125 protein-coding genes, 1 tRNA gene and 1 pseudogene (1 of these 127 only partly in view) are annotated in these 110,127 nt (G+C 66.0%); 98 read left to right on the top strand and 29 right to left on the bottom strand.

Annotation, left to right across the window (positions count from 1 at the left end; all coding sequences use genetic code 11):
• Positions 1–508 carry the 5' portion of a Crp/Fnr family transcriptional regulator gene (locus FB600_RS24810; RefSeq protein ID WP_244102680.1) on the bottom strand. Its footprint begins 377 nt before the window's first position, so the window shows 508 of its 885 coding nt (coding positions 1–508); it begins with the start codon at positions 506–508; its stop codon lies off the left edge, out of view.
• A 197-nt stretch (positions 509–705) separates the two neighbouring features.
• Here FB600_RS24810 and FB600_RS24805 point away from each other — a divergent pair, with 197 nt between their 5' ends.
• The 6 genes from FB600_RS24805 (at position 706) to FB600_RS24780 (ending at position 4,824) form a co-directional block, all read left to right on the top strand.
• A complete protein-coding gene (locus tag FB600_RS24805; protein ID WP_046579840.1) occupies positions 706–1,263 on the top strand; it encodes an RNA polymerase sigma factor in 558 nt (185 codons plus the stop codon).
• Between the two features lie 113 nt (positions 1,264–1,376).
• The gene (locus tag FB600_RS24800) at positions 1,377–1,718 is read left to right on the top strand and encodes a RebB family R body protein (protein ID WP_046579838.1); all 342 of its coding nucleotides are present in this window, start codon (positions 1,377–1,379) and stop codon (positions 1,716–1,718) included.
• Between the two features lie 35 nt (positions 1,719–1,753).
• Positions 1,754–2,362, top strand: a complete 609-nt coding sequence (locus tag FB600_RS24795) for a hypothetical protein (RefSeq protein WP_227742961.1) — start codon at positions 1,754–1,756, stop codon at positions 2,360–2,362.
• A gap of 206 nt (positions 2,363–2,568) precedes the next feature.
• Positions 2,569–3,315, top strand: coding sequence for an SDR family oxidoreductase (locus tag FB600_RS24790; RefSeq protein WP_046579835.1), 747 nt, complete (start codon positions 2,569–2,571; stop codon positions 3,313–3,315).
• Positions 3,316–3,437: 122 nt separating this feature from the next.
• A complete protein-coding gene (locus tag FB600_RS24785; protein ID WP_145757512.1) occupies positions 3,438–4,292 on the top strand; it encodes a DJ-1/PfpI family protein in 855 nt (284 codons plus the stop codon).
• 67 nt (positions 4,293–4,359) lie between these two features.
• On the top strand, positions 4,360–4,824 hold the full coding sequence (locus tag FB600_RS24780; RefSeq protein WP_020381303.1) for a YybH family protein: 465 nt from the start codon (positions 4,360–4,362) through the stop codon (positions 4,822–4,824).
• 11 nt (positions 4,825–4,835) lie between these two features.
• On the opposite strand, the gene FB600_RS24775 is transcribed toward FB600_RS24780, so the two are convergent.
• Positions 4,836–5,783 carry a GlxA family transcriptional regulator gene (locus FB600_RS24775; RefSeq protein WP_098153901.1) on the bottom strand — a complete coding sequence of 316 codons (948 nt, stop codon included), beginning with the start codon at positions 5,781–5,783 and terminating at the stop codon, positions 4,836–4,838.
• A gap of 118 nt (positions 5,784–5,901) precedes the next feature.
• On the opposite strand from FB600_RS24775, the gene FB600_RS24770 reads away from it, so the two are divergent.
• From FB600_RS24770 to FB600_RS24760, 3 genes are all read left to right on the top strand, one after another.
• A complete protein-coding gene (locus FB600_RS24770) occupies positions 5,902–6,432 on the top strand; it encodes a 2'-5' RNA ligase family protein (RefSeq protein ID WP_261383457.1) in 531 nt (176 codons plus the stop codon).
• On the top strand, positions 6,429–6,983 hold the full coding sequence (locus FB600_RS37800; protein ID WP_230686121.1) for a DUF6862 domain-containing protein: 555 nt from the start codon (positions 6,429–6,431) through the stop codon (positions 6,981–6,983). Before FB600_RS24770 ends, FB600_RS37800 begins: the two co-directional genes overlap by 4 nt.
• Before the next feature lie 101 nt (positions 6,984–7,084).
• Entirely contained in the window at positions 7,085–7,588 is a 504-nt protein-coding gene (locus FB600_RS24760; RefSeq protein ID WP_046579829.1) for a prolyl-tRNA synthetase associated domain-containing protein, read from the top strand.
• A 97-nt stretch (positions 7,589–7,685) separates the two neighbouring features.
• On the opposite strand, the gene FB600_RS24755 is transcribed toward FB600_RS24760, so the two are convergent.
• Positions 7,686–8,243, bottom strand: a complete 558-nt coding sequence (locus FB600_RS24755) for a TetR/AcrR family transcriptional regulator (protein WP_186467878.1) — start codon at positions 8,241–8,243, stop codon at positions 7,686–7,688.
• A gap of 160 nt (positions 8,244–8,403) precedes the next feature.
• Here FB600_RS24755 and FB600_RS24750 point away from each other — a divergent pair, with 160 nt between their 5' ends.
• On the top strand, positions 8,404–9,099 hold the full coding sequence (locus FB600_RS24750) for a glutathione S-transferase (protein ID WP_096748656.1): 696 nt from the start codon (positions 8,404–8,406) through the stop codon (positions 9,097–9,099).
• Positions 9,100–9,126: 27 nt separating this feature from the next.
• Here FB600_RS24750 and FB600_RS24745 read toward each other — a convergent pair whose 3' ends face one another.
• Positions 9,127–9,939, bottom strand: coding sequence for a YkgJ family cysteine cluster protein (locus FB600_RS24745; protein WP_145757510.1), 813 nt, complete (start codon positions 9,937–9,939; stop codon positions 9,127–9,129).
• A gap of 178 nt (positions 9,940–10,117) precedes the next feature.
• Between FB600_RS24745 and FB600_RS24740 the strand changes: the two genes are divergently transcribed.
• The 4 genes from FB600_RS24740 (at position 10,118) to FB600_RS24725 (ending at position 13,839) form a co-directional block, all read left to right on the top strand.
• The gene (locus FB600_RS24740; RefSeq protein ID WP_046579821.1) at positions 10,118–10,642 is read left to right on the top strand and encodes a GNAT family N-acetyltransferase; all 525 of its coding nucleotides are present in this window, start codon (positions 10,118–10,120) and stop codon (positions 10,640–10,642) included.
• A gap of 258 nt (positions 10,643–10,900) precedes the next feature.
• Positions 10,901–12,334, top strand: a complete 1,434-nt coding sequence (locus tag FB600_RS24735) for a purine-cytosine permease family protein (protein WP_145757509.1) — start codon at positions 10,901–10,903, stop codon at positions 12,332–12,334.
• A 93-nt stretch (positions 12,335–12,427) separates the two neighbouring features.
• The gene (locus FB600_RS24730) at positions 12,428–13,009 is read left to right on the top strand and encodes a TetR/AcrR family transcriptional regulator (RefSeq protein WP_046579816.1); all 582 of its coding nucleotides are present in this window, start codon (positions 12,428–12,430) and stop codon (positions 13,007–13,009) included.
• Positions 13,010–13,101: 92 nt separating this feature from the next.
• Entirely contained in the window at positions 13,102–13,839 is a 738-nt protein-coding gene (locus tag FB600_RS24725; RefSeq protein ID WP_080959669.1) for an SDR family NAD(P)-dependent oxidoreductase, read from the top strand.
• Between the two features lie 145 nt (positions 13,840–13,984).
• On the opposite strand, the gene zwf is transcribed toward FB600_RS24725, so the two are convergent.
• On the bottom strand, positions 13,985–15,460 hold the full coding sequence (gene zwf / locus FB600_RS24720) for a glucose-6-phosphate dehydrogenase (protein ID WP_013698410.1): 1,476 nt from the start codon (positions 15,458–15,460) through the stop codon (positions 13,985–13,987).
• 178 nt (positions 15,461–15,638) lie between these two features.
• Positions 15,639–16,826 (bottom strand): N-acetylglucosamine-6-phosphate deacetylase, encoded by a 1,188-nt coding sequence (locus FB600_RS24715; RefSeq protein ID WP_046579812.1) that lies wholly within the window; start codon positions 16,824–16,826, stop codon positions 15,639–15,641.
• 105 nt (positions 16,827–16,931) lie between these two features.
• Here FB600_RS24715 and FB600_RS24710 point away from each other — a divergent pair, with 105 nt between their 5' ends.
• Positions 16,932–17,795, top strand: coding sequence for a LysR family transcriptional regulator (locus FB600_RS24710; RefSeq protein ID WP_036051113.1), 864 nt, complete (start codon positions 16,932–16,934; stop codon positions 17,793–17,795).
• 109 nt (positions 17,796–17,904) lie between these two features.
• On the opposite strand, the gene FB600_RS24705 is transcribed toward FB600_RS24710, so the two are convergent.
• Entirely contained in the window at positions 17,905–18,483 is a 579-nt protein-coding gene (locus FB600_RS24705) for a helix-turn-helix domain-containing protein (protein ID WP_013698407.1), read from the bottom strand.
• A 136-nt stretch (positions 18,484–18,619) separates the two neighbouring features.
• Here FB600_RS24705 and FB600_RS24700 point away from each other — a divergent pair, with 136 nt between their 5' ends.
• The 8 genes from FB600_RS24700 (at position 18,620) to FB600_RS24670 (ending at position 24,355) form a co-directional block, all read left to right on the top strand.
• Positions 18,620–19,402: an aldolase gene (locus FB600_RS24700; RefSeq protein ID WP_103691875.1), complete on the top strand. Its 783-nt coding sequence runs from the start codon at positions 18,620–18,622 to the stop codon at positions 19,400–19,402.
• Between the two features lie 65 nt (positions 19,403–19,467).
• Entirely contained in the window at positions 19,468–20,358 is an 891-nt protein-coding gene (locus FB600_RS24695; protein ID WP_145757508.1) for a dihydrodipicolinate synthase family protein, read from the top strand.
• Positions 20,359–20,509: 151 nt separating this feature from the next.
• Positions 20,510–21,088 carry a TetR/AcrR family transcriptional regulator gene (locus FB600_RS24690; protein ID WP_046579803.1) on the top strand — a complete coding sequence of 193 codons (579 nt, stop codon included), beginning with the start codon at positions 20,510–20,512 and terminating at the stop codon, positions 21,086–21,088.
• A gap of 132 nt (positions 21,089–21,220) precedes the next feature.
• On the top strand, positions 21,221–22,096 hold the full coding sequence (locus FB600_RS24685) for an SDR family NAD(P)-dependent oxidoreductase (protein ID WP_046579801.1): 876 nt from the start codon (positions 21,221–21,223) through the stop codon (positions 22,094–22,096).
• A complete protein-coding gene (locus FB600_RS24680) occupies positions 22,093–22,791 on the top strand; it encodes an SDR family oxidoreductase (protein WP_261383456.1) in 699 nt (232 codons plus the stop codon). Before FB600_RS24685 ends, FB600_RS24680 begins: the two co-directional genes overlap by 4 nt.
• On the top strand, positions 22,788–23,045 hold the full coding sequence (locus FB600_RS37795; protein WP_261383455.1) for a hypothetical protein: 258 nt from the start codon (positions 22,788–22,790) through the stop codon (positions 23,043–23,045). The genes FB600_RS24680 and FB600_RS37795 overlap by 4 nt, the downstream gene beginning before the upstream one ends.
• Positions 23,046–23,130: 85 nt before the next feature.
• Entirely contained in the window at positions 23,131–23,901 is a 771-nt protein-coding gene (locus FB600_RS24675) for an SDR family NAD(P)-dependent oxidoreductase (protein WP_096748665.1), read from the top strand.
• Positions 23,894–24,355, top strand: a complete 462-nt coding sequence (locus FB600_RS24670) for a MarR family winged helix-turn-helix transcriptional regulator (RefSeq protein WP_145757507.1) — start codon at positions 23,894–23,896, stop codon at positions 24,353–24,355. Before FB600_RS24675 ends, FB600_RS24670 begins: the two co-directional genes overlap by 8 nt.
• A gap of 49 nt (positions 24,356–24,404) precedes the next feature.
• Here FB600_RS24670 and FB600_RS24665 read toward each other — a convergent pair whose 3' ends face one another.
• Positions 24,405–24,848 (bottom strand): winged helix-turn-helix transcriptional regulator, encoded by a 444-nt coding sequence (locus tag FB600_RS24665; RefSeq protein WP_098153909.1) that lies wholly within the window; start codon positions 24,846–24,848, stop codon positions 24,405–24,407.
• A gap of 54 nt (positions 24,849–24,902) precedes the next feature.
• Here FB600_RS24665 and FB600_RS24660 point away from each other — a divergent pair, with 54 nt between their 5' ends.
• Positions 24,903–25,997 carry an SDR family oxidoreductase gene (locus tag FB600_RS24660; RefSeq protein WP_315898334.1) on the top strand — a complete coding sequence of 365 codons (1,095 nt, stop codon included), beginning with the start codon at positions 24,903–24,905 and terminating at the stop codon, positions 25,995–25,997.
• Between the two features lie 49 nt (positions 25,998–26,046).
• Here the strand turns inward: FB600_RS24660 and FB600_RS24655 are convergent, their stop codons facing one another.
• Positions 26,047–26,631, bottom strand: coding sequence for a TetR/AcrR family transcriptional regulator (locus FB600_RS24655; protein ID WP_098153911.1), 585 nt, complete (start codon positions 26,629–26,631; stop codon positions 26,047–26,049).
• Between the two features lie 129 nt (positions 26,632–26,760).
• Here FB600_RS24655 and FB600_RS24650 point away from each other — a divergent pair, with 129 nt between their 5' ends.
• A complete protein-coding gene (locus FB600_RS24650) occupies positions 26,761–27,732 on the top strand; it encodes an SDR family NAD(P)-dependent oxidoreductase (protein WP_145757505.1) in 972 nt (323 codons plus the stop codon).
• Between the two features lie 110 nt (positions 27,733–27,842).
• Here FB600_RS24650 and FB600_RS24645 read toward each other — a convergent pair whose 3' ends face one another.
• Positions 27,843–28,109: a hypothetical protein gene (locus FB600_RS24645; RefSeq protein ID WP_145757504.1), complete on the bottom strand. Its 267-nt coding sequence runs from the start codon at positions 28,107–28,109 to the stop codon at positions 27,843–27,845.
• Positions 28,110–28,198: 89 nt separating this feature from the next.
• Here FB600_RS24645 and FB600_RS24640 point away from each other — a divergent pair, with 89 nt between their 5' ends.
• From FB600_RS24640 to FB600_RS24630, 3 genes are all read left to right on the top strand, one after another.
• A complete protein-coding gene (locus FB600_RS24640; protein WP_145757503.1) occupies positions 28,199–28,678 on the top strand; it encodes a hypothetical protein in 480 nt (159 codons plus the stop codon).
• A gap of 215 nt (positions 28,679–28,893) precedes the next feature.
• Entirely contained in the window at positions 28,894–29,400 is a 507-nt protein-coding gene (locus FB600_RS24635; protein ID WP_013698396.1) for a DUF1993 family protein, read from the top strand.
• Positions 29,401–29,506: 106 nt separating this feature from the next.
• Entirely contained in the window at positions 29,507–30,499 is a 993-nt protein-coding gene (locus FB600_RS24630; RefSeq protein ID WP_098181837.1) for an aldo/keto reductase, read from the top strand.
• A gap of 142 nt (positions 30,500–30,641) precedes the next feature.
• Here FB600_RS24630 and FB600_RS37320 read toward each other — a convergent pair whose 3' ends face one another.
• On the bottom strand, positions 30,642–30,782 hold the full coding sequence (locus FB600_RS37320) for a hypothetical protein (protein WP_164465581.1): 141 nt from the start codon (positions 30,780–30,782) through the stop codon (positions 30,642–30,644).
• 187 nt (positions 30,783–30,969) lie between these two features.
• On the opposite strand from FB600_RS37320, the gene FB600_RS24625 reads away from it, so the two are divergent.
• The 11 genes from FB600_RS24625 to FB600_RS24575 all read left to right on the top strand — a co-directional run bounded on the left by FB600_RS24625 (position 30,970) and on the right by FB600_RS24575 (position 40,494).
• Entirely contained in the window at positions 30,970–31,371 is a 402-nt protein-coding gene (locus tag FB600_RS24625; protein WP_017918589.1) for a DnaJ family domain-containing protein, read from the top strand.
• 107 nt (positions 31,372–31,478) lie between these two features.
• Positions 31,479–32,024 carry a tRNA adenosine(34) deaminase TadA gene (gene tadA, locus FB600_RS24620; protein WP_233635190.1) on the top strand — a complete coding sequence of 182 codons (546 nt, stop codon included), beginning with the start codon at positions 31,479–31,481 and terminating at the stop codon, positions 32,022–32,024.
• Between the two features lie 57 nt (positions 32,025–32,081).
• The gene (ldcA, locus tag FB600_RS24615; protein ID WP_145757502.1) at positions 32,082–33,020 is read left to right on the top strand and encodes a muramoyltetrapeptide carboxypeptidase; all 939 of its coding nucleotides are present in this window, start codon (positions 32,082–32,084) and stop codon (positions 33,018–33,020) included.
• A 321-nt stretch (positions 33,021–33,341) separates the two neighbouring features.
• Positions 33,342–34,037 carry a GntR family transcriptional regulator gene (locus tag FB600_RS24610; protein WP_145757501.1) on the top strand — a complete coding sequence of 232 codons (696 nt, stop codon included), beginning with the start codon at positions 33,342–33,344 and terminating at the stop codon, positions 34,035–34,037.
• A gap of 148 nt (positions 34,038–34,185) precedes the next feature.
• The gene (locus tag FB600_RS24605; RefSeq protein ID WP_222432927.1) at positions 34,186–35,661 is read left to right on the top strand and encodes an NCS1 family nucleobase:cation symporter-1; all 1,476 of its coding nucleotides are present in this window, start codon (positions 34,186–34,188) and stop codon (positions 35,659–35,661) included.
• A gap of 103 nt (positions 35,662–35,764) precedes the next feature.
• Positions 35,765–36,592: an aspartate/glutamate racemase family protein gene (locus FB600_RS24600; protein ID WP_145757499.1), complete on the top strand. Its 828-nt coding sequence runs from the start codon at positions 35,765–35,767 to the stop codon at positions 36,590–36,592.
• A gap of 215 nt (positions 36,593–36,807) precedes the next feature.
• Positions 36,808–37,761 carry an allantoinase PuuE gene (puuE, locus tag FB600_RS24595; protein WP_036040081.1) on the top strand — a complete coding sequence of 318 codons (954 nt, stop codon included), beginning with the start codon at positions 36,808–36,810 and terminating at the stop codon, positions 37,759–37,761.
• A complete protein-coding gene (gene uraD, locus FB600_RS24590) occupies positions 37,758–38,279 on the top strand; it encodes a 2-oxo-4-hydroxy-4-carboxy-5-ureidoimidazoline decarboxylase (protein ID WP_145757498.1) in 522 nt (173 codons plus the stop codon). The genes puuE and uraD overlap by 4 nt, the downstream gene beginning before the upstream one ends.
• Positions 38,280–38,384: 105 nt before the next feature.
• Positions 38,385–39,398, top strand: coding sequence for an allantoicase (gene alc, locus FB600_RS24585; protein ID WP_096748678.1), 1,014 nt, complete (start codon positions 38,385–38,387; stop codon positions 39,396–39,398).
• Positions 39,395–39,907, top strand: coding sequence for an ureidoglycolate lyase (locus FB600_RS24580; protein WP_096748679.1), 513 nt, complete (start codon positions 39,395–39,397; stop codon positions 39,905–39,907). The genes alc and FB600_RS24580 overlap by 4 nt, the downstream gene beginning before the upstream one ends.
• 131 nt (positions 39,908–40,038) lie before the next feature.
• Entirely contained in the window at positions 40,039–40,494 is a 456-nt protein-coding gene (locus FB600_RS24575) for a sugar O-acetyltransferase (RefSeq protein WP_145757547.1), read from the top strand.
• 119 nt (positions 40,495–40,613) lie between these two features.
• On the opposite strand, the gene FB600_RS24570 is transcribed toward FB600_RS24575, so the two are convergent.
• A complete protein-coding gene (locus FB600_RS24570) occupies positions 40,614–41,807 on the bottom strand; it encodes a urate hydroxylase PuuD (protein WP_013698384.1) in 1,194 nt (397 codons plus the stop codon).
• A gap of 65 nt (positions 41,808–41,872) precedes the next feature.
• The gene (gene uraH, locus FB600_RS24565; RefSeq protein ID WP_013698383.1) at positions 41,873–42,226 is read right to left on the bottom strand and encodes a hydroxyisourate hydrolase; all 354 of its coding nucleotides are present in this window, start codon (positions 42,224–42,226) and stop codon (positions 41,873–41,875) included.
• A gap of 486 nt (positions 42,227–42,712) precedes the next feature.
• Here uraH and FB600_RS24560 point away from each other — a divergent pair, with 486 nt between their 5' ends.
• Entirely contained in the window at positions 42,713–44,143 is a 1,431-nt protein-coding gene (locus tag FB600_RS24560) for an 8-oxoguanine deaminase (RefSeq protein ID WP_261383454.1), read from the top strand.
• A gap of 84 nt (positions 44,144–44,227) precedes the next feature.
• Here FB600_RS24560 and FB600_RS24555 read toward each other — a convergent pair whose 3' ends face one another.
• Complete coding sequence (locus tag FB600_RS24555; RefSeq protein ID WP_013698381.1) at positions 44,228–45,157, bottom strand: LysR substrate-binding domain-containing protein; 930 nt, start codon at positions 45,155–45,157, stop codon at positions 44,228–44,230.
• A 233-nt stretch (positions 45,158–45,390) separates the two neighbouring features.
• A complete protein-coding gene (locus FB600_RS24550) occupies positions 45,391–45,600 on the bottom strand; it encodes a dodecin (protein ID WP_145757497.1) in 210 nt (69 codons plus the stop codon).
• A gap of 78 nt (positions 45,601–45,678) precedes the next feature.
• Between FB600_RS24550 and FB600_RS24545 the strand changes: the two genes are divergently transcribed.
• Complete coding sequence (locus FB600_RS24545; protein ID WP_186196026.1) at positions 45,679–46,599, top strand: NAD(P)-dependent oxidoreductase; 921 nt, start codon at positions 45,679–45,681, stop codon at positions 46,597–46,599.
• Positions 46,600–46,743: 144 nt separating this feature from the next.
• Here FB600_RS24545 and FB600_RS24540 read toward each other — a convergent pair whose 3' ends face one another.
• The 4 genes from FB600_RS24540 to FB600_RS24525 all read right to left on the bottom strand — a co-directional run bounded on the left by FB600_RS24540 (position 46,744) and on the right by FB600_RS24525 (position 50,281).
• Complete coding sequence (locus FB600_RS24540; RefSeq protein ID WP_013698378.1) at positions 46,744–47,181, bottom strand: hypothetical protein; 438 nt, start codon at positions 47,179–47,181, stop codon at positions 46,744–46,746.
• Between the two features lie 406 nt (positions 47,182–47,587).
• Entirely contained in the window at positions 47,588–48,028 is a 441-nt protein-coding gene (gene mscL / locus FB600_RS24535) for a large conductance mechanosensitive channel protein MscL (RefSeq protein ID WP_013698377.1), read from the bottom strand.
• Positions 48,029–48,264: 236 nt separating this feature from the next.
• Entirely contained in the window at positions 48,265–49,512 is a 1,248-nt protein-coding gene (locus FB600_RS24530) for a tetratricopeptide repeat protein (RefSeq protein ID WP_036051174.1), read from the bottom strand.
• An 88-nt stretch (positions 49,513–49,600) separates the two neighbouring features.
• Positions 49,601–50,281 (bottom strand): PspA/IM30 family protein, encoded by a 681-nt coding sequence (locus FB600_RS24525; RefSeq protein WP_013698375.1) that lies wholly within the window; start codon positions 50,279–50,281, stop codon positions 49,601–49,603.
• A gap of 534 nt (positions 50,282–50,815) precedes the next feature.
• Here FB600_RS24525 and FB600_RS24520 point away from each other — a divergent pair.
• Positions 50,816–53,335 carry a penicillin-binding protein 1A gene (locus FB600_RS24520; protein ID WP_013698374.1) on the top strand — a complete coding sequence of 840 codons (2,520 nt, stop codon included), beginning with the start codon at positions 50,816–50,818 and terminating at the stop codon, positions 53,333–53,335.
• A 134-nt stretch (positions 53,336–53,469) separates the two neighbouring features.
• Here FB600_RS24520 and FB600_RS24515 read toward each other — a convergent pair whose 3' ends face one another.
• From FB600_RS24515 to mfd, 4 genes are all read right to left on the bottom strand, one after another.
• Positions 53,470–54,006: a DUF3574 domain-containing protein gene (locus tag FB600_RS24515; RefSeq protein WP_145757496.1), complete on the bottom strand. Its 537-nt coding sequence runs from the start codon at positions 54,004–54,006 to the stop codon at positions 53,470–53,472.
• A gap of 402 nt (positions 54,007–54,408) precedes the next feature.
• Entirely contained in the window at positions 54,409–55,431 is a 1,023-nt protein-coding gene (locus FB600_RS24510; RefSeq protein ID WP_096748683.1) for a threonine/serine dehydratase, read from the bottom strand.
• A gap of 50 nt (positions 55,432–55,481) precedes the next feature.
• Positions 55,482–56,702 (bottom strand): acetylornithine deacetylase, encoded by a 1,221-nt coding sequence (gene argE / locus FB600_RS24505; protein WP_036051179.1) that lies wholly within the window; start codon positions 56,700–56,702, stop codon positions 55,482–55,484.
• A 194-nt stretch (positions 56,703–56,896) separates the two neighbouring features.
• Positions 56,897–60,367 (bottom strand): transcription-repair coupling factor, encoded by a 3,471-nt coding sequence (mfd, locus tag FB600_RS24500; RefSeq protein WP_096748684.1) that lies wholly within the window; start codon positions 60,365–60,367, stop codon positions 56,897–56,899.
• A 112-nt stretch (positions 60,368–60,479) separates the two neighbouring features.
• Here mfd and ispD point away from each other — a divergent pair, with 112 nt between their 5' ends.
• Both ispD and ispF read left to right on the top strand, forming a co-directional pair.
• Positions 60,480–61,190, top strand: a complete 711-nt coding sequence (gene ispD, locus FB600_RS24495; protein ID WP_025096723.1) for a 2-C-methyl-D-erythritol 4-phosphate cytidylyltransferase — start codon at positions 60,480–60,482, stop codon at positions 61,188–61,190.
• 28 nt (positions 61,191–61,218) lie between these two features.
• Entirely contained in the window at positions 61,219–61,704 is a 486-nt protein-coding gene (gene ispF, locus FB600_RS24490) for a 2-C-methyl-D-erythritol 2,4-cyclodiphosphate synthase (protein WP_098153923.1), read from the top strand.
• A 180-nt stretch (positions 61,705–61,884) separates the two neighbouring features.
• Here the strand turns inward: ispF and FB600_RS24485 are convergent.
• From FB600_RS24485 to ompR, 3 genes and pseudogenes are all read right to left on the bottom strand, one after another.
• Positions 61,885–62,109: pseudogene (locus FB600_RS24485) on the bottom strand (redoxin domain-containing protein); the annotation flags it as partial.
• A 271-nt stretch (positions 62,110–62,380) separates the two neighbouring features.
• Positions 62,381–63,745, bottom strand: coding sequence for an ATP-binding protein (locus FB600_RS24480; RefSeq protein ID WP_013698366.1), 1,365 nt, complete (start codon positions 63,743–63,745; stop codon positions 62,381–62,383).
• A gap of 65 nt (positions 63,746–63,810) precedes the next feature.
• The gene (gene ompR, locus FB600_RS24475) at positions 63,811–64,545 is read right to left on the bottom strand and encodes a two-component system response regulator OmpR (RefSeq protein ID WP_013698365.1); all 735 of its coding nucleotides are present in this window, start codon (positions 64,543–64,545) and stop codon (positions 63,811–63,813) included.
• A 260-nt stretch (positions 64,546–64,805) separates the two neighbouring features.
• Between ompR and FB600_RS24465 the strand changes: the two genes are divergently transcribed.
• The 3 genes from FB600_RS24465 to FB600_RS24455 all read left to right on the top strand — a co-directional run bounded on the left by FB600_RS24465 (position 64,806) and on the right by FB600_RS24455 (position 68,049).
• Positions 64,806–65,102: a hypothetical protein gene (locus tag FB600_RS24465; RefSeq protein WP_036040055.1), complete on the top strand. Its 297-nt coding sequence runs from the start codon at positions 64,806–64,808 to the stop codon at positions 65,100–65,102.
• 258 nt (positions 65,103–65,360) lie between these two features.
• A complete protein-coding gene (locus tag FB600_RS24460) occupies positions 65,361–66,782 on the top strand; it encodes a DUF1800 family protein (protein WP_186467877.1) in 1,422 nt (473 codons plus the stop codon).
• A gap of 34 nt (positions 66,783–66,816) precedes the next feature.
• Entirely contained in the window at positions 66,817–68,049 is a 1,233-nt protein-coding gene (locus tag FB600_RS24455) for a DUF1501 domain-containing protein (RefSeq protein ID WP_098153925.1), read from the top strand.
• 49 nt (positions 68,050–68,098) lie between these two features.
• Here FB600_RS24455 and hpnD read toward each other — a convergent pair whose 3' ends face one another.
• Entirely contained in the window at positions 68,099–68,938 is an 840-nt protein-coding gene (gene hpnD, locus FB600_RS24450; protein WP_105819451.1) for a presqualene diphosphate synthase HpnD, read from the bottom strand.
• 266 nt (positions 68,939–69,204) lie between these two features.
• Here hpnD and FB600_RS24445 point away from each other — a divergent pair.
• The 3 genes from FB600_RS24445 to FB600_RS24435 all read left to right on the top strand — a co-directional run bounded on the left by FB600_RS24445 (position 69,205) and on the right by FB600_RS24435 (position 71,963).
• A tRNA-Leu gene (locus FB600_RS24445) sits at positions 69,205–69,291 on the top strand.
• A gap of 172 nt (positions 69,292–69,463) precedes the next feature.
• Positions 69,464–70,645, top strand: coding sequence for a tyrosine-type recombinase/integrase (locus FB600_RS24440; protein WP_145757495.1), 1,182 nt, complete (start codon positions 69,464–69,466; stop codon positions 70,643–70,645).
• A gap of 766 nt (positions 70,646–71,411) precedes the next feature.
• Positions 71,412–71,963, top strand: coding sequence for a hypothetical protein (locus FB600_RS24435; RefSeq protein ID WP_145757494.1), 552 nt, complete (start codon positions 71,412–71,414; stop codon positions 71,961–71,963).
• 360 nt (positions 71,964–72,323) lie between these two features.
• On the opposite strand, the gene FB600_RS24430 is transcribed toward FB600_RS24435, so the two are convergent.
• The gene (locus tag FB600_RS24430) at positions 72,324–72,581 is read right to left on the bottom strand and encodes a hypothetical protein (protein WP_145757493.1); all 258 of its coding nucleotides are present in this window, start codon (positions 72,579–72,581) and stop codon (positions 72,324–72,326) included.
• A 667-nt stretch (positions 72,582–73,248) separates the two neighbouring features.
• Here FB600_RS24430 and FB600_RS24425 point away from each other — a divergent pair.
• The 23 genes from FB600_RS24425 (at position 73,249) to FB600_RS24320 (ending at position 86,946) form a co-directional block, all read left to right on the top strand.
• Positions 73,249–73,620, top strand: a complete 372-nt coding sequence (locus tag FB600_RS24425; protein ID WP_145757492.1) for a helix-turn-helix transcriptional regulator — start codon at positions 73,249–73,251, stop codon at positions 73,618–73,620.
• Positions 73,620–74,147 (top strand): ImmA/IrrE family metallo-endopeptidase, encoded by a 528-nt coding sequence (locus tag FB600_RS24420; protein ID WP_145757491.1) that lies wholly within the window; start codon positions 73,620–73,622, stop codon positions 74,145–74,147. Before FB600_RS24425 ends, FB600_RS24420 begins: the two co-directional genes overlap by 1 nt.
• Before the next feature lie 348 nt (positions 74,148–74,495).
• Complete coding sequence (locus FB600_RS24415; protein WP_145757490.1) at positions 74,496–74,825, top strand: hypothetical protein; 330 nt, start codon at positions 74,496–74,498, stop codon at positions 74,823–74,825.
• 154 nt (positions 74,826–74,979) lie between these two features.
• On the top strand, positions 74,980–75,144 hold the full coding sequence (locus FB600_RS37315; RefSeq protein ID WP_186233585.1) for a hypothetical protein: 165 nt from the start codon (positions 74,980–74,982) through the stop codon (positions 75,142–75,144).
• Positions 75,141–75,377, top strand: coding sequence for an excisionase (locus tag FB600_RS24410; protein WP_145757489.1), 237 nt, complete (start codon positions 75,141–75,143; stop codon positions 75,375–75,377). Before FB600_RS37315 ends, FB600_RS24410 begins: the two co-directional genes overlap by 4 nt.
• Positions 75,378–75,461: 84 nt before the next feature.
• Positions 75,462–75,989 carry a helix-turn-helix domain-containing protein gene (locus FB600_RS24405; protein ID WP_257803271.1) on the top strand — a complete coding sequence of 176 codons (528 nt, stop codon included), beginning with the start codon at positions 75,462–75,464 and terminating at the stop codon, positions 75,987–75,989.
• A 382-nt stretch (positions 75,990–76,371) separates the two neighbouring features.
• Positions 76,372–76,980: a hypothetical protein gene (locus FB600_RS24400; RefSeq protein WP_145757488.1), complete on the top strand. Its 609-nt coding sequence runs from the start codon at positions 76,372–76,374 to the stop codon at positions 76,978–76,980.
• Positions 76,981–77,359: 379 nt separating this feature from the next.
• Complete coding sequence (locus FB600_RS38090; protein ID WP_315898330.1) at positions 77,360–77,491, top strand: hypothetical protein; 132 nt, start codon at positions 77,360–77,362, stop codon at positions 77,489–77,491.
• Positions 77,484–77,705 (top strand): hypothetical protein, encoded by a 222-nt coding sequence (locus tag FB600_RS24395; protein WP_145757487.1) that lies wholly within the window; start codon positions 77,484–77,486, stop codon positions 77,703–77,705. The genes FB600_RS38090 and FB600_RS24395 overlap by 8 nt, the downstream gene beginning before the upstream one ends.
• Positions 77,698–78,090, top strand: coding sequence for a hypothetical protein (locus FB600_RS24390; protein ID WP_145757486.1), 393 nt, complete (start codon positions 77,698–77,700; stop codon positions 78,088–78,090). The genes FB600_RS24395 and FB600_RS24390 overlap by 8 nt, the downstream gene beginning before the upstream one ends.
• Positions 78,083–78,355: a hypothetical protein gene (locus tag FB600_RS24385; RefSeq protein ID WP_145757485.1), complete on the top strand. Its 273-nt coding sequence runs from the start codon at positions 78,083–78,085 to the stop codon at positions 78,353–78,355. Before FB600_RS24390 ends, FB600_RS24385 begins: the two co-directional genes overlap by 8 nt.
• Positions 78,348–78,620 carry a hypothetical protein gene (locus tag FB600_RS24380; protein WP_145757484.1) on the top strand — a complete coding sequence of 91 codons (273 nt, stop codon included), beginning with the start codon at positions 78,348–78,350 and terminating at the stop codon, positions 78,618–78,620. The genes FB600_RS24385 and FB600_RS24380 overlap by 8 nt, the downstream gene beginning before the upstream one ends.
• A complete protein-coding gene (locus tag FB600_RS24375; RefSeq protein ID WP_145757483.1) occupies positions 78,613–78,894 on the top strand; it encodes a hypothetical protein in 282 nt (93 codons plus the stop codon). The genes FB600_RS24380 and FB600_RS24375 overlap by 8 nt, the downstream gene beginning before the upstream one ends.
• Before the next feature lie 358 nt (positions 78,895–79,252).
• Positions 79,253–79,912: a hypothetical protein gene (locus FB600_RS24370; protein WP_145757482.1), complete on the top strand. Its 660-nt coding sequence runs from the start codon at positions 79,253–79,255 to the stop codon at positions 79,910–79,912.
• A gap of 90 nt (positions 79,913–80,002) precedes the next feature.
• Complete coding sequence (locus FB600_RS24365) at positions 80,003–80,218, top strand: hypothetical protein (protein ID WP_145757481.1); 216 nt, start codon at positions 80,003–80,005, stop codon at positions 80,216–80,218.
• 11 nt (positions 80,219–80,229) lie between these two features.
• Complete coding sequence (locus tag FB600_RS24360) at positions 80,230–80,586, top strand: hypothetical protein (protein ID WP_145757480.1); 357 nt, start codon at positions 80,230–80,232, stop codon at positions 80,584–80,586.
• A gap of 120 nt (positions 80,587–80,706) precedes the next feature.
• Positions 80,707–80,964, top strand: coding sequence for a helix-turn-helix transcriptional regulator (locus FB600_RS24355; RefSeq protein ID WP_145757479.1), 258 nt, complete (start codon positions 80,707–80,709; stop codon positions 80,962–80,964).
• A gap of 266 nt (positions 80,965–81,230) precedes the next feature.
• Positions 81,231–81,551 (top strand): hypothetical protein, encoded by a 321-nt coding sequence (locus FB600_RS24350; protein WP_145757478.1) that lies wholly within the window; start codon positions 81,231–81,233, stop codon positions 81,549–81,551.
• Between the two features lie 69 nt (positions 81,552–81,620).
• Positions 81,621–81,896: an HNH endonuclease gene (locus FB600_RS38195; protein WP_145757477.1), complete on the top strand. Its 276-nt coding sequence runs from the start codon at positions 81,621–81,623 to the stop codon at positions 81,894–81,896.
• Positions 81,889–82,872, top strand: a complete 984-nt coding sequence (locus FB600_RS24340; protein WP_145757476.1) for a hypothetical protein — start codon at positions 81,889–81,891, stop codon at positions 82,870–82,872. The genes FB600_RS38195 and FB600_RS24340 overlap by 8 nt, the downstream gene beginning before the upstream one ends.
• The gene (locus tag FB600_RS24335; RefSeq protein WP_145757475.1) at positions 82,869–84,665 is read left to right on the top strand and encodes a toprim domain-containing protein; all 1,797 of its coding nucleotides are present in this window, start codon (positions 82,869–82,871) and stop codon (positions 84,663–84,665) included. The genes FB600_RS24340 and FB600_RS24335 overlap by 4 nt, the downstream gene beginning before the upstream one ends.
• A gap of 24 nt (positions 84,666–84,689) precedes the next feature.
• Entirely contained in the window at positions 84,690–85,013 is a 324-nt protein-coding gene (locus FB600_RS24330) for a hypothetical protein (RefSeq protein WP_105851360.1), read from the top strand.
• 1,237 nt (positions 85,014–86,250) lie between these two features.
• Positions 86,251–86,946 carry a hypothetical protein gene (locus tag FB600_RS24320; RefSeq protein WP_145757474.1) on the top strand — a complete coding sequence of 232 codons (696 nt, stop codon included), beginning with the start codon at positions 86,251–86,253 and terminating at the stop codon, positions 86,944–86,946.
• A gap of 9 nt (positions 86,947–86,955) precedes the next feature.
• Here the strand turns inward: FB600_RS24320 and FB600_RS24315 are convergent, their stop codons facing one another.
• Complete coding sequence (locus FB600_RS24315) at positions 86,956–87,306, bottom strand: DUF6173 family protein (protein ID WP_145757473.1); 351 nt, start codon at positions 87,304–87,306, stop codon at positions 86,956–86,958.
• A gap of 206 nt (positions 87,307–87,512) precedes the next feature.
• On the opposite strand from FB600_RS24315, the gene FB600_RS24310 reads away from it, so the two are divergent.
• From FB600_RS24310 to FB600_RS24190, 25 genes are all read left to right on the top strand, one after another.
• Positions 87,513–88,217, top strand: a complete 705-nt coding sequence (locus tag FB600_RS24310; protein ID WP_145757472.1) for a hypothetical protein — start codon at positions 87,513–87,515, stop codon at positions 88,215–88,217.
• Positions 88,150–90,342 carry a phage terminase large subunit family protein gene (locus FB600_RS24305; protein WP_145757471.1) on the top strand — a complete coding sequence of 731 codons (2,193 nt, stop codon included), beginning with the start codon at positions 88,150–88,152 and terminating at the stop codon, positions 90,340–90,342. Before FB600_RS24310 ends, FB600_RS24305 begins: the two co-directional genes overlap by 68 nt.
• 16 nt (positions 90,343–90,358) lie before the next feature.
• Positions 90,359–90,607 (top strand): gpW family head-tail joining protein, encoded by a 249-nt coding sequence (gene gpW, locus FB600_RS24300; RefSeq protein ID WP_145757470.1) that lies wholly within the window; start codon positions 90,359–90,361, stop codon positions 90,605–90,607.
• Positions 90,607–92,238 carry a phage portal protein gene (locus tag FB600_RS24295; protein WP_105851356.1) on the top strand — a complete coding sequence of 544 codons (1,632 nt, stop codon included), beginning with the start codon at positions 90,607–90,609 and terminating at the stop codon, positions 92,236–92,238. Before gpW ends, FB600_RS24295 begins: the two co-directional genes overlap by 1 nt.
• Positions 92,238–93,128: a S49 family peptidase gene (locus FB600_RS24290; protein ID WP_145757469.1), complete on the top strand. Its 891-nt coding sequence runs from the start codon at positions 92,238–92,240 to the stop codon at positions 93,126–93,128. Before FB600_RS24295 ends, FB600_RS24290 begins: the two co-directional genes overlap by 1 nt.
• A gap of 24 nt (positions 93,129–93,152) precedes the next feature.
• A complete protein-coding gene (locus FB600_RS24285) occupies positions 93,153–93,776 on the top strand; it encodes a hypothetical protein (protein ID WP_145757468.1) in 624 nt (207 codons plus the stop codon).
• A 39-nt stretch (positions 93,777–93,815) separates the two neighbouring features.
• Complete coding sequence (locus tag FB600_RS24280) at positions 93,816–94,493, top strand: head decoration protein (protein ID WP_145757467.1); 678 nt, start codon at positions 93,816–93,818, stop codon at positions 94,491–94,493.
• 81 nt (positions 94,494–94,574) lie between these two features.
• Positions 94,575–95,642, top strand: coding sequence for a major capsid protein (locus FB600_RS24275; protein ID WP_145757466.1), 1,068 nt, complete (start codon positions 94,575–94,577; stop codon positions 95,640–95,642).
• Positions 95,642–95,905 carry a hypothetical protein gene (locus FB600_RS24270; protein ID WP_145757465.1) on the top strand — a complete coding sequence of 88 codons (264 nt, stop codon included), beginning with the start codon at positions 95,642–95,644 and terminating at the stop codon, positions 95,903–95,905. Before FB600_RS24275 ends, FB600_RS24270 begins: the two co-directional genes overlap by 1 nt.
• Position 95,906: 1 nt before the next feature.
• Positions 95,907–96,230: a hypothetical protein gene (locus FB600_RS24265; protein WP_145757464.1), complete on the top strand. Its 324-nt coding sequence runs from the start codon at positions 95,907–95,909 to the stop codon at positions 96,228–96,230.
• Entirely contained in the window at positions 96,227–96,790 is a 564-nt protein-coding gene (locus tag FB600_RS24260; protein WP_145757463.1) for an ATP-binding protein, read from the top strand. The genes FB600_RS24265 and FB600_RS24260 overlap by 4 nt, the downstream gene beginning before the upstream one ends.
• A 9-nt stretch (positions 96,791–96,799) precedes the next feature.
• Complete coding sequence (locus tag FB600_RS24255) at positions 96,800–97,000, top strand: DUF2635 domain-containing protein (protein ID WP_017918046.1); 201 nt, start codon at positions 96,800–96,802, stop codon at positions 96,998–97,000.
• A complete protein-coding gene (locus tag FB600_RS24250; protein WP_145757462.1) occupies positions 96,997–98,481 on the top strand; it encodes a phage tail sheath subtilisin-like domain-containing protein in 1,485 nt (494 codons plus the stop codon). The genes FB600_RS24255 and FB600_RS24250 overlap by 4 nt, the downstream gene beginning before the upstream one ends.
• 63 nt (positions 98,482–98,544) lie before the next feature.
• Complete coding sequence (locus FB600_RS24245; protein ID WP_017918044.1) at positions 98,545–98,919, top strand: phage tail tube protein; 375 nt, start codon at positions 98,545–98,547, stop codon at positions 98,917–98,919.
• Between the two features lie 8 nt (positions 98,920–98,927).
• Positions 98,928–99,272, top strand: a complete 345-nt coding sequence (locus FB600_RS24240) for a phage tail assembly protein (RefSeq protein WP_145757461.1) — start codon at positions 98,928–98,930, stop codon at positions 99,270–99,272.
• A 132-nt stretch (positions 99,273–99,404) separates the two neighbouring features.
• Positions 99,405–101,297: a hypothetical protein gene (locus tag FB600_RS24235; RefSeq protein WP_145757460.1), complete on the top strand. Its 1,893-nt coding sequence runs from the start codon at positions 99,405–99,407 to the stop codon at positions 101,295–101,297.
• 14 nt (positions 101,298–101,311) lie between these two features.
• On the top strand, positions 101,312–102,742 hold the full coding sequence (locus FB600_RS24230) for a DNA circularization protein (RefSeq protein WP_145757459.1): 1,431 nt from the start codon (positions 101,312–101,314) through the stop codon (positions 102,740–102,742).
• A gap of 18 nt (positions 102,743–102,760) precedes the next feature.
• Entirely contained in the window at positions 102,761–103,894 is a 1,134-nt protein-coding gene (locus tag FB600_RS24225) for a phage baseplate assembly protein (RefSeq protein ID WP_145757458.1), read from the top strand.
• A complete protein-coding gene (locus FB600_RS24220) occupies positions 103,891–104,514 on the top strand; it encodes a phage baseplate assembly protein V (protein ID WP_145757457.1) in 624 nt (207 codons plus the stop codon). The genes FB600_RS24225 and FB600_RS24220 overlap by 4 nt, the downstream gene beginning before the upstream one ends.
• 60 nt (positions 104,515–104,574) lie before the next feature.
• Positions 104,575–105,015 (top strand): phage GP46 family protein, encoded by a 441-nt coding sequence (locus FB600_RS24215; RefSeq protein ID WP_145757456.1) that lies wholly within the window; start codon positions 104,575–104,577, stop codon positions 105,013–105,015.
• Positions 105,015–106,172: a baseplate J/gp47 family protein gene (locus FB600_RS24210; protein WP_145757455.1), complete on the top strand. Its 1,158-nt coding sequence runs from the start codon at positions 105,015–105,017 to the stop codon at positions 106,170–106,172. The genes FB600_RS24215 and FB600_RS24210 overlap by 1 nt, the downstream gene beginning before the upstream one ends.
• Positions 106,173–106,814: a YmfQ family protein gene (locus tag FB600_RS24205; RefSeq protein WP_145757454.1), complete on the top strand. Its 642-nt coding sequence runs from the start codon at positions 106,173–106,175 to the stop codon at positions 106,812–106,814.
• A gap of 11 nt (positions 106,815–106,825) precedes the next feature.
• Positions 106,826–107,815: a phage tail protein gene (locus FB600_RS24200; RefSeq protein ID WP_261383451.1), complete on the top strand. Its 990-nt coding sequence runs from the start codon at positions 106,826–106,828 to the stop codon at positions 107,813–107,815.
• A 10-nt stretch (positions 107,816–107,825) separates the two neighbouring features.
• Entirely contained in the window at positions 107,826–108,053 is a 228-nt protein-coding gene (locus tag FB600_RS24195) for a hypothetical protein (protein ID WP_145757453.1), read from the top strand.
• A gap of 12 nt (positions 108,054–108,065) precedes the next feature.
• Positions 108,066–110,021 (top strand): glycoside hydrolase family 55 protein, encoded by a 1,956-nt coding sequence (locus FB600_RS24190; RefSeq protein WP_261383450.1) that lies wholly within the window; start codon positions 108,066–108,068, stop codon positions 110,019–110,021.
• Positions 110,022–110,127 lie beyond the last annotated feature (106 nt).

Raw genomic sequence — 110,127 nt, 5'->3', positions numbered from 1 at the left:
GCTGGGCGGTGAAGCTGCGCCGATGGGCGCGCAGCAGCGTGCTCTCGCCGAGCAATTCGCCCGGCAGGGTGTGGCCGAGGATGACCTCGCGTCCGCCGGGTTCGTGCAAGGTCTTGTAGACGCGGCCGCGGTGCACGAAGGCAATGAAATTTTCCGGATCTCCCTTGAAGAACAACAGGCGATGGCCGCGCTCGGGCCAGGGCGCGAGATGCCGCTCGATATGCGCGAGCAGGTTTTCCGGAAGATCCGCGAGTATCGGAATATTACGCAGTATTTCAGCGTCGGCAAGGACAGGCATGTTTTCCGTGCGAGGTAGTTTGACGATGCGCCCACCTAGCGGAAAACGCTGCCTTTGGCATTGCGTGAATAACGAAATAATGAAAGGCGCGGAATGATCGGCAAGCAATCCGGATAGGGCGGCCTTCGGCGGCAAGGATGCTTGCTGGATCGACCCGGGAGCAGCGTGCCGGCGCGCGAACAGATCGCGGCGGTAGTCGTTCTTGTTCATCACAAAATGCCGTTGTTCACGCCCGGCGGCGCGCATGAAACAAGGGTTCGGGCCATGCCGGGGAATTAGAAATTTTCGTTCATAATAATCAGGAAAATTTACTAAGCTGATTATCCAAATTCGGTGTTACGCAGGTAACAGCGCCATTCGCGGCATCGAATCGATTCTGTGTTTTCCATAAAAAAGGAACGCACGGGATGACAAACTCAAATCAACACGCGGCCCCCACGCCAGCGTCACCGGGGCAACAACTCGATCAGACCTGGCGCGAAATGCAGGGGAAATTGCGGCGCCGCGCGCGAATGCTGTGCAAGGGCGATATTCATCGCGCCGACGAACTGCTGTCCGATACGGCGCTCAAGGTCCACATCTACCTGCAGCGCTCTCCCGATCGCGTCCGCAACCTGGCCGGTTTCCTGTTCCTGGCGATGAACCACGCCTTCCTCTCCGGCGCCCGTCATCGCCAGCGCGAAAACGGCCTGCTCGAATTCGACCCGGGTTGGGACGACGACCACATCGTCGAGCTGGCCGGCCATGCGCCGTCGGTGGAGCAGCAGTTGTTGTTGCGGCAGCAACTGTCGCGCCTCGAACAGGTGCTGGCCGCGCTTCCCCGACAACAGCAGGTGCTGTTCACGCTGAAGTTCGAGGAGGAGCAGCCCTATCCGCATATCGCGGCGATGCTCGGGATCAACGAGCCGCTGGCCAGGAAACGCGTCGAGCTGCTGCGCAAGAAATTGCGGGCGGACCTCGCCTGAATGCGTTCACGAACGCGCTCACGCAGCGTTCCTAAGCGCATACGCGGCGTCGATGGCCTGCCGGCCCGCCGTTCCTTCAATCGCATGCCGGAGCCGAGATCCGAGGAGGCCTCGTGGCAGACAAAGTCAATGAGCAGGTCACCGACGCGCTGACGCAGAACAATGTGAGCGTCGTGGCGGTTTCTCCAGCCCAGGCGCTGGGCACGCTTTACCAGATGTTCAGCCAGGCCGTCGGGATCTCGGCGCAGAACATGACGCAGCAGCAGGCGGCGCTCAACCAGATCTCGAATGCCGTCGTGTCGAAGGCGGTGGCGATGATCCTGTCGGTCGAAGCCTCGCCGAAGGGCGGATCGGGCGGGCTGACGGGCGGCGCATCGAGTGGCGGGGCGGGCGGCGGATCGGCCGGCGCGTCCCATGTCACGACGAGCGGGCCGCAGATGGAGTCCACGCATTGAAACGTGCCGATTCTCGGGATACCTGAACCATGAACATGAAAGGCTTTTTGGGCGGACGCGGCGACGGCGCATTGCAGACGCCGCGCGATGTTGCGGATGCGGCGGCGGCGGGCGGGACGCCGCCGCCCGCCACCGAGCCGCAGGTCGCGCCTTCGACGAGCGTCGCGCGCACCTGGCCGGTGAACCGGCTGCGCCGGCTCACCGATGCGCTGAAGGCACCGAACCGGATCGCGGATGCGCCCGGGGCGGGCGGCTCGGCGCTGCAGACCGTGCAGGCGATCAACGCGGAGGCGGCATCCTACGCGAGCACGCAGATCGCCGTCGGCCCGAACATGATGATCACGCAGGCGGGCGGCATGGTCGCGCAGGCTGCGGCCAATTACTTCGAGGCGTCGACCTCGCTGGCGATCGCGGGCAAGAGCGTGCTGATGAAGGATCTGGCCCAGAAGACCGTCGACGAGAACGTGCCCGGGATGGCGATGGATGCGATGGGCCTGCTGTTGACGGACCTGTTCGTCGCCACCGCGGCGCTCGTCGCGGGTGCCGCCGAGGCGATCGAAGGGGAGGCTGCCAGTATCGCGCTCGACAAGATCGACGAGAGCCTGCAGAAGTACCAGGCGCTGCTGGACAAGAAGGGCGCGTAGTGCGCGTCGGCGGCGCGCCGTCCTCGACATCCCCGGTTCGCCGAATCCCGACCATGAAGCGGGAATGGCTTTTTTTGAGGGTTATAAGTCCTTTGAGCCATCTTCCACGGATTCCATAATCTGCTCACGAAATCAGGCCGGAGCCGGCGCAACGATGCGCCGGACTTCAGCCCGATCCATGGCGAAGCAGATAGAGGAACACGAAGATGAGACTCAGCAACAAGACGGCGCTGATCACCGGCGGCACCAGCGGCATTGGCCTCGCGACGGCCAGGCTCTTCATTGCGCAAGGCGCGCGCGTGGCGGTCACGGGCCGCGACGAAGCCGTATTCGAGCGCGTGAGGGACGAACTCGGCGAGCACGCGCTGGTCCTGAAGGGCGACGTGCGCTCGATCGGGGATATGCGCGCGATCGCGGCCGAGGTGCAGGAGCGGTTCGGCGGCCTCGATATCGTGTTCGCCAACGCGGGCTGGGCCTTCCCGTCCGCTATCGGCGACATCGACGAAGCGCTTTATGACGAGATCATGGACATCAACGTCAAGGGCGTGGTGTTCACGCTGCAGGCCGTGCTGCCTTTCTTGCGCGAAGGCTCGTCAGTCATCCTCAATACATCCTTCGTTGCCCAGACGGGCAAGCACGGCATCTCGCTGACCGCTGCGGCGAAGGCTGCCGTGCGATCGCTGGCCCGCAGCTGGTCCCACGAATTCCTCGATCGCAGGATCCGCTTCAACGCGATCGCACCGGGTGTGATCGACACGCCGCTGATCGGCAGGTGGGGCATGTCGGACGAGTGGGTTCGCGAGCGCAAGGCCGAGTTCGCCCAAGCCATTCCGGTCGGCCATGTGGGCCAGGCCGAGGACATCGCCCACGCGGCGCTCTACCTCGCCAGCGACGAATCCTCGTACGTCGTTGGTACCGAGCTGGTGGTCGACGGCGGCGCCTCGCAGCTTTAAATCCTGGCTGCGCGACTTCCCTCTTCATCAAACGCCCGCCCGGCTGTCCGCCGCGGCGGTGCTTCAATCCGGCCCGAGGCGGCTGCGCTCGCGTAGGGGCCGCAGTACAAGGAGAAACGATCTTGACCGACCAAAGCAACAAGCCTATCGCCGACGAGGCACTCGACCGGGCAGGCCATGCCCGGCGCAGCCTCCTCAGGTTCGGCGGCGCCGCCACGCTCGGCGCCGTGCTGGGTGGGGGCGTCCTGCTCGGCCACGCCAGCCCGGCTCTCGCCGAAACGGCGAGCCAGGGCGAACTCGCGCCGAACGAGCCGCTCGATATCCTGATCGTGAACTACGACGGCGGGACCCTGCTCGATTTCGCCGGCCCCAGCGAGATCTTCCACCGGCTGCCGAACACGAAGGTCCGTTATGCCAGCCTGAACGGTGGCAACGTGACGCTCGAATTCGGCGTCGTGTATGGCAACACCGAGCGATTGGCCGATATCGAAAGCACGGACCTGATCCTGGTGCCCGGCGGATCCGATCTGTCGGTGCCGATGGGCCCGGAATATCAAGCCCAGATCCGTCGCCTGGCCGAGGGCGCCAAGTACGTGACCTCGGTCTGCAACGGATCGCTGGTGCTGGCCGCCACCGGCGTTCTCAAGGGCAAGCGCAGCGCCTGCCACTGGGCCTTCGTCAACAAGCTGGCCGAATACGGCGCGATCCCCGTTCCCGATCGCTTCGTCGAGGACGACCATGGCCGCTTCATGAGCGGCGGCGGCGTGACGGCGGGCATCGATTTCGCGCTGCGCGTGGCCGAGAAGCTGCGCGGACGACAGGCCGCCGAATTCACGCAACTCGTCATCGAATACGACCCGGCGCCGCCGTTCCATTCCGGCCATCCCAGGGACGCGCGGCCGGAAGTGGTCGCGATGGTCGACAAGGAACTGCCCGGTGCCTCCAAGGGGCTCGCGCGAATTCCGGGCGTTCGCTGAGCATGCCGCATGCGCGCCGCTCGGCGCGTCGTCTTCCCCGATCCACATCTTGTTCGGAAATCATTCGATGCAACCGATTCGTTTTTATGCCGCCGTCCTGGCGGCCTGTCTTCCCGTTCTCGCGTTCGCCTCGCCGGCAGCCGACGGCAGCCCGCAGCCCGAAATCCAGGCGGCCATCAAGGCCGAGAACGCACGTTGGGCGCAAGCCTTCGCGCGGGGCGATTACGAGGCGATCGGCCGGCTCTACACGAGCGACGGCACGCTCCTGCCGCCCGGCGGCGACAAGGTCACGGGTGCCAGCGCGATCACCGACTACTTCAACAAGGGCTATGCCGGAACGAAACCGGGCACCGTGTCGTTCAGCCACTACGAGTTCTACGGCGACGAGCGGATCGTGACCGAGGTGTCGGACGCGGAGGTTCGCGATCACGAGGGAAGGCTCGAGATCCGCGGCAAGCAGATCCTCGTCTTCCTGAAGCAGGGCGGCGCCTGGAAATTGCATCGCGACATGTGGAACGACTACCCGCGCTGATCGTCCCCCGATCAGCGCTTGCCGAGCAATCGGCTCTCGCGCCGGATCGATTGCGGAGGATGCCCGTGCAGCTTGACGAAGGCCCTGCGCATTCGCTCCGGATCGACGAAGCCCACCGCCAGCGCGATCTGCTCGATCGGCTCGCTGCCGTCCTGCAGGCGCAATCGCGCCGCCTCCACGCGCAGGCGTTCCACCGCCTTGGCGGGCGTCTCGCCCGTCTCGCGACGGAACGCCCGCGCGAATTGGCGAGGACTCAATCTTGCTGCATCCGCGAGCCGCTCGACCGGCAGCGCCTCCGCCAGATGCTCCCTGGCGAAGTTCAGGGCGATGCGGATGCGATCCGATTCCGGCTCCATCTGCGACATGGCCGAGAACTGCGACTGGCCTCCCGGCCGACGATAGGGCACCACCAGTAGCCGCGACACCGTGCGCGCGACGTCCGCGCCCATGTCCTGCTCGATCATCGCCAACGCCAGGTCGATGCCGGAGGCGATGCCCGCCGAGGTCCAGATGCGCCCGTCCGCGATGTAGATGCTGTCGCTCTCGACCCTGACGCGAGGGAAGCGGGATTGCAGCTGGGCGGCATACCGCCAGTGCGTGGTCGCTCTCAGCTCGTTGAGCAGATCGGTTTCCGCCAGCAGGAAGGCGCCCGTGCACACGCTCGCCACCCGCGAGGCCCTCGCGCTCAATTTCCGGGCGGCGGCGATGTTGTCCGCTTCCTCCATCGGGGCGATATCGCCACCCACGAAGATCACGGTGTCGAACGCGCGCCTGCCGATCGGCCGGGTCTCGATCGGCAGCCCCGCGTTGCCGTGAACCGGTCCTCCCGCCTGCGAAAGCACGTGAAGCTCGTAGGGGCTGTGGCCTGCGGCCGTGGCGACCTGGTTGAAGCTCGACAGCGGCCCGGCGAGATCGAGCGCATCATAACCGCGACAAACGTAGAACCCGATTCGATGCATGATGAGGTGGCCGGCTGAAAACCCTGGTGAAGTCGCATTCTAAGGAGAAAAGAAGCGATCGCCGCATCTGTCCTGAAATGAGGGAAATACGTCTCTTGCGCCGTTTGGAGGTGGCCCGATGCGAAGCGCCGAAACCGATACGCCCCAACTGGCCCTGCCGGGATTCGACACCGGACCATGGATTCCGAAACATCGCCTGTTCTTTGCCGTGATGCCCGATCCCGGCACGGCCGAGCGCATCGCGCACCGCGGCAGCCGGCTGGCGGCCGAGGCGAGCATCGGCGGCAAGCCGCATGAGGCGGCGCGCCTGCACGTCACGCTGCAGCTCGTGGGCGATTACCTGCATGTCCCGGAGGTCGAGCTTGCCCGCGCGTGCATCGCGGCGGCCAGCGTCGAGATGCCGGCCTTCGAACTGGGCTTCGATCAGGTCCTCAGCTTCAAGGGGCGGCCCGAGCACCGGCCGCTGGTGTTGATGCCGGGTGCCGGCCTGGCGGCCTTGGCCGAGCTTCAGCGCCGGCTCGCGGGCTGGTCGAGGCGGGGACGCCTGGGTATTGGCTCGCGCATGCTGCCTTGGGGTGTGCGAGTTCGGCGGCGATGGGGACGGGGTGCGCGGGTGGGGCGATTGGTGGGGCGGTGTCGGCTGGGTTGAACCCGATCATTGATGCGAACGGCAACATCCCGCCGGCGGTCTTGACGGCGATTGAAACGCTGGTGAGCGGCAGCGTCGCCGGCTCTCTCGGGTTCAATGTACAGGGCGCGGTGACGGCGGCTCAGAATGAGACACTGAATAACTGGCTGAACCACGTTACGGTCTTACCGGGCCAGCAATCGCAGGCGCAGCAACTTCAGTCCGCCATGGCCGCATGCGATAGCGGAAATTCCTCCGCGTGCACCACCGTCGCCACGTTGATGCAGACGTCGAGCGCGAATGACCAGACGCTGGCCACGGCGTGTGAGTCGCCCGGCTCGCTGGCATGTGCATACCAGGAGTCACGCGCCTATCTGGCAGGCAACAACATTTCCGTTGCCAATGGAGTTACGGTTGCAACTGATGCGCAGCAGCCGGCATATACAGCGCCGAGCCAGGCAGCGGCAACCTTGGACAATATGCTGGGCAGCCCGCTTGCGGGAATCTTTGGCGGATTGATGTACGCTGCTGGCGCTTCGCCGACGGACGCCTACTACGCGTCAGTGATCTGACCTGCCTGGCGCTTTTCAGACCAGTTGAATTATGTCGAGTGCTGCCGGTGTTCGAGGCCTGAGCGCGCGCCGTCAACGAATCGAGCAAGGTAAGCGAGGCGATGAAAGGAAAAGACGAGGTATTGGCGCTGCTGGCGCAGGCGGGCATTGCGTTCGACTGCGAGCATCACGAGCCGGTGTTCAACATGATGGAATCCGACACGCTGGTGCTGTCGCTGCAGGGCGCGCGCTGCAAGAACCTGCTGCTGAAGGACAAGGGCGGCCGGTTCTTCCTGGTGATGACCACCGGCGGCAAGTCGCTCGATCTCGCCGAGGCGGCCGTCGCGCTCGGCAGCAAGCGCCTGTCCTTCGCCTCGGCCGAGAACCTGCAGGCGCTGCTCGGCGTGGTGCCGGGCTCGGTCAGCCCGCTGGCGCTGGTCAACGATCCCGCCGGGCAGGTGCGTCTCGTGATCGACGCGGAACTGGCCGGCGAGGCCGTGTTCCTGCTGCATCCGCTCGACAACTCGGCGACGGTGGCGCTGTCGCGGGCGAATCTCGAAGCCTTCCTGCGCTCGATCGATCACGCGCCGGCCTGGCTCGCGCTGAAGGCGAGGGCGGCGGCCTGAACGCCGCCGGCGCGGCTGGCGGTTTCCTTCGCGGCGAGGCGCGTCGCTCCGGTGGGCCTCCCGGCCCGCCCGATGCGGCTCGCGCCGCTTCCTTCCTCTATTTCGGCAACAGCCCGGCGGCGCGATATCCCTCCACCAGGGTGTCGTAGACCGCGACATCGCCACGACTGCGCGCGATCAACTGCGCCCCGGCGATCGCCGCGAAGATCGCGCGCGCGCGTGCCGCGTTGTCGGCCGGCTTGGTCAGTTTGGCCGCTTTCAGCATGCGCTCCAGCCAGGCCACGTTCACGTCGGCGAAAGTCCGCACCTCGACCAGCACCGGCTCCGGCAGGTCCTCGCTTTCCGCCGCCATGAAGCTGCACAGGCATATCCGGTTGCCGGTCACCAGCGCCTTGCGGAACATCTCCGGATAACGTCGCAGCGCCTCGGCCGGGCTGCCGGCCTCGTCGAGCAGCGCGTCCAGCCCGACGGCCGTGTCTTCCCAATACCGGCGCGCCACCGCCGCGCCCAGCTCGGCCTTGTTCGCGAAGTGATGATAGAGGCTGGCCGCCTTGATGCCGACCTGGTCGGCCAGATCGCGCAGGTTCAGGCCGACGTAGCCGTGCGCCTGCGCGATCAGCGTGGCGGCTTCCAGGATCCGCTCCTTCGAATTCATACCCGCTTCCTTTGCCACTTCTCCTGCCCCCACAAAAATTCGTTGACGGGCTCGATTGTACGCTTTACTGTAAACCTAACAACCGTTAGATAGTGTAATGGCCTGCCGCCCCGGACGAGCGTCGATCCCGGCGGCGGCCCCCAACCTGGAGAGGCAAGACATGCAGTCCGACATCACCGATTTCGATCCCGAAACGATTCCCCTCATGACGATCCACGATTTCCCGACCGGGCCCTACCCGACGCGCGTGCGCATCGCCCTGGCCGAGAAGGGGCTGCACTCGCGCGTGCGCTTCGAGACGGTCGATCTGTACAAGGGCGAGCACAAGCGGCCCGGCTTCATCGCGGACAAGAATTACTCGGGCACGCTGCCGGTGCTCGAACTCGAGGACGGCACCTGCATCGCCGAATGCACGGCCATCACCGAGTATCTCGATGCGCTGGACGGCGCGCCGATCCTGACCGGCAGGACGCCGCGCGAGAAGGGGCTGATCCACATGATGAACAAGCGTGCCGAGATCGAGCTGCTGGATACGATCAGCGTCTATTTCCACCATGGCACGCCGGGCCTGGGGCCCGAGGTCGAGCTGTACCAGAACGCCGAATGGGGTTTTCGCCAGCGCGACAAGGGCCTGCGGGCCATGCGTTACTTCGACGAGCTGCTGCGGCGGCAGCCCTTCGTCGCCGGCGATGCCTTCTCGATGGCCGACATCACAGTGATCGGCGGCCTGGTGTTCGCGGCGATCGTGAAGCTGCCGGTGCCGCGCGAGTACGAGGCCCTGCATGCCTGGTACGCGAGGATGCGCGAACGGCCGAGCGTGAAACGGCAGCCGGGGATCGTCGCGCATGCGGGCTGAGACCGGGCTGTCCCAGGCCCGCATGCCTCAGGTCGGCGCGGCATCGCTCTCGAAGAAGCCGAGATAGGCGAGTTCGGGCCGGCTCGCCGAGGTTGCCGCGTCGAGTTGCGCGAGCGCGTCGATCGACTGCAGCGTGGCCAGCGTCGCGGCGCGATTGGTGAGCAGGGTCCAGGGCATCGGCGAGGCCGGTTCGACTTGCTCGGCATGCCGGCCCTGCGCGGCCGCCTGCTTCGCGGCTTCGAGCGCCGCGGCCAGCCGCGGGCGCGTCGGCGTATAGATCGCGAAGCCTTCGTTGGCGAGCGCCGCGATGTCGTAGCCGAGCAGGGCGCAGGCGCCGGCCTTGGCGAGCCGGTCGCGCTGGTCGGCTTCGCGCGATTGCGTGATCAGCTCGGCGGTCTGCGCGTCGACCAACTGGCCCCCGGCGATCAACACGGGTTTGTCCTCCGTCCAGGCCTCGGGCGGGCAGGCCTTCGCGGCCGGATCGAGCACCAGCGCCGGATTGACCTCGGCAGGGTAGATCCGGCACACGCGCGGGCGCTGCTCGTAGGCGCCGCAGGCCATGTCGGCGCGCAGATGCGGGCAGGGCCCCGCGAACGACGCGACCAGCGTGACCGACACGCGAACCGGCAGCGCGCCGCAAGAGGCGGCGAACGAACGCCGCCGCCGATGCTGCGCGAGCAGGTTGTCGAGCGGCGGCTCCTCGGGCCAGGGGATCGCATCGCAGAACAACTGGACCTCGCCGCCGCGCGCGAGCCAGGCGAGCGCTTCGTCGACGGACAGCGGCAGGCGCAGGTCGTGGCAGCAGCGGCCGCACATCGTGCAGGAGAAGTGGACGGTCATGGTGGGCGAGTTCGTGAGTGGAGGGGGCCGCCCAAGTTCGTCGCCGGTCTCGCCTCGGTTACAGTTGCGTGTGCCGAATTCCGGGGTCGGCCGCGCCAACCTGGCTCGCCGGCCATCGCCGGGTTCCAGTATGCTGGTTCGCACCATACGCCGCCGGCCCTCATCGACCTCCGAATCCATGCAGACCCCCATCCGCCACGAAACCGAATCCGACATCGCCGCCATCGAGGCCCTGATCCTGGCCGCCTTCCACAACCATCCGCATCACGCGCCGGGGCAGGGCGTGACCGAGCACCGGATCGTCGCCGCGTTGCGCGCGGCCGGGGCGCTGAGCCTGTCGCTGGTGGCCGAGCGGGACGGCGCGATGGTCGGCCATCTGGCCTTTTCGCCGATCCGCATTGAGGGCGCCGAGGCGGCGGCCGGCTGGTTCGTGCTCGCGCCGGTTTCGGTGAGCCCGGCGTGCCAGCGCCAGGGCATCGGCGCGAGCCTGATCGAGGCGGCGCTGCCCATGATGCGCGAGCGCGGCGCGGCCGGCGCGGTGGTGCTGGGCGACCCGGCCTACTACACGCGTTTCGGCTTCCACCACGCGCATCGCCTGTCGGTGCCGGACGTGCCGGCCGAGTATTTCATGGCGCAATCCTTCCAGGGCGAGGCCGCGGCGATCCCGGCCGGCGTGGTGCATTTTCATCCGGCCTTCGATTGACGGAACGCGGCGATGCGACGTCCAGGTTGACTATTCAAATTTGGCCGGTTGAGATGACGAACCGGATCGCGGCATCGCGCGAACCGGGAGCGCTGCTGGCGGCTTGACGAGCAGGCTCCCGTTCCCCAGGCGGGCGCGCCGGGTAATTCCCTATTCTTGCCGACCTGTCTATACAAGAAGATTCGAGCGCGGGTGCCTCGCGCCAGGCCGAGGCCCTTGCCCGAATCCCCATCGACGACATCACCCGGAGCGCAGCACGTGGCGAACCAGAGAGAGGGCCGTGCGAGCGGCGAGCTGATCGAATCGCGATCGATCGACTACATCCCCGATGCGGAGCGCCACGGCAGCCTCGCCAGCCAGTTCACGCTGTGGTTGTCGGCCAACCTGCAGATCACCGCGATCGTCACCGGGGCGCTGGCCGTGGTGCTGGGCGGCGACGTGTTCTGGTCGCTGCTCGCGCTGCTGCTGGGGCAGTTGATCGGCGGCGCGGTGATGGCGCTGCACGGCGCGCAGGGGCCGCAGCTCGGCTTGCCGCAGATGATCTCCAGCCGCGTGCAGTTCGGCGTCTATGGCGCGACGATCCCGCTGGTGCTGGTCTGCCTGATGTACATCGGCTTCTCGGCGAGCGGCTCGGTGCTGGCCGGCACGGCGCTCGCGCAACTGCTCGGCGTCGACGAGGTGGCCGGCATCGCATTGTTCGCGATCTGCATCGTGGTCCTGACCATCCTCGGTTATCGCACCATCCACCTGGTCGGCCGCGTGGGCAGCGTGATCGGCGTGATCGCCTTCCTGTTCATGTTCGCGCGGCTGTTCTCGAACCACGATCTCGGCGCGTTGCTGACCAACCGTCATTTCTCGATCGCCAGCTTCCTGCTGTCGATGTCGCTGTCGGCGTCCTGGCAGATCGCCTTCGGCCCTTACGTGGCCGATTATTCGCGCTACCTGCCGCGCGGCACCTCCTCGGCGCGCACCTTCCTCGCGGTCGGCCTGGGCTCGGTGATCGGCGCGCAGGCCGCGATGGTGTTCGGCGTGTTCGCCGCCGCGCTGGCCGGCTCCCGGTTCGCGCACCACGAGGTGGCCTTCATCGTCGGGCTCGGTTCGAGCGGGGCGGTGGCCGCGCTGCTCTATTTCAGCATCGCCTTCGGCAAGCTCACCGTCACCACGCTCAATGCCTACGGCAGCTTCATGTCGATGGCCACCATCGTCAGCGGCTTTCGCGGCCAGCGCACGATCTCGCATCGGCGCAGGCTGGTCTACATCCTGGCGATGGTGACGGTGTCCACGGCGCTGGCGATCGCGGGCCGCCACTCGTTCCTGAAGGAATTCACGGCCTTCATCCTGTTCCTGCTGGCCTTCTTCACGCCCTGGAGCGCGATCAACCTGGTCGACTATTACTGCTTCACGCGCTCGCGCTACGACGTGCCGGCGCTGTCGGATCCCGCGGGCCGCTACGGGCGCTGGAACCGCATGACGATCACCGTCTACGTGATCGGCATCCTGGTGCAGATGCCCTTCATCTCGACCAGCTTCTATACCGGCGCGCTGGTCGACCGGCTCGGTGGCACTGACATCTCCTGGATCCTCGGCCTGCTGGTGCCGGCGCTGCTGTACTACGCCTGCGCGCGCGCCTCGTCGCGCCGCATCCCCGAGCGCCTGATCCTGCCCGGCGAGGCCGCGCGCGCGGGCGAGTGAGCTCGCGCATGTCGAGGCCGGGGCTACAAAGGCATACAAAATTCCGTCGTCGCGATTCTTGACTGTCTAATCCAGAATCCGTATTCTCCGTCCATGGTCAGACCCAGGGAATTCGATCGAGACGAGGTGCTGGACCGCGCGCTGCGCGTGTTCTGGGAGCAGGGCTACGCGGCGACGTCGACCGACGACCTGCTGGACGCGATGCAGATCGGCCGGCAGAGCCTGTACAACGCCTTCGGCGACAAGCGCAAGCTCTACCTCGAGGCGCTGCTGCGTTATTCGCAGCGCAACGTCTCCACGCATCTGACGCGCCTGAAGAGCGCGGCGTCGCCGCTTGTCGGTATCGAGGCGGTGCTCGCCGGGCTGATCGACGACGGCTGCGATCAGCAGGTGCCCGGCTGCATGGGCGTGAACGCGATCTGCGAATTTGGCGGGCGCGATCCCGAGCTGAATGCCATGCGCGAGCAGCTCGGGCCGGTGCTCGACGCGGCCCTGGTCGAGCGTATCCGCGAGGGGCAGCAGGGCGGCGAGATCGATGCGGAACTCGACGCGAGCCAGGCGGCGAGCTACATCCAGGTCACCATGCAGGGGATCCAGGTGGCGGCGCGCGCGGGCATCGCGGCGGACAGCCTGCGCGGGATCGCGCGTTTCGCGGTGGAGCGCCTGCGAGCCTGAAGGTCTGACGAAGCGGCTTGAAACCAGCCGGCCAAAGCGGCCGGCATTTTTATGGTCAGTTTTTGACTGAATAATCCAGAAAGGAGTGCAGCATGAATACCCGTCCCTTGCAGCAACGTCGTGCCATCGTGTTCGGCGGTTCGCGCGGTATCGGCGCGGCGATCGCGCGCCGGCTCGCGCGCCACGGCGCCGATGTCGCGCTGACCTATGTGTCGGCGCCCGACAAGGCGGCCGAGGTGGTCGCCGAGATCGAGTCGATGGGGCGCCGCGCGTTGGCAATCCGTGCCGACAGCGCCCGTGCCGAGGAAATCCGCGCCGCGGCCGACCAGGCGGCGGCCGCCTTCGACGGGCTCGATATCGTGGTGGTCAACGCGGGCATCCTGCGGATCGCCGATGTGGCGGCGTTTTCCGTCGAGGACCTGGACCAGATGCTGGCGGTCAACGTGCGCGGCGTGTTCCTGTCGATCCAGGCCGCGCTCGCCCATCTGCAGCAGGGCGGCCGGATCGTCACGATCGGCAGCAACACGGCGGAGCGCACCAGCTACCCCGGCTCGAGCGTCTATTCGATGACCAAGGCCGCGGTGGCGGTGATGGTCAAGGGCATCGCGATCGATCTCGCGCCGCGCGGCATCACCATCAACAACGTGCAGCCGGGGCCGACCGTCACCGACATGACGGCCGAGCATATCGAGGCGGTCCGCTCGCGGATCCCGCTGCAGCGCGCCGCCGACGCCGACGAGATCGCCGCGCTGGTGGCCTGGCTGGCCAGCGCCGAATCGAGCTACATGACGGGTTCGAGCCTGACGATCGACGGTGGGATGGCGATCTAGGCGGCGCGCGTGCGCGACGTGATGCGGCTTGCCGCACACGATTGGCGATCCTAACGAACGATGACGCAAAAAAAGCCGGCCATCACGGGCCGGCTGGTCGATCGACGAAGCGGATCGGGCGGCGGCCTTCAGCGGCCGCCGATGCTCAGGCCTCCTCGGCCCAGGACATGTTGTCCCGCGCGAGCAGGGCCGACGAGGCGGCCGGCCCGTAGGTGCCCGCCGTGTAGAGGCGCGGCCGGTCGCCCGGCTGCTGCCAGCCATCGAGGATCGGCTCGATCCAGGCCCAGGCGGCTTCCAGCTCGTCGCGGCGCATGAAGTGCGTGAGGCGCCCGCGGATCACGTCGATCAGCAGGCGCTCGTAGGCTTCGGCGCGCCGTTCCGGGATCGCCTGCTGCAGGTCGAGGTTCAGGCTCACGGGCACCATGTTCATGCCGCTGCCCGGCTCCTTGGCCAGCATCTGCAACTGGATCGACTCTTCCGGCTGGAGCTGGATCACCAGGCGGTTGCTGTAGTGGCGCGGGCCGTCGGGGATGATCGAGAAGGGCAGGTCGGCGAACTCGATGACGATCTCCGACTGGCGCTTCTGCAGCCGCTTGCCGGTGCGCAGGAAGAACGGCACGTTGGCCCAGCGCCAGTTGTTGATGTAGGCGCGCAGCGCGACGAAGGTCTCGTTGCGGCTATCGGGCGGCACGTTGTCCTCCTCGAGGTAGCCCTTCACCGGTTGGCCGTCCACCGCGCCGGCCGCGTACTGGCCGCGCACCGTGTCGCGCGCGATGTCGGCCGGCGTCATCGGCCGCAGCGAGCGCAGCACCTTCAGCTTCTCGTCGCGCACCGCGTCCGGGTCCAGCGAGACCGGCGGCTCCATCGCGACGATGCACAGCAACTGCAGCAGGTGGTTCTGCACCATGTCGCGCAGCGCGCCGGTGTGGTCGTAGAAGCCGGCGCGGCTGCCCACGCCCACCGTCTCGGCCACCGTGATCTGCACGCTGCGGATGTACGGCGCTTGCCACAGCGGCCCGAAGATCGGGTTGCCGAAGCGCAGCACCATCAGGTTCTGCACCGTTTCCTTGCCGAGGTAGTGGTCGATCCGGTAGATCTGCGATTCCGAGAAATGGCGGCCGACGTCGTTGTTGATCGCCTGGGCCGAGGCCAGGTCGTGACCGAGCGGCTTCTCCAGCACCACGCGCGAGCTCTCGTTGAGCAGGTTCGCGTTCGAGAGGTTGTCGCAGATGGTGGTGAACAGCTCCGGCGAGGTCGACAGGTAGAACACGCGGATCGCCTCCTTGCGGGAGGCTTCGGCCAGGCGCTGGTAGTCGCCGGCCTCGTTGACGTCGATCAGCACGTACTGGAACAGGTCCAGGAAGCGGTCCCAGGCCTGCTGGTCGAAGGCCTTGCCGTCGATGAAGGGCCGCGATTGCTCCTCCATGAACTTGCGGTAGCCGTCGATGCCCCAGTCGCGTCGGCCGACCGCGATGATGCGCGTCTCGGCCGGCAGGTTGCGGTGCAGGTGCGCCATGTAGAGCGCGGGCAGCAGCTTGCGTGCTGCGAGGTCGCCGCCGCCGCCGAAGATGATCATGTCGACGGGTTGGTCTTGTGCGGGCTGGTTGTGCTGATTCGTCATGGGTGGTTCGCGGTCAAAGTCGATGAGCGTTGAACGAACGGCTGATGCACCGGTGCCGCGGTGCAGCGGAAAGTGCTAAGTGTGCACGGTTTTGGCGGGTTCCGTGCATTCGCGTTGCGCAATGGGGCAGCGCAAATGCCGAAACACGCCGTTCGGCGGCTTGTTGCGCGGCTGGCGGCTAAACATGCCCGGCTTCGGTGCAGGGCCGCGGGTCGGGTCGGTCGTCGGGCCTGCTTTCGGGCGGCTGTCGGCGCGAGGGTGCCGCGCGCTCCACCGTGCGCCCCTCGATGGTGACGGCCTCCACGCGCAGTTCCGGATCGAGGCGCACCGTGTCGGCCCAGGCGCCGGGCGCGAGCCGGCCGCGCTCGGGCAGGCCGAGGAAGTCGGCCGGAAAGCGCGAGACGCGGTCCGAGGCGTCGGCGATCGACAGCCCGAGCTTCACCAGGTTGCGCAGCGCGGCATCCAGGGTCAGCGTGCTGGCGGCCAGCCGGCCGTCGGCGAGCCGTGCGCCGGCCTGGCCCGGGCGCCGGAACACGCGCTGCGCGCCCAGCCGGTAGGCGCCGTCGGGCATGCCGGTGGCCGCGCAGGCGTCGCTCACGCAATAGAGCCTGGGGATCGCGCGCAGCGCCGCGCGCATCGCGCCGGCGTGAAGATGGGCGAGGTCGGGGATCATCTCGGCGTATTCGGCATGAGCAAGCGCCGCGCCCACCAGGCCCGGGGCGCGATGATGCAGCCCGCTCATGGCGTTGAACAGGTGGGCGAAGCCGCTCGCGCCGCATTGCAGCGCGGCCACGCCCTGCTCGTAGCTGCCGCTCGAATGGCCGAGCTGGACGCGGATGCCGCGCCGGACCAGCCGGCGGATCGTGTCGAGCTGCCCCTCCAGTTCGGGCGCGAGCGTCACCAGGCGCACGCTGGCGAGCGCGAGCAGCGTGTCGATCTCGCCGTCCCGTGCCCGGCGCGCATGCGGCGGCTGCGCGCCGAGCAGCCCGGGGTTGAGGAACGGGCCTTCGAGATGGACGCCGAGCAGGCGCGCGCAATGCGCCGGCCGCTCGCGGCGCTCGACGCGGCCGACCGCGGCGGTGGCCTCGCGCAGTTCGGCTTCCGGCGCCGTCATGGTGGTCGCCAGGAAGGTCGTGGTGCCGCTGGCCGCGAGCGAGGCGGCCACCTGTTGCGCGGCCTCGCCGCCGTCCATCAGGTCGACCCCGCCCGCGCCGTGCACGTGCAGGTCGACGAAACCCGGCAGCAGGTAGCCGTAGCCGGGCAGGGGCGTGCCGACCGGCCTGGCGCGGATCGCGGCGATCCGGCCGTCGGCGCCGGTTTCGAGCAGGCCGAAGGCCCAGCCGGAGGCGGTGAGGATATTGTTCATCGGGCGAGCGGCAAGCGGGGCGCGGAAGTGGAGGAGCGCTCATTACACGGCTTGCCGATCGATGCGTCCAATGACATTTACGGCGCACCGTGATACGTTTCGTGCATGGAAATCAACCTGCTCCGCGCCTTCCTGGCCCTGGTCGAGACACCGAATTTCGGCCGCGCCTCGTCGCTGCTGAACCTGTCCCAGCCGGCGCTGAGCCGCCAGCTCGGCAAGCTCGAGGCGCAGCTCGGCGGCAGCCTGTTCTCGCGCGGCCGGCACGGCGCGCAGCTGACCGAGCTGGGCCGCCTGTTCGCCCAGGAAGCGCGCCGGCTGGTGGAGCACGCCGATGCGGTGCTGGAGCGCGGGCGCCGCATCGCGGCCGGCGAGCTGGGCGAGTTGCGGATCGGCTTCGGTTCCTGGGCGATCGACCTGGTCGCCACCACCGTGCCGGCGTTTCGCGAGCGTTATCCCGAGGTGCGCGTGCAGGTGAGCGACCTGCCGTCGATCGAGCAGGCCAAAGCGCTCGCCGACGGCTCGCTCGACGTCGCCTTCATGCGCCTCACGCGGGACCGCCGGCTGCGCCAGCATCGGCTCGCCAGCGACTATCCCGCCTTCGTGCTGCCGCGGGATTTCCCGCTGGCCGATCGGGCGGTGTCGATGAAGAGCGTGGGCGAGCGGCCGCTGGTGCTGATCGCGCGCGATCGCGCGCCCGGTTTCCATGCGGCCGTGATGGCCTTGTACGAACATCACGGGATCCGGCCGAGGATCGTGCAGGAAGCCGGCGAGTTCCATGCGGTGCAGGCGCTGGTGGCCGCGGGGCAGGGCATCTCGCTGGTGCCGGCCTCGGTCGCGCGTTTCTCGATCGAGGGCGTGACCTTGCGCTACGTGCCGGCCAGCCGCCGCAAGTGGGAGCTCGGCATCGCGCACCGGCTCGGCGAGGTGCCGCTGCCGGCGCAGCGCTTCGTCGAGATGGTGCTGGGCTGAACGCGCCGCTCAGGCGGCCACGCGCGCCAGGTGCTCGCGCAGGCGCGCGATGTCCTCGTCCACGCGCGGCGCCTTGATCACGTCGAAGCAGGAGAAGGCCGGAGGCGGCTCAGTCGGCCGCGTGCTGCTCCGCGGCCGACAGTTCGTCGCCGCTGATCACCAGCAGCACCTGCGCTGTCCTCGCGCCCAGCGAGCGGATCCGATGCGGCACCTGCGCATTGAAATACACCGCGTCGCCGGTGCCGAGCGTGACCTTCTGCGAGGCGAAATCGATCTCGATCCTGCCGCTGTGCACGAACAGGAATTCCTCGCCCGCGTGCTCGCGGAACTCCGAGGACGAGAAATCATGCCGGGGCTGCAGCATGAAGGGCAGCAGGCGCTTGCGTCCCGCCTCGGCGGCGATCACCTCGTAGCCGGCCGAGGCGCCGTCCTCGCTGCCGCCGCCCACGCGGATCCGCTCGCCGGCGCGCACCACCGTGATCGCCTTCTCGTCCTCGTCGGACGCGAACAACTGGCCGACCTCCACATGCAGGGCGGTGGCCAGCTGCATCGCGACCGCCACCGAGGGCGTGCTCAGGCCGCGCTCGACCTTCGACAGGTAGCTCTTGGTCAGGCCGGCGCGCTCGGCCAGGTCCTGCAGGCTCAAACCAAGCTGCTTGCGCAACAACTTCAGGCGAATGGCGCCCACGCGTATCTCTCCAAAAAATCCGGCATCAAATGACACGGCGTGTCATATACTACCCGTCGTGTACTCGACGACTTGTCCTTGCTCTCGATCACCCGATGTCCGCCGCTGCCACGGCCGCTCAACCAGGAGAAACGGAATGCCTGAAACGCTGCACTTGTCGAAGTCCGAGTTGGTCGCCCGCTCGCACCGGCAACTCGATACCGCGCTGTCGTCGCGCGACTGGTCGCCTCGACAGAAACTGGCACTGACCTGCCGCATTCTATTTGATGGCGGCCACGATTCGGGGCTCGCGGGCCAGATCACCGCGCGCGCCGAGGATCGCGACACCTATTACACCCAGCCCTTCGGGCAGGGCTTCGACGAGATCACCGAGCAGAACCTGCTGCTGGTCGACCAGGACCTGAAGACGATCGGCGGCGAGGGCATCCCGAACCCGGCCAACCGCTTCCATACCTGGATCTATCGCGCGCGGCCCGATGTCAACTGCATCATCCACACCCATCCCGTGCACGTCTCGGCACTGTCGATGCTGGAGCTGCCGCTGGCGGTCTCGCACATGGACATGTGCCCGCTGCACGACGACTGCGCCTTCCTCGAGACCTGGCCCGGCGTGCCGGTCGGCAACGAGGAAGGCGAGATCATCTCGGCCGCGCTCGGCGACAAGCGCGCCGTGCTGCTGGCCCATCACGGCATGCTGGTGACCGGCAAGACCATCGAGGAGGCCTGCGTGCTGGCGCTGCTGATGGAGCGCGCGGCGCGCCTGCAGTTGCTGGCACAGGCCGCCGGGACGATCCGGCCGATTCCCGAGGCGCTGGCCAGGGAGGCGCACGACTGGATCACCACGCCCAAGCGCCATGCCGTCACCTTCGACTATTACGCGCGCCGCGCCCTGCGCGCGCATCGCGACTGCCTGGCCTGAGCCGAGACGCTGGATCGCATTTTTTCTCACTTCATTAGATAGCACTCCCAACGAGGAACCCGCAGATGGCATCGCAATTATTCAAGGGCATCATCGCGTACCCGGTCACGCCGTTCGACCGGCAGACCGGCGGCATCGACAGCGCCGCCTTGCGCGCCGGCATCGAGCGGCTGATCGCGGCCGGCGTGCACGCGATCGCGCCGCTCGGCAGCACCGGCGAAAGCGCCTATCTCGACGACGAGGAATGGGACCAGGCCGCCGAGGCCTCGATCGCCCAGGTGGCGCGGCGCGTGCCGGTGGTGGTCGGCATCTCCGACCTGACCACGCGCAACGCGGTGCGGCGCGCGCGCTTCGCCGAGCAGGCCGGCGCCGACGCGGTGATGGTGCTGCCGATCTCGTACTGGAAGCTCGGCGAGGCCGAGATCTTCCGTCACTACGCGAGCATCGCCGAGGCGATCGGCATTCCGGTGATGGTCTACAACAACCCGGCCACCAGCGGCATCGACATGCAGCCGGCCTTCATCGCGCGGCTGGTACGCGAGATCGGCAACGTGACGATGGTCAAGGAGAGCAGCGGCGACATCCAGCGCATGCATGCGCTGCGCCAGATCTCGGACGACACCATCCCGTTCTACAACGGCAGCAATCCGCTCGCGCTGGAGGCGTTCTGCGCCGGCGCGACGGGCTGGTGCACGGCCGCGCCGAACCTGATCCCGCAACTGACGCTGGCGCTCTACCCGGCCGTGCAGGCGGGGGAGCTCGCGCGGGCCCGCGAGCTGTTCTACCGTCAACTGCCGCTGCTCGACTTCATCCTGAAGGGAGGCCTGCCGACCACCATCAAGGCGGGGCTGCGCTTGCAGGGCTTCGAGGCGGGTGAGCCGCGCCTGCCGCTGCAACCGCTGGCGGACACGGGTGCGACGCAGCTTGGCGAACTGCTGGCGCGACTCGCCGCCTGACGTGGCCCGCACCGCGCTGGCCATCACGGCGAGCGCGGCGCCAGCGTATCCGGCTTGGTTGTTCCGATGAATGAAGGGGAGAATTTTCGCTTGCGCGTGAAAGTGCCGATCTCTATGATTGAGCAATCACTCATTCATAGGCGGCAAGGTTTTGGCACGTCCCCGCAGTCTCGACAAACACGAAGCGATCCTCGACGCCGCGGCGCGCGCGCTGGCCGAACATGGCGCGAGCGCCACCACGGCGCGTATCGCACGACTCGCCGGCGTGGCCGAGGGCACCGTGTTTACCTATTTCGAGAGCAAGGATGCGCTGCTCAATGCCTTGTACCTGCATTTGAAGGACCGGCTGCGCACCGCGATGATGGGCGAGTTCCCGTTCGAGGGCAGTGGCGAGCAACGTGCCAGGCATGCCTGGAACGCCTATGTGTCGTGGGGCGTTGCCGATCCCGATGGAAGGCGCGCGATGCGCCAGCTCGATATCAGCGGGCGCATCGAGGAGGCCAATCGCGTGGCCGGCGCGCAGGGCTTCTGCGCCGTGCGCGACATCTTCCGCGAGCAACTGGCGAACGCTGATGGGCTGCCGCAGGAACAGCGGCTCGCGTTCTGCGGCGCGCTGTTCTCGTCGATGGCGGAGACCACCATGGATTTCGTCGCCCAGGAGCCGGGACGGCACGAAGCCTATCGCGAGGCCGGGTTCCGGGCGGTCTGGGCGGCCTTGCAGGCGCATTGAGGGCAGCGGGGCGGCGCGCCGGATAGATGCGCCGCCGGTCACAGAATCTGGCGGGATACGGAGGTCGATCGAGCCTCGTATCCCGCTTATTAATGAGTGAGTAATCATTCATTTCATTGAAAGGAGTCGGGCATGTCGAAAGTCTGGTTGGTGACGGGTGCCGCGCGAGGGCTTGGGCGCGCGGTTTCGGAAGCGGTGCTGGCAGCGGGGGACCGGCTGGTGGCCGGAGCGCGCGATCCCTCGCGGCTCGCGGATCTGCAGCGCCGGCATGGCGATCGTCTGCTGCCGGTCGAGCTCGACGTGACCGACGAGGCCGCCGCCGCGCGGGCGGTCGAGCTTGCGCGCAGCGCCTTCGGCCGCCTCGACGTGCTGGTCAACAACGCCGGCTATGGACACACCGCGCCGTTCGAGCAGATGGCGCCGGCCGATTTCCGCGACCAGGTCGAGACCAATCTGTTCGGCGTCGTCAATCTGACGCGCGCGGCCCTGCCGGTGATGCGTGCGCAGCGCGCGGGCCACGTCTTCCAGGTGTCGTCGGTCGGCGGGCGCAGCTCGACGGCCGGCCTGTCCGCCTACCAGGCCGCCAAGTGGGCGGTGGGCGGCTTCAGCGACGTGCTGGGCAAGGAAGTCGCGCCGTTCGGCGTGCGCGTGTGCACGCTCGAACCGGGCGGCATGCGTACCGACTGGGCCGCGCAGGCCAGGCAGGGTATCGACGGCCTGCTGCCCGACTACGCGCCCTCGGTGGGCCAGGTGCTGTCCCTGCTCGACGCCTACGCGGGGCACGAGGTCGGCGATCCGGCGCGGATCGCGGCGCTGATCGTCGAGCTATCGCGGCGCGAGGATGTACCGGCGCGCCTGCTGCTCGGCGGCGATGCGCTGTATGTCGCCGAGCAGGCCGAGGCGGAGCGCGCCGAGGAGGCCGCGCGCTGGCGCGCGACCACGCTGTCCACGCAATTCGACGACGCGAAGCTGCCCGAAGGGCTCGACGCGCTGCGGAGGCGGCAATGAGCTGGCGCGTTTCCGACATCCCCGACCAGCGCGGCCGCTTTGCGCTGGTGACGGGCGCGACCGGCGGGATCGGCCTGGAAACCGCGTTGGCCCTGGCCGGCGCGGGTGCTCGCGTGTTGCTGGCAGGGCGTGACGATGCGAAGGGCGCCGAGGCCTTGCACAGGATTCGCGCCGCGCATCCGCGCGCCGAGGTCGAATACCGGCGCGTGGATCTCGCCAGTCTCGATCAGGTCCGCCGCTTTGCCGAGCCGTTCGAATCCGGCGACGCGGCGATCGACCTGCTGATCGACAATGCCGGCGTGATGACGCCGCCGACGCGGCACACCACGGCGGACGGTTTCGAGCTGCAGTTCGGCACCAACTACCTTTCCCATTTCGCGCTGAGCGCGCGGCTGCTGCCGGCCTTGCGCCGTGCCGCGGCACCGCGCGTGGTGGTGGTCGGCAGCCTCGCGCATCGCCTGCGCGCGGCGATCCACTTCGACGACCTGCAATGGACGCGCCGCTATGATCCTTGGCAGGCCTATGCGCAGTCGAAGCTGGCGATGCAGTTGTTCGCCTTCGAGTTGCAGCGGCGCAGCGAAGCGCGAGGCTGGGGGCTGACGGTCACCTCGGCGCATCCCGGTTTCGCGCGCACCGGTCTGCAAAGCGCCGGGCCGAACCTGGGCGGGGTGCGTCGCGCGGTGATCGCGCGGTGATCGCGCGGGCGCTGATGGCCGGCGTGCGGCCCTTGATCTCGCATTCGGCCGCCGGCGGCGCCTTGCCCACCCTGTTCGCGGCGACCTCGCCCGATGCGCGGCCCGGCGCGTATTACGGACCACGGCATGTGTTCGAGCTGCGCGGGCCGGTCGGGCCGGCCAGGATCGGCGCGGCCGCGCTCGATCGCGAGGTGGCGGCGAGGCTGTGGGCCGAGTCGGAGCGCCTGACCGGTGTGAGCTGGCCGCCGGCGTGATCGTCGAGCCCCGGATTTTGAGTTGACGTGACAACCTGGTGTTTCTATATTTCAGGTTGTCGTATCAACCTGAAGGGGGAGCATCATGTCGATTGATATCGAAGCGGCCTGTGTCCTGATCACCGGTGGCGGCTCCGGCATCGGTCTCGGTCTTGCGCGGCGCTTTCTCGAAGGCGGCGCGCGCGTCACGATCACCGGCCGCGATCGCGCCCGTCTCGAACGCGTGGCGGCCGACCATCCGGGGCTGGATTTCGTGGCCAGCGACATCGCCGATCCTTGCGCGCGAGAGGCGCTTGCCGAGCAAGTGCGCGAGTCGATGCCCGCGCTGAACGTGCTGATCAACAACGCCGGCATCCAGCGCCGGATAGGCCTGGCCGAGGACGACGCGCCCTGGGCGCAGCGCCAGGCCGAGATCGACACGCTGCTGTCGGGCCCGATCCACCTGAACCATCTGCTGCTGCCCTTGCTGTTGAGCGAGCGCCGTGCCGCGACGATCGTCAACCTCAGCTCGGGCGGTGCCTACGTGCCGCAACCGTTCGCGCCTGTCTACAGCGCCAGCAAGGCCGCCTTGCACAGCTACACGATGAACCTGCGCTTCGCCTTGCGGCACACCGCCTGCTCGGTGGTCGAGCTGATTCCGCCTGCCGTGCGCACCTCGCTGGCGGGCGAGGGCGCCGTGCATGGCGTGGATCTCGAGGTCTACTGCGATGCCGTGTTCGCTGCCCTGGTGGCGGGAGACGCCGACGAGATCGGTTACGGCCCGACCGCGAGCGCCGCGTTCGAGGCGGCGAAAGCCGGCTATCGTGCGATGTTCGACACCATGGCGGGGCGTTTTCCCGTGAAGCACTATGAGTAAGAAAACGACGGCACGCCTGCAGGCGGACGAACTGGCGGTCTGGAGCGCGGTGAAGCATCTGAGCGAACAGGCGCTGGCGTGCGTGGGCGCCGAGATCGAGCGCGAGACGGGCTTGTCGGGCGCCGACTTCGGCATCCTGTCGCGGCTCGAGGACCTCGGCGGCGGCGAACTCGCGCAACGCGATCTCGCCCTCTCGCTGGGCTGGCACAAGAGCCGGCTCTCGCATCAGCTCACGCGCATGGAGGCGCGGGAACTGGTGGTCCGCCGGCAGGCCGACGAGGCGCGCGGCGTGCTGGTGCTCATCACCGTGGAAGGGCGCGAGCGGATCGCGGCGGCGCGGCCCGTGCATGCGGGCGCGGTGCGCCGCCATCTGCTCGATCATCTCGATGCGCATGAACGGGCCGTGATCGTCGCCGTGGCGGCGCGGCTGGCGGGCGAGGGCGGGGAGGCGTGATGCCGACGGTAGGGAGGTCCGCGTTTTTCCTCCGGCAGAGGCGCCCCGTCTAATCCCGCCGCGCTTTCTTCTCCCGTGTCGCCGCGTTCTTGCGTGGCGCTCTCGGTTCGGCGCCGCGCGCCAGCAGCGCGTCGCCATGGATCTCGGCCCAGTCGCGCAGCGAGCGGAACACGGGCAGCAAGGCCAGCGAGGCGGCGGTCAACGCGTATTCCACGCGCGGCGGCACCTCGGCGTGGACGGTGCGCGTCAGCAGCCCGTTGGCTTCGAGGTCGCGCAACTGCACCGTCAGCATGTGCTGGGTGATGCCGGGCAGGGCGCGGCGCAGATCGCCGAAGCGCAGCTTGCCGTCGAGCAGCGCGCAGAGAATGCCGATCTTCCACTTGCCGGCCACCGCTTCGATGCTGGCCTGGAAACGCGCGATGGTCCGGGCCTGCGGTACGCAGGTATCCGGGCAATCCGTGCCTTCCAGCCGCTCAATGGTCTGGTTTTCCATACTCGGTATCTTGAAACATCGTACTTGCGGGAATTCGCCCGACATCGAGAATGGATGCTAGCAGCTCGCGTACTTCATGTATCGCGGCATCGAAACGGGACCACAGGGAGCGTGATGAATCGGGTGCTGGTGACAGGCGGATCGGGATTTCTGGGCGCGCACGCGATCGTGCAGTTGTTGCGCGAGGGATATCGGGTAAGGGCGACGATTCGGGATCCTGATCGAGCCTCGATGGTGAGGGCGATGATCGCGGCGGGCGGCGCGCAAACCGACGAAGGGCTGGAATTCGCCGTCACGGATCTGATGCGCGACGAGGGTTGGGCCGAGGCGATGCGCGAGTGCGAATACGTGCTGCACATCGCCTCGCCGTTCCCGGGCGGCCCACCGCGCGACGAGGACGAGCTGGTCCGGCCCGCTCGCGACGGCAGCCTGCGTGTGCTGCGCGCCGCGCGCGAGGCCGGCGTGAAGCGCGTGGTGCTGACCTCCTCGTTCGCGGCGATCGGCTACGGGCACGGCACGCGCGAGGCCATTTACACCGAACGCGACTGGACCGACCTGGCCGGCCTCGACGTCACGCCCTACATCCGCTCGAAGACGCTGGCCGAGCGCGCGGCCTGGGATTTCATCGAGACCGAGGGCGGGGCGCTGGAGCTGGCGGTGGTGAATCCCGTGGGGATCTTCGGCCCGGTGCTGGGCGCGGATTATTCGAGTTCGATCGGCTTGCTGAAGGCGCTGCTCGATGGCGCGATGCCGGCGGTGCCGAGGCTGGCGTTCGGCGTGGTCGACGTGCGCGATGCCGCCGACCTGCATCTGCGGGCGATGCGCGATCCGCGGGCGAATGGGCAACGCTTCATCGCGGTATCGGAGCCGGTGCTGAGCCTGCACGAGGTGGCCGGGATCCTGCGGCGCCGGCTCGGCGCGGCCGCGGGCAGGGTGCCGCGACATCGTCTGCCGGATCTCGCGGTGCGCGCGCTCGGCGTGGTGTCTCCCGCGATGCGGGCCATGGCGCCGCAACTCGGTGTCGTGCGTCGCGCCAGCGGCGACAAGGCGCGTGAATGGCTGGGCTGGACACCTCGTCCGGCGCAGGAGGCGCTGGTGGCGAGCGCGGAAAGCCTGATCCGCTTCGATCTGTTGAAGCGTCGAGCTTGAACCACGAGTCGCGATGGGGCGCGCGATCGACACCGACCACGCAACCGATTCAGCGCACGCGAATTCCCGCCATGATGATGTCCACCAATTGGCGCGCCGATTTCTCCCAGCCCGGCTCGCTAGACACGGTGCCCACGCCGGCGATGGCGCGCAGCACATCGATCGGCGCCAGCCCGAGGCGGATCTCGCCGCTCGCCGTGGCGCGGTCGACGAGATCCTGCAGCGCCCCGAGGATGCAGGTGGCCGAATCCGCGTAAAGCGCGCCGACGCCGCCCATCACCGAGTTCAGCACCTCGGCCATGCCGTGCTTGGTCGCCATGTAGTCGATGAACAGCAGCAGCCACTGGCGTAGCGCCTCGGCCGGCGCGTACGTGTCGGCCAGCCGCGTGGCGGCCTCGGCCATCTGCGTCGTCTCGTTGCGATAGAGGCCCGAGATCAAGGCGTCGCGCGTCGGGAAGTGGCGGTACAGCGTGCCGATCCCGACCCCGGCCGTGCGGGCGATCTCGTCGAGGCTCGCGCTCGAGCCCTTGGCCGCGAACACGGTCTTGGCCGCCTCGATCAGCCGCTGGCGATTGCGTTCGCCGTCGGCGCGCGGCTTGCGGGCCGGCGCGCCGTTTTCCTTGTCCTGGGTCACCCTCGAAAATTCCCGTTGATAAGCGGAGATATCCTCCGTATATTTATGCGGAGGATCGATCCGCTTATTTTACGCGACGCGGGTGCCGGCGCCGGCACCTGGGCGTCGACACGATCAGGAGCTCTGCAGATGTCCCAAGTATTCGGAGAATTCAGCACCACCGACGACGTGCTGGCCGGCGTCGACCTGGGCGGCAAGCGCGCCCTCGTGACCGGCGTGTCGGCCGGGCTGGGCGTGGAAACCGCGCGTGCGCTGGTCGCGCATGGCGCGCAGGTGGTGGGCGCCGCGCGCGACCTGGCCAAGGCGCGCTCGGCCACCGAGGTGGTGCGCGCGGCCGTGGCCGGCAACGGCGACGGTTTCGAGCTGCTCGAACTCGACCTGGCCTCGCTGGCCAGCGTGCGTGCCGCGGCCGACGCGCTGCTCGTCGACGGCCGGCCGTTCGACCTCGTGATCGCCAACGCGGGCGTGATGGCTTCGCCCTTCGGGCATACCGCCGATGGTTTCGAGACCCAGTTCGGCACCAACCACCTCGGCCACTTCGTCTTCATCAACCGCATCGCGTCCTTGCTGGCGCCGGGCGCGCGCGTGGTCAACGTGGCCTCATCGGGGCACCGCATGGCGCCGTTCTCGCTCGACGACCTCGGCTTCGAGCGCACGCCCTACGATCCCTGGGTGGCCTATGCACGCTCGAAGACGGCCAATATCCTGTTCGCCGTCGAGTTCGATCGCCGCCACAAGGCGCGCGGCGTGCGCGCGGTGGCGATCCATCCGGGCGGCATCATGACGGAACTGGCGCGCCATCTGCCGGACGACGCGCTCGAGGGCATGCTCACCCAGATCAATGCCGACCTGGCCGCGCAAGGCCAGCCGCCGTTCCGCTTCAAGACCGTGCCGCAGGGCGCGGCCACCTCGGTCTGGGCCGGCGTGGTGGCCCCGGCCGACGAGGTGGGCGGGCGCTACGCCGAGAACTGCGGCTTGTCGAGCGTGACCGATGCCGAGCTCAATCCGGCGGCGCCCGGCGTGCGCGCTTACGCGCTCGACCCGGAGCTCGCCAAGGCGCTTTGGGAGAAGAGCGAGCAGATGGTGGGCGAGCGCTTCTGAGCGGGATGGGCGGTGCGATTCGGCAAATATACGAGCGCAGACAAAACGAACGTCTTGCTCTTATAGTCTGCGCCGGCAGATATCGGTCGCACCGCCCTTGATGCCAGCGATCAGGACTCCGATGCGCTGGCCAAGCCAGTGTCGCGGATGACGATCGCGATGCTGGCCGGCAAGCGGCACGCGATTCCGTTCGGCGACGCGGGCCGGGGCTCGCCGGCCATGATGGCGTTTTTCCTGGCATCGGAGGTGCCGATATGAAACTCTTGCTGACGGGGGCGACCGGCTTTGCCGGCGGCCAGGTGCTGCGCCAGGCCCTCGACGATCCGACCATCGAGTCGGTCACCGTCTTGACGCGGCGCGCGCTCGGCCTCGAGCACCCGAAGCTCAGGCAGGTGCTGCGCGACGATTTCCTCGATTATTCGATCTCGACCTGGCCGGTTTCGGCGCCTGCGTCTGGTGCCTGGGCGTGTCGCAATCGCAGGTGCGCCAGGATGCCTATGTGCGCATCACGCACGACTACGCGCTGGCCGCGGCGCGCGCGCTGTTCGCCGCGAATCCGGCACTGCGCTTCTGTTTCCTGAGCGGGCGCGGCGCCGATCCGGAAGAACGGCAACGCGCGCTGTACCGGCGCATCAAGGGGCGCACCGAACGCGCGCTGGGCGCCCTGGCCGGGAAGGTCTACGTGTTTCGTCCGGCCTATATCCGGCCGACCGCGATCAGCGGGCCGCGCCAGGACATCGGGCGCTGGCTCGCGCCGATCGGCACCGTCATCTCGTGGTTCGGGCCCGGGCTCAGCGTCGATTGCGAGCAGCTCGCCGCTTGCCTGCTCGACGTCGCCAAGTATGGCGCGCGCGAGACGCTGTTCGAGAATCTGGCGATCCGCAACTGGGGCACGCCGCAGGCAAACGAAGCCCGGCCCGGTGCAGCCGGCGGCCAGCGGAACTGAGCCGCCTGCCCTGGCGGTCGCGATCGGCATCCGGCGCCAGCGTCCTGGCCGGCGCCGCCATCATTGCGCCTGATGTGCCCGGCGCTCGTCCCGCCTCCTGATTGCCTCGCTTTCCCGCACCAATCGCGACGCTCCAGCAGCGATTCCGGAACCGCATTATGCTGGCGGGCGAACGCCGCGGAGCCGGCGGATCCATCCCATCTCCAGGAGCCCTCATGTCCGTTTCCCTGTATGACATCTCGATCCCCGTGCTGGTGCGCGGCCTGCGCACGCTGTCGAAGCTGCTCGACAAGGGCGAGGCCCATGCGCGCGAGCAGGGCCTCGATCCCGCGGCACTGATCGGCGCGCGCCTGTTCGAGGACATGCTGCCGCTGAGCAGCCAGGTTCAGCTCGCCAGCGACGCCGCCAAGGGCTGCGTGGCGCGCCTGGCCGGCATCGAGATTCCCTCGTTCCCGGACAACGAGCAGAGCTTCGCCGAACTGCAGGAGCGCATCGCCAAGACCATCGCCTTCGCCGAATCGGTCGACGTGGCGAAGTTCGAGGGCAGCGAGACGCGCACCGTGAGCCTGCCGCTGCGCAGCGGCCCGATCGAGTTCACGGGCCTGGGCTACGTGACCAACTTCGCGTTGCCGAACTTCTATTTCCACGTGACCACGGCCTACGACATCATGCGTCACAAGGGTGTGCCGCTCAGCAAGCTGCACTATCTGAACCTGCGCTGAGCCCGTCGGCGCGAGGGCGGCGCGGGCGCGGCATGTCCCGCCTGCGTCGCCCGAGGCGCGGCATGAACGGCCGGACGCGTCCCCTACACCTCGATCAGGAAGATCCATGCTGAATACCCGCAAGCTGGGCCGCCAAGGCCTCGAAGTCTCGATGATCGGCCTGGGCTGCATGGGCATGAGCCAGTCCTACGGCAAGCCCGACGACGCCGAATCGATCGCCACCCTGCATCGCGCGATTGAGCTGGGCTGCACCTTCCTCGACACCGCCGAGGTCTATGGGCCCTACAGCAACGAGGAACTGCTCGGCCGGGCGCTGCAGGGACGGCGCGAGGCGGTGACGATCGCCACCAAGTTCGGCTTCCGGATCGGCGCGGACGGCCGCCCGGCCGGCACCGACAGCCGGCCCGAACATATCCGCGAGGTGGTCGAGGCCTCGCTCAAGCGGCTGCGCACCGACCGCATCGACCTGCTCTACCAGCATCGCGTCGATCCGGCCGTGCCGGTCGAGGAGATGGCCGGCGCGGTGGGCGAGCTGATCGCCGCCGGCAAGGTGCGCTATTTCGGCATGTCCGAGGCTGGCGAGGAGGCGATCCGGCGCGCCCACGCGGTGCAGCCCGTCTCGGCGCTGCAAAGCGAATACTCGATCTGGGAGCGCAACCTGGAAGGCACGGTGCTGCCGGTACTGCGCGAGCTCGGCATCGGCCTGGTGCCGTTCAGCCCGCTCGGCCGCGGCTTCCTGACGGGGCAGGTGAAGTCGCGCGCCGAGATCGGCGAGGGCGACTATCGCGCCACCAACGATCCGCGTTTCCAGGGCGACAACTTCGACGCCAACCTGCGCATCGCCGAGGCCGTCCAGGCGATCGCGGCCGCGCGCGGCGTGAGCGCGGCCCAGGTGGCGCTGGCCTGGGTGCTGCGCGCCGGCGACGACGTCGTGCCGATTCCGGGTACCAAGCGCCGCCGCTATCTGGAAGACAATCTCGGCGCGGCGACGCTGGTGCTCGGCGACGAGGAGCTGGCGCGACTCGACGCGGTGCTGGCCGAGATCGGCGTGGCCGGCGAGCGTTACCTGCCGGCCGGGCTGGCGCTGGTCAATCGCTGACGCCGAGCAGGCCGCGTGCCGCCTGCCGGTACGCGATCACGCCGAAAACGCGCCGGCCGGGCAGATCGCGGGGCCGGAACGAGCCGAATGCGGGCTCGGAGCGGAGCGGGAGCGCGGCACGAGCAAGGCGCGAAAACCCGGCTCAAAAACGGACCGTGGTCCCGCAGGCGCCGCCGGCCCAGCCATTGGTGCCGGCCCCGCTGCAGAACACGCCGCAGCCGCCCAGGCCGAGCAGCAGCGCGGCGGCGGCCAGCCATCGCAGTCCTATCCTGACGGTGTGCATCCTGGTGATCCTTCCCTCGAAATCGAATGGAGAAACCGGCGCCCGGCAAGGGCCACCGGACGATCCGATCGAGCATAACGGTTTTCCTCGATACGCGATTTCGATAGTCGAGCATTTGCTCCAGAGGGCTGGCGCTTGCCCAATCCCCTGTTAGAATCGCGAGGCCGCTTTGCCTTGAATTGCTCGAATGAGACTGCTTGATGCCCTGGTCGAACAACGTATCGCTGCCGCTGCCGCGCGCGGGGAGTTCGACGAAATCCCGGTCACCGACGCCCCGCCGGAGCTGGACGACGATTTGCGCGTCCCGGCCGAAGTGCGGATCGCCAACCGGATCCTGAAGACTGCGGGGTTCGTGCCGCCCGCGGTCGAGCAGTTGCGGGCCCTGTGCAACCTGCAGGACGAAATGCGCGCGGTCAGCGACCGCGCGACACGTTGCCGCTTGCAAGCCAAGATGCTTGCGCTCGACATGGCCCTCGAATCGCTGCGCGGCGGCCCGCTGGTCGTGCCGCGCGAATACTGCCGCCGCATTGCCGAACGCCTGTCCGAGCGCGTGCTCGACGATGGCGCCGGCGAAGCGGGAACCGCGTGAACCTGCCTGCCTCCGCCGATCTCCCCGATCCGTCCGATTTGCCCGACTCGTCCGTTTCCGACGCCGCGCCGCACCCCGATCCGGCCGCCGAGCGCGACCGGCGCTATATGCGCATGGCGCTCGCCGCGGCCGAAGCGGCGCGCGCGGCCGGCGAGGTGCCGGTCGGCGCCGTGATCGTGCGCGGCGACGAGGTGATCGCGCGCGGCTTCAATCATCCGATCGGCGGACACGATCCGTCCGCGCATGCCGAGATGGCGGCCCTGCGCGCGGCCGCCCAGGCGCTCGGCAACTATCGCCTGCCCGGCTGCGAACTGTATGTGACGCTCGAGCCCTGCCTGATGTGCTCCGGCGCGATCATGCATGCGCGGATCGCGCGCGTGGTCTATGGCGCGCCGGACCCGAAGACGGGCGCCTGCGGCGGCGTGGTCGACGCCTTCGCCAATCCGCAATTGAACCACCACACCAGCGTGACGGGCGGCGTGCTCGCCGAGGAATGCGGCGATGCGCTGCGCAGCTTCTTCGCCGAGCGCCGTCGCGCGGCCCGCGAAGCGCGGCGCGCGGCGAATGCCGCCGCGGCGCTGCCCGAAGGCGGCGACGAGGCGGCTGGGCCGGGCACCGCGCCGGATTCCGACGACCTGCCGCCCGCGAACTGAACCAGTCGCCGTGACGCGGTTCTAATCGGGCTGACCCCCATTACCGATACGCGACCGATGGCCCATTCCACACTCAAGCCGCGCAGCATCCGCCTGCTCGGCCCTTCCGGCTACCCGCACGATCCCGACGCGATCCGCCGCGCGCTCGAGCGCTTCGGCGCGCAGGGGCACCAGGTGCAGAACGTCGAGGCGACCGAGCGCCGCCACCTGCGCTTCGCCGGCAGCGACGCCGAGCGCGCGGCCGACCTGAACCGCCTGGCCGATCCCTCGCAGCCGCTGCCCGACATCGGCCTGGCGGTGCGCGGCGGCTACGGTGCCGCGCGGATCCTGCCGCATCTCGACTACCGCGGGCTCGAACGCCTGCGCGACCAGCCGATCGCGCTGTGCGGCCACAGCGACTTCACCGCGATCCAGCTCGCGCTGCTCGCCAGGTCGGGCGTCAAGAGTTTCGGCGGGCCGATGCTGTCGGCCGACTTCGGCGCCGAGACGCCGAGCGAATTCACCATGACGCAGTTCTGGTCGACGCTCTCCCAGCGCACGACCACGATCATCTCCGAGGTGCCGCAGCAGCAGGACGCGAACGTCTCGGGCACGCTCTGGGGCGGCAACCTGGCGATCCTGGCCTCGCTGGCCGGCACGCCCTACATGCCGCGCGTCGAGGGCGGCATCCTGTTCATCGAGGACGTCAACGAACAGCCGTTCCGCATCGAGCGGATGATCTACACGCTGCATTTCGCGGGCTTGCTGGCCGGCCAGCAGGCGCTGGTGCTCGGCCAGTTCACCGGCGCGCGCGCCTTCGACTACGACAACGGCTACGACATGCAGGCCGTGATCGAGCAGGTGCGCGAGGTGGTGGGCATTCCGGTGATCACGGGGCTGCAGTTCGGCCACGTGCCCGACATGGTGAGCCTGCCGGTGGGCGGCCAGGCGCAACTGGTCGCCAACGAGCACGGCTTCCGGCTGACCGTCTCCGACTATCCGACGCTGGGCGGATAGGGCGGCGGCGCCGGATTCGATCGGCACGAGGCGGGCAACCGCCTTTTTTTGTGCCTTGATATGCAACTAACGGTCGAATAATTTGGTCGCTGCCAAATTTGGCGTGCCCAATTCAGGCGCATTATTGTTGACAAAAAATTAGGGCTGCCGAGACTGAAAGTGTTGATCGATCTGGTGCTATCCCGCGTCGGTACGCGATTTGGTGCCATGTGCACCGAAAGCAAGCATGTCGATGAGCGAGAATTGTGCAAAATCGGCAGGATGGATTGTTGACAATATTTATGTCCGCCCTAGGATGCTGAACATAACGAGATGGCAAACATGACGAAGAAGGAAAGCGTGGCGTCGATGACGACGCCGGAAGCGATCGCGGAACGGATCCGCACGGCGATCCTCGAGCATCGGCTCGCGCCGGGCGCGAAGCTGACCGAGGCGCAGCTCTGCGAGGTGTTCGGCGTCAAGCGCGGGCCGATCCGGCAGGCGCTGGCGCTGCTCGCCACCGACCGGCTGGTCGACCTGGAGCCGAACCGCGGCGCCTTCGTGGCCAGCCCGACGCTGCAGGACGTGCACGAGGTGTTCGAGCTGCGGCGGATCATCGAGCTGGCGGTGGTGGAGCGGTTGGCGACGGGACCGGGCGCGAAGCGCCTGAAGGGCGTCGCCGCGATGATCGAGCGCGAGCGCGAGGCCTTCGAGCGGCGCGATTTCGCCGCCTGGATCCGGCTCTCGGGCGAGTTCCACGTGGCGCTCGCCGGGCTGACCGGCAACACCACGCTGTGCGACTGCCTGAACGGGCTGGTGGCGCGCTCGACGCTGATGTCGGCGCTGTATGAATCGCACGGTCGCAATGCCTGCTCGTTCGACGACCACGTCGAGATCGTCGCCGCACTCGAGGCGGGCGACGCGGCGAAGGCGGCGCGGCTGATGGCGCATCACCTGCAGCACGTGGAATTGAGAATGCTCGACCGGCCCGCGCAGGGCACGGTGGATTTGCGCGACGTGTTCGGCGGCGCGGGCTGAGCCCCGCGCGCCGCGCCCGCGCCGATGGACTGACGGAATGCTGATGGCAGCCCCCTGGCTGCCACACGCGGGCGTGGCCTGACCTCGATGTCCGGCCGCGATTTCAATGACGATCGCGCGGCTCGACCGCGGCAGGCAAGGAGATGTCATGGCTCAGTTCACCATCGCGCCAGGAAGCAGCCCGTATCACGAGGACGGAACCGACGGCGGCGAGCCCGCCGTGCCGGCCGGCTACAGCGAACGTCTCTACAACGAGGATCTCGCGCCGCTCGCGCGGCAGGGCTGGGGCGCCTACAACATCTTCGCGTTCTGGATGTCGGACGTGCATTCGGTGGGCGGCTACGTGTTCGCCGGCAGCCTGTTCGCGCTGGGCCTGACGAGCTGGCAGGTGCTGGTGTCGCTGATCGTGGGCATCGGCATCGTCAACGTGCTCTGCAACCTGATCGCGAAACCGAGCCAGCAGCTCGGCGTGCCGTATCCGGTGGCCTGCCGCGCCACCTTCGGCGTGCTCGGCGCGAACGTGCCGGCGGTGATCCGCGGCCTGATCGCGGTGGCCTGGTACGGCATCCAGACCTACCTGGCCTCCAGCGCGCTGGTGATCGTGGTGCTCAAGTTCGTGCCGCAGTGGATGCCCTACGCGGACGTCCATCATTACGGCTTGCTCGGCCTCTCGGCGCTCGGCTGGGCCGGCTTCATGCTGCTCTGGGTGCTGCAGGCGCTGGTGTTCTGGAACGGCATGGAGACCATCAAGAAGTTCATCGACTTCGCGGGGCCGGCCGTCTACGTGGTGATGTTCGTGCTGGCCGGCTACATGGTCTGGCGCGCGGGCTGGCGCAACATCGGCCTGAACCTGGGCGGCGTGCGCTACCACGGCGCCGAGGCGCTGCCGGTGATGATCACGGCGATCGCGCTGGTGGTGTCCTACTTCTCCGGGCCGATGCTGAACTTCGGCGACTTCTCCCGCTACTGCGGCAGCTATCGCGCCGTCAGGCGCGGCAACTTCTGGGGCCTGCCGGTCAACTTCCTGGCCTTCTCGCTGGTGACCGTGATCACCACCGCCGCCACGCTGCCGGTGTTCGGAGAACTGATCACCGACCCGGTGGCCACGGTGGGCCGCATCGATCATCCGACCGCGGTGATCCTCGGCGCGCTGACCTTCACGATCGCCACCATCGGCATCAACATCGTCGCGAACTTCGTGTCGCCGGCCTTCGACTTCTCGAACGTGGCGCCGCGCCTGATCAGCTGGCGCGCCGGCGGCATGCTGGCGGCGGTCGCCTCGATCTTCATCACGCCCTGGAACCTGTTTAACAACCCGGCGGTGATCCACTACACGCTCGACATCCTCGGCAGTTTCATCGGGCCGCTCTATGGCGTGCTGATCGTCGACTTCTACCTGGTCAAGCGCGGCGCGCTCAAGCGCGACGATCTCTACACGCTGGCGGAGACGGGGGCCTACTGGTATCGCGGCGGCGTGAACCGGCGCGCGGTGTACTCGCTGCTGCCGGCCGCGGTGATCGCGATCGCCTGCGTGATGGTACCGGCGCTCTCGGGGCTGGCGAATTTCTCGTGGTTCGTCGGTGCGCTGCTGGCCGGCCTGACCTATCGCATCGTGGCGAAATGAGCACCGGCCCGCGCCGGCTGGGGGCGCGGGCAAGCAGGACCAGCAGGACCAGCAGGACCAGCACTACGAGCACGACAAGCAGGACCAGCAATCAGGAGACGACATGAAGATCAAGCTCATCAACCCGAACACCACGCAGCGCATGACCGAGGCGATGGGGCGCTGCGCGCGCGAGGTGGCCAACGCGGGCACGGCCGTGGTGGCGGTCAGCCCGACCATGGGGCCGCCCTCGATCGAGAGTCATTACGATGACGCGCTCGCGGTGCCGGGGCTGCTGGCCGAGATCGCGGCCGGCGAACGCGATGGCTTCGACGGCTACGTGATCGCCTGCTTCGGCGATCCGGGCCTGTACGCGGCGCGCGAGATCGCGCGCGGGCCGGTGATCGGCATCGCCGAGGCCGCGATGCACGCGGCCAGCGTGCTGGCGCCGGGCTTCTCGGTGGTGACCACGCTCTCGCGCACGCGCGGCCTGGCCTGGCACCTGGCCGAGCGCTACGGCATGCAGCGCTTCTGCCGCAACGTGCGCGCCACCGACGTGGCCGTGCTCGAACTCGACCGGCCTGGCTCCTCGGCGCGCCGCCTGATCGTCGAGGAGTGCCGCCGCGCGCTCGACGAGGACGGCGCCGAGGCGATCGTGCTCGGCTGCGCCGGCATGGCGGAGTTCGCGCACGAGGTGGAGCAGACGATCGGCGCCCCGGTGGTGGAGGGCGTGACGGCCGCGCTCAAGTGGGTCGAGGCGCTGGTTGCGCTGCGGCTGGCCACGGCCAAGCGCGGCGAGTACGCGCGTCCGATCGAGAAGCGCTACGACGGCGAATTCGCGCGTTTTGGCCCCGATGCCGAGGGCCTGCCGGCCGGGGTTCCAGGCGCGGCCGGCAGCGCCGCGAGCGGCCACGCGGCCGCCCCGCGCGGCGCGGCCGCCACCACGGCCTAGCGCATGCGGCGAGCGCACATACACCGGACGTGACCCGCACTATCCGTTTGGCTGTATGGGCGCTCCCAGGCCTTTTCGCTACACTGGCCCAACCCTCGCATCGGCGCGCCGCGCCGCCTGATCCGCCGCTGATTCATCGCCTGATCCGCCGCCGATTTGCTGCCGGTTCGCCGATGCGAGCACCCTCAAACCCGGGTCTTCATTCGCATCCAACCATGTCACATGATTCCCACTATCCGCGCGACCTGATCGGCTATGGCCGGCACCCGGTGCAGGCCAACTGGCCGGGCCGCGCGCGCGTCGCCGTGCAATTCGTGCTCAATTACGAGGAAGGCGGCGAGAACTGCGTGCTGCACGGCGATGCCGGCTCCGAGCAGTTCCTCTCCGAGATCGTCGGCGCGGCTTCCTACCCGGCGCGCCACATGAGCATGGAGTCGATCTACGAATACGGCTCGCGCGCCGGCGTCTGGCGCATCCTGCGCGAGTTCGAGAAGCGCGGCCTGCCGCTCACGGTGTTCGGCGTGGGCATGGCGATCGAGCGGCACCCGGAGCTGGGGCGCGCCTTCGTCGAACTCGGCCACGAGATCGCCTGCCACGGCTGGCGCTGGATCCACTACCAGGACATGTCGCCCGAGCGCGAGGCCGAGCACATGCGGCTCGGCATGGAGGCGATCGAGCGCGTCACGGGCGTGCGCCCGCTGGGCTGGTATACCGGGCGCGACAGCCCGAACACGCATCGCCTGGTGGCCGAATACGGCGGTTTCCTGTACGACTCCGATCACTACGGCGACGACCTGCCGTTCTGGATGGAGGTGCCCGTCACGGGCGGGGCGAGCCGGCCGCAACTGATCGTGCCGTACACGCTCGACACCAACGACATGCGCTTCGCGACGCCGCAGGGTTTCAATACGGCCGATCACTTCTTCCATTACCTGCGCGACGCCTTCGACGTGCTCTACGAAGAGGGCGACGAGGCACCGAAGATGATGTCGATCGGCATGCATTGCCGGCTGCTCGGGCGACCGGGGCGGTTCCGAGCGCTGCAGCGCTTCCTCGATCACATCGAGCAGCACGACCGCGTCTGGGTCACGCGCCGCGTCGATATCGCGCGCCACTGGCGCGAGCATCATCCGTATTCCACCACCAACCGAGGCAACGAGGCGGCATGAAGGCGATGCAATACACCTTGGCAGAACTGAACGAAATGGCGGAGGACGCGTTCGTCGCCGCCTTGTCGGGAATCTTCGAACATTCGCCCTGGGTGGCCGAGGCGGCGGCGGCGGGGCGCCCCTATGCCAGCATCGCGGCGCTGCACGCGGCGATGTCGGGCGTGGTCGACGCAGCCGGCGGCGAGCGCCAGCTCGCGCTGGTCAATGCCCACCCGGAGCTGGCCGGCAAGGCGGCGGTACGCGGCGAGTTGACGGCCGAGTCGACGCGCGAGCAGAGCGGCGCGGGGCTCGACCAGTGCAGCCAGGCCGAGTTCGACAAGCTGCAGTCGCTCAATCGCGTCTATCGCGAGAAATTCGGGTTCCCCTTCATCCTGGCCGTGCGCGGCTATGACCGTCACGGCATCATCGCGAACTTCGAATCCCGTGTGGCGAACACGCGCGAGCAGGAGCTGCGCGCGAGCCTCGACCAGATCGCCCGGATCGCGCGGTTCCGGCTCGACGACCTGATCGACGCCTGAGTTTCGACCCGCGTCGCACGGCTCGGGCCGCGCGCCGCGGCGCTCCAGTCGCGCCCGTTTCGGCGGGTGCCGCTCTTTTCACGAACTTCCCATAAGGACCTCATCATGGCCATTCCGCTGCTCGATCCCAATGCTCCCGAATTCACGCGTCGCTACGTGAACCTGGCCGATCCGCGTCTGGGGGCGCAGGCACTCGAGGCGAGCGACGACTTCTTCGCGCCGAAGGAGCGGATGCTGAACCCGGAGCCGGCCGTGTTCATCCCGGGCAAGTACGACGATCACGGCAAGTGGATGGACGGCTGGGAGACGCGCCGCAAGCGCACCACCGGCTACGACTGGTGCCTGGTGAAGCTGGCGCGCCCCGGCGTGATCAAGGGGCTCGACCTCGACACCAGCCATTTCACCGGCAACTTCCCGCCGGCCGCCTCGGTGCAAGCCTGCTACCTGCCCGACGGCACGCCGAACCAGAGCACGCACTGGGTCGAGATCGTGCCGTCCACCACGCTGCAGGGCAATAGCCACCATTACGTGGCGGTCGACGACAGCACGCCCTACACGCACCTGCGCTTGAACATCTATCCGGACGGCGGGATCGCGAGGCTGCGCGTCTATGGACAGCCGAAGCTCGATTGGGAAGGCGCGAGCCGCAGCGAGCTGTTTGACCTGGCCGCGATGGAGAACGGCGGCCACGTGATTGCCGCCAACAACCAGCACTTCGGGCTGGCCTCGTCCATCCTGCTGCCGGGCCGCGGCGTGAACATGGGCGACGGCTGGGAGACGCGGCGCCGGCGCGAGCCGGGCAACGACTGGGCGATCATCGCGCTGGCACGCCCGGGCGTGATCCGCAAGGTCGAGGTCGACACCGCGCACTTCAAGGGCAACTATCCCGATCGTTGCTCGATCCAGGCGGCCCACGTGACGGGCGGCACCGACAGCTCGCTGGTCACGCAGGCGATGTTCTGGCCGGTCCTGCTCGGCGAGCAGAAGCTGCAGATGGACAAGCAGCATTATTTCGAATCGGAACTGGCCGCGCTCGGCCCCGTCACGCACGTGCGCCTGAACATCATCCCGGACGGCGGCGTCTCGCGTCTGCGCATCTGGGGCACGCTCGGCCAATGAAGACGCTGACCATCGAAGCGCTGACGCGCGCGGCGTTCGCGCCCTTCGGCGACGTGATCGAGACCGAGGGCGCCAGGCAGATCCCGATCAATCTCGGCACCACGATCCGCTTCCACGATCTCGCCCGGGTGGATGTCGCCGAGCAGGGCGGCCACACGCTGGTCAACCTGTTTCGCGGCCAGCCGCGCGAGCTGCCCTTCGAGGTGAAGATGCTCGAACGGCACCCGCTCGGCAGCCAGGCCTTCCTGCCCTTGTCGGAGCGGCCTTACCTGGTGGTGGTCGCGCCGGCCGGCGAACTCGATCCGGTGCAGATTCGTGCCTTCGTCTCGAATGGCTGGCAGGGCGTGAACTACGCGAAGGGCGTCTGGCACCATCCGCTGATCGCGCTGGGCGAGGTCAGCGATTTCGTGGTGGTCGATCGAGGCGGGGAAGGCTCGAACCTGAACGAGCAGATGCTCGAGGAATCGCTGTGGCTGACCGAGGAGGCGCTGCATCACGTCGCTGCCTGAGCATGGCGAGGGTGGGCGAGCGAGCCTGGGAGAAACGCGGTAGCACCAAGCAGCGCAAAGGCCTTGCGGACCGAAGGGTTCGCAAGGCCTTTTTGTTGGCGTCGACCTTCGACAGGCGAGCTGCCGCCGGGATGCGATACAGTTTCCTGCCGGATATCGATGCGGTCAGGCAACGGCGAGCAAAAGGACAGGGAATGAGCGACGACGGCCTTTCATTGATCCCGCCTTTCTATTCGACCGCTGGCACCGATATCCGCATCGGCCGCCCGGTCTTCATCAATCAGAATTGCACCTTTTGTGACCTCGGCGGCATCGACATCGGCGATCAGGTGATGATCGGCCCCAATGTCAGCATCCTCACCTCAGGCCATCCCGTCGAGCCCTCGCGGCGGCGCAGCGGCGTGGTGGCCAAGCCTGTGGTGATCGAGAACAACGTCTGGATCGGCGCCGGTGCGATCATTCTCGGCGGCGTGACGATTGGAGAAAATTCGGTGGTCGCCGCGGGCGCGGTCGTCACGCGCGACGTGCCTCGCGATACGCTGGCGGGCGGAAACCCGGCGCGCGTGATTCGCTCGATCGCCGAATAAGCGCATCGCGCGAGCCGCGTCGGCCATCGTCGTGCGCCGGCATCCAGGAAGCACGGAACAAAAAAGGGCTCGCGAATCCGCGAGCCCTTCCTTTTCAAGCCGTCGAAACGACCGGCTGCCTACTTCGCCGCCCCCGCCTCGAACCACGCCGCGATCTTGGTGCGCTCGTCGTCGGTCATGTGCGTGACATTGCCGATCGGCATCGCCTTCAGTTGCACGGCCTGCTGGTAGATGCGCTGCGCGTTCTGCGCGATCTGCTCGGGCGTGTCGAACATCACGCCGGCCGGCGCGCTGCCCATCATGGTCGGCTTGGCCGAGTGGCAGGCCACGCAGCGCTGCTGCAGCACCGGCTCGATATCCTTGATCGAGAGCTTGGGCAGGTTGGCCGCCTCGGCCTGCGGCGCGACCGGGCGAGGCATGGTCCAGACCAGGGCCAGCAGCATCAGCGCGACGCCGCCCAGCGGCAGGTACCAGAGCTGCTGGCCGCGATGGCGCATCACGAAGAACTGGCGGATCAGCGCACCGGCCAGCATGATGATCACCAGCACGATCCAGTTGTACTGGTTGGCGTAGGTCATCGCGTAGTGGTTCGACAGCATCGCGAACACCACCGGCAGCGTGAAGTAGGTGTTGTGTACCGAGCGCTGCTTGCCGCGCTTGCCGTAGATCGGGTTCGGCGTCTCGCCCTTGAGCATCTTGTCGACCATCTTGCGCTGGCCGGGGATGATCACGAAGAACACGTTGGCCGACATGATGGTGGCCAGCATCGCGCCGACGATCAGGTAGGCCGCGCGGCCCGAGAAGACATGGCAGGCCAGCCAGGCCGCCAGCACCACGTAGAGGCCGACGAAGGCGCCGAGCAGGCGGTCGCGGTTGCCGAGCAGGCGGCAGGCGCAGTCATAGACGATCCAGCCCGCCATCAGGAAGCCGAGCGCGGCCGACACGGCCACCACCGGCCCCATGTCGAGCACGTTGCGGTCGATCAGGTAGGTGTTCGGCGCGAGCAGGTAGAGCACGAAGAACAGGCCGAAGCCGGACATCCAGGTGGTGTAGGAAGGCCACTTCGACCAGTGCAGGTCCTCCGGCATCTCGGGCGGCGCGACCGTGTACTTCTGCATGTTGTAGAAGCCGCCGCCGTGCACGTGCCAGAGCTCGCCGAACACGCCGCGCTGGCGCTGGTTCGGATCCTTGGGCGGCTTGAGGCTGTTGTCGAGGGCGACGAAATAGAACGATTCGCCGATCCAGGCGATCGCGCAGATGACGTGCAACCAGCGAATCGCGAGATTCAGCCAGTCGGTGATGAAACCTTCCATGAAACTCCTCCAGACAGACTCGAGTCCTTGTTATCGAATGTGGGGCGGGCAGGGCCGATGCGTTGTCAGCTGCCGCGATAGGTGCTGTAGGACCAGGGCGAGACCAGCAGCGGCACGTGGTAGTGCGCGTCGGGGTCGGCCACGCCGAAGCGCAGTACCACGCGGTCGACGAAGCGCGGCGCCGGCAGCTCGACGCCCAGCGCGGCGAAATAATCACCGGCATGGAACACCAGTTCGTATTCGCCGGCGAGCAGGGCCTCGCCTTCGAGCAGCGGGCGGTCGCAGCGGCCGTCGCTATTGGTGGTGGCGGTGAGCAGCGCGCGGCGCGTGTCGCCGTCGATCGCATGCAGTTCGATGCGGATATCGGCACCGGGGCGGCCGTGCGCGGTGTCGAGTACGTGGGTAGTCAGCTTTCCCATTCGCTTGGTCCTTGTGTGAATGCGAAGAGTAAACGCGGCCTCGATCCAGGGTTGGCGGCGGATCGAGGCTCCACGTCGGTGGCTACATACCCGTCGGCGGATCGAAGCGAGCGCCGAGTCGCCATTTTAAGAATGCCGGGGACGCGAATCGGCGCGCGATAGCGAAGATAAGCCGTCGCGCATGAGCGGCGGGGCCATGCCGGGCGGTCGATTCGCTGGCCGGTGCATCGGATCCAACTTATCCCATCATATTGTCGGCGTGAAGCGCGGTATTCGACGACAAGCCTTGCATTCGGGACGCGCCTGCGCGATGCTCGACCGGTTCGCACGCGGCCCGGCCGCGCGGCGAGCCCCGAAGACGGCGAGCAAGCCGGGTAACCGGGCCACGGGCGTTCGACAGGACGCGGCGGCACGGTTTCCAGCGCCGCCGCTCCCGGTCGGATGCCGCCAGGCCGCCCAGGCGGCGCCACCGAACGGAGAACCACCATGCAGGACCCGATCGCGCGCCATGCCGCGCAAGCTCCCTCCTCCTCCTTCCATTCCAACGCTGGCCGCCTCGGCCGCACGTTGCTGGTGCGCCATGCCGAGGTGCTGGTGACGATGGACGGCGAACGGCGCGAAATCCGCGACGGCGGCCTCTACGTCGAGGACAACCGGATCGTCGCGGTCGGCCCGACCGACACGCTGCCCGATACCGCCGACGAGGTGCTCGACCTGCGCGGCCACCTGGTGATCCCGGGCCTGGTCAACACCCATCACCACATGTACCAGAGCCTGACGCGCGCCGTGCCGGCCGCGCAGGATGCCGAGCTGTTCGGCTGGCTGACGAACCTGTACCGGATCTGGGAGAACCTGACCCCGGAGATGATCGAGGTCTCGACGCTGACGGCGATGGCCGAGCTGCTGCTCTCGGGCTGCACCACCTCGAGCGACCATCTCTATCTCTATCCGAACGGCGCCCGGCTCGACGACAGCATCGGCGCCGCGCAGCGGATCGGCCTGCGCTTTCATGCCAGCCGCGGCAGCATGAGCGTCGGCCAGCGCGACGGTGGCCTGCCGCCCGATTCGGTGGTCGAGCGCGAGGACGCGATCCTCGCCGACACGCAGCGCCTGATCGAGACCTGGCACGACGAGGCACGCTACGCGATGTTGCGCATCGTGGTAGCGCCGTGCTCGCCGTTCTCGGTGAGTCGCGACCTGATGCGCGAATCGGCGAAGCTCGCACGCGCGCATCGCGTCTCGCTGCACACGCATCTGGCCGAGAACGTCAACGACGTCGCCTACAGCCGCGAGAAATTCGGCATGACGCCGGCCGAATATGCAGAGGATCTCGGCTGGGTCGGCCCCGACGTCTGGCACGCGCACTGCGTGCAGCTCGACGAGGCCGGCATCGCGTTGTTCGCGCGCACCGGCACGGGCGTCGCGCATTGCCCGTGCTCGAACATGCGGCTCGCCTCGGGCATCGCGCCGGTGCGCCGGATGCGGCTGGCCGGCGTGCCGGTCGGGCTCGGCGTGGATGGTTCGGCCTCGAACGACGGCGCGCAGATGGTGGCCGAGGTGCGCCAGGCGTTGCTGTTGCAGCGGGTTGGATTCGGGCCGGATGCGATGACGGCGCGCGAGGCGCTGGAGATCGCCACGCTCGGCGGCGCGCGCGTGCTCGGCCGCGACGACATCGGCGCGCTGGCGCCGGGCATGGCCGCCGATTTCGTCGCCTTCGACCTGCGCCAGCCGCTGTTCGCCGGCGCGCTGCACGACCCGGTCGCCGCGTTGGTGTTCTGCGCGCCGTCGCAGGTGGCCTGGAGCGTCGTGAACGGGCGGGTGCTGGTGCGCGAGGGGCAGCTCGCGACGGTCGATCTCGGGCCGCTGGTGGAACAACACAACCGGCTCGCGCGGCAGTTGCTGGAGGCGGCGCGCTGAAGCGGGTTCGGACAAGGCTCGCGGCGCGCACCGCGCCTCGCGTGGCCGGAGACGCGCCGAGGCGCTGCCGGCCGCGCAGGCGCTTCAGGCGTCGATCAACGTGCGGGTGGCCTCGGCCACCAGGCTGCGCAGCCAGCGCACCTCGTCCGAGTAATGGCAGCGTTCGTGCCAGAGTTGGTAGTACTGCATCGGCGGGAAATCGAGCGGGGCGGGCACCACCGACAGCGGCAGGAATTTCGCGTAATGATCGGCGAACAGCCGCGTGGTGGTGAAGATCAGGTCCGACTTTACCAGCACATAGGGCGCCAGATTGAAGTAGGGCAGCGTGACGACCACGTGCCGCTTGAGCCGCTCGCGCGCCAGGTGCACGTCGATCGCGCCGCGCTGGCCGACCGAGTAGGGCGTGGGTGCCAGGTGCGGCGCGTTCAGGTATTGGTCGAGCGTGAGCCCGCCGCGCTTGGCGAACGGATGCGTGTTGCTCATCAGGCAGACGATCTTGTCGACGAACAGGTTCGACAGGTGAAGCTGCTCGGGCGGCTCGGGCCAGTTGCCGATCACGATGTCGAGCTTGCCGTCCTCCAGCGCCAGCTCGTAGTCGAAGGCGGGGCCGAGCGAATGGAATTCGAGCGTCGCGTTCGGCGCCGCGTGGCGGAAGCGCTCCACCACGGTCGGCACGAACAGCACGTTCAGGTAGTCGGGGCAGCCGATCCGGTAGCAGCGGATCGAGGTGGCCGGATCGAAGTTGTGCTGCTGGAACTTGATGCGCTCGATCTCGCGCAGCGCGTTCTGCACCGGTTCGAGCAGGCGCAGCCCGTATTCGGTCGGGACCATGCCCGACTTGCCGCGCACCAGCAGCGGATCGCCGGTGATGTCGCGCAGCCGTCGCAGCGCGGCGCTGATCGCCGGCTGCGACTGGTTCAGCTTGACCGCCGCGCGCGTCACGCTGCGCTCCATCAGCAGCGTGTGCAGGACGCGCAGCAGGTAGGTGTCGATCGCCTCGCGTTGTTGGCTCATGTTTTCTCCGGGTTATATATATTCAGGCTGATCGATGGATCATGGGTATATACGATTTTTAATATGGACAGAAATGAGCGTCAAGCGGGCGTAAACCGCAGTAGAGCGGGATTTCGAGATATTCGAAGAGGAATAGTGCCGTGGCGGAATCGTCGGCGGCAGTGCGATCCACAAGCGCGGCACCTCGCCGTCGAGGTGTCGCGCGCAAGACCGCAGTGGCGAAGCAGCGGGGTTCAGTCGTCGAGGCGGACGCCGACCTTCAACGTGACCTGCCAATGCATGACCTGGTCGCCCTCGATATGGCCACGCGTTTCGATCACCTCGAACCAGTTCAGGCCATGCAGTGTCCTGGCGGCCTTGGCGATGGCGTTGCGGATGGCATCGTCGCACGATTTCTGCGACGAACCGGTGAGTTCGATCAGCTTGTAGACATGGTCGCTCATGATTCCTCCGGAGTCAGTGGACGCATGCGCGAGAGCCGGCAGCGCTGCCGAGCGCCCGCACATGTAGGAGTGATCGGTATGATGGGCGCCGAGTTCAATTCGATTGCGGGGAGCGACGTGGAAGCAGGATTTTGCGGGCCGGGACTGATGGGCGCGCCGATGATTCGGCACTGGCTGCGCGCGGGGCACCAGGTGCAGGTCTGGAATCGCACGCGCGCCAGGGCCGAGGTGCTGGCGGCCGAGGGCGCCAGCGTGGCGGATACGCCGCGCGAGATGGCCGGGCGGGTCGAGACGGTGATGCTGTGCGTGCTCGACGCGGCCGCGGTCGGCGAAGTGGTGTTCGGCGCGTATGGGCTGCTGTCCGGCGAACCGGAGCGGCGGCGCCTGCGCCGGATCGTCGATCATTCCTCGATTCCGCCGGCCGCCACGCGCGACTACGCGGCGCGCGCCGCGCAAGCGGGGGTGGCCTGGATCGACGCGCCGGTCTCGGGTGGCGTGCCGGGCGCGCAGGCCGGTACGCTCGCGGTGATGGCGGGCGGCCCGGCCGACGAGGTCGAGGCGGTTCGTCCGCTGATCGCTGCCTATGCCTCGCGACTTACGCACCTGGGCGAGGCCGGCGCGGGACAGACGGCCAAGCTCTGCAACCAGGCGATCGTCACCGCCACGGTGGCCGCGATCGCCGAGGCGGTCGGGCTCGCCCAGGCCAGCGGCATCGATGCCGCGAGGCTGTCCGAGGCGCTGGCGGGCGGCTGGGCCGATTCGGTGCTGCTGCAGACCTTCGTGCCGCGCATGACCTCGGCCGGGCACGCGCCGCTCGGCGCGCTCTCCACATTCAGGAAGGACGCCGAAACAATCGCCGATGCCGCGCGCGAGGCGGGCGCCGCGATGCCGGTGGCGGGTGCCGTCCAGCAATTGCTGCGCCTGGGTTCGGCGATGGGCCTGGCCGATGCCGACTTCTCGGCCTTCATCGATATCGTGCGCCCGGGCGGGCGCGCCTGAGGGACATCGCGCAAGGGGATGGCGGCGCGTCGCCGTCGTCGTGCTCGTCGCGCGGCGGGAGCGCCGGCTGGCGACCCGGATCGTCAGCCGATACGAAGCGGGCCGCGGTCCTGATCGACTCGCGGCCCGTTCAGGTCCGGCGGCTCAGAGCGAGCGGGGCGTGGTGTCGCCGGCGTTCTGCCGGCTCGCGCTGCGCTCGCCCGCCGGGCCGCCGGCGAATTCCGGCAGGATGCGGGCCCGCGCTCGGCTGGCGAACACCAGGAAACCGAAGCCGTTCGCCTCGTACCAGTAGCCGCCGTTCTCCAGCCCGTCGAGCGGCTGCTCGAGCGCGTGGCTGATCGACTCGACACAGCGCTTGCGCAGGTCGGCGATGGCGGGATAGGGCGGATGCGCACCGCGCACGGTGCAGAGCAGGACGTCCAGGCCCGGCAGCACGTGCGCGTACAGCACCGGCTCGTCCTGAGCCCTGGCGCGCGCGATCTTGGTATCGAGCTGGGCGAACGGTTTCGCATGGCGCAAGACGGCGAGAAACGACTCGTGACCGTCGTCCTGCCCGCGTCGGCGTTTTTTCGGAAAGGACATAAACACTCGCGTCAAAAACGATTGCAAGATTTGTGGCTTTGTCATGCGACCCACCCCCAAACCGGCTCGAGCGCCCGCATGCCGATCTTTTATAGCATACGAAAATGCCGGCTTCACGAAGTTCGACGCGACGGCTTCGAGCGAGCCGCGATACGCCGGACAGCTGAATGCCCACGATCGTCATGTCGGCGCTGTTTGCGCCTGTGTAATGTCATTGCTAGCTTCATGATAGTCCCGTGAACGCGGCGCGTGCAGGCCTGATTCATAAAAAAGCCTTGTTTCGGTGGCCGAATCGATGAGTGTTTTCCCGCGTATCGCCGCGCGATCTTCGCGTGCGCCGCACAAAAGAGGACGCAAAAAAGCCCGCGCTCGGCGGGCTCGATCGGGCTGGAAGCGCGGTGGGTGATCAGCGGCGTTTCAGTTCGTCGCGAATCTCGCGCAGCAGCATCACGTCCTCGGGCGTCGGAGCCGGCGCGGCCGGTTCGGCCACTTCCGGGCGGCGCAGCTTGTTGATGAAACGCACCATCAAGAAGATGATGAAGGCCAGGATGATGAAGTTGATCAGCACGGTGATGAACGAGCCGTAGCCGAACAGGGCGACGCCCGCCGCCTGCAGATCCTTGTAGGAATCGGGATTGCCCTTGAAGCTGGCGGGGATGGGTCCGAGCTGAATGAACTTGTTCGAGAAGTCGAGGCCGCCCGTGACCACGCCGATCACCGGCATGATCAGGTCCTTGACGATCGAATCGACGATCTTCGAAAACGCGGCGCCGATGATCACACCGACGGCCAGATCCATCACGTTGCCCTTGACGGCGAACTCCTTGAATTCCTTGATCATGCTCATAAGCGGGTTGCTCCAGGGAAGGGGGGATAGAAACGGGAATGTGCGGCGGCCAGGCCCGCACGGCGATGGCGGACATCATAACGAACCCGATCGGACACCGATAGTTCGTCTGAAAAATGTTAACAAAGTCCCGGCCTGTCGGCAGCCCATGAAAAACGGGCCGTCGCCGGCCCGTTCGATGTTGCTGCTGCGTGCTCGCAGCTCGCGTTGCCCGGCATGAACCCGGGCAGGCGCCCTCAGCTGTTGTTCCAGTCGTCGTCGTTGCTGCCCAGGTCGACGCTGCCGCTGTCGCCGCTGTCGGTGCTCCAGCTGTCGCCCTGGCCGACGTCGAAGCCAGCATCGTTCCCGCCGCCGTTGTTGCCGAGGTCGAAACCGCCGCCGCCCGAGCGCTGGCGCTGGTCGTCGACGATCACGTCGCGCTCGACCACGCGCTCGCGGCCGCCCGAGAGCGCCTCGCCGAGCAGCACGCCGGTCAGCAGGCCGCCCATCCCGCCGCCGAAGCCGCCGCCCTGCTGCACGATCACGGGCGGCTGCTGCGGTTGCGGCGGATACGGCGACTGCGGCGGATAGGGCTGGTACGACGGCGGATACGGCTGCTGTGGCTGGCTCAGGCGATCGGCCTCCTGAGCAAACACCGAACCCGAAGCGGCCGCCGGCGCGGCCGGTGCCGCGTTCGGATCGGGGCGGCCCTCGACGCGCGCCTTCAGGCTCGCGAAGCGGCGCTCGAGCTCCTCGACCTGGTACGGCGCCACCGGGCTCTTGCCTTTCGAGAGCGTCTCGACCAGGCCGAGCGCATCGCTCTCGACCGCCTCGATCTCGCCGGTCAGCGCCGACGCGCCCGGTGCCGTGGAGATGCGCGCATCGAGCTTGAGCGGGCGCACCTCGTTGAGCAGGTCGGTGGCGCGCTTCAACTGCGCGCGCCGTTCGTTGTCGGCTTCCTGGTTGCCGGCCGCGCGCGAACGGTTCAGCGTGCGGCGCAGCACCAGCACGACCACCACGATCACGGCGATCAGGCCGAGCCAGGCGATCATGCCGGGGCCGTGATGCGCGGGCTTGGCGGCCGGCGCGAGCGAGGAAGTCTGCATCGCGCTCGGCGGCGTGGCGCTCGGCATCAGCGCGCCGCCGGCGGTGGCCGAGCGACGTTCGCCCGAGGCGCGGTTCGCGTCGGCGCGCAGCCTGGACTCGGTCTGCGCGAAGGCGCTCGGGGTGGTGAAGTGCAGCGTCGGATCGAGCGAGCGGGCGCGCTCGATCGCGGCCAGCGCGTCGGCCGGGCGGCCTTCGCGGTCGAGCACCTGGCCATACAGATAGTGGGCGCGCGCGTTGTCGGGATGAGCGGCGATGACCTGGCTGAGCTGGCTGTCGGCGCGTTGCCAGTTCTGCTGGTTGATCGACTGGATGACTTGCTGGAGCGAGGGCACGGCCGCGAACACGCTCGCCGAGGCGACGAGCAGAGCGATGCCGGCGGCAGCGACGAATTTCTTCATGATGGACCAGGCGGCGAGCCTGCCTCCTTGAGGGGAGAGGCCGCGCGGGCGGGAAGGTCCCGGCGCCGCGCGGCGGCCGGTGCGCGTGTTACTGCGCCGGCGTGTTCAGTTGCTTCTTCAGCGCTTCGAGACGATCGTCGACCGAGGGGCCGCGGTTCAGCGCGGCGAGCTTGTCGTCGAGCGCCTTGCCGCTGTTGTTGTCGGCCGAGTTCAGGCGCGCGTCCGAGCGTGCGTTCGACAGCGCGACCTTGTCCTCCAGCTTCTGGAAGTCGGCCGACAGGTCCTTGCCGCCGATCCCGCCCAGCGCGGTGGCCGCAACGTCCTTGGCCTGCGCGATTTCCTGCTTGGCCTGCAGGATGTTCGAGCGCGTGTTGAGGTCGTTGCGGCGCTGGCGCATGTCGGCGATCTGCGCCTTGAGCTTGTCGACCGACGGCTCGAGCGCCTCGAGTTCGTGCGCGAGCGCATCGCGCTCGACCTCGGCGTTGGTCTGCGCCGTCAGCGCCTCGCGGGCCAGCGATTCGTCGCCCGATTGCAGCGCGCGCTTGGCGCCGTCCTCGTACTTCCTGACCTTGTCGGCGGCCGCGTCGCGCTTGCTGCGCTGGGTGGCCACCTGGGCTTCGATCTCGATCAGCGAGTTCTCGGCCCGGGCGATGCTGTCGTCGAGCTCCCGCACGATCTGGCGTGCGTCGCGCGACGGATCCTGCACCGAGTCGGCCGCGTCATTCAGCAGGCCCTTGAGCGTGCGCGAAACAGAGTCGAAAAGCGACATGAAACCCTCCATGGATGAAAAACGAAGTGGTCGGCGACCACCTCAGCCGCGCGGCGCGTTCGCGCCCGACATGCCGGCGGATATTACACCACCGGATCGCTTAAACGCCGCTTAAACACGGCGTTTTGCGGGGGAGCGCAGCTCGCTTCGCGCGACGGGAAAATACGGTCGAAGGGGGGCATTTCCAAGGGGGCGGAGACAGATGGATACAATACTTTCGCGACTGAAAGGCTCGTTATGCAGACCAGCGTGCTCGATGCGCCGAAGCGGGCCATCGAGATGGGCACTGAATCGCGTCGCGCGCCCCAGGACGGGGCAAATAGAGGAAATTCTTACAAAAAAACGCCGGGACGCCGGGGCGATTTCATTAAAATGCGCTGTCACGTCGCGGGAACGGATCCCTGCGTGCCGGGGTCTGTCGACGTGCTACGCTCCATCCTCATCGCGTAAAGCCTGACGTATCGATCCACACGCGCGTCACTGCAGTCCAACCGCGCACGCCCACGGTGCCGCAGCCGCGCCCGCCATTCCGACATGCCGATCATCAAACGCCCGTCCGACTCCGAACCCAATTACAAGTTACGCCGCTCGCCTTCCGGTGCGTTCTACGCGGATGAGTCCGATCGCCATGGCGGCGGCGACCGGCGCGACCGCGACCGCGACGATCGTGAGCCCCGCCGTCGCTCGATCGGCACGCGCATCGCGCTGTGGTTCGCCGGGCTGTTCGCGGTGGCCGGCGTGATCGGCGCGCTGATCGTCGGTTATGCGCTGGTGGTGATGGCCCCGCAGCTGCCCTCGCTCGACGCGCTGACCAACTACCAGCCGAAGGTGCCGCTGCGCGTCTACACGGCCGACCACGTGCTGATCGGCGAGTTCGGCGAGGAGCGCCGCAGCCTGGTGCGCTTCCAGGACATCCCCGACGTGATGAAGAAGGCGGTGCTCGCGATCGAGGACTACCGCTTCTACGAGCACGGCGGCGTCGACTTCGTCGGCATCCTGCGCGCCGGCGTGGCCGACCTGATGCACGGCGGCGCGCGCCAGGGCGCCAGCACCATCACCATGCAGGTGGCGCGCAACTTCTTCCTGTCGAGCGAGAAGACCTACACGCGCAAGATCTACGAGATGCTGCTCGCGTACAAGATCGAGAAGACCCTGAGCAAGGACCAGATCCTCGAGCTGTACATGAACCAGATCTACCTGGGCCAGCGCGCCTATGGGTTCGCCGCGGCCGCGCGCGTGTATTTCGGCAAGGACCTCAAGGACATCACGCTGGCCGAGGCGGCCATGCTGGCCGGGCTGCCCAAGGCGCCCTCGGCCTACAACCCGGTGGTCAATCCCAAGCGTGCCAAGGTGCGCCAGGAGTACATCCTGCAGCGCATGCGCGATCTCGGCTACATCACGCCGCAGCAGTACGACCAGGCCGTGAAGGAGGAGATCCACACGCGCACGCCGGGCAACCAGTACGCGGTGCATGCCGAGTTCATCTCGGAGATGGTGCGCCAGATGATGTACGCGCAGTACAAGGACGAAACCTATACGCGCGGGCTGACGGTCACCACCACCATCAACTCGGCCGACCAGGAAGCGGCCTACCAGGCGGTGCGCCGCGGCATCCTCGACTACGAGCGTCGTCACGGCTATCGCGGCCCGGAAGGCTTCATCGCGCTGCCGGCGCCCGGCGATTCGCGCGACGAGGCGATCGACGACGCGCTGGCCGACCATCCCGACAACGGCGACCTGCAATCGGCGGTGGTCACCGCGGCCTCGCCCTCGGCGGTGCAGGTGCAGTTCGTCGGCGGCGAGAGCGCCACCGTGAACGGCGCGAACCTGCGTTTCGTGGCGGCCGCGCTGAGCCCGCGCGCGAGCGACGCGCTGCGCATCAAGCCCGGCTCGATCGTGCGCGTCACCAAGGACAGCAAGGATGCCTGGCAGGTCTCGCAACTGCCGCAGGTCGAAGGCGCGCTGATCGCGCTGACGCCGCAGGACGGCGCGATCCGCTCGCTGGTGGGCGGTTTCGATTTCAACAAGAGCAAGTTCAACCACGTCACGCAAGCCTGGCGCCAGCCCGGTTCGAGCTTCAAGCCCTTCATCTACTCGGCCTCGCTCGAGAAGGGCCTGGGGCCGGCGACCATCATCAACGACGCGCCGCTGTACTTCCCGCCGAGCACGCCGGGCGGCACCGCCTGGGAGCCGAAGGACGACGACCAGCCCGACGGCCCGATGACGATGCGCGATGCGCTGCGCCGCTCGAAGAACCTGGTCTCGATCCGGATCCTGGCCTCGATCGGCACCAAGTACGCGCAGGATTACGTGACGCAGCGCTTCGGCTTCGATCCGGCCAAGACGCCGCCCTACCTGCCGATGGCGCTCGGCGCCGGGCTCGTCACGCCGCTGCAGTTGGCGGGAGCCTACTCGGTGTTCGCCAACGGCGGTTTCCGCGTCGATCCCTACCTGATCGCGGAAGTGGACGACGCGCATGGCCAGCCGCTGCAGAAGGCGCAGCCGGCGATCGCCGGCAGCAACGCGCAACGCACGATCGACGCGCGCAACGCCTACGTGATGAACAGCATGCTGCACACGGTGGCCACCGCCGGCACCGGCGCCGGTTCGAACGTGCTGGGCCGCGGCGACCTGCAGGGCAAGACGGGTACCACCAACGACGCCAAGGACGGCTGGTTCGCCGGTTACCAGCAGTCGCTGGTGGCGGTGGCCTGGATGGGCTACGACCAGCCCAAGAGCCTGGGCAGCCGCGAATTCGGCGCCCAGCTTGCCCTGCCGATCTGGGTCAACTACATGCGCACCGCCCTGCGCGGCGTGCCCGAGCAGCAGATGGCGATGCCCGACGGCCTGACCACCATCGACGGCGAGCTGTACTTCGCGGATCACACGCCGGGCAACGGCTTCGTCTCGAACGTCGACATCAACGAGGCCGGCAACCCGATCAATGCCAACGACGCGCTCGGCGCGGCGGGCGCGGCGGGTCTCACGCCGCCGCCGGTCACGCAGCAGGAACGGCAGCAGATCATGGACATGTTCGAGGGCAACAAGCCCTGACGAAAGCAGGTGCCCGCCGCGGCAGGCGGGCATCGCGAGAAATGACGAAAGCCCGGCAGATCCTGCCGGGTTTTTTTTCGTCCCGGCGGTTTGCGCGGAAGCAACGGGATGCAGCCGCGCGGCGCGGGACGCGATCAGAACGCCGCGCAGATATCCGTGACGAGCAGCCCGACCGATTGCTGCTGGAAGCGTTGCTTGTAGGCGTCGCGCACGTCGTCGAGCGCCTGGCGCGTGGTGGGAGTGGGCGGCGCGACCAGGCGGATCACGAAGGAGGCTTCGCGCACGATCGCGCCGGTTTCGCGATCGCGCCACTGGCCCTGCGTATCCCATTGCGTGAGGCCATCGGGGAAGCGCGGCGTGACGACCTCGGCGACGAAGGCGCTGCGCTCGGCATCGGTGAGCGGGCCGCGGCCGGCGATATCGCGGCCGAACATCAGTTCGGCCTGCCAGGCGGGATGGGTGCCGGCCGCATCGCAGGCGGGCGGGTTGTCGGGCGCGGCGCCGGCCTGCGAGGTGGCCGGCAGCGGCGCGCAGGCGGCGAGCCAGCCCGCGCTCGACAACACGGCGGCGAGGCGCAGCGCGCGGCGTGCCGCGGGCGGAGAAGACGAGGCCGAGTTTGACCTCGGGCTCGACGCGGAAACCGGATCACGGCGGGACGGCTTGACGAGCATCGCGAGACTCCTTTCTTTGGCGAAGGCTGGACGGCGATACCGGTTCGCATGGCGCGGCGCACCGGCTCGTGCTGCGAGTCTGCTCTCGCGCGGGCAGGCGGTCGACGGCCTCGACCGATGCTGCGCGATTTATCCACAGTTTGTGTTGAGATCCTTGTTGATAAGCCCGGGGAAGACGCCCCAAGCCCTTGAGCGCACAAGGAATTTCCGGCGAGGATGCGGCACGGGCAGGGGCCGCGTCAAGCGCGGCGCGAAACCGGCCGCGGCGGCGCCCTGCGCATTTCGTGACCGATTCGAGGCAGCGCGGCGAAAGCCTGACCGATCAAGCACTTGGCTCGCTTGTCAGGCGCTTGTCCACAGGTTCTTCAACACAAGCTGGGGATATCGTCGCGCCCCTGGTGCTCAGTGGCCGCGCCTTGCGTCCTCGAGATGCGCGGCGAAGCGCGGCGCCTCGATGTTCGAGCCGGCCAGCAGCACGCCCACGCGCCGGCCCTGCAGGGTTTCGCGCAGCGGCCCGAGCAGGGCCGCGATCGGCGCGGCGCAGGCAGGCTCGACGGCGGTCTTGAGATGCGTGAACAGGTACAGCATGGCCGCGCGCAAGGCATCGTCGTCGACCGTGACGAGCCGCTCCAGATGGCGCCGGCACAGCTCGTAGCTGTATTCCTCGGTGTGCGTGGCCGCAGCCAGCGCGTCCGCGATGGTGCGCGGCGCGAGCGCCTCGACCGGCCGGTTGGCCGCGAAGCTGCGGCTCATCACGTCGGCGCCGGTGGGCTCGACGCCATATACGCGTACCCGCGGATTGGCCAGCCGCAGCGCGGTGGCCACGCCGGCCGCGAGGCCGCCGCCGCCCACCGGCACGATCACCGCGTCGAGGTCGGGTGCCTGGGTGACCCATTCGTAGCCGAGCGTGGCGGTGCCGAGGATGGTGCGATAGCCGTTGAAGGGATGGATGAACTGCCGCCCTTCCTCGGCCTCGATGCGCCGCACCAGCTCGAAGGCGTCGGCGTGGCCGGCCGCGAGCACCACCTCTGCGCCGTACTGGCGGCACAGCGCGAGCGGCGCGGTGCCGGCGCTGTCGAGCATCACCACCTTGGCGCTCAGGCCGAGCCGCATTGCCGCGTAGGCGACGGCGGTCGCATGATTGCCCGAGGACACGCAGGTCACGCCGATGCGCTTTTGCGGCTCGCTCAGCGCCAGCAGGTTGGCGAAGGCGCTGCGCAGCTTGAAGCTGCCGCTGGCCTGCAGCAGCTCGAACTTGAGGTTGACGTGGGTGCCTTCCAGCGCCGGCAGGTCGGCACGCTCGAACACCGGCGTGCGCGAGACCCAGGGCGTCAGCGCGAAGTGCTCGGCGGCGATGTCGTCGAGCGTGGGGATCGGTTCGCCGTTGATGGCGGCGTGGGCGGTGGGGGGAGCGAGAGTCGACATGGCGGCGGGCGGGGCACCCGCCGCGAACGGCGAGTGCCGTATCGGGCGGATCAGGCGAGGGTCATGCTGTAGATGAACTTGCGCAGGAAGCGTTCGCAGCCGTCGAGCTGGGCCAGCTCGACGTATTCGTTCGGCTTGTGCGCCTGCTCGATGTTGCCGGGCCCGCAGACCACGCTCGGGATGCCGGCATTGGCGAACAGGCCCGCCTCGGTGCCGTAGGCGACCTTGCGCTGCGACTGGTCGGCGCTCAGCGCGCGCACCAGTTGCGTGATCGCGGCCTGCTCGTCGGCGTCGAGCCCGGGCGCCGAGGCGATCTTCGAGATCTCGATGGCCGCGTCGGGATGCTCGCGGCGCATCTTCGGCAGCAGCGTATCGCGCGCATAGGCGTCGATCTTCGCGAAGATCGCATCGGGATCGAGCGTCGGCAGGTTGCGGAATTCGAAGGAGAAACGGCATTCGGCCGGCACCGTGTTGATCGCGTTGCCGCCCTGGATCTGGCTGGTCTGCGCGGTGGTGAACGGCACGTCGTAGAGCTCGTCGAACGGGCCCTTGGCGCGGAATTCGTCGGCGATGTCGCGGATATGGCAGATCAGCCGCGCCGCGTATTCGATCGCGTTGAGCCCCTTGGGCGTCAGCGAGGAATGGGCGGCGTGCCCGCGCACGCAGCAGCGATAGGTGTTGATGCCCTTGTGGGCGATGATCGGGCGCATGCTGGTCGGCTCGCCGACGATGCAGCCGCTCGGGTTGAGGCCGCGCTGCTTGAGGTCGGCGATCAGCAGCGGGGCGCCCGCGCAGCCGATTTCCTCGTCGTAGGACAGCGCGAGATGGATCGGCTTGGCGAGCCTGGCGGCCTGCATCTCGGGCACCAGCGCGAGCGCCGCGCCGATGAAACCCTTCATGTCGCAGGTGCCGCGGCCGTACAGCCGGCCGTCGCGGATCGCCGGCTTGAACGGGTCGCTGTCCCAGTCCTGGCCGTCGACCGGCACCACGTCGGTGTGTCCGGACAGCACCACGCCGCCGTCGGTGGTGCCGTCGTGGGCGGGGATCGTCGCGAACAGGTTGGCCCAGCCCTCGCGCTTGTCGTGCGTCAGCGTCGAGGCGATACCGCGCTCGGCCAGCGCGTCGCGCACGGTTTCGATCAGGCCGAGGTTCGGTACGCGGCTGGTGGTGTCCATCGCGACCAGGTCGCGGACCCAGTCGAGGCTGATGGGGCTATCGGAGGCGGGAGCGGCGGTGTGGGCAGGCGGCGCGGCGGCGTCGACGGAACGCATGGTGAAACTCCGGATGGCAATACGAAAATCATACGTCAAAAACGCCGCGGCCCGCGTTCGCGGGCCGCCTTGCGCTGCAGCACGATTTTCGCCGGGCCGGCGGACGATCCGCCATTTCCGGCGCGGGCGGCGGGATCCGCCGTTCGCGCCGGGGCCCGTCGTCGCTCGCCGCCCGCCGCCGCGGATTCGCCGTTTCAGCGCGCGCCGGCTTTCTGCCCGCCCGAGGGCAGGCCCAGCGCGCGCAGCGTTTCCTTGACGGTCGACACGCGGATCGCCAGGTCGGGCGTGCGCGTCTCGATGCGCAGCTTGTCCTGGCCGGCGAGCTTGACGTGCTTGTGCTTCTGCACCATCTCGATGATGCGCATCGGATCGATCGGCGGGCTCGGCACGAACTGCAGGCCGATCACGGCCTCGCTCGCGTCGATCTTGCTGATGCCCAGCGGCTTGGCCGCCAGCCGCAGCCGGTGCGTCTCGACCAGCGCGTTGGCCTGCTGCGGCAGCTTGCCGAAGCGGTCGATCAGCTCCTCCTGGATCGCGTCGATCGACTCGCCGTCCTCGCAGTTCGCCAGGCGCTTGTAGAGCGACAGGCGTTCCTGCACGTCGGCGCAGTAATCGGCCGGCAGGATCGCCGGCGTATGCAGGTTGATCTCGGTGGTGGCCGCCAGCGGCGCGAGCAGGTCCGGCTCGCGGCCGTTCTTGAGCGCCTTGACCGCGTCGTTGAGCATGTCGGTGTAGAGCTGGAAGCCGATCTCGTGGATCTCGCCCGATTGCTTGTCGCCGAGCACCTCGCCGGTGCCGCGGATCTCCAGGTCGTGCATCGCCAGGTAGAAGCCCGAGCCGAGTTCCTCCATCTGCTGGATCGCCTCGAGCCGGCGCTGCGCCTGCTTGGTCAGCGACTGCGGATCGTGCACCAGCAGGTAGGCATAGGCCTGGTGGTGCGAGCGGCCGACGCGCCCGCGCAACTGGTGCAGCTGGGCCAGGCCGAACTTGTCGGCGCGGTGCATGATGATGGTGTTCGCGCTCGGCACGTCGATGCCGGTCTCGATGATGGTGGTGCAGAGCAGGACGTTGGCGCGCTGGCCGACGAAGTCGCGCATCACGCGCTCGAGTTCGCGCTCGTGCATCTGGCCGTGGGCGATCGCGATGCGCGCCTCGGGCACCAGTTCCTCGAGCATGGCCTTGCGGTTCTCGATGGTCTCGACCTCGTTGTGCAGGAAGTAGACCTGGCCGCCGCGCTTCAGCTCGCGCAGCATCGCCTCGCGGATCACGCTGTCCTCCTCGCGTCGCACGAAGGTCTTGATGGCCAGCCGCTTCTGCGGCGCGGTGGCGATCACCGAGAAGTCGCGCAGGCCTTCGAGCGCCATGCCCAGCGTGCGCGGGATCGGCGTGGCGGTCAGCGTCAGCACGTCGACCTCGGCGCGCAGCGCCTTGAGCGCCTCCTTCTGGCGCACCCCGAAGCGGTGCTCCTCGTCGATGATCACCAGGCCGAGCCGCTTGAACTGCACGTCCGAGGACAGCAGCTTGTGGGTGCCGATCACGATGTCGACGCTGCCCTCGTTGATCTGGCCGATCGCGGCATTGACCTCCTTGGTCGACTTGAAGCGCGACAGCTCGGCCACCCGCACCGGCCAGTCGGCGAAGCGGTCGATGAAGGTCTGCGTATGCTGCTCGGCCAGCAGCGTGGTGGGCGAGAGCAGGGCCACCTGCTTGCCGCCCATCACGGCGATGAAGGCCGCGCGCAGCGCCACCTCGGTCTTGCCGAAGCCGACGTCGCCGCACACGAGGCGGTCCATCGGCTTGCCGCTGGTCATGTCGCCGATCACGGCCGCGATCGCGGCGGCCTGGTCGGGCGTTTCCTCGAAGCCGAAGCTTTCGGCGAACTTCACGTAGTCGCGCGGCTCGAGCGCGAAGGCATGGCCCTCGCGCGCGGCGCGGCGCGCATACAGGTTGAGCAGCTCGGCCGCGGTATCGCGGATCTGCTGCGCGGCCTTTCGCTTGGCACGCTCCCATTGGCCCGAGCCCAGCGAGTGCAGCGGCGCGCTGTCCGGATCGGCGCCGCTGTAGCGCGAGATCACGTGCAATTGCGAGACCGGCACGTAGAGCTTGCTCTCGCCGGCGTATTCGAGATGCAGGAACTCGGTGTCGCCCTCGCCGAGATCCATCGACACCAGCCCCATGTAGCGGCCGATGCCGTGCTGCGTATGCACCACCGGATCGCCGACCTTGAGCTCGGAGAGGTCGCGCACCATCGCGTCGACGTTGCTGGCCTGCTCCTGGCGGCGCCGGCCCGTGCGGCGGCCGGTGGCGCCGTACAGCTCGGTCTCGGTGACGATCGCGTAAGCCTCGCCGGGCACCGCGAAGCCGCTGGTCAGCGGCGCCACGCCGAGCGCGAAACGCTCGTCGCTGGCGAGCCACGAGGCGTAGCTGTCGTTGCCGACCGGGCGCAGCCCATGCTCGGCGAACAGTTGCGCGATGGTCTCGCGTCGGCCCGCCGATTCGACCGTGAACAGCACGCGGTTGGGCGTGCTCGCGAGGTAGGCGCGCAGCGTGGCGAGCGGATCCTCGGCCTGGCGTTCCAGCGCCAGCGGCGGCAACGCGGTGGCCCAGCCGCCCGGCGCCTGGGCCGGCAGCACCACGCGCGCGAAGGGCTTGGCGAGCGTGTAGAAATCGTCGTCCGACAGGAACAGGCGCTGAGGCTCGAGAATCGGCCGCTCGCGGTCGTGCGAGAGGAAGTTGTAGCGCTGCTTGGTATCGGCCGTGAAGCGGCGGATCGCGGTGTCCAGGTCGCCGCTGAACACCAGGTGCGCGCGCGGCGGCAGGTAGTGGAACAGCGTGGCGGTGTCCTCGAAGAACAGCGGCAGGTAGTACTCGATGCCGGCCGAGGGCACCCCGTTGCCGATGTCGCGATAGATCGGCGCGCGGCTCGGGTCGCCCTCGAAGGTCTCGCGCCAGCGGCTGCGGAAGGCGGTGCGGGCCGCCTCGTCGAACGGGAATTCGCGGCCCGGCAGCAGGCGCACGTCGCGCACCGGGTAGAGGCTGCGCTGCGTGTCGGGATCGAAGGCGCGGATCGAGTCGACCTGATCGTCGAACAGGTCGATCCGGTAGGGCAGCGGCGAGCCCATCGGGAACAGGTCGATCAGCGAGCCGCGCACGCAGTATTCGCCCGGGCGCACCACCTGGCTGACGTGCTCGTAGCCGGCCAGCGTCAGCTGCGCCTTGAACCTGGCCTCGTCGAGCCGCTCGCCCTGGGTGAAGGCGAAGGTGTAGGCGGCCAGGAAGGCGGCCGGCGGCATCCGGTAGAGCGCCGTGGTGGCCGGCACCAGCAGGATGTCGCAGCGCCCCTCGCCGAGGTCGTGCAGGGTGGCCAGCCGCTCGGAGACCAGGTCCTGGTGCGGCGAGAAGGTGTCGTAGGGCAGGGTTTCCCAGTCGGGCAGGAGGCGCACGCGTGCGCTCGGCGCGAAGAAGCCGATCTCCTGCGAGAGCCGCTGCGCGTCGACGGCATTGGCGCAGATCACCGCGACCAGCGGCACCTCGCCCTGGTGCGCGGACAGGTAGCGGGCGATCGCGAGGGCATCGGCGGAGCCGTGCGCGCCGTCGAAGGCGAAGCGCTGGCCCGGTTTCACGAGTGCGACGGGGGACGACGGGGTGCTGGCGTTTTCTGGCATGGACGAGGCTGGAATGGCGTGCGCCGGGGCGCGGCGAGCGGCACGGCGGCCGAGGCGAAAGACCTATTATAAAATCCGTGCTTCGATTTCCCTATTACCGGCGTTCGCTCTCGTGACTCCCCGACTTTTCGCCCTGATTCCCTGCGCCGGCACCGGCAGCCGCTCCGGCTCGGCGCTGCCCAAGCAGTACCGCACGCTCGCCGGTCGCGCGCTGCTGCACTATACGCTGGCCGCCTTCGACGCGCTCAGCGAGCTCGCGCAGACCCTGGTGGTGATCTCCCCCGACGATCCGCATTTCGACGCGCGTCGCTTTTCCGGCCTGCGCTTCGCGGTCAGCCGCTGCGGCGGCGCCTCGCGCCAGGCCTCGGTGCTCAACGGGCTGATGCAGCTCGTCGAATTCGGCGCGACCGACGCGGACTGGGTGCTGGTGCACGACGCGGCGCGCCCCGGCATCACGCCGGCGCTGATTCGCACGCTGATTTCCACGCTCAAGGACGACCCGGTGGGCGGCATCGTCGCGCTGCCGGTGGCCGACACGCTCAAGCGCGTGCCGGCCGGCGGCGACGAGATCGCCCGCACCGAGGCGCGCGACGGGCTGTGGCAGGCACAGACGCCGCAGATGTTCCGCATCGGCATGCTGCGCGAGGCGATCCTCGCCGCGCAGCGCGACGGCCACGACCTGACCGACGAGGCCAGCGCGATCGAATGGGCCGGCCACGCCCCGCGCGTGGTGCAGGGCAACCTGCGCAACTTCAAGGTCACGTACCCCGAGGATTTCGACCTGGCCGAGGCATTCCTGTCGCGGCCGGCGAACGCCTCCTGATCCACCTTCACCACGAACCAGACCCAGCATGGACATCAGAATCGGACAAGGCTACGACGTACACCAACTGGTTCCCGGCCGGCCGCTCATCATCGGCGGCGTGACGATCCCCTACGAACGCGGCCTGCTCGGCCACTCGGACGCCGACGTGCTGCTGCACGCGCTGACCGACGCGCTGTTCGGCGCGGCCGCGCTCGGCGACATCGGCCGGCACTTCTCGGATACCGACGCGCAGTTCAAGGGCGCCGACAGCCGTGTGCTGCTGCGCGAATGCGTCAAGCGCGTGAACGCGGCCGGCTTCTCGATCCGCAACGTCGATACCACCGTGATCGCCCAGGCGCCCAAGCTCGCGCCGCATATCGACGCGATGCGCGCCAATATCGCGGAGGATCTGGGCCTGCCGCTCGACCGCGTCAACGTCAAGGCCAAGACCAACGAGAAGCTCGGTTATCTCGGCCGCGGCGAGGGCATCGAGGCCCAGGCCGCCGCGCTGCTGGTGCGCGAGGGCGACTGAGCCTCGCGCCCGGCCGGCATCGTGCCCCGCCCTGGTGCGCGATGCCGGCAGGCTTTCCCGCCGGCCGTCCACATTCCGCCACCCCTCATCGATACATGCCGGGATTCGCCGCGGCCAATTCACGCCTGATTTCGCCAGGGGCCGCCCAGGCCCGCCCGATCGGGCCGCGCGCCCGCTAGCTCACGCCTCGCCCGCCCGCTGGGCATCGAGGATCCGCAGGATCTCCTCGGGATTGCGTCCCACCTCGAGCCTGGCCACCGAGACATGCTGGATCGTGTTGTCCGGATCGACGATGAAGCTGGCGCGCAGCGCCACGCCGGCATCGTGGTCGCGCACGCCGAGCTGGTCGATCAGTTCGCCCTTCACGTCGCCGAAGGCGTGATGGTTGAGCCGGTTGACTGTTTTCATCGTGATGATTGAAGCCCGGCCGCGCGGCCGTGACCGTGAAGGCTTCGAGGATGTCGCCGACGGTTTTCATGCGCCTGCTCCTGCCGTGAGAGGGGCGCGCTGCCGGGGTGGCGCAAGCGTCGTCGCGGTGCCGTGGCGGCAGCGTGAATTACGACTTCAGTTCTATCGAACGACAATTCCATTAGAAATTGTCTATCGAGAGGCGAGAGGCGAGGGGCGTTGGCGGGGACGATGGCCGGGGCCCCGGCCATCGTCGTGAATCGGGCGCTCAGGCCGCCACGCGGGCGGCCTTGCCGGTCGGGAAGTCGATCGAGGCTTCCAGGCCCGGCTCCGGCGCGCGATTGCGCAGCTTCAGCGTGCCGCGGTAGCGGCCCACGATGCGCAGCACGATTGCCATCCCGAGCCCGGTGCCGTCGGCCTTGCTGCGCGCGGCGTCGACGCGGTAGAACGGGCGCATCACCAGCGGCAGCTGATCGTCGGGGATGCCCGGGCCCTCGTCGCGCACGATCACCTCGATGCGCGCATGCGAGGCGCGTGTCTCGACGGTGATGCGCGCGATGCCGTCGCCGCGGCTCAGGCCGTACTTGCGCGCGTTCTCCACCAGGTTGCCGATCACGCGGCGCATGTCGGTCTCGTCGGCCTCGATCACGGCGGCCGGCGCCAGCACGGTGCGGATCTGCACGCCTTCCTCGTTGGCCAGGCGCGCGGCCACGTCGTGGGCGACCAGCGAGAGATCGACCGGCTCGAGCGAACGCGGCTGCATCGGCCGCGCGTAGTCGATGAAGGCGGCGATGATGCGGTCCATCTGCTCGATGTCGTCGACCATCGCGTCCTTGGTGGCCTGGTCCGAGGGGCTCATCTCGGTTTCCAGGCGCAGCCGTGCCAGCGGCGTGCGCAGGTCGTGCGAGATGCCGGCCAGCATCAGCGCGCGATCGGCGTCGAGCTGCTCGAGATCGCGCACCATCTGGTTGAAGCTGCGATTGGTTTCGGCGGCCACGCCCATGCCGCGCTCGGGCAGCGGCTCGGGCATCTGCCCGGCGCCCACCTTGCGCGCGGCCAGCGCGAGCCGCGAGAAGGGCTGGTTCACCAGGCTGGTGATGAAGGCCGAGCCGAGCAGCGACAGCGCCAGCGCGAACAGGCCCCAGCCGGCCCATTGCAGGCCCGTGACGGTGTCGAGCTGGTCGCGGTCGAGCGCCACCCAGTAATCGTCGTCGTCGATCTTGAAGCTGATCCAGACGCCGGGGATGTCGTTGACCGACTGCGCGATCACGGTATCGTCGCCGAGCCGGCTGCGGATATCGTGCTCGATCAGGCGATTGAGCGATTCGTCGGGCTGGAGCTTGAATTTGTCGGTGGTTTCGCGCGGGTAGACGCGCACGCCCTCGTTGCTCTCCAGGTCCTGGAGCAGCGCGCGGCGCAGGTCCGGATCCGAATAGAGCAGGGCGGTGCGCGTGAGCTTGACCACCGCGACGAGCTGCAGGGCCACGCGCTGCGCGCGCGGCTCGCGCTCGATCACGCGGAAGCTCTGGAACCACGCGGCGAGGCTGACCGCGATCAACAGCGCGATCAGCAGGAAGGTGCGCCAGAACAGCCCGCCGAATACGAGCGTCAGGAGGCGCCGGTCAATGCGCATAGGGCGGACTGTCCAAGCAGGCAGGGCGGCGGGTTCCGGCACGCGCGAACGCGCGCCGGGACCACTCAGGCGGCGCCGTCGGGGATGAATACGTAGCCGAGGCCCCAGACGGTCTGGATGAAGCGCGGGCTGCCCGGATCGGGCTCGATCAGCTTGCGCAGGCGCGAGATCTGCACGTCGAGGCTGCGGTCGAACACCTCGTATTCGCGGCCGCGCGCGAGTTCCATCAGCTTCTCGCGCGACAGCGGCTGGCGCGGATGACGCGCGAAGACCTTGAGCACCGAGAATTCGCCGGTGGTCAGCGGAATCTCCTGGCCGGACTTGGTCAGCGTGCGGGTGGCCAGGTTCAGCGAGAACTCGCCGAATTCGAACACCTCGGTGGTTTCCGAGGGCGCGCCCGGCAGTTCGGCCGGCGCCTGGCGGCGCAGCACCGCGTGGATGCGCGCGACCAGCTCGCGCGGATTGAAGGGCTTGGGCAGGTAGTCGTCGGCGCCCATCTCGAGGCCGACGATGCGGTCCACGTCCTCGCCCTTGGCCGTGAGCATGATGATCGGCGTGCGGTCGTTGCTGCCGCGCAGGCGGCGGCAGATCGACAGGCCGTCCTCGCCGGGCAGCATCAGGTCGAGCACCAGCAGGTCGAAACGCTCGCGCACCCAGAGCTTGTTCATTGCCGTCGCATTTTCGGCGACATATACGTTGAAGCCCTGCTCGCCGAGGTAGCGGCGCAGCAGGTCGCGCAAACGGGGATCGTCGTCGACGACGAGGATTTTCGAGGGATTTTTGGTTTCCATGGACGGCATCTTATCTCGATTACGAAGGCGCGCACGGGCGCGGGATTTTGCGAGTAACAGTCAGTTACAAAATTTACCCGGGCTGCGATGCTGAGTAAAGACACTCGTTAGAGACTCCTTTACTTGGCGCGGAAATTCAGTGGATACTCCACCCACTCGATATTTCGTAGTTCGTTTGCCCGATATTCGCCGGGTTTGTTCAAGTACCAGAGGTTAGACGGTTGCCGCGTGACGAAGGGAACAAATCGACCAGAGAAGCGAGAACAGTGATGCGACCCACCCGGATTGCGTGCGCACTGACGATCGTGTTCGCCGGTCTCTTTGCATCGAACTTCGCCTGCGCCCAACGCCCCGAGCGGGGCGGGTCGTCGCACAAGGCCTCGCGTCCCCGCCTGCCGCCGCCCCCGCCGCGCGATGCGCAACTCGATCGCTTCGACGAGCCTGGCCGTTCCGCCGTTTCCCCCGATCTAGACCAGCGTCGCCGCGACGGCCACATGACGCCCGAGGAACGCCACCTGCTGCGCCAGCATATCGAGGACGCGGTGCGCGAGCTGTACAAGCGCTGAGCACCGTCTTTCGCTGTCTTCCGTTTTTTCTCCCCTGGCCTGGTTTCATGTCCCGCCGATGGCGGAATCATGCGCGCGCACGTCAACGTCGCGCGGGCGTGGTCCGTTGTTGAGGTTTGAACACCGCCGGGAACGATACGCATGTCGTATCTCTCGCCGGTTTCTTTCCAGGCAGCTTTCGGGAGCGGCGCGGCCATGCCTCGATTCGATACCGATGTCCCTCCCGCGCAGCCGCGGGCAGCGCATCGCGCGCATGGCATGCGTGCGCATGCCGGCGACGCATGGCCGAGCGCGATGCTCGCGCCGCTCGATGCCGACGACGCGCGTTTCCTGCTCGCGCGCACCGGCTTCACGGCGCCGCCCGCCGAGGTGGCGCGTTACGTCGGCATGACACGCGCGCAGGCCGTCGAGCGCCTGCTGGACGGCACGCATCGCGACAGCGTCACGCCGCTGCCGGCCTGGGTCGACGAGATGCCGCCGCCGCGCGCGATCCGCAATGCCTGGACGCCCGAGCAGCGCCGCGACGACCAGCGCCTGCAGGGCCAGCGCTACGACGCGCTGCGCGCCTGGTGGCTCGGCGAGATGCTGGTCACGCCTTCGCCGCTCACCGAACGCATGACGCTGTTCTGGCATCGGCACTTCACCTCGGGGCAGGACAAGGTGCCGTATGCGCGCACCATGGCGGTCCAGCACCGCCTGCTGCGCGGCGAGGCGCTCGGCAATTTCGGCACCATGCTGCACGCGGTGGCGAAGGATGCGGCGATGCTCCAGTACCTCGACGGCGCGAGCAATCGCAAGGGCCGGCCCAACGAGAACTTCGCGCGCGAGGTGATGGAGCTGTTCACGCTCGGCGAGGGCCATTACACGCAGCACGACGTGACCGAGGCGGCGCGCGCGCTGACCGGCTGGGGGCTCGATCCCGATACCATCGAAACGGTTTGGCATCCGAATCTTCATGACGATGGCGTGAAGACCGTGCGCGGCGTCACCGGCCCGCTCGATACCGATCGCGTGCTCGACGTGCTGCTCGCGCAGCCGGAAACGGCGGGCTTCGTCGCGGCGAAGCTGTGGCGCGAGTTCGTCTCCGATACGCCCGATGCGGCCGAGCTCGACGGCATCGCCGCGCGCTTTCGCGACAGTGGCTACGAGATTCGCGTGCTGCTGGTCGCGCTGTTCTCGTGCGAGGCGTTCTGGAGCGATCGCGTGCGCGGCCTGCATGTGAAGTCGCCGGTCGAGTTCGTGGTGGGCAACCTGCGCCTGTTCGAGATCGATTACGGCGATGCCGCGCAGTTCGTGCCGGTGGTGCGCGGGCTCGGCGAGAACCTGTTCGCGCCCCCCAACGTGAAGGGCTGGCCGGGCGGCACGCTGTGGATCAACAGCGCGACCCTGCTGGCGCGCAAGCAATTCGTCGAGCGCATGTTCCGTTCCACCACGGCGAGCATGAAGCCGACCGCGCGAGTTGCCGGGATGGCGGCGAAGCCGGCGACGCTGCGCTTCGACCTCGACGGCTGGCTCGCGCGCTTCGGCACGGCGCCGCAGGCCAGGCCCACGCTGTCGGCCGAGCTGCAGCTCCAGCACGCGGTGCTGCCGCTCTCGCCGGTGGCGGCGATCGATGCCGATGCGAACGGCGCGGCCTATCTGCGCGCGCTGCTGATGGACCCGGTTTACCAGTTGACCTGAAGCGCGCGAGCGGCGCGGCGAGGAGGGCGGCATCATGAAGCGACGCGATTTCCTGGGCCTGACGAGCGCGGCCGGCATGGCCGGCGCCGCGGGCCTGCCGCTGTGGACGCCATCCACGGCCTTCGCGGGCGAGCCCCTGGCGAACCCCGGCGCCGCGCACTACGAGCGCTTGCTGATCCTGGTCGAGCTGAAGGGCGGCAACGACGGCCTGAACACGGTGGTGCCCTACGACGATCCGCTCTACCGCGCGATGCGTCCCACCCTCGGCCTGCGTCGCGAAGCCGTGCTGCCGCTCGACCAGCACGCGGCGCTGCATCCCGCGCTGGCGCCGCTGCTGCCGATCTGGCAGGCGCACGAGCTGGCGGTGGTGGAGGGCGTCGCCTATCCGCAGCCGAACCTCTCGCATTTCCGCTCGATCGAGATCTGGGATACCGCCTCGCGTTCCGACGAGATCCTCGGCGAGGGCTGGCTCACGCGCGCCTTCGCGCATGCGCCGGTGCCGCCCGGTTTCGCGGCCGACGGCGTGGTGTTCGGCAGCGCCGAGATGGGGCCGCTCGCGAACGGCGCGCGTGCGATCGTGCTGGTCAACCCGGCGCAGTTCATCGGCGCCGCGAAGCTCGCGCATCCGGTCTCGCTGCGCGAGCGCAATCCCGCGCTCGCGCATTTGATCGACGTCGAGAACGACATCGTCAACGCGGCGGCGCGGCTGCGTCCGCGCGAGGGTGCCTTCGGCTTTGCCACCGCGTTTCCCGCCGGGCCGTTCGGCACCTCGGTGAAGACCGCCATGCAGGTGCTGTCGAGCTGCGAGTCGCCGCAGCGGCGCCCGCTCGCGGGGCAGGGCGTGGCGGTGCTGCGGCTCACGCTGAACGGTTTCGACACGCACCAGAACCAGGCCGGGCAGCAGGCCGCGCTGCTCAAGCAACTGGCCGAGGGCCTGGCGGCGATGCGCTCGGCCCTGATCGAACTGGGCCGCTGGAACGACAGCCTGGTGATGACCTATGCCGAGTTCGGCCGGCGCGTGCGCGAGAACCAGAGCGGCGGCACCGATCACGGCACCGCCGCGCCGCACTTCGTGATGGGCGGACGCGTGCGCGGCGGCCTGTATGGCGAGCGGCCCGCGCTGGCGCGGCTCGACGGCAACGGCAACCTGCCGGTGGCGGTCGATTTCCGGCAGCTTTATGCCACCGTGCTCGGGCCCTGGTGGGGGATGGATGCGGCGGCGGTGCTGCGCGGGCGTTTCGCGCCGCTGCCCTTGCTGCGCGCCTGAGGTGTGAATGCCGGCGCGAGCCGTTGCCCGCGCAGGCGCCGGGCCTGGGCTAGCGTCGTCGCGCGACGCGCCAGGCCAGCCACAGCTTGCGGATCGGCGTCAGCGAGATGCGCTGGTGCAGCACCTGGTAGTCCTCGCCCTCGATCTCGTCGAGCGTGGCCAGCGAGAGCGCGGCCAGTGCCCGCAGGCTGCGCTGCGCGCGCCGCTCGGCGGGGGGAATGGCTTCGAGCGCGGCATGCAGCGTCTCGCGCGCGCGCGTGGCCTGGAAGCGCATCAGTTCGCTGAAGGCGGGGCTATAGCGGCGGTGCATCAGGTCAGCGGCCGTCACCTCGTAGCGCTGCAATTCGTCGATCGGCAGGTAGACGCGGCCGTGGCGCGCATCGTCGCCGACTTCCTCGACGATCTGCGCGAGCTGCAGGCCCTCGCCGAGCGAGGCGGCCCAGGCCGGCGCGGTATCGGCGATGGCGGGGCCGGCCGCGGCGCGTGCCACCAGGCTCGTGAAACCGCCGCCCACGCGCTCCACGTAGCGGCGCAGGTTGGGCCAGTCCAGGTAGCGCGCCTGCTCGAGATCCATCGCGAAACCGTCGGCCAGCGCCTGCAGCGCGGCATGGTCGCGCGCGATGGCGCCGGCATGCCGGGCCAGTGCCTGCGAGACCGGGTGCGAAGGCTGGCCCTCGGCCAGCGCGGCGAGCTCCTTGCGCCACCAGGCCAGCTTGGTCTGGCCGATGGTCGGCTCGCTGGTCTCGCGCGTGGTTTCCTCGAGTTCGCGGCGCAGCGCGAACAGCGCGGTCAGCGCGCCCTGGCTGGCGAGCGGCGCCTGGCGCAGCGCGTAATAGACGCTGGAGCCGGGGGGCGCGGCCTTCTGCTGGCAATAGTCGTCGAAATTCACGGGCGGGATGGCGGCGAGTGGGTTCGCAGTGGTGGGGGCGGGCGGCGTTACCGCGTGGCGGGCGCCGCGTCTCGGGACACATGCGCAGGCAAATGCGCGGCGATTCTAGCACCGCCTCGCGATCGATGCGGCGGCTAGAGACAAGCGCGGGGAGATCGGTTAGAATCTCGCGCTCGCGCTTTCCGGCGGCCGTCCGACTCCAGGGATGGCGTGCTCGCGGAACGCGCCGGCCGCCTCGCGGCGGCGGCGTTCGCGAACATCGATGTGCGTGAGTGGCGAAATTGGTAGACGCACCAGGTTTAGGTCCTGACGCCCGCAAGGGTGTGCCGGTTCGAGTCCGGCCTCACGCACCACAGATCCTCCCAAGCATGTCTATGCTTGACCATAAAGCCCCGTCAGTCAAGGACTTGCGGGGCTTTTTGTTGCCATCCTTGCCCAAGGTTTCCCATTGACACCCACGAAATCAGGGGGCATCGTTGGGGGCAGTTTTCCAGACTTGGGGCATAGAAATGCCCCCGTGCCCATATGCCCCTTACCGACGTTGCAGTCCGCGCGGCCAAGCCTCGCGAGAAGTCATACAAGCTGGCCGACGGCCAAGGCATGTACCTCGAAGTCATGCCGAACGGCTCGAAATATTGGCGCTTAAAGTATCGCGTCGATGGTAAAGAGAGGCGGGTGGCGTTGGGGGTTTATCCTGCGGTGACCATTGTCGCCGCGCGTAAGGCTCGGGACGAGGTCAAGGAGCAGTTGCGCGCTGGGCTCGATCCGTCTCACGAAAAGAAGCTCGCCAAGTTGCAACGAGGCCTGGATCGAGCGAACTCCTTCGAGCCAATTGCTCGGGAGTGGCATGAACAACGGAAGGGCGCATGGAGCGATCGCCACGCGGAACGGGTAATGAAGCTTCTGGAGCGCGAGCTTTTCCCGTCGCTCGGTACCCGTCCGATTGGGCAAATTTCAGCGCCTGAGCTGTTGGCCATCATTCGTAAAATCGAGTCGCGCAACGCGCTCGAACTTGCCCATAAGGCCATTCAGGCTACCAGCCAGATTTTCCGGTATGCGATTGCGACGGGCCGTGCCGAACGGGATCCGGCTCCAGATCTGCGCGGTGCGCTGAAGACTCGCTCTGTTGTTCACATGAAACGCGTTAGCGAAGCTGAGCTACCGGGGCTGATGAGGAGTATCGAGGCCTACGACGGCGACCATCAGACGCGCCTGGCACTGCAGCTTATGTCTCTGACGTTTGTACGGACAAGCGAGCTGCGGTTTGCCGAGTGGGCCGAGATCGACACGAAGAAAAAGGAATGGAAGATTCCGGCCGAGAAGATGAAGATGCGCGCCCCGCACATCGTGCCGCTGTCGACCCAAGCGCTTGAAGTGATTGCGCAGCTTCGGGAAGTGAATGGGGCAGGGCAATACCTGTTTCCTAGCCGGTCCAGCCCCAAGAAACCCATGAGCGAGAACACGATCCTGTACGCGCTGTACCGGATGGGGTACCACTCCCGGATGACCGGACACGGGTTCCGCGGGCTCGCCTCGACAATCTTGAACGAGCACAACTTCAATCGGGACTGGATTGAGCGTCAGTTAGCCCACAGCGAGCGCGACGGCGTCCGGGCGGCCTACAACCACGCCGAGTACCTGCCCGAGCGCCGGAAGATGATGCAGTGGTGGGGCGACTATCTCGGACAGGCATCTCGAGCCGAGTGACGGCCCGACAGAATTCATACGCCAGCGCCAGAGCCATCATAGCTCTCGTTCGATCCGGCCAAATCACTGTATGTTTGTACAGTGGTTTGCCAAGGAACGGCTGGAAGGGTCAACGAATTTCGTGGCCGCGGAGGAACGCGAAAGTACCCACGTTATGACAGGCAACGGATCGATGCCAAAGTCCGACTATCAGTTCCCGCAAGCTTCAATATGGAAGTGACTTCCCGAATTCGTCCTTCCTCCGCATCGGAAGTGACTTCCGGTTAGGCACGGTTCGGCCCGGAAAGCATCTTTTCTAGTGAGCGAAAACACCTGAGCCACCTGCAACTCAGTTTTTCGCCAGCTTTTGATGGATATTGATGGCCGCGACGGACGGATGACGGAAGAGATACTAGGCACAGATCGCCAGCGCAAGACAGATGGATGGAGACGTTTAAACGGCGCGCTGCTTTGCCCAGAAAGGGAGTCAAGATTTTTATGAAAGACCACCGATCCTACTGGAATTATATTGGTACTACATTGGTGCCAGATTGGTCGATATCACTCAGCTGTCGAGCAAACAATTCGCGTTTGTCTGCAAACTCATTTGCGCTGTGATTCGCACCGGTGGTACACTCGACCCTAATGCGTGAATCAGTCACGTAAACGGACGAAACCCCGGCAAGCTTGGTAGGCAGGGCCGGGGTTTCAAAAGGATGGCAGGGACGTTTAACTGGCTAAGGCCAGCCCTGCTACTTGTATAGTCACACCTGTTTGGGGTTGCGACGTGGCATCCATTGTAGAGAAGTATGGTCCCTTCGTAAAGGACCAAATCACACACCAAGAGAAGCAGGCTGCGCGCGCTTTCGCTCGGAACGAAGAGGCAAAAGCAAAGGGCGCCCTTGGCCGCGTCGCACTCTTTCAGCAGCTCCTGTCCGACCTGATCACCCTCGAATCTGCCGGCAGGTCCAGTCCGATACACGATCAAGATCCGATTCGTCTCTCACCTCATGACCTCGATGGGCTTCCAGAAGAATTGCTTGCGGAGCTGAGTCTTAACGATTCGGACCGCAAAGACTTTCTGATCGTCGAGATCATCGACGACATCGGCGGCACCGCTTCGTTGGATCGAATTTTGGTGAACTTGTACAAGCGTACAGGTGAAATCGAGAAACGGACGAAGCTGGTATCTCGCCTTTACCGCATGGTGTCGAAGGATCTGATTTATCAGTCCCCTGACCGGAAGGGCGTATATACGACCTCCAAACCCAATGAAGAGCGCTATCAAGCCACGCTGACGATTGGGTATCCTGAAGAGGAGGACTCGGACCTGGCCTGAAAGAGGGAGCGGCCGGGAGGGAAGCCCGGCCGCGGTGCGACGAGGGGTCGAAAGTGGCCTCACGCCGACTTGCTCACTTTGCGAGTGATATGAAAGTTTACCATCTAGGTGGGGCTGACATGCAAGTCTTCAAAGCTGCTTTCCGCAGTATTTTTGGAGATTCGCATGATTGCATGCTCCTACCCCAAGGGCGTTCACGTGCGTCAGTACGTGCGCCTCCGCCGGGGCCGATTCGAGACGGTATGTGAACACTGCCGTTCCTGGCCCAACCGGTAATAGTCAAAGCAGCTTTTGACAGCGGCCCCGCCTCGAGCGGGGCTTTTCACATCTGGGCGCCGTTCCCGTGGCGCCCTACCTTCCTCAGTCGTACTTCCACCACTTCATCGTGGCCGCGACGATGCGCATCACAACGCCGATGAGCAGGCCAATCCCAGCCAGGTTCGTGTGACCCGGCACCGAGTCGGCAAAGATCATGAAGAACGATCCGATGATTAGCACCGTCGAGAGAAGCTTCAGCGTCTTCGCATCCTTCCCGGTCTTCTGAGTAGTCACCACATGCTTACCCCGCTTTTTCATCGGGTTCCCGCACTTCGGGCACGCCGAAGCCTGGTCGCTCACCGACGAGCTGCACTCCCCGCAATTTACTAAGGCCATGGTCACCTCGTTGTTTTGATGTGGCGGAAATATAGCACTGACCGATCTGTATCAGAAATCACTGTCATTCCAGCGCGCCTCGTGTGACGACCAACCCGTCTTCGCCCGTGCTCTACGTCGCGCAGCTCGACGAGTCTTTCTTCGACGAGTACCCGCACTGGCGGCAGTACATCGAGCAGTGAACTGATTTCGAAGGCAGTCCACCTGCGCGACCTTGGCGTTCCCGAGAAAGTGGCGCGCCGGCGAGGTCACCCTTGTTCGCGACGTTCTTGTCGGTTTAGAGATACCGATCCTCGATGCGCTCGAGCGATATCCGGAGCGCGCGGTTCAGATATCAACCACCGAACTTGAAGAGCGTCTTGTTCCCCCGCCACGAGCTCGTAGCTAGGCGTTTGCACACCGCTACTCTTGCCGTGCGCAAACACAACTCTCCGACTGTCTACACGATCCGCAGAAGGGCGTGAAGGTTGCAAACCTGGTCGCTGAAGTGCGTAGCATGAAAAACACCCGGGTAAAATTCACAATTTTACGTGCCGCCGGTCGAAAATGGAGTTAACCTAGGGAGGTTGACACCTTAACCGCGATCGGTTAAGTTAACCTCAGGTAGTTAATTGCCCACTAGGAGAACGAGATGATCAGTGCGTTTGGCGAGTTCGTAAGGGATCTGCGCCATAAGCATTCCGAGTTGCTTAAGGACATGGCGGAGAAGCTCACTGTTACGTCGGCCTTCCTGTCGGCAGTCGAAACGGGTCGCAAAAGCATCCCCGCGGACTGGTGCCAGAAAATCGCTGCCCACTATGCCCTGCCGAAGTCTCAAGTCACGAAGCTGAAGCAAGCGATCGACGAGTCGCAACGTAGCGTGACGATCGACCTCGACGGTCAATCGGCGGCCCGACGAGGTGTCGCAGTTGCATTGGCCCGGCGGTTCAACGAACTGTCCGACGAAGAGCTGATGCAGCTGCGGCAAAACATGTTTCTGCTTAAACCGAAGGGAGATAAGTAATGCATGAGTTTCGTGCGCTGCCGATGAAGCGTGCCGAAATCCGGGGGGTTGCCCTGGATCTTCGGCGCTCCCTCGGTCTCGAGGGACGGTTGTGGTTCCCGGTGTTGCAGTTGGTCGAGCACGCGTTTCCGCATCTCGACAAGCAGTATCACTTCGAAGTCGCAGAGTACGCTGAACTCGGCGAGTCGCACGGACTCACGGTGCGGGAAGGCGATTCGGTCTGTATCAAGATCCGTGAGGATATCTACGATCGCGCCTATGCTGACGAAGGGCGCGATCGTGGAACGGTAGCGCACGAAGCCGGGCACTACTTGCTTCACGCTCGGTCGCCCGCTCTGCACCGTCATTTCGGCGGCCCGCTGAAGTCGTACGAGGACCCCGAGTGGCAAGCCAAGGCCTTCCAGGGCGAGCTGTTGATTCCGAAACACCTCGTCAGCGGCATGAGCGTCTCGGATGTAGCCAAGGAGTGCGGAGTTTCGTATGACGCCGCCGAGTACCAGCTGAAGCTGTACGCGGCCGGCAAATGAAAAGCGCGCTGATGAGCTGCAACTCATCAACGCGCTTCCAGCAAAGGAACGCCAAACTGCTCCTGGCGATCCCTCGCGACTTACCTACGTGCGACCGGAATCTTAGGCGGTCAATTCCGGGTAGTCAAGTTGTGAGTTCCTATCGGGGCGCGCTTTTACGGAGGTGTCGCATGTTCAACCAGAACCTGCGTCCGAAAGTCGTCCGTGTGAGCAGCTACGTTCGTCGTCGGTTCGGCCGGCTCGAACATGTCTGCCAGCACTGGCGTTCAGCACCCAGCGTGTAACCCCATCGCCAAGCAACGGGTACCTAAGGAAAACCCGTTGCTTGGCATAACGAACGAGATCATCATGACTATTTACGCGAAAACGGCCGATCCTGCGGCTTTGCTCAAATCCATCAAGAAGCTCATCGACGAAAAGAAAATCGAGACGTGGGCTTACGATTCGGCTGGCGATTTTTACCATACGCCTACGCAATGGAGCCGCAAAGCTTGGCTTCGGCCGAGTGTCGGCTTCGGCACCCTCGAATTCCGTCTGATCCGGCGTAACGACGAGGACCTCACCAAAACGGTGTACGGCGTGTACCACGGTCGCTTCATCGAAATGCTGCTGACGCATTTCGATGAGACCTGCGACAGCGTCGAAGCATCGGCAGTGCAGCCGTCCTACTCTATCTGACCGGCCGATGCTTAACCTTTTTTAGTAGTTCCGATCGGCCGGCGGCAATTGGTCCCGCCGATGGTCGGCTATCGATGGGGACGTTATTTTGACGCTCCTGTCGAAAGCCCAAGCGACATTCAACCGGTACTGACAACGTCGTCGGGAGTTAAACATGACTCGAGCACTACTTCAGGAGTTCTACGAGGCGGAGGACCAGACGTATCCATTAGGCTCTCCTCGTGAATACGACGTTACCGACGATGAGTTGGAGGAATTTCTAAACGGTATTACATGGAGTGAGCGCCTGAACGGGCTCTTTGCTGCGGTGGATGAATGAAGATCAGATTGAACCTTTGGCTCGAGCGCGAATTTTTCCCACCTCCAGCGATGCGGACGGCTTCGCGATGGATCAAGCAGGGGAAGATCTACCCGCCTCCCATTAAGGTGGGTAACGCGTACTACGTCGAAGAGACTGCCATCTACCAGGACGGAAAGCGGCCGTTGAGATTGGCTGAACGCCTGGCGCTCCAAGATGTCGAGGAGAGGAAGAAGGGGAGCGGGACACGCTAGACGCTTCTAGTTCGACCGATGAACTGATCGCGTTCCTGAATAGCGTCGGCGCGACACATCGTCAATGTAGGGGGGGCGAGATCGATGATGGAGATCGCGGCGGCAATGGTGCGCGTTGCGTTCGAGGGGAGGACTGACGTGAAAGCACTACGAATAAAGGACGTCGCCGCCAAGATCGGCCTCGGGCATTCCACCATCTACCGCCTTGTCGCACAGGGTGCGTTCCCTAAGCCGTTCGAGATCGTGCCGAAGCGCAACGCGTGGCATGAGGAAGACATCGATGCATGGCTGGCTGAGCGTGCCGGCCGACATCAGCCAGCACCGGCCACCAATACGACTTCCGCACCGGCGGCGCTATTGCTTGACGGCGACACCCTGGCCGAGCTGGCGCGCCAGATCGCGACGCGTCTCGCGCCACACGCGCTATGGGACATGTCGGAGGTCGCCGCCTATTTGCACCAGACGGAGGAACACGCGCGGCAATGGATCGTATCGCAGGACGAGTTCCCACCGCGGATTCGGATTCCGTCGGCTAAACGGGCTGAGCGAGTGCGCTTCCTCTGGCGCGCGAAAGACGTCATCGCGTGGGCGGAGAGTCATGTCGAGCCATAATGGTGCTTCATCGACATGTCGGCCGATTCCATGGATAACGTAGACGAACTCGTGAGACGACTTCGAGCGCGCATGAAGGGTAGCGCTCGCTTGACTGGCGCGCCGCGGATGCGATTGAAACGCTGCAGGCTAGAGTTGTCGTACTTGAACAAGAGAAAGCATCAAGGTGCCTGTGACCAAGCGTAGATCCAGTCTCGCTCGTGGCGCGAGCGACCCATTCGTGCAGCGAATTGCTCAGCGCTATGCCGCTATGGAAGCGACTAGGCGTTGGGTGGGCTGGGAAGAGTATTTCACTACAGTCGGCGGTGCCGGGACGCGTCGAGCCGATAGCGCAGAAGCCGTACGTTGCAGCGAGTCAACCCGCGCGCGAGCGTTGCATATCTTGGATGTCATTCTGTTTGAAGTGAGGGCGCGAGGTTTCGAGGTCGCTATGGGTTATGCCTGCAGCCATATTGACCTCCGACGCGATAGAGCTAGCGTTCAAATACGCCTCGTCGAACTCGGGCGCCGCGAGACATCCGCGGACACCGACTCCAGCAAACACCTGGGGCACGGGATAACTGGTACCGGTGTTCTCGTGCTACTGATAGACGAGTATTCCAACGCTGTCCGGCGGTTCAAAGATGATGAACGTCACAATATCTTCGATCGACTTCCTCAGATTGTCGAGGCTGTCGAGGCCAGGCATGCAAATGCAGTAGAAAGTTTGCTTCTTGAGCACAAGCGAATGGCGGCAGTCGAGCTCGCTCGCGCGGAAGCCGCAGCTCAAGAGGAAGCCCGTCAAGCCAAAATTCGTCGTCGTGATGCACTACTAACCGAAGCAAAGCGATGGAGCGACGCGGACCTTATTCGTCGCTACGTGGCGTCATTGGATGCTCGAATCGGTGTAGGAGAGAGCTCAGCCAATGACTATCAAAAGTGGCGCGCTTTGGCTCTCGAGACTGCCGATGAGTTGGATCCGAGCGCGGCGCATTTGTCTCCCAAGAGTTAGCCACCGCGGCCCAAGTTTACAAATTCGCGCTTGACGACGGCTAGCCGGCTGGCTATTCTGAAATTGCCGCTGAGACAACAGTGGCCTGGGTTTAGCAGCCCGGGAATACGTAGGCGGACGACCGCCGCAGTGCGGTTTTTTTACGTCCGTAGTATCATCGCTCGCGCCCTTTTACGGGCGGGCCATGATGGGGAGGCGCTCGCGCCTGCCGGTTCCTACGTTCCGGTCTGCTAACCTCGTCATGTGCCTGCCCACCCGTTTAGCAGCGGAGGCAGGCTCTTACCCAACGTAGGAGTCGCCCACCATGTTGCGAACCGCTATCCCCGCTCGTCCGTCGAGCGGCGCGCCCCTTCGCTGCGCCGAGCCGCGCAGCCTTCTCATGCTTCACATCGTCTCAGACGCCGTGCGCGCCGCCGCGCTGGCGCCGTCCGATCGCGTTGCGCTCGACATCGCCGGCGACGCGCTGCGCCGCCTCGCCGACCTGGCCCGCGCCGAGGTGAGCCATGGCTGACCGTGCAAGCAGAGAGGAGGCTAACCGGGTCGCCTGGGCTGAGGCCTCCCAATTCTTCCAAGGCGCGAAGCACCTGTTCGCGGCGATCTCGGAAACTGATGAGACTGACCGTGCGGTGGCGCTCGCAATTATCGGGCGCGAGATGATGGCGACCGCTGAGCTGCGCGCCGACGACATGATGATGGGCCGGGCTGCGGAGGCGAACCATGGCTGACACTCGTGACGTTGAGGCGCTGCGGTACGCGCTCGCCAAGCAGGTGCCCGCCATGGAGCGCGGCTTCACGATCCAGACGGGCTGCGGCGAGTTGGCGATCGACGCCGAGGACGCTGGTCGGTTCGTCGCGCTGGTGCGCATGATCCTCACGCGCAAGGTAGAGGGCGCGCCGGCGCGGCCGGCGCACTTCGAGGCCGAGGCGCTCGCGAACAGCGCGGCGGCGCTGCGCCAGGCCGGCGCGATTTTCGGTGTCCTCGACTACTACGCGCGTGGCGGCGACATGGAGCGGTGCAATGTGGTCGATTTGGCCGAGATCGGAATCCAGATCACCAGCCGCGGCGCCGAGCACGCGGAAGATGCCGAAGTGGAGGTGCTCCATGGCTGAACTGCGTTGCAGGCCAGGTGACTTGGCACGGGTCGTCTACTCCACGAATCCGGCGCTGTTGGGGCGCACCGTGATCGTTGAGAGATGGGGCGAGTTCGACAGGTGGGATGTCACGCTGCTTGGCGCGCCGGCGTTCGGTCTAGAGTTCAGGACTGGGCGTCCAGTCGTGGGCAACAAGACAGCTTTCCGTGATTCGTCGTTGGTGCCACTTCGCGGCGACAGCCTTCAGGCGAAACAGCCCGAACGGGAGGCCGATCATGCGTGAGCTGCGCTGCAGACCCGGCGACCTTGCCCGCGTCGTGCGTTCGAAAAATCCTGCGCTTCTCCGGCGCATCGTCGTTGTCGATCGGCTGCGTTCGGCCGACTGCTGGGAGGTGAGTGTTCTCGGGCAGGCCGTGTTTGGCGTAGCAGCCGACGATCACGGGCCCATCCTCACGAACTACTACCTGTTTCCCGATTACGCTCTGGAGCCGCTGCGCGGCGACGGCGGCGACATCGAGTCGATGAGGACCGAGGTGCGCCATGGGTGATCGCTTGCGTTGCCGGCCGGGGGATCTGGCGATCGTGACGCGAGCCAGGAAAGTCGAGTACATCGGCTTTATGGTATTGATCGTCGCGCCCGCCGACAACGGCAAGCATGACTGGATTGCTGAGTTGGTCGGCCCCCCGGTCTACGGACTGGACGTGCGCACCGGCATCAACAAGTTCTGCACCGAGATGGCGTGCTTTGACTGGAACCTGACGCCTATCCGCCCCGACCTGCTCGACGCTGACATCGAGACGCACGAGGTGGACCATGCCTAACGCGCGTATCGATCAAGGTAAGTTCATCGTGTTCACACCGTCAGGGGAAGTCCTCACCCCAGCCGTATCACTGGACCAAGCGCGCGAACTAGTCGCTGCACGTGGTGGCGTGCTCGGTGAGGCTGGCTGGAACGCGTTTCCTGACTATCTTGCGGAGTCGTTCGATCTCGCAGCGATTCGAGATGCCGCAGACCGGAAGAAAGCCAATAGCTAGGAGGGGGCGCGCCAACTGACCTTCGTTGTCCGCGTTGCTACCAAGCCGGTATCGGCTTGGGCGGCCGTAAGCCGACCAGGTTACTTGGAACACTTTGGCATAATCAGCTCAACCGCGCCTAATCCTCGGGCCGAGGAGCCGGGATTGTTACCCGATTGGCGTGGCTTTTATCGTAGGGGGCGTGAGGCGCGCATGGGACATTTCGAGGACCGATTTATTAGCCGCGCCGAGGATCTATTGGCCGATCTCGTTGATATGACGGAAAGCGGTGAGGCAGGGAAATTAAATTCCATCGGGAGATTTGGATGGTTGCTAACCGTCGGCAGACATTATCCCGACGATGAGTTTCTTTGCTCTGAGGAAGTTGATCTCTTGGCTCAAGGAGAAGCTGCTTGGGCGAAGGGGGTGAAAATCAGTAATCCGCAGCTTGCTTTCGTCGATGCGTGGATAAATGCCGGGGAAATTGAAAGGGATATAGGTCTTGGTGTTTATTGTTGCATAAGGTTGCTGGTTTGTGATTTTCGTAGCGACGATGAGGCTATCGTTTTGTTTCGAGTGGCTAGTGAGCGATATGCGTTCTCGATTGCTAAATCCGGGTCGACTCAAAATCCAGCCTCACAGTTGGCGAGGTTGCGTCATGCGGAAAATCGAACTTTGATCAAGGATGCGGTAAAGCATTGGCGGGAAAGTATAGATCCGACACTATCGGCGCAGAAGGCTGCAACGGAGCTAACCAAAATCGTTCCGCTCTCTCATAAGAAGCTTGCAGAGATAGTTTCAAAGGCGAAAAAAGGTTTTTTTTGAAAATTGTTGATGATAAATTGACAATAAATTTCAATGAATGTGAGGTGAAGTATGGGGGATTTGGATTTTTCTGAGCTTATGCCGAGAAAGATGAGAACTCCTATAACCGTTGCGGGGAGTGTGATTTCGGAGGTCTGTGACGTTTTTGTCCGAGCATTAGGAAGTCTTATTGAGGGAAATGGAGAGGATGCTGAGGGGCATTTCTTTGAGAAAATATTTAAGGAGACTTGGGATGACGAGAAAAATGACGGTGATCGTCAGGAGAGGGATTTTTTTGATGAGTTTAAAAAAATCCCGATGAGGTAAGTAGGTTTGCGATGCTTCATGCAATATTGATTGCGATTTCATATTCTGTTCAGGCTATGAAGGCAGAGAAGAATAGTGCGCTCGCATGGAGTTATGCTTCTTCAGCGAGTTATTGGTGTGGAATTATCAAGGCGACGCCGTTTGGCTATAGGAGTGATGGGCTACATGCGGCATCTGTTATGGCAAGAAGAAGGCATGCGGAAAACTACGCGTTGGCCGAAATTGCAAAAAAGCATTGGAAGGATAATATTGATCCAAAGTTGTCTGCTCAGAAGGCTGCGTCTGAGTTGATAAAGGTTGTTCCGTTGTCGCATAAGAAACTTGCGGAGATCGTATCGCAGGCAAAAAAAGAAATGAGCCGAGATTGAATCTTTCCCGTCTGCGCATAGCGGAAGGTCTGCGCAAGTTGGAACCTATGCGTATACGTGTAGAAACACGGGCTAGTCAGAAATAGTATTCGTCCACCAACCCTACTAACGGTGGCGAACATGACGAATACAGCCGTAGCAAAGTCCACGAAAGAGCCGGCCGGCCCGATCCTCCCGGTGCTGCCGGCGATGGGCCTGTCCAAGTGGGCCCAGATTGCCCCCTTCATCCCCTGCTGCCGCGAGACCTGGCGCAAGCTGGTTCTCGCCGGCAAGGCGCCCCAGGCGATCCGCCTGTCCGACAACTGCACGGTCTACAAGAACGAGGAAATCCATAGGTACCTCGCGGACCCGGTCGGCTATCGGCAAGACACGGCGTGAGCCACCTCGAATTTCCCGATTTTCATGGGGATGTATATCAGCAGGCGCCGCCCAGAACATGTTTGCGAAAATGTTCTCGTAACGACGCTGAATACTGCGACGTCGACTGGTCCTCGGCGTCAAGCGAAGGGCACCCCGTTTCGGGGACTGAGGTAAGCCGATCCCTTCCGGTGAGCCGTTCCGCCTGACCAGCGGCAGTCCCCAAAGCGGGGTTTTATGTTGCCTAGTTAGCATTGCTTAGCAAGTAATGGGCAAAGGTGGGAAGCATGGGCACTCTCGAATTCGTTGTGACAGCAAGCTCCGAACGGCGGTACGTTCCGAGCCATAGGCGAGGTGAAGCGCGCACCCCGGATCTTCGCGCCTGGTCGATCCGGCAGGCTGACGTCGCCGAGGTTACCGGGCAGGCCCGGGAGGATTACGAGCGTGAGCTGCGTATCTCAGCGCTTGGCCAACTGCTCGAGTCGACCGCGGCGACGCCGTTGTGGCGCCGCATCTGCAAGCATGCGATGTACGCAGAAATCAAGGCTCGCAGCCTCGATCAGCGCCTCGTCATGGAGCTGGCGCTGCGGGAGGCATGCCGTGGCTGAGCGCGCCCCGAAGCCCGAGAAACGCGCGCGCTACCGCCGTATCGAGGTACGCATGTGGAGTGACGAATAATGCCGACGAAATCAGGCGTCCCCATGTCGTTGCGTCGAAAGGTATTCCGCGAAGAAGGCTATTGCTGCGCGGAATGTGGACTTGTCGGTTGGGAGGAGCGCTTTCCTCGAGGTGGCTACGGCTATTACACGGCTGTCACTGGCGTCTATCTCAGCATTGACCACATCGTGCCGCGGTCTCGGGGTGGGTCGGGCGATCGCTCGAATCTGCGCGTCCTATGCAACACCCGGAAGGGGACGAAGTTGCTGCCCGCGCCAGAGGTGGTGAATGCGTGATTACGCCAAAGTCGCACCGAAGTTTTGGACATCCGGAACCGGGAAAGAGATCCGTGCAAGGGGCTCCGAAGGGGTCATCGTTGCGCTCTATCTGATGAGTTCGCCTCACTCGAACATGCTTGGCCTCTACTACCAACCGAAGTTGTATATGGCGCACGAAACCGGATTGGGCATCGAAGGGGCATCGAAGGGGCTTACGGCATGTGTTGAAGCCGGCTTTTGTGCCTTCGATGAGGCATCGGAGATGGTGTGGGTTTTCGAAATGGCGTCCTACCAGATCGCCGATGAACTCAAGGCTGCGGACCGGCGCTGCGTTGGTATCCAGAAGGATTATGAAGCCCTTCCCAACTGCCCGTTTCTCGGTGAGTTCTTTGATCGCTATCACGAGGCATTTCATCTGAGAAGCAAAAGGGTTGTAGATGCCCCATCCGAAGCCCCTTCGAAGCCCCATCGAAGCCAGGAGCAGGAACAGGAGCAGGAGCAGGAGCAGGAGTATTCCGTAGCTAAAGCTACGGGCGTTCCGCCGGACCCTCGGCCGGACGATTCGCAAGGCGACCTGCTCGGCGATCAACCGGCGGGGATGACGGCGCAGGAGGCGGTGTGGTCGCTCGGCGTGCCGATGCTCGTCGCTGCTGGCCAAGCCGAGCGCAATGCCCGCAGCCTGCTCGGCAAGTGGTGCAAGGCGTACGGCGCGCCAGCGGTGCAGGCAGCGATCGTCCGTTGCGCGCAGGAGCAGCCGCTCGAGCCGGTGAGCTGGCTCATCGCTGCGCTGGGCGCTCCGAAGGCGGCGGACAGTGGCCAGGGGGCGCGCTCCGGTGGCTCGGCACCAGGCGGCGACTGGTGGGCGAAGGCCGGTTTCGCGAAGGAGTACGAGGCCACGAACGCCGGCTGCAGCGAGCGGTACGCGCACCTCTGGCGCAACGGCGAGCGGATCCCGGACGCTGAGCGTCGCGCGATGGCAGGGGTGCCGCGATGAACGCCCGCGAACTGGCCGCCCAGATGGGCGAGAACGCCGCGGCGATCGCCGAGCACCTGCTGCCGAACGGCAAGAAGCACGGCCGAGAGTGGAAGGTCGGCAGCGTCGACGGCGAGGCGGGAAGCAGCCTGTCGGTCTGCACGGCCGGCGCCAAGCGCGGCGTGTGGAAGGACTTCAGCACCGGCGCCGCGGGGGATATGCTCGATTTGTGGTGCGCGTGCCGCAGCGTGTCGATCGCGGATGCGATGCGCGAAGCCAAGCGCTACCTCGGGATTCGCGACGACATGCCGACCCGGGCAGCGCCGACGTACAAGCGCCCCGAGCGTCCGAAGGGCGCGAAGGTCGAGGCAGTGTCGCCGGTCGCCGAGTGGTTCGCCTCGCGCGGTCTGAGCGAGGAAACGCTCAAGGCCTTCCGCATCGCGGCGCAGTCGCGCAACGGCGCGCACTACGCGGTTTTCCCGTACCTGCGCGGCGAGCTCGAGCTGATCAACGTCAAGTACCGGAACGTCGCGGACAAGAAGGACATGCGCCAGGAAGGCGGTGCCGAGCCGTGTTTGTTCGGCTGGCACCTCGTGTCGCCGAAGCAGCGCTCGATCGTGATCGCCGAGGGCGAGCTCGACGCGATGGCGCTGTACCAGATGGGTTTCTCGGCACTGTCGGTCAACGCCGGCGCCGGCAATCACCAGTGGATCGACAGCGATTGGTCGAGGCTCGAGCAGTTCAGCGAGATCTTCCTCTGCTACGACAACGACGACGCGGGGAAGAAGGGCGCCCGTGAAGTGGCGAACCGCCTGGGCCTCGAGCGGTGTCACTGCGTGACGTTCGACGGCGCGAAGGACGCGAATGACTTCCTGCTGTCCGGCGCGACGCAGGAGGATTTTCAACGCTGCATGGATGCTGGCCGGACGTTCGATCCGGACGAACTGAAGTCGATCTCGGAGTTCTGGAGTGGCGTCAAGGCGCTGTTCTACCCGGCCTCTGACGACACCCACGACCCGTTCCTGTCGTTCTGCGGGCGCAATGAGCCGTGGTTCGAATTCCGTCAGGGCGAGATCACGGTTTGGTCCGGCTACAACGGGCACGGCAAGTCGCTGCTGCTCAACCAGGTTCTGCTCGGCCTGATGAACCAGGGTGAGCGGGCGTGCGTGTTCTCGGGCGAGATGACGCCGGTTCGGCAGGGCAAACGGATCGCGAAGCAACTGGGCGGCCTGGATCGACCGACGCCGGAATACCTCGACGCCATGGCCGAGTGGCTGCGTGATCGGATGTGGTCGTTCGCCGTGGTCGGCACCGCGTCGATCGAGCGCCTGCTGACCGTGTTCACCTACGCCTACAAGCGGTACGGGATCCGCCACTGCGTGATCGACAGCCTGATGATGACCGACGTCCAGTCAGACGGGCCCGGCGCCATCACCGCGCAGAAGGATGCCATGCGGATGCTGGCGAACTGGGCTCGAGCGAACGGCACGCACGTGCATCTCGTCGCGCACCCGCGGAAGGGGCAGGACGAGAAACACATTCCCGGGAAGCAGGACGTCGCCGGCGCTGGCGTGATCACCGATGCGGCCGACAACGTGTTCAGCGTCTGGTCGGCGCAGAAGCATGAGGTCGAGTACGGCGACGACGAGCCCGACGCCTACCTGCAGCTCCACAAGCAGCGGAACGGCGACGTGCAGCAGCGGAAACTCGCGTTGTTCTTCAACCGAGCCGCGCAGCAGTTCAGCACCAGTTCGTACCGGCAGCCGCACGTCTACCTGCCGTACCACAACGTTTCTGCGGGTTGCACTTGCTAGACCTCATTTTGAGATAGGAGGCAAATGATGGCGAAGATCGAAGTAACGCAATCGATGATTGCCGAGGCGATGGATGTTGGTACCCGGAGTGGTCTATTCGCGCCTAACCCGAAGCGCGAAGACGTGATCAAGATGATCCAAGGCGTCTTGTCGCTTGTAGGAAACCGCGACGCCGAGAGGTTCAACTGCCGCGTTCAATCTCCCGATGGAAAACAGGAGCTCAGAGGGTGGATCGTGGGGCCGTCCGATGAGGGACGGGGGCGTTTCCGGGTAGAAACGGAAGACGGCCGGCAGATGAGCGTTCATGGAAACGACATCTACCCTTACTCGACCTCGAAGCGGCGATAGTCCCGGACGGACACGATGATTAACCTTGATGATCGGCTTGAGAACTGGGCGAAGGCGCAGCGATACGGGTCTAGCGGGGGATCCTGCATCGGATCGGCCGAAGGACGTTATCGCGCTGGCAAGCTTGAGGGGCGCTCCGTCGAATTGATGCTCATTGACGAAAGGGATGCCGAGGAAGTCGAGCGAGCATGGGCGAGGCTATTGCCGTTTGACAAGGAGGTGCTCCGAATGCATTACATCCTCCGTATGGACCCGCGCGTAATATGTCGTAAGCTACGGATTCCGCATCGGCCGTCCAACACGTTTCAGATGGCACTAGCGCATGGCAAGCGCGAGATTGCAAAGGTGCTTGAGAAGATGGCCGAGACGAGGAGAATTCAGTTGGACCGTCAACGCGCCTATGATTCGCTACTTGAGCGAACGTAATTGCAGGTTGTAAACCCGGAAAAATAGGTGTATTCTGCTTGCCAGATGACCGACACCGCTTAAGTGCGAGACCTCTCCCTAGGGGAGAGGTATGTCAGATGAAAGCCCGCCCAGTTCGCTGCGCGGGCTTTTTCATTCCGTCGCGAGGTAACAACCCTGCGACGCAGTTATCACCGGAAATGCGTCTTTACAACCAGTCTCCACCGGATCGGTTGATTTGCCGGGTGCGGATGATGGCCTTGTGGTGGAAGAGGATGCCCAACAGTCGATACAGCGCTTCCACCGCATACTTCGCAACGGTAGATCCCGGAAAACGGGGTTGCAGCGCCAGGGTTGTGGATCTGATCAAACTCGTTTCCTTGCTGCTGCACGAGCTGGTTACCATACTTGTAATACGGCATTGCAGGTCTCCTTACGGTTAAAGTCGGCTCTCACCCGACGCATAATTTTACGATGTCGAGCAATACTTAAAGTGTGAACAAGTATGGCGGAGAACTGGGGAATTATGAATTGCAGGCGGAATGTTTGGGTGTCCGTCCTGCATCGCCCGATTTGCTGTTAGACGTGTCTAATTGGCTCTACCCCATCAAACAGGCGATGGGTTTGCCGAATGGGTAGCGGCCAACTTTCCGCCCGACGGCGGGGCACTGCAGAACCTCGACCACGAGCGCCAGAGCTACGCCGACATCGGTTCCCTTTGGGCCGCCATCTAGAAGTCGCGCCAAATGCGCCAGGTGAACGGCTAATAGGAGGATGTCGTGATCCGCACCCGGCTTGGGGTCGCGCGGGGCTTTTCTATTCTGATGATGCGATGCTCACGTTATCGGTGAAATCGGACGTGCGCGCGTTGTCGAAGAAGCTTGATGCGCTCGCCCGAAAGCAACTGCCGTTCGCCACCGCTCAGGCACTCAACGGGACAGCCGAGCAGGTGCGCGACGCGCAGCGCGAGAACATGCGGAATGTGCTCGATAAGCCCACGCCGTTCACGCTCAATTCGGTTGCGATCAAGCGGGCGTCGAAGTCGAACCCGGTTGCGCTGGTGTACGTGAAGCCGATCGCGGTGTCGTACCTTCTGCCCTATGAGATCGGGGGCAAGAACAAGCTAAACAGCTTGGCGCTTCTCAAACCCGTTGCCCAGAAAGTCAATCAGTACGGAAACTTGCCGCGCAACGCGATCAAACGTCTGTTGGCAAATCCGAACGTGTTTGCTGGCGCGGTGACTTTCAAGAAGAGCGGCCAGACGATCAACGGGATTTGGATGCGTCCCAAGGCTGGCCAACGCACGTGGGTACGTGGCAGGGACAAGCGGGCGTATGGATCGCTCGGCAATACACAGTTCAGAGTTGGTGGCGTCAGAACTGGCCTTCAGCTTCTGGTGAAGTTCGAGGATGCGCATGAAGTGCGCCAGAACCTCGACTACCGCGGCGTTGGCAAACGTGTCGTCGCCGTTGCGTTTCGGCGCGAACTCGACGCCGCGATGGCGAAGGCCCTGGCTAGCGCTCGGTGATGACTGGATTCAAGCGACTACGAATCCTATTGGTTTTGTGGGCTCCTCAGTCTTTATCTTTATGAACAGCACAGACGTTTGTGTGAAGTGCTGCACGAGACGCGCTGGGCTACCGTCATCAGTGATCCCGTCGAAGCAGAAGAACTGTCCTGACAAGCAGATATTGGAAATCTGTAACGTTATAGATTTGCCAAAGGACGCGAGCATTCCCCCAACGGCTTCCCCGCTGTTGAGAGACGCTTCGAACTGTTTCACTTCCTCTACGAGCGTTTCGAACGCATATTCGGACGGCGATCGCACTTCTGGCAGTTTGAGGGCGGCTATTTGATCAGCAATGCGCTTGTCGAATGGGGTGCTCAAAATTGGCTCCTAGTTAAGTGGCATACCGCAGCGTTGCCATTCTACGAGGTTTGTCCCGATGTCAAATGCGCGACGGTGCTTGGCTCTTAATCTGGACGGGTCCCCTCCCCCCGGGGGGAGGGGCACGGGCAATTGCGCGCCGCGTGTTTTGCCTAGCGCCAAGGTCTGAAATTTGGTTTCAGGTTTCATTTCTAGGTTTCATTTCCATGCTCGTCTCGAAAGCCGAATTCGCGCGCATGCACGGTGTTTCGCACACTGCCGTCGCGAAGTGGAAAAAGGCCGGATGGCTTGTCCTGCAAGGCTCGAAGGTCGATGTTGAGGCATCGAACGCGAAGTTGAAACAGTACCGAGATTCGACCGACGCGCGGGCCACGCGCTCGCGCGCCAAGGTTTCAGCCGAGGCGAAACCTGAAACCCAAAATGAAACCGAGGTTGAAACCGAAACCTCGGGCGCGGCCGGCGCCGCTGGCGACGCGTCGGCGGATGATGAGCAGCCGAAGCGGAAGGGCGAACGCATCGTCGTCGACGAGGTGATCACCCTGCTGCCCGGCGAGTCGGCCGAAGATGCTGCCGAGCGGCTGACGGCGGGGCTAGACGTCGACCTGAACATGCCGATCGAGGAGGCGAAGCGCATCAAGGAGGTGTATCTCGCGCTGCTCAATCGGCTCGAATACGAACAGAAGTCGCAGATGGTCATCGACCTCGACCTTGCGAAGTCGGTCATGTTCGATGTCTTCCGGGGCGCGCGCGACGCGTGGCTGAACTGGCCGGTGAAGTATGCGCCGCTCATTGCGGCTGACCTGGGCATCGAGTCGGATCGGTTACCAGACGTGCTAGCCGCCTATGTCCACAAGCAACTATCGGAGCTCGGAGAGCCCGACGAAGCGGAGTTCGTCCGAAAGCAAGGCTGACATTCTGCGGCTGAACGGTCGCAAGGGCTTCACGCCTCCGCCGCGGATCAGCGTGCCCGACTGGGCCGACCAGTTCCGCAAGCTGGCGAAGGAGGCCGGCAGCACGTCGGGCGATTGGTCGACGGCGACGGTGGAAGTGGCGCGCGGGCCGATGCTGGCCGTGACCGAACCAGGCGTTCACATCATTACGGCGATGGTCAGCACGCAGATGCTGAAGACCGCGCTGCTCGAGAACACCTTCGGTTATTTCGCTCACCTCGACCCGAGCCCGATGCTGCTGTTGCAGCCGAAGGAGGACGCAGCCGAGCAGTTCAGCAAGGAGCGCATCGCGCCGCTGATTCGCGTGACACCGGTGCTGCGCGAGATGGTCGGCACGTCGAAGATGCGCAATGCAGATGAGACGCTGCTGTTCAAGTCGTTCCCCGGTGGGTTTCTGGCGCTGGCCGGCGCCGGCAGCCCGGACAATCTCGCGCGCCGGCCCGTGCGCGTGATACTCGCCGATGAGGTCGACAAGTACCCGATCACCCGCGAAGGCGATCCGATCAGCCTGGCCGAAGAACGGACGGCCACGTTCGGAAACTGGCTGTCGATCCGGGCCTGCTCGCCGACCGTGCAGGACGAGAGCCGCATCGAAGCCAGCTACAACGAGTCGGACATGCGGCGCCCGAGCGTCGAGTGCCCGCACTGCGGCCACCGGCAGTTTCTCGACTTCTTCAGGCACGTCGAATGGGACAAGAAGAAGGACGCGCACGGCAACGTCGTGAGCCACAACACGAAAACGGCCCGGATCTACTGCGAGTGCTGCGGAGTCGGCTGGTCGGAGGGCGAGCGCCTGCGCGCGCTGCAGACGGCACGCTGGCATCAAACCCGGCCGTTCGAGTGCTGCGGCGCGCGACACCTGCCGCTCGACTCATACGAGCAGGCATGGCGCGATGCCGGGCAAGCCGGGAATCCTGACGCCGCCGTGACGGCGGTATGGGACTGGTGGAGTTCGGATCGGCACGCTGTCTACCGGGCGAAGTGCCCGACCTGTGGAGCGTGGGCGGTCGACAACGAGCACGCTGGTTTCCAGGCGTCCAAGCTGTACAGCCCGTGGCCGAAGGACCGGCCGCACCTGGTCGCGAAGAAGTGGATCGACGCGCAGAAGGACGAGACGAAGAAACAGACGTGGTGGAACACGCAGGCCGGGCTGCCGTATCGCTCGCATTCGGGAAAGAACCTTGACCTCGAGGCGCTCGCGAAGCGCGGCGAGCTCTGGCCGGCGCAGGTGCCGCCCGGGGTGGCGTTGCTCACCGCCGGCGTCGACACGCAGCCGGACCGCCTCGAGGTGGAGGTGGTTGGGTGGGGGCGCGACGAGGAGAGCTGGTCGATCGACTATCGCGTGTTCGAGGGCGACCCGAACGAGCCCGAGGTGTGGGCGACGCTCGACGCGTACCTGATGACGCGGTTTCTGCGAGCTGACGGCCGCGAGTTCGTTATCAGCGCGGCCTGCGTCGACACGGGCGGCGCGAACACGCAGAAGGCATACGAGTTCACGAAGGCCCGGCTGTCTCGCAACATTTTCGGCATCAAAGGCGAGTCTGCGAAGAACGGGGCGCGCTCGCCGGTCTGGCCGACGAAGAAGCCGACGCGCCGGACGAAGGCGACCTATCGCCCGGTGATCGTTGGTGTGAACACGGCCAAGGATGTGATCTACCGGCGGCTCGAGCGCGAGACGCCCGGTGCAGGTTTCATGCACTTCCCGGCCGACCGCGATCTGAACTACTACGCGCAGCTCACCGCCGAGCGTCGCGTGTTGAAGACGGTTGCCGGTCGCAGCTTCACGGTGTGGGAATTGCCGGCCGGCAAGGCGAACGAGGCGCTCGACTGCCGCGTGTACGCGTATGCGGCGCTGTGTGCGCTGTTCCACAAGGGCCTGCAGCTCAACCGCCTGGCCGACGAAGTGGGCGCGGCCTTTACGGCGAAACCCTACGTCGAGCCGAAGCAGGACGACGACGGCGACGCCCATGCGCCGAACGGCCAGCAGCCAGCACCGCCGGCCGTCGTAGTTGCGCGCGGGCCGATGGTAAAGAAGGTGGGCGGATCGACTACCGGCGGCGCGTCTGTCGCCAGCCGCCTTGCATGACGAACGGAGCGGTGTGATGGGTGCATACGACGGACGCAGCAGGGCGGACCTGCAAGCGCAACTGACCGCGCTGCTGAGCGCGTATGACCAGCTGGCCGCCGGTCAGTCGGTCGCGACTGCGAGCTACTCGCAGAGCGACGGCACGCGCTCGGTTTCGTTCCGCCCGACGGACCTCGGCATGCTCGACGGTCTGATCTCTCAGATTCAGGAGCGCCTCGGCATTGTTTGCCGGGCGCGCCGGCAAATTCGATTCGTGTTTCGCTAATGGACAATCCCGTGCAAATCCTCGGCGTCGACGGCAAGCCGCTGCCCGCTCGACGGGGGCGTGCCTCGATGCTGTCCGGCGCGAGTCAGACGCCCTACGACGCGGCGAACCTGTACGGTTCGCACGTTGAAGATTGGAATCCGTACCTGTGGTCTCCCGATGGCGAGATCAACATGTACAAGGACCGTATCACCGCGCGCGCGCGGGATCTGGTCCGAAACGATGGGTGGGCGACGGCCGCAGTCATGCGGACGCTCGACAACGTCATCGGGCCGGACTTCCGGCCGATCTCGAAGCCGGACCACGTCGCGCTGCGCGCGCTGACCGGCAACAAGGCGTTCGATCACGTGTGGGCGGACGAATTCGGCCAGCAGGTCGAAGCGAACTACCGCGCCTGGGCGAACGACCCCGGGTTCTACTGCGACGCCGAGCGGATGCTGCCCATGCCAGGGCTGTTTCAGGTGGCGTTCCGGCACAAGATCGTCGACGGCGACGGTCTCGGCCAACTGCACTACCTGCCGCAACGTGTGGACGTCGGCCGCGCCCGGTACGCGACTGCGCTGCAGGTGATCGACCCCGATCGCCTATCGAATCCGCAGTTGAATTTCGATCAGCAGGTGCTGCGAGGTGGCGTCGAGGTCGACGAGCTCGGCGCGCCGGTCGCGTATCACATTCGCGAGGCGCACCAGGGCGACTGGTTCAGCGCAGCGAAGTCGGTACGCTGGAAGCGCATACCCCGCGAGACGGATTGGGGGCGGCAAATCATCATCCACTCGTATGAGCACGATCGGGCCTCGCAGCACCGCGGCATCGGCTTTCTGACGCCAGTTCTGCAGCGCTTCAAGATGTTGATCAAGTACGACGAGACGGAGCTCGACGCGGCGATCATCAATGCGTTCTTCGCTGCGTACATCCAGAGCCCGTTCGACGGCGATCTGGTGGAGGAAGCGCTGTCCAGCGCCGACAAGCTGAACGCCTACCAGACCGAGCGCCGGCGGTTCCACGACGAGCGGAAGACCCGGCTCGGCAGCGTCGGCATGACGCACCTGTTCCCGGGCGAGACGATCGGCTCGGTGATGGCGAACCGGCCGAGCGCCAATTACTCCGCGTTCAACAGCGCATTCCTGCGCAGTTTCGCGGCGTCGACCGGCCTTGCGGCTCAGCAGATATCGCAGAACTGGGCTGAAGTCAATTACAGCGCGTATCGGTCGGCCATGCTTGAAGCGTGGAAGACGTTTCATCGGCGTCGCCTGGGCTTCGCTGCAACGTTCACGCAGCCGATCTTTACGGGTTGGCTCGAGGAATCGATGGAAGTCGACGACTACCCGATGCCAGCTGGCGACGTGCCCGACTTCATCGAAGCGCGGGCGGCGTACTCGCGTGCGAAATGGCTCGGGCCGGGCCGCGGCCTGGTCGACATCGTCAAGGAGCGGCAGGGCGCAGCGATGGGCGTCGCGGGCGGCTTCTCGTCGCTCGAAGACGAGTGTGCGGAGCAGGGCATCGATTGGCGGGAAGTCGCGCAGCGGCGGGCCGTCGAGGACACCTACTACCGCAACCTCGGCCAGCGCCCGCCCGCCACGCTCACCAGTGACAGCGTGAAGGAAGCGAGCGCAATTCCGGAGGAGGTTTGATGAAGTTTGCCCACATGGCACAGCGGCTGTTCAACGTGCCGCTCGCGATCCGCCGCGAGAAAGCCGAGGTGATCATGGCCGCGCTGATGGACCGGCTCGGCGTTTCGCAGATCGCCCGTCTGGAAGGTGGACGCCTCAAACCGATGGCCTTCGACGACTGGGACGACGACTACGACAGCTTCTCTCGCGAGGGCAGCGTGCCCGATCGCGGCTACGACATGATCCCGGAGACCGGCGTAGCGCTGGTTAGCGTTCAAGGGACGCTCGTGCAAAAACTCGGCACGCTGCGCCCGTGGTCGGGCATGACTGGCTACGACGGTTTGCGGCAGGCGATCTTGAGCGCACATGCCGATCCGAAGGTCAAGGCGATCGTGCTCAACGTGGATTCTCCGGGCGGTGAGGTGGCCGGGTGCTTCGACCTGGTCGACACGATCTACGAGCTGCGCGGCGACAAACCGATCTGGTCGATTTTGACCGAGTCTGCGTACTCGGCCGGCTACGCGATCGCAAGCGCTGCCGATCGCGTGATCGTGCCGCGCACCGGCGGCGTGGGCTCGATCGGCGTAATCGTGATGCACGTCGACTGGTCGAAGGCGCTAACGAACGCCGGCATGGCTGTGACGTTCATCACCTACGGCGAGCGCAAGGCCGACTTCCACCCCGAGATTCCGCTCTCGAAAGAGGCATACCAGGCCGCGCAGGCGGACATCAACACGATGGGCGAGCTGTTCGTCGCGACGGTCGCGCGTAACCGCCGGCTGTCGGCGGACGTTGTCCGCAAGACGGAGGCCGCCTGCTACATGGGCGACGCCGGTGTGAGCATCGGATTGGCCGATGCAGTGATGGCGCCCGACGAGGCGCTTCTTGCCCTGCTCAAAGAGCTTGGCTGATCTGACAACGAAAGGTGAATTGACATGAGCTCGAAACTCCTGGCGCCGTTCGCGGCATTCCTCAGCAACCGACCGCAGGCAGCCGGCGCGCGCCTGGAAGGCGAAGGCGGTGGCGACGACGACGAACGCAAGCAGCGCGACGGCGAGTCCGACGAAGACTACGCCAAGCGCATGGACGACCTCGACAAGAAGGAGCGCGCCGAGGAGGAGGAGCGCAAGAAGGAGGAGGACGCCCGCCGTGCCGAGGAGGAACGCAAGAAGGAAGAAGACGCGAAGCGCGCCGAGGCCGAAGGCGACGACGACTCCGAAGACGACGACGGTGACGGCGCCGACGCCAAGGCGGCCGCCGCGCGGCAGCGCGAGCGCGTGCGCTGCGCTCGCATCATGGCGCACGGCATCAAGCTTGGCCGCTCGCGCCAAGCCGGCGTGTTCGCCTTCGACACGAAGATGTCCTCGCGCGCTGCGATCGCCGCGCTGAACGCTGGTGTCGAGGATGCGCCGAGCGCGCCGCGTCGTGCGTCGGGCCTGTCGAGCCGCATGGCGACGACGAACATTCCGACGGCCGGCGCCGGCGGTGACGCGCCTCGCGCTCCGACCGCCGCGGAGCGAATCATCCACGCGAACAAGCGGCGCCTCGGCGAAGCCTGATCCGCCGGTCAACCAGTTTCCAGATAAGGAGAGAGAGTCATGACGCTTCCCGTCAACACGATCGGCGACAACCCGCAACAGCCCGGGATCTACGCTGAAACCTACATCCCGGATCAGCTGATCGCGGGTGCGCTGCAAATCGTCTCGCAACCGATCATCCTGGCCGCCGGCACGCTGCCGCGTGGCTCGGTGCTCGGCATGGTCAGCACGCTCAACGCGATCGCCGAGCCGGGCACCGCGAATGTCGGCAATGGCACGATCGGCGGCGTGACGGCGGCCGGCGCGCTCGCCGGCACCTATGTGCTGGCGGCCACCGCAGCCACCACCTTTTCGGTCACCGACCCGGAAGGCAACGCGCTGCCGCCCGCGACTGTCGGCACGGCCTATTCGCAGTCGGGCATCGGCTTCACGCTGACGGCCGGCTCGACGGCGTTCGCTGCCGGCGACTCGTTCACGATCGAGATCGTCGATGCGGTCGGCACCTACAAGCTGTCTGTGAAGACGGCGACGGATGGCAGCCAGATCCCGTCGGCGATCCTGGCCGACTATGCCGATGCCAGCGCCGGGCCGGTGACGGCCGGCGCGTACGTCGCAGCCGAGGTCAACGCGCGTGCACTGAATTTCGATCCGTCGTGGGACATCGCCTCGCTGCGTGCTGCGCTGCGTCAATACACGATTTTCGTCAAGTCCTCGGTCTCCGCTGCCGACCCGACTTAAAACCCGGCTCCGCTTCGAGGAACCCCGCTTCGGCGGGGTTTTTTGTTTCCGGCGCGCAATTCGTTTCAAGGAGATTGAGGGATGTCCACGCCCGCATCGTTCGTGTACGACACGAACACGCTGATTCAGGTGGTTCCGAACCTGAAAGTCGCGCAGCAATTCATGCTCGACAAATTTTTCCGGAACATTGTCAACGCCGATTCCGAGAAGGTATCGATCGACGTCGATGTTGGTGTGCGCCGTATGGCGCCGTTCGTCTCGCCGCTGGTCGAGGGCAAGCTCGTCGAGCAACGCCGCTACCAGACGAACGAGTTCAAGCCGGCATACATCAAGGACAAGCGTGCGCCGGACCTGCGCAAGCCGGTGCGTCGCATGATCGGTGAGCGCATCGGTGGCGAGCTCAAGGGCGTCGAGCGCGAGATGGCGAACCTCGCCGCGGAGATGACCGACCAGATCGACATCCTGAACCGCCGCCTCGAATGGATGGGCTGTTGCGCGCTGCGCACCGGCGTGGTCCGCGTCGAGGGCGAAGGTTTCGAGACTGTCGATATCGACTTCGGCCGCGATCCGTCGCTGACGGAGGCGCTCACCGGCGGCGAGAAGTGGACGCCGGCGAACGTCGTGGCCGGCACCGCGACGCCGGCCTCGAACATTGAGGCATGGCAGCACCAGATCCTGAAAAAGTCTGGCGCGAAGGTGACGGACATCGTGTTTTCGACCTCGGCCTGGGGCGGCTTCATCGAAGACCCGAAGGTGAAGGGCGCGGTGATCTGGCCGGCGATGAACCCGAGCGGGAACATCATCAATCCGGGCGCGCAGATCGAGCAGGGCGCGGTCTACAAGGGCCGTTGGGGCCAGTATGACCTGTGGGTCTACAACGACTGGTTCGTCGACGATGACAACGTCGAGCGCCCGATGCTTCCCGACGGCGAGCTCGTGATGAGCGGCCCGAGCCTGCTCGGCACGCGCGCGTTCGGTCAGATCATGGACCCGGCGTTCAACTACGAGTCGCTGTCGTATGCGCCGAAGACTTGGGTTCAAGAAGACCCGGCGCAGCGACTGCTGCTCATGCAATCGTCGCCGCTCGTGATTCCGAGCCGCGTGAACGCATCGTTCGGCGCCAAAGTCACCGATCCGGTGCTCGACTGATGTCGACGCCGACCACTCCCGAGGCCGGCGGTAAACCGGCCCGCATGGTGACGGCGATCGTCGCGCGCGGCCGCACGGTCAAGATGAACGGAAGGTCGGTGGCCGCTGGCAAAGAGGTCACGCTCCCGGCCGCCGAGGTCGCGCAGCTGCGATCGGCCGGCTACCTTGTCGACCCGAAGGCGTCGGAGGTGCCGCGCAACGATGGCGACACGATCGGGCCGCGCGTTATCACGAACTCCACTGTCCAGATCAAGCGAGGCTGACATGTTCGACTTCGACCAGCTGAACGTCGCGATCAACGGCGTGTTCGGCGAGTCGGTGTCGTACCAGCCGGCCGCTGGCGGTGCGCCGTTCGCAGTCTCCGGCGTGGTGGTCGACTCGTTCCGAACGCCTTTCTACAAGGAAGACGAAACGGTCGGCTACACCACCACCGCGCCAGCGATCGGTGTGCGCCTCGCCGACTTTCCCGCCAAGCCAGTCAAGAACGACACGCTGACCCGCCTGAAGACCGGCGACCGCTTCATGGTGGTCGACGTCCACAGCGACGGCATGGGCTGGTTGAACCTGATCCTCAAGGTGACGCAGTGACGACAAAATCCGATTTGCTCGCGGCGGCCCTGCAGGGGCTGGCTGGGCAGACGGCAGCCGGCGCGCGCGTGTACGGCGCGCGTGACCTCTCGACGTGGGACGACGAGTACCCGGTGCTGTTCGTCTCGATGCCGCTCGACGAGGACGGTGAATCGTTCGGTCGCAACGGCGCGCCGGCGTTTACGGTGTCCTGCAGCCTGATCGTCGAGGCGCGCGCGAGCGCCTTGGCGCGTGCCGACGACGGCGGCGCGCTGGATCTCGTCGGCCAGCTCGAAACGCTGCGCGACCAGGTCAAGCGCGCGGTCATCAACTACGGCCCGCTGATGAGCCAGATCCAGCAGTTCGCGTTCTTCAAGGTCCGGGGAAAACCCGGGCCGGGCGAGGGCGCCGAGCACGTTGGCGGCGTCGAGATCGAGATCGGACTCGAGTTCGTGCAGGACGCGAGCGACTTCCGGCAGTCCGATCCGCCGCCGCTCGAGGGAATCGGTGTCACGGTGACCATGCCAGAGGGTACGGTCGCGCCGACGTTCTCCATCCCGTTTGAACAATCCATTTCGTAGGAGCGCCGCATGCGCGTGAAACCTGCCCCGGGGCTGCAAGTGCGCGACCCCTTCACGAAGAAGCTGCTGGCCGCCGATGGCATCGAGGTGCCCGACGACAGCCCGGTTTGGAACCGGATCCTCAACGACGGCGACGTCGTGCGCGTGGAGCAGCCCGCAGCGGCCGCGCCGGCGCAGGCCCGCGCCGTAACCGGAGACGACAAGGCATGAGCACCATCCCGTTCAAGGTCATCCCGCAGAACTATCGGCTGCCGGGCGCCGTCTTCGAGCTCGACAACTCGCAGGCGAACACTGGTGCGAGCACGCAACGCGCGCTCGTCATCGGCCAGATCACCGCGGCCGGCACCGCGACGCCGAATGTGCCCATCATCTGTGGCAGCATCGGCGACGCGCAGGCGGCCGGCGGCCCGAACTCCATGCTGGCGAACATGGTCGCCAAATACCGCCTGAACGATTCGTTCGGCGAGGTGTGGATGCTGCCGGTCTCCGACGCCGCTGGCGCCACCGCGGCCACCGGCTTGATCACGTTCACGGCATCGCCATCGGTGAACGGCACGCTGTCGCTCTATGTCGGAGACCAGCTCGTGACGGTTCCCGTTTCGGCCGGCGATACGGTCGCGACCCTCGCCACCGAGGTGGCGGCGGCCATCAATGCCGTGGCCGGCATCCCGGTTACCGCTTCGGCCGCCGCTGGTGTCGTTACCGTCACTGCCGTGAACAAGGGTGCGTGCGGCAATGAGATCGCGCTCCAGTTCAACTACCGCGGCACGGTCGCCGGCGAGGTGCTCCCGGCCGGCCTGGCATACACGATCGCGGTGATGACGGGCGGCGCGACGAATCCGTCGCTGACGACGGCCTTGGCGAACCTCGGCATGACATCGTTCGACTTCATCGCGAACCCTTACAACGACGTCACGTCGCTGGACGCGGTGAAGGCGCTGCTGAACGACCAGACTGGCCGCTGGAGCTACCAGGAGCAGCTCTACGGCCATTCGTTCGGCGGTTTCTCGGGAACGTTCGGCGCGTCGACGACGCTCGGCCTGACGCGAAACAATCAGCACGAGACGTTGCTCCCTGCTGACAGCAGCCCGTCGCCGAGCTGGCTCTGGGCGGCGGCGCTGGCTGGCCAGGCGGCTGTGAGCGTGCGAGCCGATCCCGGTGTCCCGCTGCAGTCGCTGCCCCTGAACGGCATTCTGCCGCCGCCAGTGCCGAAGCGTTGGCAACCGTCCCTGCGCAATACGCTGCTGTTCGACGGCATGTCGACATTCACGGTGGCCGACGACGGCACCGTGATGACCGAGAACATCGTCACGACCTACCAGAAGAACGCGCAGGGCGTCGCGGACGACAGCTACCTGGAAGTCGAGACGATGTACCAGCTCATGCTGGAGATCCGGACGATGCAAGCGATGCTCTCGTCGAAGTACGCGCGCAGCAAGCTGGCCGACGACGGTTCGCGTCCGGCTGCCGGCTCGAACCTCGTCACGCCGAGCACGATCAAGGCCGACATCATCGCGCTCTACAACGAGCGCGCCGATGCTGGGTTCGTGCAGGGCACGGCCGCGTTCGCCGCCGCGCTCGTGGTGCAGAAGAACACGGTCAACCCGAACACCGTCGACATTCTCTGGCCGGGCACGCCGGTCAACCAGATGCGGACGTTCCGGACGCTGGTGCAGTTCCGACTGCAGTAACGCTGCTCGCAGTGCAGAGATGGCCACCCCGAGGGGCGGCCTTTTCATTTTTAGGAGAGAAATATGTCGGGTAGCCAACTGCTGGCCGGGATCGCGAACGCGAAAATCAACGGTCAGACGTACCAGCTCGAGGGAAAGGCCTCTTACACGCCGACGAAGGTCGAGCGCAGCTCGCTCGTCGGGCAGGATGGTTTCCACGGCTTCAAGGCGATGCCGAAGGTCGGCCGCATCAAGATGTCGCTTCGCGATTCCGGCGGCTTGACCGTCGCCGACTTCAATGCGATGGCGAACGAGACGATCGTGCTCGAGCTCGCGAGCGGCAAGATCGTGACCGGCCGCAACATGGGCCAAGTGGGCGACCTGGATGTCGAAACCGAAGACGGCACGTTCGACGTGACGTTCGAGGGTCCGGAAGTCGTCGAGCAAACCGTTTCGTGAGGCGGACGATGGAAGGCAACGAGAACAAGCCGCGCAAGGTGCAGCCGCCGGTGATCAGCATCGAGCTCGAAGACCCGATCAAGGTCAAGAGCAACGGCGAGGAAGAGGTCATCACCGAGCTGTCGCTCTGCGAGCCTACGCTCGACCAGATCGAGACGTTCCTCAAGGTGGCAACGTCGAAGGGGCCAATCAAGGCCGTCCGCGCGCTGATCAGCGAGCAGTCGAAGGTGCCGGAAATGGGCCTCGGCAAGATCAAGGCGCGCGAATACTACCGGGCACAGGAATACCTGATGTTCTTCCTCTCTCCTCAGGAAGAGGACGACCCCGAGGGAAACGCGGCGGGCTCCCAGTAGATTGGGAGCATCGGGTCAAAGTGGTTGAGCGCTGGTGGCGCTGGCAGCCTAGCGAGACGAAGCGGCTGACGTGGAGCGAAATTCGCAAGTACGAGTACCACGCTGGACTGATGCTGAAGAAGGAATGAGGCGATGGCCGAAGAGTTCGTAATCCGCATCCGCGCTGACGACGCGGCGACCGCGACGATCAAGAAGATCCAGGATGCGCTCGGCAAGGTGACGGCGCCGGTCGAAAAGGCGCAGAAGCGGTTCGCTAACGTCGGTTCGGTTGGCCTGCGCAGCTTCGAGAAACTGACCAAGGGCCTTGACTCTGCAGCACGCGCGGCCCACTCTCTCGTCGACAAGGTGGTGGAGCTGGTGCCAGGCCTGACCGCGATCGGCGCGGCCGGGACTGTGGCCGGCATCGTCGGGCTGACGTCGCGATTCGGCGCCTTCGGTTTCTCGCTGAACAAGACGTCGAAGTTGATCGGCATGAATGCCCAGGACCTCGCTGCCTGGCACGTTGCTGCGAAGCGCGCCGGCGTGTCGGCGGGCGAGTTCGATTCCGCAATCACGTCCTCGCAGGATGCTATCCGGGCAGCAGCAAACGGCGCAAATCCGGCTGCTCTGGTGCTGATGCAGAAGATGGGCGTGCAGATCCAGCGCAACAAGGACGGCTCGGTCGATTATTACAGCACGCAGATGCGCCTCATGCGTGCCATCGCGGGCCAACGCAGCGCTGTGACGCAGCGGGCTGCCGCAGATGCTGTCGGCATGGGCGGCCTGCTACCGATGCTGCAGCAAGGTACCTATGGCGCAGACCGGTCGCGCGCCGTGTTGAAGGGACTTGTTCCGACCGCCGAGGAGCTGACGCGCGCGACCCGCTTCAAGGAAGACATCAACGACCTCGAGGACTCCGTATCCGGGCTCGGGAACAGCATCGGCGCGCGCCTGGTCCCGATCCTCGATCCCGTAGTCAACGCCTTCGCGGCGTGGCTTGACAAGAACCGATCGGACATCGCGGACAAGCTTGCCGAGGCGGTCCAGAAGTTCGTTACGTGGCTGTCGAAAATCGACTGGAACGACGTGTCGAAGAAGGCGAAAGAGGTCTGGGACAACATCGGCGGTCTGAAAACGGTGCTGATCGCGATCGCTGGCATCAACCTGGTGACTCCGATCGCCGCGGTCGTCAGTCTGATCACGAATCTCGCGACGCTCACCACGGCGACGATTCCGGCTGCCGTCACGGCGCTCGGGACGTTGGGCGCTGCCGGCGTCGCGGCTTGGGCCGCGCTGAAGGTCGCCAAGATCGTCGGGCTGCCAGACGTCAACCAGAATGAGGGCGTGAACGACGTCCGCAACGGAGACTGGTTGATGGCGTCGATGCATCTGACTGCCGGCGACTTCGCTCGCGCCATGGCGGCGCGGATGCAGGGGAAGTCGAACGAGGAAATTGCGACCTGGCTTGCCGCTGGCGAAAACCCGTCCGACAACGCCAACAAGCGCCTGCCCCTGGGCATCCGCAGCAACAATCCGCTCAACATCCTGCATGACGGAAATGAGCGCACATATGCCTCGCCCGAGGAAGGCATCACGGCCGCTGTTCGGAATCTCCAGCGTAACTACCGAGGTCTGACGCTGACCGGCATTATGGACAAGTGGACCGGCGGCGCGCGGACGGGCAACACGCCTCAGCAGATGGCGAACTACGTGAGCCTGCTATCGAACGCGACCGGCCTTGGAGCGAATGACGTTCCCGACCTCAGCGACTCGTCGGTCGTCGCGAAGCTGATCAAGGGCGGAATCCGCGCCGAGAACGGCATGCAGCCCTATACCGATGCGCAGATAGCCGGCGCGGTGGGTGCTGGAATGGCCGGGGCGCCCGCCGGCGTGCCCGGTGCTGCTGGCAATCCTGCCACGCAAAACCAGACGGTAAAAATATCCGTCGATATGAAGGGCGTGCCGCAAGGCGCGCGTGCAGAAGCGAAAGCGGATGACGGTAGCTATCTGCCGACCCGGGTGGAGTACCGGCTCGACGGTATCTAAAGGAAGAGGGTTCAGTGGCATCGACGACAACCAACGCGCTTAGCGTGGTCGGCAGTATCGGAGGTCTGGCCTCGGCTGCCGACAGCATCGCGTCGCTGCTGACCGGGGACTGGTTCTCCACGCTGAAGACCGCCAGCTTCGGCGGCGTGCCGTTCGGCGTGTTCGAGATTCGGAATTCGGCAGGCCAGAACAAGGCCGTCCATACCTACCCGTTTCGCGACGATGTCTGGCCCGAAGACCTTGGCAAGAAGCCGCGCGCATTCGAGGTGATCGGGTTCCTGCTCGAAGGTGATTTGAAGACTGGCGCCGGATCGGTCATCGAGCAGCGTGACAATCTGTTTGCGGTCTGCGAAGGCCCTGGCAATGCCACCCTCGTGCATCCAACCTTCGGCACGATCGATAGCGTGGCGTGCCTCGGTGTCGAGGCGATCGAACGCGCGGACCTCGGTCCAGTGTTCGAGATCCGGCTCACGCTGATCAAGGCCGGTCCACGGAAGTTCCCTACGGCCACCGTCTCGACGGCCGACGATAGCGCGGATCAGGCGGCGAACGCTAAATCGAAATCGCTGCTCGACTATGCGACCGACATCGCGACGGACATCCGCAACGGCGCGGCCGTGGTGCAGAAGGCCGTCTCGACGGTGGTGGGCTGGTATCAGCTAGGTGTGACCGCGGTGAACGACGTGAAGCGCGTGATCGGCGCCGTATCGACGCTGTCTGGCAACTTCGGGCGGCTGTTCGGCGGCGGAAATTCCGGCTTCTCGTCGAGCAACACGAAGGCGCCGACGAGCACGACGCCAGCGGACCTGCTCGCCACGTCGGCCGCCGGCCGTGCGGCTGTCGTAGCGGCCGGCGCGACGTTGCAGGCCGCCGCAGCGAACCCCTCGGACACCGCGACGCTCGGTGCCGCTGTCGATGCGTTCGTGGCTGCAGTGGCCGCCTCGGCGAACGACCCGGCCGATGCGGTGCGGCTCGTCACCGGCCTGGTGCAGTACACCCCGGACGACGTAGTCGTGCCCGGCCAGATCGGCGCCTCGATGGGGGCGGTGCAGGTCGCGACGGCTGCGCTCCTTAGGCGGTACGCGCTGGCGCAGCTCGCCGTGACGCTCACGACATATCAGCCGTCGTCGCAACCTGACGCGGCGGCCATGCTGTCGAGCGCGCTGGCGCTGTACGACAGCGAGATCGACGTGGCCGGCGACTCGGGCGACGATGACACGTTCATCGCATTGCGCGCGCTGCGGCGCGCGGTGTACGCCGACCTGACTGCTCGCGGGGCGAACCTCGCGACGAATGCGTCGTTCTCGTTCAATGCGACGCTGCCGTCGCTCGTGCTGGCCAAGCGTATCTATGACGACGTGACGCGAGAGCCGCAACTGCTCCAGCAAATCGACCCGATCCATCCGGCATTTTGTCCGATCGCGTTTCAGGCCCTCGCGAAATGAACGACGACGTCACGTTGAATGTTGCCAGCTGCACGCCGAACCCACTGGCGCCATATGGTGCCAGAGACGTTCTGGAAGTCGAATAGTCGGACAATTACCGGTTGGACCGACGTGATTGTGTCGAGGGGCATCGAGCGGTGCCCGTCTGGCTTCGAAGTCAGCTACACCGAACCGTATCCGGCCGTTGGCGATATCCTTGCGCAGCCCGGAGATTGGGTTCAGGTAAAACTCGGTGATGATCTGGTCCTGACCGGGTTCGTAGATCGCTACATGCCGTCGTATAGCGGCAACCAGCATACGGTGCGCATCGCCGGCCGTAGCAAATGTCAGGATCTCGTCGACTGCGCCGCATACATCAACGGCAATCAGCTGTTGAACATGACCGTCGACAAGATCGCAGAGGCGCTGTGTGCGCCCTACGGAATAGGAGTGAGCGTCGCAGCTGGCACTGACGTCGGGAAGCCGATCGAGCAGGTGAACGTGCTGGTCGGAGAGACGTCATATTCCGTGCTCGAGCTGCTCTGCCGATACCGCGCGCTGCTGCTGTACGACACGCCGGCCGGCAACCTGGAACTCGCCGCAGGCGGAAACGCCAACCAATCCGGGCCGGTGGCGATCGGCACGCGCGTGGCATCGAGCGGGTTCACCGAAGGGATCAACGTCGCATCGGCGTCTCTGCTGCTCGCGATGGATGGCCGGTTCTCTCAATACGACGCGGCGTATCAGGGGCTAGACACGCTGCGCGACATCGGCGACGGCGGCAACATCATCGCGCACACCTACGATACTACGGTGCCGCGGTTCCGCTATCGCGCGATCATCTCCGAGAATGTGACCGGCGGCGTCGATGTCGCCTTGCAGCGCGCGCAGTGGGAGAAGGCTTACCGCCTCGGCCGATCGTTTCAGGTCCGGCTTGTGACTGATTCGTGGCGAGATTCGGCCGGCATGCTGTACGAGCCGAACGTGCTCGTCGACATCGACCTACCGTCGCTGAAGCTGACGCCGCGGCGGTGGCTGATCTCCGAGGTGACGTACAAAAAGGGGGCGCAGGGTACTTCGGCCGAACTGACGATCATGCCGCAGCAGGCGTTTTATCAAGAGCCGATCATCCTCAATCCTGTCGGGCCAGATATCACGCAGGTTTCGCAATGACGGGCATTTTGGATCGAATCCGCAACCTGTTCGGGCGCGGTCGCGTCACGCTGGTGGACGACAGCGGCCCCGTGCAAATCGTGCAGCTGCGCATGAATGGCCTCGAGGTGCCGGCCGGGCGCTTCCGCGTCCCCGAGTTCGGGTTCTCGTCGAATCCGCCAGTCGGATCGGACGCACTGGCGCTGCACGTTGCTGGTGACAGGTCTGCCGGCGCCGTGGTAGGCACGAACCACCAGGAATCGCGGCCGCGTGGCCTCGCGCCAGGCGAATCGATCCTGTACAGCCAGGATGGCAAGTGCATCTACCTGAAAGACGGCGTCATTGTCGTCGAGGCGAAGGGGCAGGACGTCGTCGTGAACGACGCTGCGAATATCACGCTGAACTGCTCCGGCGACTGCACGATGAATATCGGCGGGAAGCTCGATGTGGTCGCGCCTGGTGGTGTGAACTTCACGACTCCGCTGGTGGGGGCGACCGGGGACATGCAGGACAACACCGAGACCAACAACGAGACGATGAAGGGCATGCGCGAGCTGTACGACATGCACACGCACAATGTCCAGGAAGTGCAGGGTGGCGAGTCGACAGTTACCTCGAACGTCCCGAACCAGCAGATGTAGCGCAGCCGTGCGCCGCAATCATAGATGCCCGCTCCGGCGGGCTTTTTTTCGTCCGGACACATGCCTGACCTGACTTTCACATGGGATTCCGCGACCGCGCACGCCGACTGGGTGCTGGCAGGTGCTGACCTCGCCACGGGCAATGACCTCGCGAGCGCCGTGCTGATCAGCATCTTCACCGACCGCGAGGCGAGCGCCGACGACGTCATCCCCGACGGCTCGACGGATCGACGCGGATGGTGGGCCGACGACGAGGTGCCGATCGGCTCGCGGATGTGGCTGCTGAAGCGCGCCAAGCAGACGACGCAGACGGCGCAAAGGGCTTACGACTATCTCGCCGAGGCGCTGCAGTGGTTGATCGATGACGGCGTGGCAGGCCGGATCGAGATCACGACGCAGTGGGTGCGCCGCGGCGTTCTCGGCGCGTGGATCGTGGTGATCAAGAACGGCACCGTGCTACTCGACGGGCAATACACCTGGGCCTGGGAAGGAATCAACTGATGCCGTATCTTCGACCGACACTTTCTGAGCTGAAAGCCCAGGTGGCCGCCGATATCCAAAGCGGCCTGCCGGGTACTGACCCGCTGCTGCGCTTTTCCAGCTTCGGCATCATCGGCCGCGCGCTGGCCGGCCTGGCGCAGCTGCAATACGGATATACCGATTACATCGCCAAGCAGTCGAATCCGTTCACCGCGACCGACGAGTTCCTCGAGGCGTGGGCGGCGCTCAAGGCGGTCTACCGGGAAGCGGCCACGCAGGCTGGTTCGGTGACGCCAGGGCAGATTCAGTTCGCTGCGGTGGCTACCGCAGATCCTATCCCGGCCGGGACCTCGATCAGCCGTAGTGATGGCGTCGGCTACACGACAACGAGCGAGGGCACGGTCGCCAACGGTGTCGTAACGGTCGACGCCGTCGCGAATGCCGACCCGAGCGGGCTGACAGGCGCGTTCGGGAACTGTCCGGTCGGTACGGCGATGACGTTGGGCATTTCCATCGCAGGTGTCACGTCGACCGGAACGGTATCCGTTGCATTTACCGGTGGTGCCGATATCGAATCGGACGATAGCTTGCGCTCGCGCATGCTGCTCGCCTACCAGGATCCCGCGCAGGGTGGATCGCCGTCCGACTACGTCAAGTGGGCGCGGGAGGTCGGCGGCGTGACGCGGGCCTGGTGCAATCCTGTCGGGTTCGGACCCGGAACCGTCGTTGTCTACGTGATGCTCGACGAGGCGGAGGACGACAACGAAGGATTTCCGGTCGGGTCGGATGGGGTGGCCACCGACGAGAAGCGCGGCACGGTGGCGACCGGAGATCAACTGACGGTCGCGAATTGGATCTATCCGCTGCGGCCCGTCACGGCCCTGGTGTTCGTCTGCTCGCCAATCCGGACGCCGATCGACTTCACGATCACGGGCTCAGCCAACTTCACTGCTGCGCAGAAGGCAGCGATTGAGGCGGCGATCGAGGGGGTCTTCGTGCTGTACGGATCGCCGGTCGGCCCAGGCAACCTAAACGGCGCGGTCGATATGTCCTACATCAACTCGGCGATCGGGGCGATTACCGGCACGCAGGGCTTCGTCATCACCTCGCCGCTGCAGAACATCCAGGGCACGACCGGCCAATTGCCGGTGCTCGGCAACATCACCTGGCTCGCATAAATGGCCGCACCGAACTATTCGCCGTCCGACTTCGCGTCGGCGCTGAGCGCGCTATTTCCTCGCGGCTTGGCGTGGCCGCGCTCCCCTGACGCGGTGATGCAGCAGGTGATAGCTGCCCTGTCGCCAGTCTGGGCGCGCCATGTGGCGGACAACAACTATTTGCTCGTCGATGCATTTCCCTCGACGACAGTCGAGCTGCTGCCGGAGTGGGAGGCATCGCTGGGGTTGCCGGATCCGTGCGCTGGCGAGTCGCCGTCGCTTGCCGTGCGTCAGGCGCAAGTGGTGGCGCGCTTCACCAACACCGGCGGCCAGTCGATCGCCTTCTTCACCGCCTACGCGAAGAACCTCGGATTCACCGTCAGCGTGAGCGAGTTCACACCGTTCCGAGCGGGCCAGCAGGCGGCAGGTGACTCTTGCGGTGACGAAGGCTGGGCGCATACCTGGCGCATCAATGCGCCGCAGACAACGATCAATTACTTCCGGGCCGGCGCCTCAGCTGCCGGGGAACCGCTTGCTTCGTGGGGCAACGCGGTCTTGCTGTGCGAGATGAATACGCTCAAGCCGGCTCACACGCTCGTCATCGTTGCGAACCCTGGTTTCCTCGATATCGATTTCCGTCTCGACATAACGACGCTCGCGTAACTGGAGAAAAGATGTTTCGCATTGACCAAACGACAGCGGTAACGGCGCTGCCTGCGCCGTCGGCCGCCGGTACGCCGGGGTTTTTCACTGGCGGCAATCCGGCGACGGGGCAGGCGGCCACGATCGTTTCAGCTGATTGGCTGAACCTCGTTCAAGAGGAACTGATGTCGTTCCTCACGGAGGCGGGAATCGTGCCGTCCAAGACCTCATACGGTCAGGTCCTGGCGGCGGTGCAGCATCTGTTTGCCGCCTCGGCCGGCGACCCGACCAAGCTGTTTGAGGTTGAGACGCCTCCAGCTGGAGACAACAGCAACAACGCTGCGTCAACTGCGTTCGTGCAGGGCTTCGCCGGCGGCAGGAAAGTGGTCATCGTATCGATCACCGGTTGGACGGTACCCGCCGGCGTGACAGATATCTGGGTTTCCGGGTGTGCTGGGGCTGGAGGTAGCGCAGGCGCGCCGAACATTCCGGCCAACAACATCGTCGCTGGCGGCGGCGGCGGCGCGGCTGGGCAATTCGTGTTGCGCTACCACATGTCGGTGACGCCAGGGCAGGTACTGTCGTGCGTTCCGGGTGCCGGAGGTGTGGCGGGCGCTGTCGGCGGCCCCGGTGGAAACGGCAGCAACACCGTCATCGGAAGCCTGACGCTCACTGCAGGGGCCGGTGGCCAGGTGGGTAGCAGCGGCGCACCCACCCAGGCATGGCCCGGGCAGCCTGGCGGCAACGGTTTTCCGAACGGCGAGTATGGCCAAGACACGTCGCAGTACGGGCCTGGTGCCACAGGAGGTCGAGGCGGTGGTGGCCCATTTGGTGCGAGTGGCGCGCCGGGCCGCGGCGCTATCGGCGGCGTCGCTAATCTGATCCCGCCATCTCCGTCCTACGGCTACGGTGTCGGCGGCTCGGGTGCGGGTGGATGTTATGGCCCGACTACCGCGTCGGGGACGACATCGGGCACCGTCGGCGCTGCCGGCATGCCTGGGTTGATCATCATCGAATACTGAGGAGCGACACATGGCGCGCTATGCATATTTCGACAAGCAGGTGAAGGCAGTGTTGGGCTGGATCGATACCGTCGCCTACGGCTACACCGAAGACCCGACCAAGGCATTTCCGGCCGACCAGATGCTGCCGATCACGGACGACGCCGACTGGCATGCCAACGATGGGCGGAGTTGGTATGTCGTCGACTCGCAATTGACCACGACGGCGCCGGAACCGTCCTCCTCCTCGAGCAACTGATCGCAGGCGAACATGAAAATCGATATCAAGAGGATTGCTGGCGCACTGCTGCTCGCTGCGGCCTGCATTTCGAATGCCGCTTTCGCGCAGTGGGTTCCCGGCCAATTGGTGACGGCACAACTGCTGAACTCCGCGTTCGCCGCCGTCGCCGCGAACGCGTTGCCGGTGGCCGGCGGAACGTTGACCGGGCCGCTGCAGGGCACCGCGGCGACGTTCAACTCGGGGAGCTTCGCGAGCCTCGCGAGCAGCGGGCCGGTGACGTTCTCGACGCCCCTGGCGTTCGCTTCGGGGGGCACCGGCGCGACCACGGCGCTCGGCGCGACCAGCAATCTGCAGTTCCAGGCGTCGCTGTCAGGCGCTGGCGGCCGCTCTGTCGCGAGCAAGCTGAGCGACGTCGTGAGCATTCTCGATTTCCCTGGCTGCGATAAGACCGGTGTGGCCGATAGCACGGCGTGCATCCAGGCGGCGTTGAACTCGGGAGCGAAGACCGTCTATATCCCTGCGGGCCAGTATCGCGAGAGCGGGCTCACGCTGCCCCAGATCCAGGGCTTCACGCTCTACGGCGATGGCCCCAACAGCGTCCTGATCCAGACGGGTGGCTCGATCAGCTATCCGGCGATCGCGGGGGCCTTCACGTTCGATTCGCACTCGACGATTCGCGACCTGAAGTTTGACGGCACGGCCGGCACCGCGAACACGCTCGATACCACGTTCGCGCAGACTCTCGACCTGCTGAACCTGGCGTTCAACAACGTCCCGGTCGGGTATTCGTCGATCAAGATCGACGGTAACCCGACGGCGTCGGTCTACATGCACGACGTGCGTCTGAAGAACATCCGTATCTACTCGACGACTGCAGGGAAGGCCGGGATCGAGTTGGGGGCGTTCGCATCCGACTCGACGATCGACGGCTTCATCATGAACGGCGGGTTCGTCGTGAACTACTGCATCTACGCCAACCCCGGCGCGCAGACCACGATGATCCAGAACTCGCATCCCTACAACGCGTCGATCAACGTCGTGCGCCTGGCAGGGAACAACAACGACTTCGGGTTCTTTGGCAACACGATCGACAACGCGCTCGGCGACGTCTTGTACATCAAGAACTCCGCATACACGCGTATCGCATCGACGTGGATCGAATCGATCAACAGCCTTCAGCGCGGCCTCGTGCTGGATGGCTCGTCGAACAATACCGCCATGGGGCTCGGCTGCCAGACATACGGGGTGACGAACGCAACATCGTGCGTCGCCGAGATCAACGGCGCTGCCGGAAACCAGATCTTCGGCGCGCAGCTCGACAGTGCGTCGAACTACTCGACGCCATTCAATCTCACGGGCGCCAGCAGCTTCTACCAGTCGGTGAACAGCGGCAATTCGCTGAGCCCGATGAGTGCGGCAGCCGGCTCGTCGCCGGCGCTGGCCGCCATCGGCTCGGACGCTACGATTCCCGTCACGCTCAGCCCGAAGGGCGGCGGCGCGGTGCAGATGAAGCTTAGCAACTCGGCCACGGCGAGCTTCTATTCCGACACTGCATCCGAGCTCGCAGTCGAGGCGTACAACTCGGCGTCGGCGGGGACGAAGTTCAACATCAACCTCACGAAATACGGCGGCCGCCTGCTCGTCGGCGGCACGGACGACGGTACGAACAAGCTGCAGGTCGGCGGCTCGGCTGCCATTTACGGGAACCTGGCCGCGACCGGCACCGGCGCGATGCCTTTGTACTCGACGGCCGGCGCGGCCACCAACGCGCCGCACATGATGAAGGGGACGGCGACGCTTGCCTCGGGCGCGGCCACGATCACGCTCTCGGGCGCAGCGGTCTACACCTCGTCGACCAGCTATACATGCACGGCGACCGACACGACGGCAGCGAACGCTGTGCGTGTCTCACAGACGTCCGGGACCTCGTTCGCTTTGAGTGGCACGGGAACCGACGTGGTGCAGTTCCTGTGCGCTGGTAACTGATTACAAGCTGGTGTCAAGTCCTGAAATAGGTTGACAGTGTTAGACGCTAGAACGCCCGATGCACCGCATCGGGCGTTTTGTATTTGAGGGCGCTATGTGGCCGCTC

The organism is Burkholderia sp. SJZ089 (assembly GCF_007828315.1).
Classification (GTDB): domain Bacteria; phylum Pseudomonadota; class Gammaproteobacteria; order Burkholderiales; family Burkholderiaceae; genus Burkholderia; species Burkholderia gladioli.
Note: the sequence above shows the minus strand (reverse complement) of the source record. Positions and strands in the feature narration are given on the sequence as shown.

Coding starts and splice junctions, on each gene's coding strand:
- FB600_RS24805 (WP_046579840.1), top strand. CDS start 706: ATGACAAACTCAAATCAACACGCGGCCCCCACGCCAGCGTCACCGGGG.
- FB600_RS24795 (WP_227742961.1), top strand. CDS start 1,754: ATGAAAGGCTTTTTGGGCGGACGCGGCGACGGCGCATTGCAGACGCCG.
- FB600_RS24790 (WP_046579835.1), top strand. CDS start 2,569: ATGAGACTCAGCAACAAGACGGCGCTGATCACCGGCGGCACCAGCGGC.
- FB600_RS24780 (WP_020381303.1), top strand. CDS start 4,360: ATGCAACCGATTCGTTTTTATGCCGCCGTCCTGGCGGCCTGTCTTCCC.
- FB600_RS24775 (WP_098153901.1), bottom strand. CDS start 5,783: ATGCATCGAATCGGGTTCTACGTTTGTCGCGGTTATGATGCGCTCGAT.
- FB600_RS24770 (WP_261383457.1), top strand. CDS start 5,902: ATGCGAAGCGCCGAAACCGATACGCCCCAACTGGCCCTGCCGGGATTC.
- FB600_RS24760 (WP_046579829.1), top strand. CDS start 7,085: ATGAAAGGAAAAGACGAGGTATTGGCGCTGCTGGCGCAGGCGGGCATT.
- FB600_RS24755 (WP_186467878.1), bottom strand. CDS start 8,243: ATGAATTCGAAGGAGCGGATCCTGGAAGCCGCCACGCTGATCGCGCAG.
- FB600_RS24750 (WP_096748656.1), top strand. CDS start 8,404: ATGCAGTCCGACATCACCGATTTCGATCCCGAAACGATTCCCCTCATG.
- FB600_RS24745 (WP_145757510.1), bottom strand. CDS start 9,939: ATGACCGTCCACTTCTCCTGCACGATGTGCGGCCGCTGCTGCCACGAC.
- FB600_RS24740 (WP_046579821.1), top strand. CDS start 10,118: ATGCAGACCCCCATCCGCCACGAAACCGAATCCGACATCGCCGCCATC.
- FB600_RS24730 (WP_046579816.1), top strand. CDS start 12,428: ATGGTCAGACCCAGGGAATTCGATCGAGACGAGGTGCTGGACCGCGCG.
- FB600_RS24725 (WP_080959669.1), top strand. CDS start 13,102: ATGAATACCCGTCCCTTGCAGCAACGTCGTGCCATCGTGTTCGGCGGT.
- zwf (WP_013698410.1), bottom strand. CDS start 15,460: ATGACGAATCAGCACAACCAGCCCGCACAAGACCAACCCGTCGACATG.
- FB600_RS24715 (WP_046579812.1), bottom strand. CDS start 16,826: ATGAACAATATCCTCACCGCCTCCGGCTGGGCCTTCGGCCTGCTCGAA.
- FB600_RS24710 (WP_036051113.1), top strand. CDS start 16,932: ATGGAAATCAACCTGCTCCGCGCCTTCCTGGCCCTGGTCGAGACACCG.
- FB600_RS24700 (WP_103691875.1), top strand. CDS start 18,620: ATGCCTGAAACGCTGCACTTGTCGAAGTCCGAGTTGGTCGCCCGCTCG.
- FB600_RS24695 (WP_145757508.1), top strand. CDS start 19,468: ATGGCATCGCAATTATTCAAGGGCATCATCGCGTACCCGGTCACGCCG.
- FB600_RS24685 (WP_046579801.1), top strand. CDS start 21,221: ATGTCGAAAGTCTGGTTGGTGACGGGTGCCGCGCGAGGGCTTGGGCGC.
- FB600_RS24680 (WP_261383456.1), top strand. CDS start 22,093: ATGAGCTGGCGCGTTTCCGACATCCCCGACCAGCGCGGCCGCTTTGCG.
- FB600_RS24675 (WP_096748665.1), top strand. CDS start 23,131: ATGTCGATTGATATCGAAGCGGCCTGTGTCCTGATCACCGGTGGCGGC.
- FB600_RS24670 (WP_145757507.1), top strand. CDS start 23,894: ATGAGTAAGAAAACGACGGCACGCCTGCAGGCGGACGAACTGGCGGTC.
- FB600_RS24665 (WP_098153909.1), bottom strand. CDS start 24,848: ATGGAAAACCAGACCATTGAGCGGCTGGAAGGCACGGATTGCCCGGAT.
- FB600_RS24660 (WP_315898334.1), top strand. CDS start 24,903: ATGCTAGCAGCTCGCGTACTTCATGTATCGCGGCATCGAAACGGGACC.
- FB600_RS24650 (WP_145757505.1), top strand. CDS start 26,761: ATGTCCCAAGTATTCGGAGAATTCAGCACCACCGACGACGTGCTGGCC.
- FB600_RS24635 (WP_013698396.1), top strand. CDS start 28,894: ATGTCCGTTTCCCTGTATGACATCTCGATCCCCGTGCTGGTGCGCGGC.
- FB600_RS24630 (WP_098181837.1), top strand. CDS start 29,507: ATGCTGAATACCCGCAAGCTGGGCCGCCAAGGCCTCGAAGTCTCGATG.
- FB600_RS37320 (WP_164465581.1), bottom strand. CDS start 30,782: ATGCACACCGTCAGGATAGGACTGCGATGGCTGGCCGCCGCCGCGCTG.
- FB600_RS24625 (WP_017918589.1), top strand. CDS start 30,970: ATGAGACTGCTTGATGCCCTGGTCGAACAACGTATCGCTGCCGCTGCC.
- tadA (WP_233635190.1), top strand. CDS start 31,479: ATGCGCATGGCGCTCGCCGCGGCCGAAGCGGCGCGCGCGGCCGGCGAG.
- ldcA (WP_145757502.1), top strand. CDS start 32,082: ATGGCCCATTCCACACTCAAGCCGCGCAGCATCCGCCTGCTCGGCCCT.
- FB600_RS24610 (WP_145757501.1), top strand. CDS start 33,342: ATGACGAAGAAGGAAAGCGTGGCGTCGATGACGACGCCGGAAGCGATC.
- FB600_RS24605 (WP_222432927.1), top strand. CDS start 34,186: ATGGCTCAGTTCACCATCGCGCCAGGAAGCAGCCCGTATCACGAGGAC.
- FB600_RS24600 (WP_145757499.1), top strand. CDS start 35,765: ATGAAGATCAAGCTCATCAACCCGAACACCACGCAGCGCATGACCGAG.
- puuE (WP_036040081.1), top strand. CDS start 36,808: ATGTCACATGATTCCCACTATCCGCGCGACCTGATCGGCTATGGCCGG.
- uraD (WP_145757498.1), top strand. CDS start 37,758: ATGAAGGCGATGCAATACACCTTGGCAGAACTGAACGAAATGGCGGAG.
- alc (WP_096748678.1), top strand. CDS start 38,385: ATGGCCATTCCGCTGCTCGATCCCAATGCTCCCGAATTCACGCGTCGC.
- FB600_RS24580 (WP_096748679.1), top strand. CDS start 39,395: ATGAAGACGCTGACCATCGAAGCGCTGACGCGCGCGGCGTTCGCGCCC.
- FB600_RS24575 (WP_145757547.1), top strand. CDS start 40,039: ATGCGATACAGTTTCCTGCCGGATATCGATGCGGTCAGGCAACGGCGA.
- FB600_RS24570 (WP_013698384.1), bottom strand. CDS start 41,807: ATGGAAGGTTTCATCACCGACTGGCTGAATCTCGCGATTCGCTGGTTG.
- uraH (WP_013698383.1), bottom strand. CDS start 42,226: ATGGGAAAGCTGACTACCCACGTACTCGACACCGCGCACGGCCGCCCC.
- FB600_RS24560 (WP_261383454.1), top strand. CDS start 42,713: ATGCAGGACCCGATCGCGCGCCATGCCGCGCAAGCTCCCTCCTCCTCC.
- FB600_RS24555 (WP_013698381.1), bottom strand. CDS start 45,157: ATGAGCCAACAACGCGAGGCGATCGACACCTACCTGCTGCGCGTCCTG.
- FB600_RS24550 (WP_145757497.1), bottom strand. CDS start 45,600: ATGAGCGACCATGTCTACAAGCTGATCGAACTCACCGGTTCGTCGCAG.
- FB600_RS24545 (WP_186196026.1), top strand. CDS start 45,679: ATGATGGGCGCCGAGTTCAATTCGATTGCGGGGAGCGACGTGGAAGCA.
- FB600_RS24540 (WP_013698378.1), bottom strand. CDS start 47,181: ATGTCCTTTCCGAAAAAACGCCGACGCGGGCAGGACGACGGTCACGAG.
- mscL (WP_013698377.1), bottom strand. CDS start 48,028: ATGAGCATGATCAAGGAATTCAAGGAGTTCGCCGTCAAGGGCAACGTG.
- FB600_RS24530 (WP_036051174.1), bottom strand. CDS start 49,512: ATGAAGAAATTCGTCGCTGCCGCCGGCATCGCTCTGCTCGTCGCCTCG.
- FB600_RS24525 (WP_013698375.1), bottom strand. CDS start 50,281: ATGTCGCTTTTCGACTCTGTTTCGCGCACGCTCAAGGGCCTGCTGAAT.
- FB600_RS24520 (WP_013698374.1), top strand. CDS start 50,816: ATGCCGATCATCAAACGCCCGTCCGACTCCGAACCCAATTACAAGTTA.
- FB600_RS24515 (WP_145757496.1), bottom strand. CDS start 54,006: ATGCTCGTCAAGCCGTCCCGCCGTGATCCGGTTTCCGCGTCGAGCCCG.
- FB600_RS24510 (WP_096748683.1), bottom strand. CDS start 55,431: ATGTCGACTCTCGCTCCCCCCACCGCCCACGCCGCCATCAACGGCGAA.
- argE (WP_036051179.1), bottom strand. CDS start 56,702: ATGCGTTCCGTCGACGCCGCCGCGCCGCCTGCCCACACCGCCGCTCCC.
- mfd (WP_096748684.1), bottom strand. CDS start 60,367: ATGCCAGAAAACGCCAGCACCCCGTCGTCCCCCGTCGCACTCGTGAAA.
- ispF (WP_098153923.1), top strand. CDS start 61,219: ATGGACATCAGAATCGGACAAGGCTACGACGTACACCAACTGGTTCCC.
- FB600_RS24480 (WP_013698366.1), bottom strand. CDS start 63,745: ATGCGCATTGACCGGCGCCTCCTGACGCTCGTATTCGGCGGGCTGTTC.
- ompR (WP_013698365.1), bottom strand. CDS start 64,545: ATGCCGTCCATGGAAACCAAAAATCCCTCGAAAATCCTCGTCGTCGAC.
- FB600_RS24465 (WP_036040055.1), top strand. CDS start 64,806: ATGCGACCCACCCGGATTGCGTGCGCACTGACGATCGTGTTCGCCGGT.
- FB600_RS24460 (WP_186467877.1), top strand. CDS start 65,361: ATGCGTGCGCATGCCGGCGACGCATGGCCGAGCGCGATGCTCGCGCCG.
- FB600_RS24455 (WP_098153925.1), top strand. CDS start 66,817: ATGAAGCGACGCGATTTCCTGGGCCTGACGAGCGCGGCCGGCATGGCC.
- FB600_RS24440 (WP_145757495.1), top strand. CDS start 69,464: ATGCCCCTTACCGACGTTGCAGTCCGCGCGGCCAAGCCTCGCGAGAAG.
- FB600_RS24425 (WP_145757492.1), top strand. CDS start 73,249: ATGATCAGTGCGTTTGGCGAGTTCGTAAGGGATCTGCGCCATAAGCAT.
- FB600_RS24420 (WP_145757491.1), top strand. CDS start 73,620: ATGCATGAGTTTCGTGCGCTGCCGATGAAGCGTGCCGAAATCCGGGGG.
- FB600_RS24415 (WP_145757490.1), top strand. CDS start 74,496: ATGACTATTTACGCGAAAACGGCCGATCCTGCGGCTTTGCTCAAATCC.
- FB600_RS37315 (WP_186233585.1), top strand. CDS start 74,980: ATGACTCGAGCACTACTTCAGGAGTTCTACGAGGCGGAGGACCAGACG.
- FB600_RS24410 (WP_145757489.1), top strand. CDS start 75,141: ATGAAGATCAGATTGAACCTTTGGCTCGAGCGCGAATTTTTCCCACCT.
- FB600_RS24405 (WP_257803271.1), top strand. CDS start 75,462: ATGATGGAGATCGCGGCGGCAATGGTGCGCGTTGCGTTCGAGGGGAGG.
- FB600_RS38090 (WP_315898330.1), top strand. CDS start 77,360: ATGCTTCACATCGTCTCAGACGCCGTGCGCGCCGCCGCGCTGGCGCCG.
- FB600_RS24395 (WP_145757487.1), top strand. CDS start 77,484: ATGGCTGACCGTGCAAGCAGAGAGGAGGCTAACCGGGTCGCCTGGGCT.
- FB600_RS24390 (WP_145757486.1), top strand. CDS start 77,698: ATGGCTGACACTCGTGACGTTGAGGCGCTGCGGTACGCGCTCGCCAAG.
- FB600_RS24385 (WP_145757485.1), top strand. CDS start 78,083: ATGGCTGAACTGCGTTGCAGGCCAGGTGACTTGGCACGGGTCGTCTAC.
- FB600_RS24380 (WP_145757484.1), top strand. CDS start 78,348: ATGCGTGAGCTGCGCTGCAGACCCGGCGACCTTGCCCGCGTCGTGCGT.
- FB600_RS24375 (WP_145757483.1), top strand. CDS start 78,613: ATGGGTGATCGCTTGCGTTGCCGGCCGGGGGATCTGGCGATCGTGACG.
- FB600_RS24365 (WP_145757481.1), top strand. CDS start 80,003: ATGAGAACTCCTATAACCGTTGCGGGGAGTGTGATTTCGGAGGTCTGT.
- FB600_RS24360 (WP_145757480.1), top strand. CDS start 80,230: ATGCTTCATGCAATATTGATTGCGATTTCATATTCTGTTCAGGCTATG.
- FB600_RS24355 (WP_145757479.1), top strand. CDS start 80,707: ATGACGAATACAGCCGTAGCAAAGTCCACGAAAGAGCCGGCCGGCCCG.
- FB600_RS24350 (WP_145757478.1), top strand. CDS start 81,231: ATGGGCACTCTCGAATTCGTTGTGACAGCAAGCTCCGAACGGCGGTAC.
- FB600_RS38195 (WP_145757477.1), top strand. CDS start 81,621: ATGCCGACGAAATCAGGCGTCCCCATGTCGTTGCGTCGAAAGGTATTC.
- FB600_RS24340 (WP_145757476.1), top strand. CDS start 81,889: ATGCGTGATTACGCCAAAGTCGCACCGAAGTTTTGGACATCCGGAACC.
- FB600_RS24335 (WP_145757475.1), top strand. CDS start 82,869: ATGAACGCCCGCGAACTGGCCGCCCAGATGGGCGAGAACGCCGCGGCG.
- FB600_RS24330 (WP_105851360.1), top strand. CDS start 84,690: ATGATGGCGAAGATCGAAGTAACGCAATCGATGATTGCCGAGGCGATG.
- FB600_RS24320 (WP_145757474.1), top strand. CDS start 86,251: ATGCTCACGTTATCGGTGAAATCGGACGTGCGCGCGTTGTCGAAGAAG.
- FB600_RS24310 (WP_145757472.1), top strand. CDS start 87,513: ATGCTCGTCTCGAAAGCCGAATTCGCGCGCATGCACGGTGTTTCGCAC.
- FB600_RS24305 (WP_145757471.1), top strand. CDS start 88,150: ATGTCCACAAGCAACTATCGGAGCTCGGAGAGCCCGACGAAGCGGAGT.
- gpW (WP_145757470.1), top strand. CDS start 90,359: ATGGGTGCATACGACGGACGCAGCAGGGCGGACCTGCAAGCGCAACTG.
- FB600_RS24295 (WP_105851356.1), top strand. CDS start 90,607: ATGGACAATCCCGTGCAAATCCTCGGCGTCGACGGCAAGCCGCTGCCC.
- FB600_RS24290 (WP_145757469.1), top strand. CDS start 92,238: ATGAAGTTTGCCCACATGGCACAGCGGCTGTTCAACGTGCCGCTCGCG.
- FB600_RS24285 (WP_145757468.1), top strand. CDS start 93,153: ATGAGCTCGAAACTCCTGGCGCCGTTCGCGGCATTCCTCAGCAACCGA.
- FB600_RS24280 (WP_145757467.1), top strand. CDS start 93,816: ATGACGCTTCCCGTCAACACGATCGGCGACAACCCGCAACAGCCCGGG.
- FB600_RS24275 (WP_145757466.1), top strand. CDS start 94,575: ATGTCCACGCCCGCATCGTTCGTGTACGACACGAACACGCTGATTCAG.
- FB600_RS24270 (WP_145757465.1), top strand. CDS start 95,642: ATGTCGACGCCGACCACTCCCGAGGCCGGCGGTAAACCGGCCCGCATG.
- FB600_RS24265 (WP_145757464.1), top strand. CDS start 95,907: ATGTTCGACTTCGACCAGCTGAACGTCGCGATCAACGGCGTGTTCGGC.
- FB600_RS24255 (WP_017918046.1), top strand. CDS start 96,800: ATGCGCGTGAAACCTGCCCCGGGGCTGCAAGTGCGCGACCCCTTCACG.
- FB600_RS24250 (WP_145757462.1), top strand. CDS start 96,997: ATGAGCACCATCCCGTTCAAGGTCATCCCGCAGAACTATCGGCTGCCG.
- FB600_RS24245 (WP_017918044.1), top strand. CDS start 98,545: ATGTCGGGTAGCCAACTGCTGGCCGGGATCGCGAACGCGAAAATCAAC.
- FB600_RS24240 (WP_145757461.1), top strand. CDS start 98,928: ATGGAAGGCAACGAGAACAAGCCGCGCAAGGTGCAGCCGCCGGTGATC.
- FB600_RS24235 (WP_145757460.1), top strand. CDS start 99,405: ATGGCCGAAGAGTTCGTAATCCGCATCCGCGCTGACGACGCGGCGACC.
- FB600_RS24225 (WP_145757458.1), top strand. CDS start 102,761: ATGTTGCCAGCTGCACGCCGAACCCACTGGCGCCATATGGTGCCAGAG.
- FB600_RS24220 (WP_145757457.1), top strand. CDS start 103,891: ATGACGGGCATTTTGGATCGAATCCGCAACCTGTTCGGGCGCGGTCGC.
- FB600_RS24215 (WP_145757456.1), top strand. CDS start 104,575: ATGCCTGACCTGACTTTCACATGGGATTCCGCGACCGCGCACGCCGAC.
- FB600_RS24210 (WP_145757455.1), top strand. CDS start 105,015: ATGCCGTATCTTCGACCGACACTTTCTGAGCTGAAAGCCCAGGTGGCC.
- FB600_RS24205 (WP_145757454.1), top strand. CDS start 106,173: ATGGCCGCACCGAACTATTCGCCGTCCGACTTCGCGTCGGCGCTGAGC.
- FB600_RS24200 (WP_261383451.1), top strand. CDS start 106,826: ATGTTTCGCATTGACCAAACGACAGCGGTAACGGCGCTGCCTGCGCCG.
- FB600_RS24195 (WP_145757453.1), top strand. CDS start 107,826: ATGGCGCGCTATGCATATTTCGACAAGCAGGTGAAGGCAGTGTTGGGC.
- FB600_RS24190 (WP_261383450.1), top strand. CDS start 108,066: ATGAAAATCGATATCAAGAGGATTGCTGGCGCACTGCTGCTCGCTGCG.